We start from the raw sequence: 115,343 nt of genomic DNA on the forward strand, positions 1-115,343 counted from the left end.
TGGAATCTGGGGCACTGCCAGCCGCCGCGCGCCAACTGGGTCCAGCTGGACGAACTGACCGGTCTGCTCAAGCCTCCCACCGTGCACTGCCGCCTGCCCCTACTGGCCGGCGACCTGCCGACCTTCGCACACGGCAATCCCGACCTGCTGTTGCAGGGGATCTACCGCGGGCCGGACGGCCGCCGTCGCCTGGTCGCCACCTACGCGCGCGAGACGCTCTTCGAGGTCGGCGTCGGCAAAGCAGGCGGCGGCAAGACCGAACGCGCCTTGGCCCAGGCCATCGGCTGGGCCCACGCCGGCGGCGGACTCATGTTCGTCGACCCCCACCGCGACTCGTGGCCGCGCGCGCTGCCCTTCTTGGCCCACGACCATCTGATGGAACGGATCGCGCTCATCGACCTCAACGCACACGGGCCGACTCCGCAGATCAGCTGCTGGAACCCGATCGGCATGCACCAGGGACAGGTCGCCCACGAGGTCGTCGAAGCGACCGCCGACGCGTACGCGTCCGTGCTGGGCTGGGACGATGCCACAGCACCGCGGGCACTGACCATCTTCACCGCGGCACTGGCGGTGCTGGTGGCCGTCAACGAGGCCGCCTGCCACGCCGGGAAGCCCGAGGACCAGGCCACGATCTTCCACACCCGCTCCCTGCTCACCGACCCCGCCTTCCGTGCCGCAGCCCTCACGGCGGTGGAGGGGTGCCTGGACGAGGAGACCCGCTCCTGGTGGCACACGGTGTTCCCCACGCTTCCCGCCGACGCGTTCGCCGTGGTCCTCAACCCGATCGCCCGCCTCGCCGCGAACCCGGTGACCCGCGCCTTCCTCGGACAGCCCGCCGGCGTCTACAACATCCGCGCCGCCATGGACACGAAGATGATCGTGTGGGTGTGCCCGGGCGGCAACGGGCCCACCGACCGGCTCATCACCGCGCTCCTCGCCCGCGACCTGTTGCGCGCCGTCCGCTCGCGCCGCGACACCCCCGAAGACCAGCGGGTGCCGTTCCGCTCCTACTTCGACGAACTGATCACGCTGACCGGCGCGGCCCCCGAGACGATCGCCGCGATGTTCGAGGACTTCCGCAAATACCGCGTTCACGTCCACGGCATGACCCAGCTCCTGGGCCGCCTTCCTATGCCGGTGAAGCTGTCGCTGGTGCAGAACGCCTCGACTCTGGCCTCGACCGCGGGCTCGCAGTCCGCCATCACCCCGATCACCGCCGAATGGGGCGACCACCCCAGCCCCGAAGTCGTCGCTTCTCTGGACCGGTTCGAGCACTACATGTCACTGACCGTCGAAGGCCGCCGTGTCGGCCCCGTCCGCATCACCGGCCCGCACCTCGATGACGTCTTCGCCGACTACGCCCGCCCCCACGAGGCGGCGGCAGTGGAGCGCGCCGCCCAGGCCGCGGCGGGCGCCGCACCCCTTCCGCAGCTCACCGACCGGGCCGAAAAGCAGCTGACCCGTGTGACCCGCTTCGTCACCCGCCACGCCGCCGCGACCGGCCCGCGTACCCGGCCGGGCAAGAAGAAGAGGTATCAGCCGTGAGCACCCCCTTCGAGTCCCCGCCCACTGGAGGTCGGCCGAGTCCCGGCGAGACGCTGGCGCATCAGCTCCTGGCTGCGCTCGCCCAGCACCGCATCGCGACCACCTCTCAGCTCCATGAACTCCTCCGTCCCCACGCACGGCTGCAGACCCTCTCCGCGCCGCTGAACAAACTGCGCCACGAAGGCCTGGTGGATGCCGCGGTGCTGCCCGCCTCCAACCGGTCCCGCCTGTGGTTCCTCACCCGCGAAGGCGCCCGCCTCACCCGCGACTTCCCCGCCCTGCGCGGCCGGCCCCCCTACCCCATCACCACGGCGACAGCCGCCTCGCTCAAAACCCCGCACACCCTCACCGTCCTGCGCACCCACCTCGCCTTCGTCACCGACGCCCGACAGCGCGGCGACGAGCACGGCCCCTGGGACTGGACCCCCGAGGTCTCCCACCCCCTCGGCGACGGCGAGCGCCTCATCGCCGACGCCCTCATGCACTACACCCTCACCACAGACCACCAGCGCACCCAGCTCCGCGCGTTCATCGAAGTCGACCGGGCGACCATGAGCAGCGAGCGCCTCGCCACCAAACTCATCGAATACGCCCGCCTGTGGACGTACGAACCGCAACTCGTCGGCCGGCCCCGCACACGCCAGCCCACCCCGGGGCCGATATGGCTGCGCTGGTACCCCGTCTTCCCCCGCATCCTGTTCGTCCTGACCGGGGCCTCCCGTACCGTCCTCGGCAACCGCATCAGCGACCTGCAGGCCATGGCGGCCGAACACCCCCTCGTCGCCGCACTCGCCCGGCAGGTACCCATGGGCGCAGCCATCCTCGACGACCTCGAAAACCCAGGCCCCACCGGCAACGTCTGGAAGCCTCTCGCCGGGGGCAAAGCACGGCCGTGGACCGAGTTGTGACGCAGCCGCCCGGGCAACAGCGGGGGCGCAGCAGGCCCCGGAAAGGCTCCCGAACCGCGCTGCGCGCCTGCGGTTTCGGCATGCGGTACGCACGGCAGTGGGCGGGCAAGGCTCGGACTGGAACGTCACCGATGGGAGCCACTCCCCTCTCACCCTGGTCGAGGTATCCGCCCAAAGCCCGCCCAGTCTGCTGCGGCGACGACATCATCGTCCCGATATGCCTGGCAGAGCCCTGCTTGGTGTTCCTATAGTTCTGCCTCGATGAAGAGACGCGTGCAGTTTACTGAGCAGGCCGGGCGGTTCCGTGACTACCTGCCAGCCGAAGATCGCAAGAAGTTGGTACGTCTTGTCGACAGGATCGCAGCGGAGCCTGAAGCCGCTGCCAGTCACCTTGCTTACACAACCGACTCTGTGACGCGCTCATTGTGGGAAGACCATGTGATGGTCAACTACGTCGTGACCGCCTTTTACATAGTGGTCATCGAGGCGGACATCTACGACGCCTCGCGTGGCTTCAACGAGGTGTAGGCACCTTGCTGGGCCGCTGCCAGCACAAGATTGGCGGCCGCACACACGCCGCTGCCCAGCTCAGCCGCAGTCACCGCCTTCCTCGCGGGCGCTGCCGGTCTGTCGGGGGAGAACGGATGGCACTGACCACCGCCTCGGTGCAAGGCCGTGCGACTGGATACCCTCGCCGCAGCCTGGGCACACCAGAGGGAGACGGTGGGTCAACTACGGACGTCAGCGGGCCCGGACCACGCTGATCTGCTCGTCGGGACAACCCGCCAGCGTCTCACTCAGAGCGGCTTGCGCGGTCGGGTCGATGCTCAGTCCCCCAGCGGATCTTGTCGGCCACCCAGTCCGTGACGTACTGGCTTTGTTCGCGAGAACGGGCTCTGGTCCACTTCGTGTGGTCGCGTACACAGGGGTGACTGTTGGTCTTCGCCTAATGGTGGTTTTGGTGGTCGTAGCCGGTCACCGCGCGCATGACTGGTTGGCCGCGCATGAATCTGGCTCCACTCATCAGGCCCCCTGGGAATCTCATCTAGTCTGGCGTGGTGACTGATGAGCAGGAGCGGGTGCAGCCGTCGGGAGTGTGGGCCACGGCGGTGGGGGTGGCCAGGGTGCGGGCTTTGGAGAGCGAGCGGGAGAACGCGCTGTTCCGCGACCCGCTGGCACAGGCCTTCGCCACCGCCGGCGGCCTGGGGCCCTCCTCGCCGCCGCTGCCCGACGAGGCCGCGCACCTGCGCCGACTGGCCGTGTCGCACTCCATCGTCATCAGGACGAAGTTCCTCGACGACCTGTTGCAGCAGGCCTGTGCGTCCGGGGTCCGCCAGGTCGTGCTGCTCGGCGCCGGCATGGACAGCCGGGCCTTCCGGATGGACTGGCCCAAGGGCACCCGGCTGTTCGAGGTCGACACCGCCGCCCCACTCGACTTCAAGGCTTCGATACTGCGCCAGGAGCAGGCCGTCGCACGCTGCGAGCGGATCACCGTCGCGGTGGATCTGCGCGAGGACTGGGCAGCCGCGCTGGCCGCCGCAGGACACGACCCTGCGGTGCCGACCGTATGGATCGCCGAAGGACTGCTGATCTACCTCCCCGAGGAAGCGGTGGAACTGCTGCTGGCCCGGATCAGCGCGCACTCGGCGCCGGGCAGCCGGATGGGGCTGACGCTGAGCCCGCGCGGCGTGATCGAGCGCTTCCGCGCGGACGCCGAGCCGGGATCGGCGGCGTCCATGTGGCTCTCGGAGATGCCCGACGACCCGGTGGACTGGCTGGCCGGGCACGGCTGGGAGGCCACCAGCCACACCCTGCGCGAGCGCGCCGCCGCCTACGGCCGCCCGATCACCACCCCGCCGCAGAGCGAGGAGCGCCCCGGCGGACTGATCTCGGCCGTCCGCCGGTAGAACGCCTCCTGGTTCCCTAGGCTGCCCAGCCGTCAAACGGCAGACTGTTAGGCACTGTTTCTCGGATCATGTTCGGAGCCAGATCATGAGGGCTGTTGGGCAGTCATGCGTACCTTGATCACCATCACTGCCGTTGCGGCAGTCGCCGCTCTCGCGGGCCCGGCCGCCGCCCTCGCCACCTCCGGCAGGCCGCCGGCTACCCGGGTCACCGCGGATTTCCACTCGTGCGGCTACTACCCGACGGGCCCGGTGCACCTGCGGTCCGGGCCGGGCACGCGGTATCTCACGCCTCCGTGCCGGGATCCTCCCCGGATGCCCAGCGCGCGGTCAGTGGAATGACGACAGCCGCGCCCACCAGGACCCCCACGGCGGCGCCGCCGAAAAAGCCGAATGCGGACGACGCAGAGGGAAAGTGGCTTCCGTCGGCCCAGGCCGCGACGGTGGGGAGGCCCAGGCCGAGAATCACGCCCGCAGAGTTCAGGAATAGTCCAGCACAGGGCTCATCACCCCTATGCCCGCCGACCGCCATCGCACGAGCCCGCCCGCAGCCGCAGCCGCCATCAGCGCGGCAGGGAACTGCCAGGTGAGAAAAACATCGAATCCTGTCATGGCCTTCCCCTCGACGGTTAGAACGCGTCTTTGACTGAGTCCTCGTTGGCTTCGTGGTGACCGTGAGGGCACTGCTACAACGGAGCCGGGGGAATGGACGGGCACGTTCTGTGTCAGCGTGGGAAACATGAGCCAGCCGAAGCAGATGTACCCCCGGTCCGAGGCGCGCCGCCTGCGCGCTCACCCCTGCCCCGCCTGCCGGACGATGAGCCATCCTCGCATCTCAGAACTCCCGAGCCTGCAGCCTGATCTGGACCCGGACGTCCTGGTCACCTGGCTCTGTCCAGACCCGCTGTGTGAGCAGCACGACGGGTTCTGGATCGCCACCAGGTAGCGGCCGACGCCGAACGGCGCCAGGGAGCCTTGCCACGGGCCGAGTTGCGTGGTAGCCACCCCGTGGCCAGGGTTAATTGGAGACCTCTGTTGTATCAGTCGGTCGGACACTAACGGCCGGGCGTCCGTAGCGCTTGAGGTGTACAAGCCGGGGATCGGGCTGCGGATACTTCTTGCGGCGGTTCAGGCACAACTCTCCTGCCTGCACGCCGCACTGCGGACACGGGAAGGTCAGGGCCTCGCGGCGCCTTTGCTCCTGTTTCCGGCGCTGCCGTTCCTGGCGCTCCGCGGGCGTCAGGCTACGGTCCCGGATCTCCTGGTCGGCGCAGAACCGCACATGCAACTGCGCGGCGTTTTCGGCGTCCTTGCGCTTCGGCTTCTGGCATGCCCAACCGCAGTTCGGGCAGTGCGTCACGTAGAACGCACGGCCTGGACAGCGTGAGTCGAGCGGGCGTTGAACGTGCTTACCCTTCCCCGTTCGCGGGCACCGGGACCCATCCGCATGTTCCGCCGTCAGCCTGGGGCGGAATTGGCTGAAGATGATTGGGTCCACGCGCGACATGATCAGTGCCCACCGGTTCATGTGCACGACACCGCCCGGGCAGGGCTCTCCTTCGTCGGCGCCGCAGTCCGGGCACGGCACCGCCGTGGGGGCCATGTCGTCCCACTTGCGGATCACGTCCGTCGTTTCCGTCGTCATGGCGTACCAGTATGCGAAGCTGCCGTCCGGCCAGAACGCAGCGACATGCACGGACAATCGGGCCTCGGCCGATACCGAGGCGCTCCGGCCTCCCTTCGTTGGAGCCTTCCGAACTTCACGATCGCTCCAGCAGCGGCCGCGGCGGCGGCGGAGGAGGATGATGGGGAGGTGCGATTCCCAAGTCTCCGAGAGGGGCTGTCGCGTTGAACGACTTTTCCGATCATGAGACCAGCCCGTACGAGGCACTCCGGCAGGGCCGGACGGCGGCGGATCGTCTGATGACGCGCATGCTGGACGCTGGCGGAATGTTCCATGAGGTGGCGGCAACCCAGGTGCTGCTGTCCACCGCGAGCCCACGCATCCAATTCGTCGAGACGGCTGGCCAGGAGAAGGAGAACGGAGCCGACTGGCTGTGGTGGTGGGTGGACCGGGACGGCACCTGCTACGGGCTCCTCGTCCAGGCAAAGATCTTGAAGGTGCACGGCACGCGCTGGAGCATCGATTTCACCTACAAGACGCCCGGCGACAACAGGACGCAGCTCTCCAAGCTGATCGGGGCGGCAAATCGCTTCCAGGTCCCTGCGGCCTACATCCTGTACTGCGGTGACTCGCAGTACAGGTCGACGCTGAACTGCGATCGCACCCATGATGACGCTCTTTGCAAGGAACGCGACCGGGCCGGGGTGTCCATCGTCTCTGCCCTGGTGGCGGAGACCGCAGTCGGTCTGGGCGGGAGAAGTGCGGGCGTGATGGCCTTCCACGACGCGACCCCTGTCGAAGACATCGCCAGCCCCGACCACCTGGACGCGCCGATCGTGCCTCTCGTGCGCAGCCTGGACGAAGGCCTCGACCGCTTTTTGCGGCAGCCGCAGCGGGGGTCTCGCCGGGTGGCAAAAGAGCTTCTCCGGCCGGTTCAGCAGATCAGGTACGGCCAGTTCGCCGGTGCGGCGGTCATGGACCGCGCCGCTCCTGTCACCGGCGCCCTTTTCGAGAACGTCCCCAACGACTTCGGGCACTTCTCCGTGCCTTACCTCGCGCACGCGCTCCGCGGTCTGCGGGCGGAGGCCCCCGACTACGTGCGCGACGTCCTGGAAGGCCGGACTCCTCCGGCATGGGTCACTGACCACCTCGGCGGGATCGTCGTGATCCCCGACGCGGACGCCCCGACCACGGCATCACCGGCCCGGGCCGGTGGCGCATGACCACGGCCCCTGGGCAGGCCGCGTGAGTTCGGTGCGGCGTATCCGGCACTGACCCACCGACCTGAACCAGCCGCCAGGCTCACTCCTGGGGTCTCGGGGGCGGAGTCATCCGCTCCAGGGGACTCGGGCGAGAACCAGTCCCCGGATGTCGGCGGCGCCGGTCGCCCGGAGCCGGAGCGCGACGTGCTGGAGCTGCGATCCGCTGGTGAACACGTCATCGACGAGCAGGATGGTGGCTCCTTTGATGTCGCTGGTGTCTCCGGTCCAGGTCAGGGCGGCGGCATGCGCGGTGGCGGCCGTGCGCTTCTCGTCCAGCGTGCGGTTCGCGGACCGGGCCGTCTCGGCCTGCTTCACCAGCCGGTGTGCGCCCGGCGGGCTGAGTGGGAAGGCTCGGGTCACGTCCTCAGTGTAGGCGGCGTCCATGATCGCCTCGATGTGCTGGATCGGCTGGCGGCCGGTGTGGGTGGGGTTGCCGACGACGTGGTCGACGCCCCGCATCTCCTCGGGGTGGCTTTCCATCCAGCCGACAAGGAGCCGCCCGAAGATCATCGCCCAGCCGGCCTTCCCGTCGTACTTCAGCTTGTGGATCTTGTCGCGCAGGGCTCCGGAGTACATGGCCACTGCGTCGACTCGGGAGAACCCCCGCTCGGCTTCCGATAGCGCGCACACCCGGTTGCTGCACTGCCTGCCGGGCGCGACCACCTGGGAGCAAACCGGGCAGTGGGGCTCGGCGACCGGCTGGAGGGTGCGGCCGGCGCAGTCGGAGCACAGGCGGGCGGTGCCGGTGATGCGGTAGGCGCATACGGGGCAGTCGGGGAAGCCTGCCGGATCCGGGAGGCCTGCCGTCACAGGCCGGCCAGGGCGAGCTGCTGGCGCTGCTGGCCGGCGGCCTGGATGTCCGTGGCCTGGCCGAGGCGGTTGGTGATGTCGCTGGAGGCGGTGACCAGGATCGCCCGGTCCTCATCGAGCATCTTTTTGGCCCAGGGCTGGGTGTCGGCGAGGGAGCGGATCAGGAAGACGAGTTTGCCGTGCTCGGCGGCCAGGCGGGCCTGCATCTTGGCGCCCGACGTGCTGGAAGCCTCGATGACGACGCTGCCCAGGGTGGTACCGGAGGTGACGACGTTGCGGCGCGGGAAGGTGTACTTCGCCGGGGGGCTCGTGGGCCAGAACTGGCTCAGCAGCGCTCCGTCAGCCGTGAGGATCGCCTTCGCGAGGGGCCGGTTCTCGGCCGGGTAGATCGGGGCGGCGATGCCGGTGCCCATGACGGCGAAGGTACGGCCGCCCGCAGCGAGCGTGGCCCGGTGGGCTGCCGCGTCGATGCCCTTGGCCAGACCGCTGGCGATCACGACGTCGTGTTCGACGAGCTCGCGGGCCATCCGGCCGGCTCGGCGCAGCCCGTCCTCGGAGGCCTGGCGGGTGCCGACGACGGCGATGGAGCGGGCGTCGCGCTGATCGAGCTCGCCGTGGTAGAAGAGGAATGGCGGCAGGTTGCCGATCAGCCTCAGGTTCGCCGGGTAGTCCTTGTCGAGGACCGTGACCAGGCGCGCGTCGGCGTTGCTGGCCGCGGCGAGCTCGTCGTCGACGCGGGCACGGGCTTCGTCCAGGCCGGCGGCCAGGGCCTGCTGCAGCAGGGGGCGGTTCTTCGTCGCGGCACGCGAGTCCTCGTGCAGCTGTCCGTCCATGAGCGCGGCCAGGCCCTCGGGGCTCTGGGCGCTGCGGGCGAGCAGGCTCCAGTCCAGGGAGGTGTCGCCGATGCGCAGCGCGCACAGGGTCAGCAGATCGTGCTGCTCAGCGGTGATATTGAGGTCCATCGGGTGTCCTTCTACTCGTGGCCCCGGGATGTTCGAAGGATGAAGCAAGGTTCTCGGGCCACCTCCATCATGGCGTACGCGGACCCCGTACGGGAGGGAAGGGTGTGGTCGGGTCGATCGTTCGGCTCAGGTTCTCCCCGAGCCGCGTCGGCTCGTCCGAGGGCCGGATGATGGGCACAGTCACTCGGAGTTCTGCGCGGCGGCGATGAAGTGGGACATCGTGGCCTGCAGGGCGCTGTCGGGGCCCGGGCCTGAGTCTCCGGTGACGGGCGTCGTCACAAAGTTCCTGGCTGCCAGGTGGTAGCTGACCTGGTAGGGGTCGATCGTCGTTCCGGGGCGCAGCTGGTAGGCGGTGTGGCGGGAGGCGCCGTACTTGCCGATGGTCAGGGCGATGACCTGTGCCGCGTTGGCGCTGGTCAGGAGGGTGCGGGCCCACTCGATGGACTTGCCCTCGGTGGTGAAGTCGTCGAAGACGATCACCATCTTGCCCTTGAGCTTGCCCTTGTACTTGGGGTTGATCCGGACGGTGCGGGCCTGGGCGCCGATCGAGATGTCCGCCGTGCTCGCCTCGCCCCGGCTCCGCTTCCACCGTTCCAGGCTGGTGTCCGGGGCCTGGCCGGTGCGCTCGAGGAGGTCCTCGCGGTAGTAGGAGCCAACCATCACCTTGGCCTTGGTGAGGAAGCCGGCGAGTTGCTGGCTGACCCGGCCTGGGGAGCTGCTGGGGTAAACGCAGAAGAGGCTGCGGTGGGGCAGGGTGCCGTCGAGGTATGCGGAGGAGAGCAGGCGCAGCATCAGGATGTCGCGGGCGTCCTGGCTGCCGACGGTGATCGTGCGGCCGCGTGTGAAGACGTCTTGGAGCTCGAAGGTCCGGCCGGCTTCCCGGGGGAACCGCACGTTGGGAGGCAGCAGCGAGCGGATCTTGAAGGAGCGGGCGTCGTCGTCGTGGCTGAAGGCCCAGCGGGGTTCATCCAGGAGGAAGTGCTCCAGGAGCTCACCGACGTCCGCCGGCTCGTCAGCCAACAAGGTGAGCATGCCCTTGTTGTCGCGGACGTGGCTGGCCCAGCGGGCGTGGACGTGAACGACGCCGGCGTTGATGCCGGTGCGCCAGTCCCACTCCGAGGTTCCCACCAGGACGATCTGATTCGCGCGCAGCTTTAGGCGGTCGGCGACCGTCAGCAGCCAGGCACCGCTTCCACGGGCCGGCCTGCCGGGGATGTCGTCGCGGCACAGGTGGAGGGCAGGCGCGGGCAGACCAGCAGCCGTCAGGGCGGCTTCGGCGTCGAGGGAGTCGGTCGTGAGCAGTACGAAAGAGATGCCGTGTTCGTCGAGCCACTGAAGGAAGTCGGCGATCCCGTTGTGGGCGTGCCCAGGCGAGCGCAGGACCGCCTTGTAGTCGATCACGACCGCCCGCACCGTGCTCGTCTCGTCCATCGCCGCCCCCACTGCTGTGCCATGATCATGCGCTGACCCTCTCGCCATGATCTCAGCCGGTCTGACCGCGCACCTGCGGTTTCCGAATCCCCCGGTTCTGGTTTCTGCGGCTGCCGCCCGTACGGCTCCGTCAACGGCGGACTCGCCGTCCCAGGCGTCACATCCGCCTCAACTTAGTCAAGTAACCCACTCCTCTGTCCCGCGAGGCTTGTAGGGCACAACCACCCGGCCCCCGGAACGGGGGCATGGACGGTGGAAGAGCAGAACGCCCGCGCGGTGACCGTCGACAAGATCGTGGTGGGGCTGGCCCAGCGGCCTGGGACGGAGCCGCCATGTGCGGGCCGCCCTCAAACGCCTCTACCTCACCACACTCGCCCTGGTCCCCACCGGACGCGGACGTCAGCGGTGGAACAACAAGTGGAAGACCGCGTTGAACGAGTTCGACCGGCTCTTCGACGGCCGCCTTACGGCCGGACGGGTAACAACCCACAAGAGAACTACTAGGCCAAACCAGCGAGAAACACCTAAATCATGATAGACCCGGGGAGTCGACCGTAGCCAGTGGTTGGCTGGCGATCGCCAGTGTTCGTGTCCATGTTGCGGCGTACTGGGCCTTGTAGTGGATCTGGCCGGGTTCTGGTCGCGTTCTGCCGAGATCCAGCGTCTGGTATCCAGAGCGTTCCAGGTCGGCGGTGAGATGCCGCAGGAGGGCGTGTCCAGGCGCCAGGGCGCAGGCGGTGGGGTTCATGGCGGCGAGGGCGGAGTGGACACGGTGTCCGCGGTGCAGGCACAGCTGGGTCGCGACTACGTCCTCATCGAGAGTCAGTGTGGCGATGAAGGCTGCGGTGCTGCAGCGTTCGAGGACGGTGCGCCACGGCTGAAGGCCCTGATGGAGTAGGCCTTCCGGCTGGTTTGGCCGCCTCAGCCGGTGCAAGTATTCAAGGGTGGGAAGGGTCTCCAGCAGTTCGGCGGTGCTCTGGGTGCGGCGGTAGCGGACGCGGTGGCCGTGCTCGGCCAAGTTGTCCCAGACGCGCTGGCGGCGCCGGTGGCCGCGCTGCGTTGTCCGGGAGAGGCCTCCATAGCCGACCGGCAGGGCGATCATGGCGTAGGGCGTCTGGTCCAGGGAGCCGTTCCATTGCACGGCCAGCTGGTGAGCGAGAGCACTGTCGGCCGGAACGTCCGAAAGCTCAACCTGCGTTCCGTCGCGGGCCAGTCCGACCAGGCATCGCACCAGTGCGTTCGCGACGGCCAGGTGTTCACTTCCGGGGCCGACGGCGCGAATGCATTCGGCGGCGGGTGCGGACAGTGGCCGCATCCGGTCATGGCCGTCGTCCGTCACCTCGTATGTCATGGCCATCGCCGCGACAGGTCCACCGCTGTCATGGGCGATCACCATGACTGGGGCGGCCGTGAGGGGCAAGTGCCGTGCCCAGCCTCCCAGCCAGGCCCTGGACTGGTACGGCGTGCTGTGCGGGTCGCGGGTGTAGAGGGTGGGCCAGCAGCGGTCGAGGAAAGCGAGGGCGCGCCGGTCACTCAGCACAGTAGTGCGGATGCCCTGGTGATCGGCTCTGCTCGAGGTGTCGGTGTCGGGGACGGCAGTGGTCATGGCGTTGGACTCCATGGAGGCGGCTGGGGGGAGGATGCGCCCCCGCAGCGCGGCCTTCGGCGTGCGGTCGGGGGCAGTGAGCGCAGCGGTGGCGTTGGAGTCGCTGGTGTAGGCCAGAGGCGCTGCCAGCGCACGAATCCAAGGGATGAGGTCCGCGGTGACGCCGCCGTGTCACACAGGCGGTGTCAGCCCGTGGTCACAGGGTTTGCGGGTGGGCTGCTGCGCAGCTGGATGGTGTGTCCCATCGCTCGCTGTCCGGGAAGTGGCGCTGGTAGGCCCCCAGCTGCTGGTCGTCGTCGGCGAAGAGGTGGTCATCGCGGGCCATGCGGCGGATGACGATAAGCGGGGCCGGCGACCGGTTCACGGCGAAGAAAGCGTTGTGCACGGCCGTGGCCGGGCAGCGCGGGTGGAAGCGGCTGATCATCAGGCCTCGCCGCATCACGTCTGCCTTGACCTCGGCGTGGACGCGGTCGAGTTCGCCCCAGTGATCGGGGGCAAGGCCCTGGAGCAGCACGACGAGGCAGTGCAGTTGGCGTGCGTGGGGAGGCCAGGGGTGGTGTTCGAAATCGTCGACCGCGGTGCGCAGGACTGCGTGGAGCCAAGTCCGGGCCTGGGCGAGGCTGGTGTGCTGGCGGTCGCGGGGTACCAGGTCTCCGGTCGGGGTGTCGGTGGCGGCCCGTACGCGGATGACGCCGTGGCGGCGGGCTGCGGTGACGTAGGGGCAGACGGCGCCACTGCGTCCGAGGAGGGGATGGGCGCGCATGATGTAACTGTCGAGCCAGGTGTCGATCATGGTGCGCTGGGCGGTGGCTGGGCGAGTGAGAAGGATGCGTTGCATAGGGATGTTCCTGTCGCGTGGTTCGGCCTCGTGTCAGGGGGTGCGCAGGTCGCGGCGGAGGGCATCGATCGAAGTCCGTGTGACGTGGCCGGCGGTGACCAGGCGGGCCAGCTGGCCTTCGCAGACGAGGTGCCACTTGCGGGCGACCCGTTCGGCGGGCCGGTCGAAGCAGACGGTGAGGGAGTCGGTGGTGCGGGTGGGGTGAACGCCGGCCAGGGTGAGCTGCTCGACGGCGTACTGGACGGTTGCCAGGCAGCCAAGAACGTGGGCGCGTAGGCCGGAGTGCCCGATGCGCCGCAGCACACACCAGAGGAGCAGGGCGGCCAGGCCGCTGCGGGAGTGGCCGTGCTTCTGGCTGGTGGCCTGGCCGTAGGTGCTGGCCAGCAGGGGCGCCGCGACGTGGTGTCGGCGGGTCAGGACGACGCCGCACGGGATGAGGGCGTCGAGGATTTCGTGGCCGCTGATGGAGAGGGAGTCGACGCCGTGGGCAAAGTTCCAGCGGGGTGCGGAAGGCGCGTGGGCGGCGATCAGCCCGCCGCAGGCGGCGTCGGCATGGACATGGACACCCCCCGCCGTTGCAGCCGATTGACGGAGTTCGGTGACGTCGTCGTACGCGCCGCGCATGACCGTTCCGATCGTTGCGACCACGATGGCTCCTGGGCCGCGCCCGGCGTGGGGACGGATGCGGCGCTGGAGGAGCGCCGCGCTCTTCAGGGCCTGTGGGTCCATTGCCCCGTCACGCGTGGTGGGTATGGTCACGAGCTTCATGCCGAGGAGGTCCGCGGCTGTGGCGACGCTGTCGTGGGCCTGGTCGGAGGCGTAGACGGCGGCGTCGGGCAGCCGACGGCGGGCGGTGGCGAGGCCGAACAGGAGTCCCTCGCTGTCACTGGGCGTGACGTAGCCGAAGGTGTCCTTGGGGCGCGCTTGGGCGGTCTGGGCGATGAAGCGGACCACGGCCTGCTCGTAGGCCCTGGTGTCGATGGTGCAGGCATCGTTGTTGATCGGATCAACCACGCTGTTGAACAGCGCGCCCGTGGCGGAGCCGAGGTCGGGGGAAGCGAAGGCACGGTTGCCGGCGAAGCCAGGGATGCGCGGTGTCTTGGCACGCAGTGCAGCGATCAGAGCGAGGACTTGGACAGCGTCGTCGAGCGGGTCCGAGGGGAGTTCACCGACGTACAGTGCGGTTTCAGCCGGGCATACCGGCGTCCAAGTCGTCCTGCGCTCCGGCATTCCCGGTGCGGCCGGTTTGTTGGCACATATGGGATCGGGTGGCGATGTCATGCGGTTCGCCCGTACAGGCCGAAGTCCTCGGCGGCCCGGATCGCCTGGTAGTCACGGTTGATGGCCCGCATGTCCTCGGCGGCGAGCAGGAACCAGCCCGCCACCTGACCGGCGCTCACGGCGGTGCCTGCGATCAGCGGGGTGTGGGCGGCCACGGTCGGAAGGCTGGTGAGGGTGTGCAGCAGCTCCGGGTTCACCACGCCGTCCTGGCGGGGCAGCAGCGCGACCTTAGTCGTGTGTGCCTGGCGGACCGGGCGGGCCTCTTCGCGCCGGCCGGTGAGAATCAGGTGCACGGTGTCGGCGACCGGGTCGTGGCCGGTCGCCGCGCGGAGCGCCTCGGGCGCGAATTCCGTGCCAGCATCGGTGCGCAGGGCGGTGAGGGTGGGGCCTCGGTCGGGTGTGTAGACGACGGTGACCTGGGCGGGGCCGTAGCGCACGCCCAAGATGGTGAGGGCGCGCTGGGTGTAGCGGGTGAGCGCGCGGGCCAGGATGCCTCGGCGGCTGACCAGGTCGGCTCGGTCAATCTGCCGTTCGCGCGTGTGGCTCTCGCACCAGATGGCGGTGACGGTGTGGGCGTCGTTGCCGTCGTGGGAAGGTCCGCTCATGGTGTGGATACGGAACTGGGTGCCGGGGTGGTGCTCGCGCAGGACGAGCGGCTGGCTGTCGCGGTGTTGCTGGCGATGCCAGGCGGCACGGATGTCGGCGGGTGTGCGGCAGAGCGCCCCGGGGTGTGTCCGGGCGGGGTCAGGGTGTTCCACGACGAGCTGGGGCAGGCGGGTGAACCGGGTCCAGCGCAGGGCCTCGCCGAGGCTGGCCGTGCGGATGAGGCGTGGGGCGCTGAGCCCGGCATCGCGCAGGGTCGCGCTGGTCCAGGCGGTGTCGCGGCGCAGGTCGGCGGTGGCGGGGGCGTTGCCGGGCAGCCCGAGGCGGGCGGCGAGACGGTCGGCCAGCTCGCATCCTGCCGGTGAGCCTGCCACGACGGCTGTGGTGCCCGCGTGGGCGAGGTCACGTGCCGTCCGGCGCAGGCTGCCGGTGTGGGTGATCTGGTTGATGAGGCGCGACGGAGCGGCGCCGGCCTGGAGCGTCCCGGGCAGGGTGACGGGGATGCAGGACCAGCCGTGCCGGGCCAGGGCGGGTGCGTAGGGGGTGCCGGTGTCGGCGGGGGCGATCACGGCGGCGACTCCCGCGGCGGTGGGGGCGTCCGGTCCTGTGGCGCTGGTGCGGGTGGGGCTGAGAATCATGGCGAGACTCCTGGTGGGTGGTCAGGCCGTGCCGGGCTGGATGTGGATACCGGTGCGCTCTTCGACGAGCTGGAGTCGCTTGCGGCAGGAGGAGGGGTCGCCACCGGTGACGACAGCCAGGGCGGTGCGGTCTCGGATGCTGGCGTGGGGCGGCGCGCAGACGTGTTCGCCAGGCAGCGCGGTCCACACGAGCCGTTCCAGCCACGCAGCCTGAATCCCGCAGTGCACCGCGGTGACCTGACCGGTGACGCAGGGGTAAAAGAACCGTACGGCGGCGCATCGGCTCTGGCGGGGCACCAGATCGAGGTCGGCGCCCGTGGCAAGATCGGCTGCGATCTGCGGCAGGTTAAGGCCCGTGGCCAGGTACACAAGGTGGGGAATGAGATCGCTGGCGAGAGTGGCGCCGATCTCCGTGATGCGCGGCCCCTGGTGGGTCAGCCGCATCTGGACGTGGACCACGCCGCGTGAGAGGCCCACCACGGCCACGGCCGACGCGGCGAGCTGGCCGATCCGGGGATCGCGGAGGACGGGGTCGGTGGCGTCCACGAGATGTCCGGTTTCCAGGACTGAGGGCTGATCCTCCGTGAAGGTGCGGCTGACGGCTGCCACGTGCACGGTGTCGCGGTCGAAGACCACGCACTCCACGCCGATCTCGGGGCCGTCCATGTACGCCTCGATCAGCGCCCCGCCTCTACCGGCGCACTGCCCTCCCGGCTGGTAGGAATCCCGGACGGTTACGAAGGCCTCGCGTATCTCGCGAGGGCTCTGGGCACGGTGACCCCCCGCATAGCCGCTGAGAATGCGGGGTTTGAGGACGACCGGTCCGTCGAGCGCGCTCGCGTGCTCGACGGCGGCGTCGGCGTCACCGGCAAGGGCGGGGGTGGTAGAAGGGATGTCGACGCCTGTGAGCAAGGACTGGGCAAGGTGCTGGTCGCGGCAGGCGGTCGCCGAGGTGGGAGTGTTCCCGGGCCCGGGGAAGAGGTGGGCCAGCCAGGCTGCGAGTTCAACGTGCTGGTCCTGGTAGGTAAGGACCCCAGCGACCCCGCGGCCCGTGGCGATTGCCTCTACGGCCCGGATGGCGTCCTCGTCAGAGGCCAGGTCTACCTCGACCGTCACAGCGCTGACGTCACACGCCCACTGCCCCGGTTTCTTATCGAGCAAGGCAATCGGATAGCGGGCAGCAATGTGCTGGAGCGCGTATCCGCAGTAGACGCGGTCACCGGCGCCCAAGACGACGAGGAGCGGCGGGCCGGGGCGGGTGTCATCGGAGAACACAGAGGCGTCCTGACGTGAGGCGGACAGGGCCGGGCGACGCCGGGTCCCTGAGTCGTGGTGGAGGGGGCACAGAAGAGTGATGTTGTCCGGGCGCGCGCGAGCACTTCGGTAGGCGGGCAGCGCCGTTGGTGTCATCCCGAGGCCGACCGGTCCCAACTGGCTGCCGGGGCCGGCGGGGTGGGGTGCCGCTCGGGGGCGAGCGGCACCCCGGCAGCCCCGTCCGTGCGACCGCGCGAGGGGAGATCAGCGTGGTCGCTGTTCGGGGGCGAACTGGACGGAGCTGCGGCATGAAGACCACCAAGGCGCCTGTGGCTCAGCGCGCCGGGAACCCAGGAAGGTCAGGTCCCGCAGGGCTCGTGGTCTATCGGGGGCAGTTCTCGGGGATACAGGTGTGCCCGCCTTCCCCGGGCGAGTGCAGCAGGTCGCCGCGCACCCACCCGACGACGCCCGTGCGGTTCACCCGGATCTTCGCCCATTGCGTGTCGCCCGGGTAGGAGTAGTCCAGGGCGGCACACGACCAGCCCTTGTAAGCGACACCCACCGCGACAGCGCGGGTAGTTGCCTTCGCGCGGACATTGGCCGCGGACGCGGTGATGTAGCAGCGATTGTCGACGGCGTGAGCGGACGTGGCGGTCACGGCAGCAGCTCCCGTGACGGCCACCGTCAGGGTGAACGCGGCAGCAGTGCGGCTTAACGGCTTCACAGCAAAACACTCCATGATGGGTGAGAGGAGAGGTAGGGCCGACGGCGCGGCGAGCGGGCGCAGACAGTGCCCAGTCCACAGGGCACGGCGCGGGCCCGCCGCAGCAGCGGGTCGACTCCACAGGCGGTCAACGCCTCAGTGGACATCCGGTAGTGCTGGTAGTGACGTGGCTGAACGGCGGTGTGCTCGGATCCTTGGATCCCGGCGACAAACCGACGGATGCGGGGATTGCCGTGGCTCGAGGTACTCAGCCACCGCTTCGCCCGCATCCTGGCCATCGGCGGTCGGCTGACTTGTAAAGGAACTTAGGCGGCAGACACCGCGTGCCGCCATTGACTGAGTGCACCATCTGCGAGCCGCCACCTGCCAGTTCTGCACTACGGGCCCCTGTGGGCTTACTGAGGTGCACTGCCGTCGCTCGGGAGGTTCCAGAACTGCCCACTGAACAAACTCAGTGACGTGGCGCCAGGCCTGCCCATCCGCCGCGCCAACGTGGTTACTTCTGGGCACGTCAGCGCTAGGCAGGAAGGGGAATGCGGAGCCTGACGAGTCCCTTCCTCCGTGCCCTGCGGGCAGGCGTGGGCCACTCGGGCACCTGGCCGGTCGGGGCCTTCGGCGCGGAGCGAAAGGCAAGCTATGCCGCGTCGGCGATCACTCAGCCGCCGCCTGGTATCTCCAGGCCATCGGTCACATCTACCAGGGGGATCCCCAGTTGGCCCAGATGAGGGGCATCCCGGCTGCACGGTCTATGGCAGGCCGGCGCGGGCGGCTGGCCAGTGGCTCAGGCTGACCTTTCCGCGACACACTTCGGCGCTGGCCCGCCGGTGAATGGGAAGGCGGGGCGTATGCGCGGGGGGGGCGGCTTTCCTGGTACGTGATCATCCCCACGAGATCCGTCGCCGATAGCGGCAGCCGGCAATCTAGGACGTAGCCGTTGCCGCGTTCCTCCAGCGCGGCGCGCAGCCTCGGGTTGCCGCCGTAGACCTCGTCGCCGGCGGCCCATGCGGCCCGGTGGCCGGCGTCCAGGAATCGCGTGACCATGCGGGCGGCCAGCTCTGGCTTTGTCGCGAACTCCGTCTTGTCACCGAGTCCGGCGGCTCAGCAGCGGTCGGGGTCGGAGTTCCAGGAACGCGGAACATAGAGTTCCCGGTCGATCGCCGCGTGTCCTCGCGGGGTCGAGTAGGCGAGGTAAACGGCTACCTGGCTGTTCTCGACGCGTCCGGCGGTGCCGGTGTACTGGCGCTGGACGCCGACCGTGTCGGTGCCCTTCTTCACGTCGCCGGTCTCGTCGACCGCCAGTACCGCCTGGTCGTCGTGCAGGTGGGCCACCACGTCGTCGCGGACCTGGTCGGCATCCCACTTGGCCCGGCCGAGCAGGTGCTGCATGCCGTCCGGGGTCTTGTCCCCGGCCCATTCGGCGATGGTCCAGCAGTTCTTGCGGGCAGGTCCGACAGCAGTCCAAGCACCAACTTCCGGACTCAGAACCGGGGTTCGACCGTGTGAACCGTCCCGCTATCCGGCTCATCAGGCCCTCGAACGCCTCCTGCCAGTGGGCAGGGTTTACGCTGTGACCTGCGGCCACCGCGTGATCGTTTGTCTTCACACACCGATGATCAACGGGTGGCCACACCCGTCTCCACAGCGCGTCAGGCTCGCGCAGCGTCTGTCTGCCGTTCCTGTGTCAGGAGGACTTGTGCAACGTGGCGAAGTCTGGTGGGTCCAGTTCGACGAGCGGCGGCCGGTCGTGCTGCTGTCGGGAGACGACGCGTCCGGGATCCAGGTGATGCAGGTCGTCGCTCCGGCGGGCGTCGACATTAGCGGTCTGGGTATCGAAGTGATGGTGGGCGCCGGTGAAGGGCTGCCGTTCGAAGGCGTGCTGCGGCTCGCGTTGCCGCGTCCGGGCTTCACCCCTTGCACGTGGCTGACCACCGTGTCCCGGGACGACCTGATCGAGCGAGCGGCCGTCCTGTCCTCCGCGAAGCTCAGCGAGATTGAGAACGCCCTCCGACTCGCTGAACAAGCGCAGGAGCAGACCCCGGCGACGACCGCGAAGCTCAGCGAGATAAGGAACGCCCTCCGTCTCGGTGAACTCGGGTAGAGGGAGAAGGAGCCGACGGCGTGGGCGGTCTCGGCCAGACGGTCGACGCTGTCCGACTGTCGCCTCGGCGCCCCTCACCATCGAGATCACGATCTACGGCTGGAGTAATTACGTGAACCTACCCCCGGGGAATAACGGGGCTCTGTCGCTGATCTTGTGACCCGGCTCTGGGCAATCGCGAGCACTGCGGGAGTCGAGACGCCGTCATGCTGATGACAGTCGGGATCCTGACCCGGTAAATTAGCGATCTTCGGCTGGCGCAAGCTCCCGGAGTCCCCAAAGGCAAACGCCCATGATGAACCTCGATCAGCCCCGCGCACGAATTCGCCTCGACGCCGCGCTGGACGGACTGGCCGTCACCTTCCGCGGGATGACCGCTCACCCCGACGAGTCCAACTGCGAGTGCCACTGGGGCAGCGCGGAAGACCTCGCGCAGCTCAAGGTGGCGGACTCGGAGCTGGACCCCGATCTCCTCCAGCGCACATGGCAGGCCATCGACTGGAGCGATCACGCCTCCGTGCTGCGCCGGATCCTGCCCCAGTTCGCCTCGGCCCTCGTCAGCGGCCTCATCGAGCCCCTCTTCGGCATGGAGGAGGTCGGGCGTTCATTCGCTCTCGGCCACTGGCAGCAGTGGCCTGCCGAGCAGGCCACTGCAGTGGAGGAATTCCTGCAGGCCTGGTGGGCCTGCACCCTCACCGATCCGGATCCCTCCATACCTGCGCATGACCTCCTCGCCCTCAGTGCCGAGGCCACGGGCACGCTGAGCCCGTGGCTCAACACCTGGCAAGCGCTGAGTGACCCTGTAGCCGACCGACACCTGGCCGAAGCGGCAGCGCACTGGGAGTACGAACTGCTCGGCGACCAACTTCCCTGGCGGGCTTGGGAGAACGAGGAAGAGATGCGCGCCGAGCTGACTGCCTGGCTTGTCCGCCACACGCCTGCCCGGCTTCGTGCCTGTGGCGCATCCGAGGATCTACTTCACCGGATACGCCTGCTCGGCGTCACCGGACCCGACCGCTGGGAGGACCCGCACTGGCCCGGCCACCGCTACTGATCCACCGAACCGCACGGTGCTACCTGCCCACCTACCCAGGCACGTGGGCCCAAACAGGCCGCGTCACAAGATCTGCGACAGAGCCGAATAACGCGATCGTCCACACACGTCATCCTCGAGCCGAAGCCGAGCTTGTGCAGCAGGTGTTCCCAGGCGATCCCGGCATGCAGCTCGAACAGGGTCCCCTGGAACACCAGCCGGTCCGGATGCCGCTTTCGCCCGGCATGACGGGCTCGCCGCTCAACCTTGGGCAGCAGCGGTTCGACCACCGCCCACATCTCGTCGTCGACATCCCACGGCTCCGGCCGAGCCACCCCCCACCCCCACCCCCAGGATCAACAGCCCCGGAGTGATCCAACCGCCTCGAAGATCATTTAGTGAGGGATTGCAAGAGCAACAGTGGCCGGTGTTGGGTTGTTACGCGGCGCAGGAGACGCGTGTGCCAGGCGCAACGACGGGGGTTCCGTTGACCAGGTGGAGGGCGTAGAGCAGATCGCGCATGCCGCAGGGCGACGTCAGGTCACGGCTGATGAGGTGCTCCAGAGCCCGCAGCCGGGAGCGGACAGTGGCCTGGGAGATTCCCAGTGTCCGTGCGGTGAGCTCGGTGTGAGCATCGTGGGTCAGCCAGGCCTCGGCCGTGAGGAGCAAGGGGCGCCGGTCCTGCTGCGCGGGGCGCAGCAACGACGCGGCCCACGCCGCGACTTCGGGGGCGGCCAGGAGCGACAGCAGGCTGGGCGGTGTTGCGCAGACGTGGTCCGGTACGGACTGCTGGCGCCGGGTGACGACCTCCAGGGCCAGGGCGAGGGCGATGCGCGTCGTCAGCGTGGCAAGATCCATGTGCAGCAGCTCACTCGCCTTCCCTAGGTGGCGTGTGACGGTGTTGCGGTGCAGACCGAGTCTTCGGGCTGCCTCGGAGTGAGAGTAGGCAAGGGCAAGGGGAAGCGTGTCCCGGAGCTGCTCCCAATCAGCTTCCGCGCGCATCAACGGGCGCAGCAGGCAGCACGCCCAGGCGTAGGCCTCGGGCTGCGGCAGGAGGTCGATCAGTTTGGTCTCCTGCGCGGACAAGGCGACAGAGTCCGGCAGGTGGCGGGCCAGAGCCAGGGCGCCGATGGCTTCCTGGAGTGCGTCGGCGAGCAGTCCCATTGAGTAGACGCCACTGCCCCCAAGGCAGACTGAAGGGCCTAACTCTCGCACAAGCTCAATGAGTTGCTCAGACAGTGCGTCACCCGTATCGGCGTCGGGCCGGACGGGATGGACGATCAGAGTCCGGCAGGCCGTGCGGGGGTCGGGTACCACGAGCGCCTTGCTGGCCGTCAACCCCTCGCAGCGCCGTCTGACCCTGTCGTTGTCGGCCGGGTCAGACTCGAGGACGAAGACCCGGGCGGTCTCGGGGTCGAGCAGTCCCGGGGTGAGCCCGTCAATGATGCGGCGGGCCGTGGCGACCTCGGACTGGAACAGGAGTTCCGCCACGGCTGCGCGCGCGGCCCGGGTGGCGTCGGCGACCCGCCCGTATTCCCGTTGGGCCTGGTCGACCAGGCCGAGGAGCTTGGCGGCATGGCGCAGCATCTGCATCTCGTGGCTGGCGAAGGGGGTGTCTCGGGCGACGGCGAGAACGGGTTCGCGGCCGCGCACCACGCCGAGCGGGACCAGCTGGCTGTGGCGGGCTGGGGATGTCGGCGCGGTGCCGGTGAACGTCTGACGGATGACCAGCGGAGCGAGGTATTCGGCGGCGCTGGCTGGCGATGCCGCATGGACGCGTTCCGGATCGCTGACCATCACCTGTGCGCGCAGGCTCGTGGCGAGCCAGTCGACAATGCGCTGCATGGCCTGGCGGTCGGCCAGCTGTGCGGGGAGTTGCCTGACGAGCGCCGTCATCTGGGAGGCCGTACGCTCGGCGGCAGCCACTCTGCCCTGCTGGATGGTCTCGTGTACCCGGCGCCACGGGTAAGCCGGGGCGGTGGAGACCATCAGTACGATGGCCAGCTCGTCCGCGAGGTCACGGACCGCGCGCGGGAGTACCAGACGCGAGTCGCGGCTGATGGTGAAGACGAGCGCGACGGCGTCGTGTGCGGACATGTGCCGCAGCAGCCGGTCCACCGCCGCCAGGTCGCGACTGTAAAAGCGCCCGGGAGCTCCGGTCAGGACAACGATGCTCCCGGCGGGAACAGGCTGCAGCGGGCGCCCCTCGAGGAGCCGGGCGAGCGGCAGGACAACCAGGCCCGTGACCGGCACGTCGTGGTAGGGCTTACTGCCGCCAGGGATCAGGAATGCGAGCCGTGCTTCCGGGTGATTGGTGGAGAGGGAGCCGAGAGTCGGCATGCGGCACTCCTCGGTAGGGGCCCGTCTCGGCGGGTCGGTCGGGCAGGCAGAAACGGGTGAGAGTCCCTCCACGTGCCGATGGTCCCCGTGCGCTGTACGTGCCGAAGTGCGCGTGAACGGGCGGCTGGATGAGAGAGCGCCGGCGAAGGGCGGAACGCGCCTCGAGTGGACCGTGCGCGTGGACGCAGCATGCGCCGGTTCCCGGGCGCCGGGTCTCACAGGCGTGATCCACTGAGGCGCGGCCGGCTGTGGCGCCCAGGATCCGGGCGGGGCCAGGGTGTCACCCCCCTGGTGAACAATGCCTGCGTTGAACGCGCCAGCGGCGGACCACCCGGGCACACATGTGGGTGCAGCTCTAGCCCGACTCGGCTGTTTCCCTGCCCGATAGCCCCTAACAATCCGTTCCATCACGTCCCCCCGTGGTCTGGCTGGCCGGGTCGATCGCAGCGGACGAGCACAGCGGGCCAGCGCTCGGCACCGGGGTGCACCCGGGCTCTACCTGGTCCGACCGAAGGCCCACCGCTGGTCCACAACGGGCCCCCAACTACTCAGTAGCTGCGGCAGGTTAGACATCCTGTGGGGTTGCGCGCAGAGTATGCAAGGTACAAGGTGGGCACTACCCGCAGGTTGTGCAAAGTGTCGCCGAAAGGGGAGTTCGTGGCACGGGAAAGGTCTGGCCGGACCATCGCGCACCGCGTGCTGGCCAACCGGCTCCAGACCCTTCGGGAGGCCGCCGGGTTCTCGCGGGCACAGGCGGCCGACGCCCTGGGTGCCCACCAAGCGACCATCCGGCGTATCGAGTTGGCCGCGACCTCACTCGACGAGGGCCAGGTCCACACCCTCCTCAAGGCCTACGGAGCCGGGCCCGCCGAGATCGACGAGTTCCTCAGCGACATGGCCTGCGCCAACCTGCCGGGCTGGTGGCACCCGTGGCGTTCGGCGATGGAACCCTGGCAGCAGGACCTCATGGGTATCGAGTCCGCCGCCGAAATGATCCGCGTCTGGGAGCCAGCCTTGGTTCCGGCTCTGCTGCGCACACCCGCCTACGCACGCGCCGTGGAAGACATCCGCCGGTCCGACCTGTCCGCCGCGGTCAGGCAGGCACGGACCGAACTGCTACTGGAGCGCCAGAGGCGCCTGCGCGAGGCGCACACCAGGATCTGGGCGCTCATGTCGGCGACGGCCCTGCACACACAGGTTGGCAGCCCGGCCGTGATGGCCGAACAGCATCGGGAACTGTCCGCCGCCGCGCAACGCGGCGACATCACCTTGCAGATCTATCCCCTCGACGGCCCCCTGCATGCCCTGGCCGGGCAGCCCACGCTGCTGCTCTACCGGGTCAACGTGCCCGAAGTCCCTGACCACGTCGTCCGCGACGGCGGACTGCCGGGAACCGCCGAGGTCTCGGACGAACTCACTACCGTCACGGCGTATCAGGTGCGGTGGGACCACGCCTGCGTGCTCGCCCCGCACCCCAACACATCGATGGAGGCACTGAGATGACAGAGCCCACCCCCAAGTCGACCACAATCGACACGTCCGTCGCGCACAGCGCGCGGGTGTGGAACTACTGGCTCGGCGGCAAGGACCACTACCCTGCCGACCAGGCGGCCGGAGACGCCTACAGCAGCAAGTACCCCAACATCGTCCCGTTCGCCGGGGAATCACGCGCCTTCCTGCGCCGCACGGTCACCTACCTCACGAAGGAAGCGGGGATACGCCAGTTCATCGACCTGGGGGCCGGGCTGCCGACCAGCAACAACACGCACGAGGTGGCACAGCGGATCGCGCCTGAGTGCCGAGTGGTCTACGTCGACCACGACCCGATCGTGCTGTTACACGTCCACGCGTTACGCACCAGCACCAAGGAGGGAGCCACCGCGTACGTCCAGACCGACATGCGCAACACCGAAGAGGTGCTGGCCGGGGCAGCCAAGACACTCGACATGACACAGCCCATCGCCCTGGTCATCAACGACGTCCTCGGCCACATCGTGGACTGGCAGTCGGCCCTGGGCCTGGTACGCCGCTTGGTGGACCAGCTGCCCGCTGGCAGCTACCTCGCACTGAGCCACTCCACGGCCGCCGACGACCTTCACCGCAAGGTCCAGGAGGAGTACAACACCAGCGGCGCGATCCCCTATATTCTCCGCGAACCCTCCGTCACGGTGCAGCTGTTCGACGGCACGGACCTGGTCGAGCCCGGTTTCACCAGCTGGCCCCGGTGGCGTCCGGACCCCACCACCGGCACCCTCACCGACCGCGCGGGGTGGGGCGGCGTGGCCCGGATCCGGTGACCACAGGTGGTGGGGCACTCCCGCCCTCCCCGCTGGGGAAGGCGACGCCGTACCAGCTGGTGCGGCGGCTTCAAAGGGCGGCCGCCCACTCAGATGCGCAGCTGATTGCGGAAGTTGCCGCCGTGGCCGAAGGCTGGGCGGTCCTGGTCAACCGCGGCGGCCGCGCGGTGCACAGCAGCCCGCCCGACGCCGCCGCGGAGGGAATCCGCGCGGCGGAGCGCCCGTTGGCCTACCGCCACCTCATCGTCCGCAAAATGACCGACTCCACCCTCGTCATCAAGCCCGGCTCCGCCACCCCGCGCAAACGCGTCGCGCTGATCCAGTCGACCGCAGTCGACCTGCTAAGGCTGCGCGCAACCACCCGCCAGGTGGAGGAGAGCCACCGCCTTGAGCAGCGCCAGCACCGGGCGGTACTGGCGCTGCTCCTGGCGGGCCAGGCCCGGCTCGCTGCCGAGGTACTGGGCTGCAACGCCCTCACCCACGCGACGGTCTACCGGCTTACCGGGGAAGCCGCCGAGACCGCCTACCGCGACCTGTGGCGCACCGTGCACCCTCCCGGTCCCCCCGCCTCGCCCCGCACCCTGGTGTGCCTGCAGGGCACAGAACTCACCGTCATCGCCCTGCACGACCGCCACGGCGACTCCCACCAGCGGTTCGCCCTCATGGCGCGGATCGCTGACCAGCACCGCCTGGCGGGCGGCACTGCGGAGCCGGTGCCGCTGGACATGCTCCCCACGGCCTGGGCAGAGGCCGCGACGGCGCGCAGCAGTGCGGCCGGGGGCTGCCTGGCGCCTGCCACCGGCTTGGGCGCCTACGAACTGCTCCATGTGATACCGCCCGACCGGCTGGCCGTCTGGTCCGCGCAAGTCCTCCACCCGCTGACCCGCGAGCAGCGCAAAACCCTAGAGGCCTACCTGCGCGCTGGCTCTGCGGCCGGCGCCGCATCGGCTCTCGCGGTCGCGGAAGGCACGGTGCGCCTGCGTCTACGCAATGCCAGCACCGCCCTCGCCGTGGAACTCGACGATCCCGGGACCCAAGCACTGCTCCTGCTAGCCGTCCGGGCACCCGCCTCGCACCCACCTCCCTCGGCTACCCGGCGGCTGCCAAGCCAGCCGTGTGTGCCACCCGAGCTTCTGCGGCCCGAACGCGCCCGCCGCTGGGCATCACAGCTACTGGAGCCCCTGGACCGTCCCTTGCGCATCGCGTTGCGCTGCTGGCTGGCCCACCGCGGCCGCACCGCCCCGGCGGCCGCCGAGCTGAACCTGAGCCGCAGCACCCTGACGCAGTGGCTAGCCCGGTGCAGCGAGGCTCTCGGGCTGGACCTGGCGTCGGCCGCCGTGCGGGCCGAACTCCACCTGGCCGCCGAAACACTCGCCACCGCCGATGACAACCCGGCCACCCTGCCCCGACGCGGCGGCCGCACCTATCGCACGTGAGGACCGCGACCCTCGTGAGAGAGCATTGCTGGGCGTCGACCTCAGCGGCCCACAGAACCCATTCCCCCCACCGGGACCTCATCGTTCGGCGCTAGCCATGGCGTGTCCCTCCGCACCTGTGGCGCCCTGCTCGCCGAGGCCAGCGCTCGCGTCGACCCGCATCCAGCGCTTGTCCTTGAACTGGCCGCTGTCCTGCGGGGCGATCTGGTAGTGGCGGGCCCCTTTCACGAACAGCATCCGGGTGGTCGGCGCCGAGCGCAGGTTCTTGATGCCCGCGCTGGTGGTGTTGATCTGCGTGTCGAACGCGGTCTGGGTTCCCCACGTGTACGTGCCGGTCGCCTCCATCGGCGCCGGCTAGCCCACCCCCGTGATCGTGGCCGTGATGACCGCCGACTGGGCCCGCTCCGTCGTGTCGCTGGTCCGCGCGAGCGCGGCCATCACCGCGCCATTGGCCTTGTCGGCCGTGTCCGCCACCGACTTCGCGGTCTCCTTGGCCTGCTGGGCCGAGCAGGCCGTCAACCCCGCCAGGACGATCGCGGCCGTCATGCCGACCGCCACCTACCGCTTGCTCATGGAACCCACCCCCTGGAAATGCATGCGCCGATGCGCATCCTGCTTGATCACTTCAGGCATCGTTCGCCGTCGTGAACCCGAGCCCCTGCCCCCACCATGCAGGCCGGTCAAGGCTCTGTGTATGGTGCGGAAGAACTATGGCACGGTCCGGACCAATCGCGCCCCTATGACCTTTTTCCTGGGGGAAAAACCATGCGTTTCATCCAGCGTGGCCGCGCCGTCAAGAGCGCGCTCGCCGCCACCGCCATCGCCGCAGCGATGGCCGCCACCGCCGGTAACGCGTTCGCGGCCGGGAACCCGGCCGATGACGCCACCAAGGGCGCCCAGGCCGCCGAGCAGCACCGTGCCCCGTCCGCGAAGGGCAAGCTGGCCGCTCCGCGTGCGGCGGTCGGCGGGGAGCGGACGGCCACCTTCCCGATGGCGGCTGTGGAGCGGGACGGGTGGTTGAACTGGTACTTCCCGGACGGCCGGGGTGGCTTCGAGGCGTCGTGGCCCACGGCCGCCGACTTCAGCGCCTTCAAGCACTACATCCAGGTCGACCAGGACAAGGACGGACAGAAGGACGGTGCCTGGAGTGTCCTGAAGGACGGCCAGCTTCTGTACACCACGGCCAAGCCCAACCAGACGGCGTCCACGAAGGCGATCGGCGGGGGCTGGCAGATCTACAACAAGGTGCTCTCCCCCGGCAACCTCGCCGGAGCCCGCGAGTCGGACCTGCTCGCCGTGGACAAGGCGGGCGTGCTGTGGCTCTACCTCGGCTACAACGACGGCCGGGTCACCGCCCGCACCAAGGTCGGCGGCGGCTGGGGCCAGTACACCGAGATCGCCGGCCAGGGCGACCTGAACGGCGACGGGTTCACGGACATCGTCGCCCGCGACAGGGCCGGCGTGCTGTGGCTCTACGCCGGCAACGGCGACCGCAAGGACCCGTTCAACAACCGCGTCAAGATCGGTGGCGGCTGGAACACCTACAACCGCCTCCTCTCGGTGGGTGACCTCGACGGCGACGGCCGCAGCGACCTTGTCGCGCGCGGCAACGACGGCACGCTGTGGCGCTACTCCGGCAACGGCGACTCCCGCGACCCCTTCGACAACCGCGTCAAGATCGGCTGGGGCTACAACTCCCTTAACCTCATCTGACCGAACGCCACAGACCGGACCGGGCCGGCGCCGGTGACGCGCCAGGACACCTCTCCAGGTGTCCTGGCGCCCTGCGTAGATCTGCTGGACTCTTTCCACGGAAGTTCGCGCGACCCGGGAGCGCAACGCTGGTGGTCTCCATGAGCCCTGGATGACGATCGCCGGTGGCGTACGGCCCGTCACCCTGTGCGCGGCCACACCCGCACGCCGGTGGGGGGGATGGTCCGACCCGCATGTGGCACGCCCTGCTGCGGGCTGTTCCTGGCTTGGACTGTTCTGCGCCGCAGCTTGCGGCCGGGTGAGCTACAGCGACCGGAGAACGGCGACGACCCGGCCGAGGATCATGCCGTCGTCGTCGAGGCTGATGGGGGAAAAGGCCGGGTTGCAGGGCATCAGCCACACTCCGTCGTCCGCGATCCGGAGTTTCTTGACCGTGGCCTCCCCGGTGCCCAGCAGCGCGGCCACGATGTCGCCGAGCTCGGCAGCACGTTGACGCCTGATGACGACGATGTCGCCGTCCCGGATACCTGCGTCGATCATGCACTGGCCAGTTTCAGTGCAAACAGGTCACCGTGGCCAACCAGTGCAACTGGCATCGGGAGCACATCCTGGACGTCTTGCTCGGCAAGCATCGGTTCTCCTGCCGCGATCCGGCCGACCAGCGGGACCTGGACCACGCCGGCCACGTGCTCGGCCTGGACGACCCGCGCGGCCAGGTGCGCGTCGGACGAGGTCGGAACAGGCGCTGCAATTTTTTGGGGACTCGGCGATGCCGGGTATCGCCCGCCCCCGGCCGGGGCGCGCCGTGGCCAACGGGGCGTCGCCACACGGGCGTTGATCGCGCAGGCGCCTCCCCTGGGGGCCGTCACCAACCCGACCAAGGCGTCCGCGCTGGCCAGAGCTCCGGAGAGGGGTACGGGAGCTGCCAGGCCCGTCGATGGCGTTACGGCTTCGCGGACCCGGCCGGCCTCCCGGCGCCGGGCACGGTGCGCCTTCTGGCGGCAGGCGGGGTGGTCGAAGACCGCGTCACGGCGGTGCCCGTGCCCCCAGCGCGAAGCGGGTCCCGCACACCGGGCAGCGGACCACACGCTCGTCCTCCTAGCCGAGGATGACCACGGCGAGCGCGCGGGGCGCGATCGAAGCCGTCTGGCGCCTCGTTCAGGCGCTGGCCGACACGACGGCGGATTAACCCTGCGAAAACGCCGAACGCCCCCGCTCCCCCAGCGGCGCCGTGGAGGGCCGGGCGCTGGCACGGCAGGTCAGGTCTGGCACTGGGAGGTGGCGGCGCTGGACCAGTTGCTCCAGGCGCCGCCCGCCGGCCGGACGTGGACGCGGACCGTGATCTTCGCGTTGACGACGAAGCAGACGCGGGTGGAGCTGGCGATTTCGATGGGGCCGACGGTCGAGCGGCGCTGGACGAGGGTGCGGCCGCTGCCCATCTTGGTCCAGTCGTCGCCGTCGCCGGCGACGTGGAGGAAGGCTTCGTACTCCACGTAGGAGGCGTGGGCGCGGGTGTTGGTGATGACGGTGTGGGCCTTGATGTCGCGGAAGAAGACCTTTCCTTCCTTGAACTTCTCGGCGCTGATGCAGCCGTTGGCGGCGATGCCCTGGGTGGAGACGGAGCCGCCGCAGGCGACGGCGGCGGCGTGGGCGTCGGCGGTGGGGATGAGGACGGCGAGGGCGGTGGCCGCGGTGAGGGCTGCGGTCTGTCGCAGGCGCATGGAGTGTCCTTGTCTGTCGGGGGTCTGAGGCTATCCAGGAGCGGGGTGGGAGCGCGTCGTCCCCGCGAATATTTCTCCCCGGGCCCACAGCAGCGCACCGTGCCGCCGCGGCGCCGGCCGCGAGGACTTCGTGATGGAGCCCGTCTACTGGGACGCTGGCACCGCCCGGCTGCTGCCCCGCCTGCTCCAGGTGCACCTCACGCCGCGCGATCAGCCGGTCGATCGCCATCTCGCCCTCGAAGGCCAGACCTCCACCCGCAGGGCTTCACCGCACCGCCGCTGCACCAGCACCGCCACTCGCCCTTCTCCGGCGGGCTCTCAACGACGACTCCCTGCCCCTGCGAGCCCGGGGTGCCGCGGCGCTGGTTCTCCTCTACGCGCAACCCGTCACCCGCATCGTCCGCCTCAGGGTCGACGACGTCCTCGACGGCGGGGCCACCGTCGCCGTCCGATTGGGAGATCCGCCGTCCCCGCTGCCAGGGCCCGTCGCTGACCTCATGCGGGCTTACATCCAGTCCTGCCAGCACCTGCCCTACGCCAGCAGCAGAAGCTCACAGTGGCTCTTCCCTGGTCGCCAGCCCGGACAGCCGATGAACCCGGTGAGCCTCCAAGTCCACCTGCGAGAGATCGGCGTTCCACCGCAACGCGGCCGGACCTCCGCGATCCGCCAACTCGTCCTCCAGACCCCGGCCCCCGTCATCGCGAAGGCCCTCGGCTACCACGACAAGACAGCCACTCGCCTGGTCACCGAAGCAGGAGGAGCCTGGAGGCCGATATGCACCCGGCGACCACACACGCTGACGGGAGCAACGTGGCTGCTCTGATGGGCCAAGCTCCCGCGACCAGCCCGATGTCAGTACCAGCTGGCAGGCTCTGCCTCCATGAACAAGCAGCAGTTCTGGCAGCTCATTGAGGCGGCCCGCAATCAGGCGACCAATCCGAACGACGGCGAAGCGGTCGCTCGCGAGGCGGCCTCGCTGCTGGCCTCCCGGCCGGCCGAGGAGATCCTCGCAGCTGAGCAGGCGCTGTGGGACCTGATGGTTGACTCCTACACCAATCCTCTGTGGGCCGCTGCTTACGTTGCCAACGGCGGGTGCTCTGACGACGGCTTCGACTACTTCCGCGGCTGGCTGATCGCTCAGGGCCGTGAAGTCTTCGAGCGCGTAGTCGCTGATCCCGATGCCCTGGCAGAACTGCCCATCGTTCAAGCCTCCGCAGCCGACAGCGTCGACCTGGAGGGCGAGGACATGCTGGGTATCGCCTGGAACACACACATCTCGGCGACCGGTGATCAGCTCCCCGCGAGCCCACCCATCATCCGCTACCGGGAGCTGGACCCCACCTGGAACTTCGATTTCGATGACCACGACGAAATGACTCGCCGACTGCCCCGCTTGGCAGCTCTCTATCTGGAGTAACGGAAGCTCGCAGTCACAAGACGAGGTCAAACAGCAGAGAGCGAGACGCCCGGACATCACTGTCCGTCACCTCCACAGGCCGTGAACACGCCTCGGGGGCCGACACAGACACTTCCCGCGCAACCAGCCAGCACCCACACGTCACCGAGCGGCTGTGGCCTCCCACGCTGCGGTGACGCAGCCCTCCTCCCAGTGCCACCACCCCTTGGCCTCACCGTGCTCCAGGAGCTTGCGGATCCGCGGCAGGTCCGCGTCCGGCGGAACATCCAGCGCAACCATCCGGAACTGCTCGATCCCCTCACCGGTCGTCCCGAGCTTGTGGAAGATCTCGAGCACACTCTGCCGGGCAGCAGCCGAGCCGCCGTCCTTCAGCACGATCAACCGGATCGTGCAGTTCTCCGACGCCCGCACCGTCTCGCCAGCCCAACGGACGCCTTCATCGTCGGCCTCCACACGGATGACGTCGCCGCTGGCGACCCCGCGTACGAACCAAGGCGTATTGTCCAGCCGCACCGTGCCATCGCCAAGGTCCACCGCCCACAGGCTCTCCACGCTCGACGGCGGCCAGCCGTCCTCATCTATTTGCATCCGGAAGCAGACCTTCACGTGGTCATCGCTGATGCTCGTCACCGGACCATCATCCACACCGTCCTGGCCGCACCCGCCCGCCTGAATCACGGGAAGCGATCAGCACGCTCGCGGGAAACGATCTGCACGGCCCTCCATTCCCCCAGCCCAGGCCCACTCGTGAACAGCCCCTTTGGCGACGGGCTCGAAGTCCTCGCCGCAGTCGATGACGCCCTGGTTCCGGACTGTTGCACAGGGAGCGGATCTGCTCCGCCGTGACGATGGCCTCCATGGCTCGTCCCGTTCACTCAGCACCAGTTATGTAGCGCTCTTGATGTTCATCGTTGTCTAACCCGTACGAGCTGGTGCCCCTGGGCGTTGGTTCCTGGCTCACCGACGGCCCCGACGGTCACCCCGTCCGTTGGTTTCGCTCGCTGCGGTCGCCCGCACCACCGCACCCGACAGGATGAAGGGAGGTCAACGCCTTGGGCCGGGTCCGCGTGCAGCCGATGGGGAGTTGGACCGTCCGACACACTGCGCCGCAGCGCCGCCCAGCTGCCGGGCAGCACCTGAGAATGCGTACTCATGTGCGAGCCCCCGCCTTCCCTCACGGTGGGGGCGGAGGTGCGGACATGGAGAGCATCGCGGCTCGGTGGCGCCAAGGTTGCCGGTGGTGCGCCCGAGCGGGCGGGCTACTGGTGGCGTTCCCTCTGGTGGGGCTGACGGCGGCGTGCTCGCGTGAGCCGGCAGCAAAGGACCTGCGGACGCAGGACACGTCGCCGCAGGCCGCGTCCCGCAGAGCAGTGGAGGAGCAAGGGATGCGTGCCGTGCTCGCGCGCCTGACCGCTGTCGAGGGCCTGGAGCACGTGCTCACGCGCTTCCGTGACTCCTGCGCCAGGCCTGCCAAGCGCTCGGTTTTCGAGAACAATCCGTCTCCGTACGTCCTCGAGTGCCGCATGGAGGTTGATGCTTACTTCGGTGTCCGGGGGGACATCACTGATGTCCTCACCCGCTTCGAAGCAGCCGACCTGCCCGTCGCGGCCAGCAGCGTGAGGTACGCACTCGACTTCCAGCGTGCACACGGACGGATGCCCGACGGCTCCCTGATGAGCTGGCCTGGCCTCGAAGCCGCAGTAATACGGATCGAATGGGACCGGCCAGATCCGCTCCCGAGCCAGGTCGAGGAACCCCTCCCGTGCTTCCCGCCCAAGGACGAAATCTACGAGCGCTGCTCGATCACCCCCCAAGCCCCGATGAGTGTGGCGACCGCGCGGGCCCGCTACGGCACCGTCCTGGCCCTCTACCTCAGCTCATCGGCCTCCAACGGGTACTACTTCACCGTCCCCCGCAAGAAGTGACCCACCGCCCCGGCAACTCGGCCGTGCTTCAGAACGGGCCGCGGCGGCCCTGGTGGGGCGGGAAGAAGCATGATGATGCCTGGCGCCATTGTCCGTCCCCGAAGAGGCCAAGGACCGCCTCGCGGCGATCGCGGCCGCCGAAGAGCCGCGCATAATGGTCCGGAACATCGGCAGAAAGCACGCTCCGGCTCGGCTCGCTGGCGATCCATCAAGCCAGGAGACAAACCTTGAGTACCGATAATGCTCAGCTGGGCACGGTCGCGCCCGTCCATGTGGCCTACCAGGCGACGGCCGCGGAGTTCCAGGAGGCGATGCGCGTCCTGATGAAAGCCTCTCCCGCTGGCCGGCGCAGCCAGTGGGCCGTTACCGGGATGGGGCTGGTGCTCCTCGCGCTGGGCCTGCGGGTCGACCACCCGGGCAGCGAAGTGGACTTGGGCCCGCTGATGTTCGGCTCCACACTCCTGACGTTCTTCCTGGTGATCGTGCCACGCATGCGGGCCCGGCAGGCTCACCAGCACGGCCAGGCCCAAGGACAGCGCTACATCACCGTGGATGGCTGGGGAGTGACGGCCGCGACCCAGCACGAACGCCAGTGGACCGCCTGGGCCATGTTCTCCCGCTACGTGGAGACACCGAACCTGTTCGTGCTGCTCAGCGCCGACCAGAAGTGCATGACCCTCCTGCCCAAGCGGGCATTTCACGAGCCCGGCGACGCCGACCGGCTGCGGCAGATCCTCCACCAGCAGCTGCCCCCAGCCGCCGCTACGTCTGCCCGCTGAGCGGCGGCGCCCCCACCCCGCTACCCGGCAACCGTCTCCAGGGGCCACCGTATTTCACTGCCAAGGCCGCGGTTCGTCGGCCGACGGACTGCAGGCAAGATCGGCTCAGGAATCCGTCAGGCCGTCAAACTGGGCGGCATCTCCTGGTCTCCCGTCCCTGCCGCTGCGCCGGCCACTGCCGCGAAGGCCTTGAGCGCGGCGAAGTCGCCGTCCAGCAGCCCGATCTGCGGGTCGACCCGGCGCAGCAGGGCGGGTCCGGCGTGGTGGGAGGCGACATAAGCCTGGTCCTGACTGGTGATTTCGTCGTCCGCCCATGCGAAGGCCTTCCCGTTGGCGTAGGCCACCAGAGGTTCTGTCTTCCAGTGCAGCCCGTCAGGCCGTGACCGGGCCTCCGCCGCGTCGCTGAAATCGATGTACGGGAGGATGGGCAGGCCCAGCACCGGGCTGATGAAGTCGTTGGCCTCATCCCTCCAGGTTGTTGCCCAGATGAGGGTGTAGCGGTCGGCGAGTGCCAGGAGAGCGGGTCCGTGGTCGGGGTTGAGCCATACCCGCAAAGGCTTGCGGCGCCCGGGAGGCTTGTGCGTCTGCCTCAACTCCCAGCTCGGCGGCATCACCCGGTGGGTGGTGTACCCGGCGGGGCGCCGGTGGGGCTTGGCCGCATAGGGGTTGAGTGGCCCGTCGACGTCGAGGAAGCACAGCAGACTGCCAGATGAACCGTCCACAGCCGTCACCTTCCGTCATCCTGCCGCCCTGGGCGGTGCTGATGGTTGCGCGGACGGGGCGGTCCCTGGTTCCCCATGGCACGCAGCCCGCGCCGGTGGGCCCTCGTACCCGGGCGCGGCGACCCCCAGATGCCGCTGCCGGAGATCGGCGTGCTCTGACGATAACGGCCGTACCCGCCAACATCCTCTCGTTTTCTCCACCATCTCCCTGAGAAGAACAAGCCGGAGGGCTCCCGCCAACTCCCAGGACCCGTCTTTCGGCTTGGCCAACAGGCGCCTCCAAGAATGTCTCCAGGCCCTGGCTACGTGGTATCTGCACCCTGGCTGGACCGGAAGCACGCCACCGCCGCCAGTGTGACGGTTGCTTTGCTGGGAGCGGCACCGCCTTGAACCAACTGGCCTGTCAGTGGGCGCGGTTAGGGTCGAGGCTGGAAGCAACAGGTGGCTGAGCGGGCAGGGGGCGGTGTTGTCATGGAGGACGGTATTCAGTGGCTGGTCGACCTGGACGATTGGATGTCCAGTGTCGTGTTCGCGCGCGGGATTTCCCCGCGGGAGCTGGCGGTGCGGATGGGCGGTGCTGCGGATGCGGCGAGCAAACCGATCACCGACGCCGAGGTCAATGAACTCGGCATGATCGGATACCGGCCGGACGGGGACGGCGACGGCGTGGTGCGGGTCGGGGCGTGCGCTGGCTGGTCGTTCGCCCTGGAGTACGGCGACTCCACCGGCGGCGAGCTGCTGGTGGAGATCTCCCGTAACGGCGTGGAAGTCATCCATTACCTACCGATGGGTGAACGTCCACCTGCCACCGTCCGCTATGCCCGCGATGGCCGGTACGTGTGCGGTTTCGGAATTAGGGAAGAGAGGCACCGCTGGGGTGCGGAGCCGGATCTGCTGCTGGCCGAGCTCGTCGCAGCAGGGGTGCTCGCGCCCGACGGGTATACGTTCTGCGCGCCGGAGGATGAGCATTACAAGATCACCTATCGGCGCAGCCTCGCCGTGGTCGAGGCACGGTTCGGCCTCTCCCTCTCCCCTGCCTACCTCAATGAAGCCCGCCTGCCCGCCTATGCAGTCCGGGGGACCCCGCGCATGAACACCCAGGCAGACCCCGACCTGGACACCATCCGGAGCTGGGCCCAAGCCCAGGGCTACACAGTAGACAGGATTGGCCCCAAGCGGGTCCCGGCCGACATCCGTGAGGCCTACCACCGAGCGACTGGCAACTGAGGCTCGACCGCGTCACTGGACGCTGCTGTCATGGAGCTGAATATCCTTCCGGCGGCAGGCCGTCTGGCCGCCGTTGTGACGAGGGCGCGCGCGTGTGCGGGCTTGTCAGTGAGTTGCCCAGGCTGCGGAGCAGTTGTTACGGTCACGCTGGCGCGAGAGACACGTGATCAGCGGGACAGGGAGGTTGATGAATATGGCTGCCGTCGGCCGTCTTCAGCATGCCCTCGTCCGGCCCGCGCAATAGCAGAGCGCGGCCCGGGTCGTTCCAACGACCAGGAGAGACACGTGTCTTCCTCTTCTTCACCCGCCCACACCGACGTGATTACCAAGCGCCTGATCCTGCGGCCCTGGACCACGAACGAGGCCACTGCGGTCCTCGACGACGCCAGGCCCACGCACTGGGCGGGCGACTTTCCCGCCGAAGGCGATCGCGTGGTCGCGGGCCTCTTCGGCCAGCACCCCGCCTGGCTCGACGCATATGGTCACCGTTTGATCATCGAGCGCGAGAGCGGCTTGGTGGTGGGCTCGATCGGCCTGTTCTGGCCGCCCAGCGAAGGCGTTCTCGAAATCGGATACGGCATCGTGGCCTCCCGCCGCGGCCGGGGCTATGCCCCTGAGGCCACCCAGGCCCTGGCAGAGTTCGCCCTCACTGCACCTGAGGTCCACACCGTGTCCGCCGATGTGGAACTGTCCAACCCGTCCTCGGTCCGCGTGCTGGAGAAGGCCGGCTTCCATCGGTGGGCCACCGAAGAGAACGCGGAGAACATGGCCCGGTTCAGGATCACGAGTCCGGACCGCTCACGGCGATGATCCCCGGGGCCGTGGAGGCGATGCCTCCACGGCCCATCGTGGTGGCGGAGCCACGAGACAACCAGCGTGATCGGAGAGACAGAACCTAGCCCGCGGCAGGCGGGGCGGGAGCACCCGGTCGGCGAGGGTGCTCCCGCCCCGCCTGCCGCGGCGCTGAGTGACCGAGGCTCGGTGCCTACCGCGCAGGCCCACCGCGGAACCGGCTGCGTACGTCACCGCCGCAAGCGTTGGCCGCTTCCGCTGCGAACACCCGTCACCCTGGTCACCCTCGGGTAGATACACCGGTAAGCCCCTGCCCTGGTGGGGAGAAGCCCCAGATGTGGTGAGACGGGGACGGCCCTGAATTCCAGGCGCCCCAGGGCCGCCGGATGTCGGGCGATTGTGCGTGGTGGCAAGTACTGCCCGATGTCGTCGTGCATGGTGGTTCGCTTGGAGTACCCACTGCTGCTGGCGGCTCAATGTCAGTGCCGGGTGCAAGGATCGTTGCATGCCTATGTGTGACTACTTCTCGGCTCCCGATGACGAAGCGGCTGTCGGCGTTCTCGATCAGATCGGTGGACCCGACGCTTCGGGATTCGACGTGATTTCCCTCAAAGGGATTGATCCGAGCGTGACGATGGCCTCCCTCGAAGCAATCCTCACCCGCTGCAGCTACGACGAAGCATCAGCACGGCCGCGCGCCGGCCAGATTCTCTCGTCGCCCGATCACGAGAGCGCGTTGATCATCAGCCTCTCCGACACCCTGCAGGAGGCTCTGGCCTCAGCCTCGCACGAGCGGCTGGCCGAAGCCGGCGGCGCGTGGGCTGTGACGGATGAGCTCCAGGCGTACGGAATCACCGCCGACACCGCGTACGAGGTGCTGGTCCTGCTGTCGGGCCTGGCCAACCGTGCCAGCGATGGGCGGCGCCTGTACTGCTGGTGGGCCCTGTAGGCGGGATGAGCGCCATGGAGATGAGCAGGACAGCAGCGGTTGCCCTGGTACAGCGGATCATGGAGGCGGACTTCGTCTCCGAGGCGGAAGCCGACAGTTGGCTGGAGATGCTGGACCGGGCGTTGGCGTGCCCGACCGGCTACGTCAGCGACCTGATCTTCTGGCCGCCGGAAAGGGAACTCTCGGCCGACGAGGTGGTCGATACAGCTCTCGCGTATCGACCGATCGCCCTGTGAGACCCACGGCTGCAGGCGCGCCCAAAAGCGGGAGCCGCTGTGTGTCCGCGGGTTGTCCCCGGCGTCACTCGCTGGTTGATCAGCTGGGTGAGGAGTCCCCGGGGATCTCGCCCATGGTCGATCGATCCGACATCGCGGCCCCCAGTTCCGCCTCGTGCTCGTGCTGTGTCACGTAGCCGGTAGAAGGTGCGGGTGTCAGGACTGAGCGGGAGATCGGGGCGGGCTCGGGGCATGGCGACGGTCGTAATCGCCGAGGTTGTTGCCCGCGCAGACCGGTGGCCGGCAGTCGGCAGTTCCGTCATCCGGCTGTCATGCGCAGGTCCGGCGTATCCAGCCATGTCCACTGATCGGTGGACGTGATGGTGATGCCGAAGCGAGTCCGTACGGGCTCTCCGGCGCTCTGCCACCACCGCATCGCAGCCTCGGCTTCCTCCCACAGGCGGCGGGGCCCGAACTGGGCCGTCTCGTAGGTGGCGGCGCCGGGGGTGTAGTCGATGCTCGCCCAGGAACCGGTGCGGTGGTCGGCGAGCCAGAGGGTGAACTCGTTGTTCGGGCCGTGCCCGACGCTGTAGCGGCAGTCGGGGACGAGCAGGCCGGTGACGAATGCGGCGTTCTCGTCGCCCAGCACGCGGCGCGGGTCCAGGCCGGTGTGGCTCACCTCGGCCGGATCATCGTGGTGGATCACGGTCGTGACGTCGCGGTGCACCGCTTCGGCTCGGTTCCACATGAACGCGCAGTCACCTATGACCGGCCCCGAGGCGCTGCCGTCGGCGTGCACGTCGAGGCGGAGGAGGACACCGTTGTACAGACCGGTGCCCCACGGCAGCACGATCCGGCCCCCGGGCCGCGTGTGGTTGACCAGCGCGTACGGCACGCTGCCCAGGGCGCAGGTGACGATGACCCGGTCCACGGGCCGCTGGCCAGGGGCAGCGGTAGTGCCGTCACCGGTGATGACATTGGGGTGGTGGCCGGCCTTCGCGAGGCGCTCGCGGGCGGTTTCGGCAACAGCGGGGTCGATCTCGATGCTGGTGACCCGTGCATCGCCCAGCCGGTGAGACAGCAATGCGGCGTTGTAGCCGGTGCCGGTGCCGATTTCCAGCACGCTCATGCCGTCGGCAACATCGAGGGTCTCCAGCATGGTGGCCACGACGCGCGGCATGCTCGACGAGCTCGACGGTACGAGCGCGAGTCCGTTGTGCTCGTCTTCGACCTGGGTGACGAGTGCGACGTCGTCGTACACCAGCGAGAGCCACCGGCCGGGATTCTCATCACGCTCAAGGCGCCGGTAGCCGTCGTCTGCCTGTACCCAGATGCGGTCGGGAATGAAGTCCTCACGCCGGACGTAGACGAACGGCTCGTACCAGACCTCCGTGAGGTAGCCGTCCGCGCGCAGGCGGTGGGCGAGTTCCTCGGGCCCGGTCACTTCGGCTTTTCGGGGCGCTTGGGGTCGGGGGGCGGGATGGGCCGGCCGGGCTTGTGGCCATCGCTCTCCGATGGATCGGGCTTGCCTCCGTGCCTGCCCACAGGAAGACTCCCTCCTCGTCGCTGTGCGTGCTCGGATGGTAGCGGGGGCCGCCGCAGAGCCAAAAGGGCACCGCGAGGCATCGGCGGCAAAGGGTGCTTGAAGTGCGTCCGCCTCCCGGGCAGTTCCCTGGTGAGAGCAGTGGAACGAGCGCTGGGTGTCGTGCTACCGCGCGGCGTAGCCAGGTGAAGCGCTTCGTTGCGAAGTCGCCCGGGTTCCACCGCCCCGCCGCCCTTCGGTCAACTCCTTTCGCAGGATGGCCACACAGCCCCTTCAGCTACGAGACACAGGCCAGGGACCGGGATCGCGATGTCGGCGAGAGGATTACCCGGCTGCTGCGCCTCGGGCATGCTGCCCTTCACGACGCCAGCGGCGAGGACGAGCAGGTTGCGCTACGCGAGCTCATCAGCCTCTACAACCTCCACCAGGTCTAGCTGCGCCGGGCGCTGCCGGTCGACTCGGTCCCCAGGAACCGGGCGGCCTGAGTGGTCGTCCACAGAGTCCCTGCTTCGGGCTCGATCACCGGTCCTCGTCGTGGTCGCTGCCCCGCAGATAGCGCCCAGATTCCAGCGTCGCCCTTTCCGCGCGCTGAACAGGACGGCAGGATCACTCACATGAGGATCCTGGTCATCGGCGGCACGTGGTTTCTGGGTAAGAGCACCGTGGAGGGAGCGCTCGCGCGGGGCTGGTCGGTCACTACGTTCAACCGTGGGCGCTCCGGCCGTGATGTTCCCGGTGTCGAGCCGGTTCATGGTGATCGCACCTCTCGTGGGGACTTGCACCGTCTCGCCGGGCATGGCCCTTGGGATGCCGTGATCGACACATCAAGTTCTGACTTTCCGCCGCGGGACGTGCGTCTGGCGGCCGTGGCCCTCCGACGCGCGGCCCGGCGGTGGGTGCATATTTCCACGGTGTCCGTCTATAAGGGGTGGCCTCACATGCCTCTGACTGACAGTTCGCCGTTGCTGGAGTGCCCGCCGGACGCGGATGAGTCGTTCGGATACACCGGTGAGGACGGCAGCCCCACCGTGTACGGGTTTCAGAAGGCCGGTGGCGAGCGGGCGGTCCACGAGGCTTTCGGTGAGGCGGCGGTGTTCCTTCGGCCGGGGGTCCTGCTGGGGCCCGGGGAGTACGTGGGGCGGCTGCCGTGGTGGCTGTCGCGGGCCCAACGCGGGGGGAGGATGGTGGCGCCGGCACCGCGTGAGCAGCGTATTCAGCCTGTTGACGTACGAGATGTCGCGGCTTTCGCCCTGGACCAGGCGGTGGGGACGGCGGGCGGTGGCTTCACTCTGGCCCACCCTGACGGCATCTCCTTCGAGGACTTCCTCCGTGAGTGCCTGGTGGTCACGGGCGGCGCGGGCAAGCCGGTGTGGGTGGAGCCGGAGATGCTGGCCGGGCACGGTGTGAAGGAGTGGACTGAGTTGCCGTTGTGGCGTACGCACGCGGGTGCGTGGTCGGTCGATTCCAGTCGGGCGGTGGCGGCTGGCTTCCGGTGCCGGCCGGTGGTTGAGACCCTGCGTGACACGTGGGCCTGGCTGGCCGGTGACGGACGCCCGGTGGAGCACCCCCGGTGGAAGGAGCACGGTATCGCCGCGGACAAGGAGGCGAAGATTCTCGCCGCCTTGGCCCCGTCATCCTTCGAGCTGTAACAGTGCCGATCCGGTCAGCTGATGGGCGCTGGCGGCTCGGGTGAAGTCCTCGATTTGTTGGCGAAGTTGTGCGGGCTGCACGGCTCCTCGGAAGGCCGGTGAGGTGAGGAGGTGCTGGATCTGGCTGGTCCGGGCCAGCACGCCGGTGACACGTTGGTCAGCTGGGATGTTCCACAGCGGCAGCAGGGCTTCAGCGGCGCCTTCAACGTCGTCGCTGAGCAGGCGTGCCATGCCAAGGTCGGCCGAGGCGCCGCCCAGGACGTGCGCTGAGCGGGTCTGGGCTGGCTGCTGGTCGATGAGCTGCAGTGCCTGGAGTGCCGAGATCTCGGCCTGATTAGCGTCGTGGACGAGTAGCGCTGTCGAGCTGTTGGACATGGCCAGGCGGTCTGCCGGAAAGCCGAATTCTCCTCCGACGCCGTCGTGCAGGTCATCGCGCGTGCCGTCATCGACGTCTTCGGCCAGCCTCAGGGCATGCATGGCGGCGTCGCGGTCACCGAGGTGGCCGAGCGCGCGTGCCTCGATGGCGAGCAGGCGCCTGCGGGCGACGTCACCAAGTCCGCCGTACGTCTGGGCCCGGCGGGCTTTCGCGACGGCTTCGCCGGGCATCGAGGTGAAGTAGGCGATGTAGGCGAGGATGCCGTCGGCGTAGGCGCGCAGGGGCTCGAAGCGGGCAGTCTCGGCGTAGAGGTCGGCTGTGCGGGCCAGGCGCCGGGCGCCGGCGAAAGCACCGAGGTCGAAGGCCGCTACGGCAAGCAGAGCCATGGTCTGGCCGGAGAGCAACAAGAGCCGCTGCTGCTGTGCGGGGACCCGGGTGTGATCACGCTGGTCTTGCAGTCGCGCCTGAAGAGCGTGGCCGCGCTGGAGGGCGGTAACGGGGGCGAGGCAGGCGTAGTCGTGCGCGAGCCCTGCCACATCGTCGGTCAGCTGGTCCAGGCTGGTGTCGGAGATCGACGCCGCGGCGGTCGCGCTGGCGTCGTGGTGGGCGTCTTCTGCCATCATGTTGATCTTTTGCTCCAGGTCGAACGCGGTGGTACGGGCATCAAGCTGTATGGGTGGCCCGAACAGTTCGGCAACGGGCTGGCCGAACATGGCCTGCAGAACGCGGCAGGTGTCGGAGCTCAAGGAGAGCGGATCGACGTTTCCTGCTCGCCATCGCTTCGCGGTGCGTTCACTGCAGGTCGGATCGTTGGAGCCCTTGCCAATGATCTGGGCGGCCGTGGTCGAGAACAGGGCGACCATCTCCGGGACACCCAGGCTGCGTTCCATGCACAGCTGCTTCAGCAGGGTCGGCGGTTGTTGCCTCACGTGTTTGTAAGCACTTCTTTGGGCTCCAGTGCACGGATCTGAAGTGGCCCCGTGGGGTACGAAGTTGATCTGGCTCCACCTGGCGAACACGTGCTGTGACGTGCCCTCTTTGGAGTGAATGCACTGCTCTGTCCGCCCGATGACGGCAGGGTGTGTGCGTCGATCACGGTCTTGTCGGAGGCCGTGTGTGTTGATCACGGTCATGTCGGGAGGCCGGGGTGGGTTTGTCGCGCGCTGAACTGTTCGCCGCGATCCGGAGAGACAGACGTCTCGATCCGGAGCTGTCGCAGCGGGCTCTTGGGGAGAAGTACGGAGTGCACCGCAGGACGGTCCGTCAGGCCCTGAACTCCGCGGTCCCACCGCCGAGGAAGAAACCGGTGCCGCGGGCGACAGTCCTAGACCCGGCCAAGGCCTGGATCGACGCGATGCTGCGGGAGGACCTGACCGCGCCACGCAAGCAGAAACACACGGCCCGGCGGATCCATCAGCGTCTCGCCCAAGACCACGGCTTCGACCAGGCGTCGTACTCGACGGTCTGTGACTACGTCCTGATCCGGCGCCCGCAGATCGAGGCCGAGGCCCGGGAAGGGCACCGGCACATGAACGGGATGGTTCCCCAGGTGCATCTTCCCGGCGAGGAAGCGGAGGTCGACTTCGCCGATGTGTGGGTTCGGCTGGCGGGCGAAGTGGTCAAATGCCACCTGTTCACGCTGCGGATGTCGTACTCGGGCAAGGCCGTCCACCGGGTCTATGCCTCACAGGCCCAGGAGTCCTTCATGGAAGGGCATGTTGAGGCGTTCAACGTCCTGGGCGGAGTCCCGGCCCGGCACATTCGTTACGACAATCTGAAGCCGGCGGTCAACCGGATCTGCACCGGCCGCAGCCGGGTGGAGTCGGAACGGTGGGTGACCTTCCGTGCCCACTACGGCTTCGACGCCTTCTACTGCATCCCCGGCCAGGAAGGCGCCCATGAGAAGGGCGGCGTCGAGCACGAGGGCGGACGTTTCCGGCGCACGCACCTCGTTCCGGTTCCCGACGTCGCCTCGTTGGCCGAGCTGAACGAGAAGATCACGGCGATCGACGCGGCCGAGGACACACGGATCCTTGCGGGCAGACTGACCACCATCGGCTTCAACTTCACCATCGAGAAAGACGAATTGCTGCCGTTGCCGTTCGAGGAGTTCGAGTGCGGCATCACGCTGACGCCGAAGGTCGACCGCAGCAGCCGGATCACGGTCCGTCAGTGCCACTACTCGGTGCCCGCCCGTTTCATCGGGCAGAACGTGCGGGTGCTGCTACGGGGCAACGAACTGCTGGTGTTCGAACGGCGGACGATCGCCGCCCGTCACCCCCGGCTGACCCGGCGGGGCGAGTTCCGCGACGAACTCGACCACTACCTCGAGATCCTGCTGACCAAGCCCGGCGCCATGGCGGGCTCCACCGCATTGGCAACCGCCCGCCAGAACGGATCGTTCACCGAGGTCCATGAGGCGTTCTGGGCCGCGGCCCGCACCGCGCACGGCGACGCGGCCGGGACCAGGGCCCTGATCGAGGTCCTCCTGCTGCACCGGCGGATGCCGGCCGAGGCGGTCCAGCTGGGCATGGCGGCCGCGATCCGGGCCGGTGCCGCCACCGCAGACGTCGTGGCCGTCGAGGCCCGCAAAGCCGCCGCGCAAACACCAGAGGTGGCCGAGGAAGGAGGCGACGGAGACGATCCGCCGCCGTGGGCCAAGCCCAGCGGGGTGGTCTCTTTGGCGGCCCGCAGAGCCCAGCTTCCCGAGGACAAACGCCCGCTGCCGACCGTGAGCCACTACGACCAGCTCCTGACCCGCCGACCGAAAGGCCTTGCATGAACACGACCGCCGCACCCACCCGCCAGCACGTCCCTGGACCCCGCCGGGACGCCGGACCCGAGGAGGCCGTGGACACGGCCATCGACGAGGCATGCCGCAGCCTGCACCTGCCCACCATCCGCAGCCGGGTCTCGGAGATGGCCGAGGAGGCGATGCGCCAGCGGTCCAGCTACAAGGACTTCCTCGCCGACCTGCTGGAGGCCGAGTGCGCCGAACGCGAGGAACGGCGCAAGCAGCGGCTGGTCAGAGACGCCAACTTCCCCCGCCCCAAGCGGCTGGAGGACTTCGACTTCGCCGAGAACCCGAACGTCACTCCGGAACTGGTCGGCACGCTGTCGGACCCGGCCTGGGTCAAGGCCGGGCAGCCGCTCTGCCTGATCGGCGACTCCGGCACCGGCAAGTCCCACCTGCTCATCGGGATCGGCACCGCCATGGCCGAGGCCGGGCTGAAGGTCCGCTACACGACCACGGTCAACCTGGTCAACGAGCTCGCCGAGGCCGCCGACGAGAAGAAGCTGGGCCGCACCATCGCCCGCTACGGCCGCGTCGACCTACTCTGCCTGGACGAGTTCGGCTATCTCGACCTCGACAAGGCCGGAGCGAAACTGCTGTTCCAGATCTTCACCGAGCGCGAAGAACGCAGAGCCATCGCCATCGCGTCGAACGCCCCGTTCTCCGAGTGGAGGCAGACGTTCACCGACCCCCGGCTCTGCACCGCGATCGTCGACCGCGTCACCTTCAACGCACACATCGTCGAAACCGGCACCGACTCCTACCGCTTCGCCCAGAGTCAGAAGAAGCGACGCCGCTGACCTCGAACGACAACCGCGGCCGGCCTCCCTCACGGGAGGCCGGCCGCAGCCGTTTCGGACCCAGCCGCCAAGTCCCAGTGCCGACCAGGCCATCGCCCGTTCTCGTCCAGCTGCCACGGGCACTGGGCGGCCCGCAACCTGAGTCGAGTCGGGTCGGCAGCCCTCCACGCACCTGTCGGGGGCACGCTTTCGGAGGTCTGACCGAGACTCCAAAACTACCGCGCCGACCCCCCGTCCCGGCCAGCAGAACCACTCGTTCGAAGTGGGGCCAAATCACCTTGCCGCAGGGGCGTGAATCACACCAATACGCGCCCCCACCGGCCAGCCAGTGGAGCCAAAAGAACCCCGTGCACTGGAGCCAAAATAAGTGCTTACAGACACTCACGTCTCCCCCAAGGGGTTCACCGGTCAAGGGACTCGTGTCATTCCTCTGCACGAAAGGGGATACCGCACTCGGCCCCCAGTTCAACACTTGTGCAGAGATTGGCACTTGAGTGGCCTGGCGACGTCCCCGGGCCCTGGCAGGGGCCGCCCATCTGGCACCCGCACGACATGGCGCTGTCACTCCCCTCGGGGCCAAGCTGATCCCCCTCACAGGCAGTGGACGATCACTCCGTGAGCGAGCCTTTCAAGGAGAGAAGACCGTCATGGGACGTACGAACGGGACCTCTGACAGCGACCAGAGCGAGGAGGGCGACATCCACGGCGCCGGACAGGGCGACACCGGCAACGGGCAGGGTCACGGTAGTGACGAGGACCGCATGGGCGGCGGCGCCCCCAGCGACAGCTGAGTGCGGCAGAAGGGGACGAACCCGATGGACGAGCAGCAGCACATCACCCGGTGCATGGAGATCATCGACAGCTACCGGGCCGGCTACTTCCAAGGCCGCTCCTGGCTGCGCAAGGCCTTCCGGTCCGTCCCCCGTGCCCACTTCGTTCCCGACCTGGTGTGGTGGCCCGAGCGGGACAAGGACGGCCTCTTCCCAGTGATCGACCGCACCGCTGAACCCGAACGCTGGCTCGAAGCCGTCTACACCCCGCGGATCGCGCTGATCACCCAGATCGACGACGGCAAGATCACCCCGCAGGATGGTCCAGCCCGATCGAACGCATTCACCTCCTCAATCTCCTGCTCCGCCGTCGTCGTGCAGATGCTCCATCACCTCGATCCGCAGCCGGGCGAGAACGTGCTGGAGATCGGGACCGGCACCGGCTACAACGCCGCCCTGCTCGCTGCCCGCGTCGGAGCACACCGCCTGACGACAGTAGAGATCGACCCGGCCACGGCCGATCGGGCCCGCACGGCACTGCACACCCTCGACGTCGCCGCCCCCACCGTCGTCGTCGCGGACGGGGAGGCCGGCTACGCCGCCCGCGCCCCGTACGACCGGCTGATCAGCACCGCATGCGTGCAGCAGATCCCGCCCGCATGGATGGAACAGATGCAGCCCGGCGGAACGATCCTCACACCAGTGGCCACACCGTTCGGCGACGACGCGCTGGCCCTGCTCGTCGCCGACGGCCAAGGCCACGCAAGCGGGCAGCTGGTAGCGGCCGTGAGCTTCATGCGCACCCGCTCCCAGCGCAAGCCCCGCCCCTGGCGCGAACTCGGATGGCCCCGCCTCCCAGACTTCGAACTCGCTGCAGGGCCCAACGGCCAAAGCGTCCGCCAGCACTGACGAGCCTCCCCTCCACGAAGGACCCGGTCATGACCGACTTTCCAGCCGTGGGGTTCGCTCCCCCGGAGTTGGCCCAGGTGATTCCGGAGGCCTTCGATACGGACGAGGCCGCGCCAAGGCCCCTTTCTGCCGCACCACCACGCGCGCGCTCGTCCAGATCACACACAGCCCGGACGTCTGCCCACACCGAGGAGGAAATGATGGCCGACAGCAAGCACAAGGGCGACCCGGCACCGATCAAGCCGTGGACCCCGCCGACGCCGAGCCCTGACGGCAGCGGCGGAGGTTCCGGCAGCGGCGGACGCGGAAAGTAGGCGCACCATGAACTACCGTGCACGCGCCGCGCGGGAGCTGGACGCCATGGGGGCCTTCCGGTCCCCATGGCTCCGTCCCGCGTTCGATGCCGTCGACCGTGAAATGTTCGCCCCCGCTCAATTCTGGACCCTGGCCACCGACGAGAAGGGCCTCCACCCCGTCATCGACCGGTCCGCCGACTTCGATGCGTGGCAGGCAGGGGTGTGGGACACCCACAATTCGCTGATCACGCAGATGGACGACGGCCGCACCCCCGCCGACGGCCCCGCACGAGGCGACTACACCAGCAGCATCTCCGCCCTCGACATCGCCTTCGAGAAGCTGAACCAACTCGACGTCGAGCCCGAACACCGGGTCCTCGAAATCGGAACCGCCTCCGGCTACCACACCGCGCTCCTTGCCGAACGCGTCGGGGCCGCACAGGTGACCACGATCGAGATCGACCCGGCCCTATCAGCGTGGGGCGCGGACAATCTCGGCAAGGCCGGCTACGCCCCTTATGTGGTACGCGGGGACGGGCTGGCCGGACATCCCGAGAGCGCTCCCTTCGACCGCATCATCAACACGGCCTCCCTGCGCCGCATCCCGGCCGCCTGGCGCCGGCAGACAACCGACGGGGGCATCATCCTGACCCCGTTCAACACGCTCTACGCCAACGGCGGGCTGCTGAAACTGCGCGTACATGACGGCATCGCCTCAGGCCCGTTCGTCGGCTCTGCCTCCTACATGTGGGCCCGCTCCGAGCGACCACGCGAGCCCGCCCGCAACCCGGACACCTACGCGCTCACGTCTTCGCCCATCGACCCCGCCCAGGTGCTGGACGGGACGTGGGCCCAGGACTTCGCCATCGGTCTGCACGTGCCCCACATCGCCATCGATCGGCAGCGCGACGACGACAGCACCCGCCGAGCCCAGATCCGGGACGACACGGGCGCTTCCGTCACCGTCGTCCGCTACACCGACTGGTGGGAGGACGGCGCGGTGACCGTCTGGGGAGAACGCGATCTGTGGGCCGAGGTCGTCACGGCCTACACCGCATGGCGCACAGCCAGCCAGCCTCACGTGACCCGTTACGGCCTGACCGTCTCCGACGAGGGCCAGCAGGTGTGGCTCGACAAGCCGGACCATGTCCTCCGACGCTGACAGATCCCTCCGGCACGGGCAGAACAGGTAGCGGTCGGCGGGGTGATCGTCGCACCGGTGACCACCCCGTTCGGCACCGACGCGGTCGCGGTCCTGACCCGCCAGGAGGACGACACGGTCAGTGGTCCCCTGGTCGCCGCCGTCGACTTCATGCTCGTGCGCGGCCAGCGCGCACGCAAACGGTGGCCCGAACTGGGCTAGCCCCGCCTTGCGGACTTCGAGTTCACCGCCGGCCCCCACGGCCAGACCGTCCGCCAACGCTGAGCCCTTCGTTCCCGGAAAGGATCTGCTGTGTTCTTCGCCGCCGATACCTGCCCGCCGCACCCGGCGTGCGGGGCACCGATCGAAGTGTCATCGCCGGTTGGGACGCTGCTCTGCCACAGCGCGCGGTTGCCGGTGCGCCCGTGGCCCCGGTCGGGTGCTGCCCGGCGCGGAGCAGCGTCGGCGGGCGAGCGCCGTGGCGTCTCCCGGCAGTGCCGCGGGGTATTACAGGATGTTCCACCGCAGTTGCCTGTCGTGGCTTTGGAGGGCTGCGATGCGCCGTTCGACTTCCCTTTGGCTGCTGGGGGCTTGGGGGACCTTGCGTGCGTTGGTGGTGATCATCCGCAGTTCGCGGATCGCGGCCAGGATCGGGTAGCCGGGCCACCGGGTGATGTCGAAGCCGTAGGTGTCGGCGAAGGCCTGGTAGTGCTGCTGGCCGTGTCCGAATCGGCGGCAGTGGATCTCCACGGTGACCAGATCCCATTCCGGTTGCCCGCGCGTGACGGTGTCCCAGTCGCAGAGCACGGCCTCCCCGTGCCCGGTGTGCAGGGCGTTGCGGTGCTGCGGGTCGCCTTGGATCACGCCGTCGCGAAGGGCGAAGTCCACAGTGGTGAGCGCATGGGCGAGCTGGTCGGCGTAGTCGTTGAGGAAGGCGAGGGTTCGCCCGGGCAGCCAGCTGGTGGTCGCGAGGGAGCGGCGGATCGCCGCGAGGTTGTCGTGGCGCGGCAGCGTGAGAGGTGGGGCGGCCAGGGTGTGCAGGGCGTGCAGCGGCCTGGCGAGCTGCGCGGCGGTGACGGGGTGCGGAGGCTGGGGCAGGTAGTGCCAGAAGGTGGCGGCGTGCCCGTCGATGATGACGGGCTGGCCAATGGGGTGCAGGGCGACGGTGGGAAAGCCAAGGTCCATGAGGTGGCGGACGAAGGCGACCGTACGTACGACGTCCTCGGTGCGCGTTCCCCGGCGGGCGATCTTGACGACGGTCTGTTCGCGTTCCAGGAGGATCACGGCGTTGGTGTGTCCGCGCAGCAGCCGGGCATCACCGTGGTCGAGGCCGACCACGGCGCAGGCTTGCTGCAGGACCTGCTGCATCTCGGACTTGTCGAATCCGCCGGGAGCGATCACCACGTGTGTCATGGACTCCACACTCGCCGACCGGGCGCGTGCCTGTCACGTGGGTGCGGGAGCAAGGGCGAGGATCTCACGCAGTTCGCGGGCGGGCCGGCTGAGCTGTGCACCGGGTGGGAGTGCCGCGACGATCTCGCGGGCCCGTTCCTCCACGATGGGTGTGCGGTGTTCGGCGACGATCCCCAGGAAGGTCGTCGCGGTGAGTTCGCAGGCGTCGGTAAGGCTGCCTTCGTGGGCCAGGCACAGGGCGGCCTCGAAGTGGAGCAGGGCGGGGTCGATGCCGCTCGTCCGGGGGTAGAGGCGCAGGGCTGCCTCTTGTACGCGGCGGGCCTGGCTGGTGCGGCCGAGCGCGGTGAGGGTTCCGCTCTGATACAGGCGGAAGCGGCGCTCGGGGAAGCCGAAGGCGTCGTTGTCGGCCAGGTGTTCTTCTCTGCTGTGCTCAAAGACGGTGAGCGCGTCGCGCAGTGCGACTTGTGCGGCGTGGGTGTCGTGCAGCTTGGCCAGGGCGCGTGCCTCGGCCACGGCGGCGAAGGCGGTGGTGCGCACCGGCCTTGCCCGCAGGATGGTGCGGGCCTGCCGGGTGAGCTTGACCGCTTCGTCCAGGGGGCCGTAGTAGAAGGGCAGCATCGCTGCCTGCACCCGCACCCGGGCCCGGAGCTCGCTCGTCCCGCTGTCATCCGCAGCCGTACGCGCGGTGTGGTACCAGGTCCGGGAGCGGCTGAGCTGTCCCAGTTTCATGAGCGCGTCGGCGACGAGCGTGGCGAGCATCGCGGTGAGCTCGGACAGGCGGACCTGCACAGCGGCGCACTGGCGGTGCGCCGCCATCGCCTCAACCTCCACGAGATGGTCAAGGAGCACAGTGATCATCTGTCTCGGTGGGGTGAAGACGTACTGCTGGCGGGCCCGGAAGATCTGCTCTTCGACCAGCTCCAGCTGGGCGGCGCTGACCGAGCCGGTGGCCAGGGTGCGGTCCACCGAGCGCCGCACCGCATCAACTGTCCCTTCCAGGGAATCGACCGCCAGACAGTCGGGCGCGGGCTTCGTGCGCGAGCCCGCAGCGATCGGCCTCGCGCCATCATCCCCGGCCCTCGCGTGTCCGAGTCCAAGGTCATGGGGAGCGCAGTCGTAGAAGTCGCACAGCAGCCCAAGGGTCGCCGCGCGGGGCTGGCGCCCGGTCTCCCAGTGCCCCAGCTGGTCACCGTCGACATGAGGAGCAGCCGCGCGCCCGGTTGCGAGCGAGTTCAGTTCCTGGGCGGCCTGCTGCAGGGTCAGCCCGCGGGCAAGGCGGTGGGCGCGAAGCAGCGACACCCCGCAGTGGTCATGGATCACCCGGGCGATCCGGCCGACGCTCTCTCCGTGGGCGAGCGCTTCCTGCCGGATCCGCCGCGCACAGGACGGACCGTGCGGTGTGTGGCCCATCAGTACCTCCCAAACACTGTCAGCACGCTCGACAGCCTAGTGACGGCCGGTCAAATCCCTGCAAGCAGCAGTGACTTACTCCTCAGATGCAATCGCCCGAAGTGACTGCTCGGCGTTCAAGTGACGGATCAGTGGACTGCCTGATTGCCGAGCCTGTGCACCGCAGCAACGCTTGCCCACCCCGGGGCGCCCGCGCAGGGCCGTCGGGGATCCCCTCGCACCAGCTACCCCCTTCTCCCGACCCTGGAGCTCTGATGCATACCCCGTCGTCCGCCGTTGCGGCCGAGGTGCGTCGCACGCCTGGCGCCTCGGGCACTGCGCCCGATCAGGCACGGACTCCCGGCCGCCCGACGACAGCCGTACTGCAGCACGTCCTGGGGGCGCTGCACGGCACCGCGCGCGCTGATATCGCGGCGGGGATCCGGCCCGTCCTGGCCGCCGCCGTCGACGAGGTCGCCAACGGCCCGTCTCGGCACGCGCAGAGCACGCTGGCCGTGGCTCGGGCGGCGCTGCAGTGGCCGGCGGACGCTCGGCAGCTGAGTGTGCTGCCCGAGGCGGCGCAGGCTCTGGAGCCGTTCCTCCTCAATCCCGCGTACGAGCCGCCCACGGAGGCTGTGGCCGAACCTGCCGCGGTCTACGCCCACTTCAGGGACACGGACCCGCGGGTCGTGCGGACCTGGATGAGCCGACTGCGGATCCTTAGTGCGCGGAGCGGTGGCGAAGTTGTCGTCGATGCCTATGACGTGGGGTCCCCTGACGTGCCGCTCGCACAACGTCCGTACTGGCAGCAGAAGATCGTCCCGCGCATCGCGGCAGGGTTCATTTGTCAGTTGGTGATCTCCCGCCCCGAGGAACTTCTCTCACCCGCCACGTTTGCAACCAAGCAGGCCTACGTGCAGGCGCAGCAGTACATGGCCGCCTGGTTCGCCGAACGCAACGTGCGCCTGGTGTCCCTCGCGAAGGAGCCGCGGCAATGATCCTCGGCCCTACGCGAGCGCCTCGCTTCACCGCTCACGAGCGGCGTGTCCTTACGCTGGTGGCCCAGGGCCACGACGGCCGAGCTCTTGCTGAGGACGGTCTCTATCCCAGCGATGCGGCCGCCTGGCGGGGTGTGGCGGATCTGGGCTGCGCTTTCAGTGGCGGGGAGTGCATCCGGTGGACGCGCATCGTGCACCTGACTACCAGCCGTGGTGTGGTGCCTGTCCTGCACAGCAGGACGCTCGTCGTGCCGGGCTTCCAGCTCGACCTGCTGCGGGCCCTTGCCGCCGGATGCGAGCTGACGGAGTACGCCGACAAGAGCCGCGGCGCGGTGACTCTGACCGAGGTGCGGGAACTGCTGGTGCTGCTGTGCGGGCGCCTCGACGCAAGGAATGCGCAGCACGCCGTGTACCGGGGCCACCAGGCTTGCCTGCTCACCGCCAGTGATCCGCTGCCGGTGGCCTTCAGGACGGCGGTGCTGGCATGAAGCTCCTGGCATGCGCGACGGCGTCCGTTCGGCCCCCGGCCGAGCCGGGCACGTGGGGCGGCCTGCCTGCGGCGTACCAGCACGTGGGGTACGTCACTGGCCGTGGGTTCCGTCGCGGTCTGTGCCTGACGTCCAGCTGGTACCGCTTCCCCGCTGGCGGGTGCTCACAGGGGCACCGGGATGGGCGGGGATACGACTCACATGCGGTGTTCGGCGGGTGCCCAGTAGTGGGTGAGCATGTCGCCGACCCATTCCGGGACGTGGACGCTTTCCTGCGGGCCCATTTGCGGGAACCAGGGGGCGAGGTCCAACACGGGAGTTCCGTCGACCGCGTCGAGCCCGGTGACGTGAATGTCGCGGCCTTCCACGCGGAGCACGCGGGGGTGGGAGATGGCGAGCTGGTTGGGGCGGCGGTGGTTGCGGTGCACGAAGGTTCCGGTGGCCGGCCACGCGGTGTTGCCTCGGGGGCTGCGGGCATGCAGGGCGACGTCCTGGGGCGCCGCCAGGTGCATGCGCCACAGGACCTCGATGTGGGAGAACTCCTCCAGCCCCTGGAGGGTTTCGAGGGGGTACTCCTCGTTGAGGCGAATGACGGACTCAACCCCGCCCTGGTAGTCGTCTCCTGCCGTGAGGTGGCCGCCGACCACGGTCGCGATGGCCTTCACCTGGAATGTTTCAGACATGCGTTTCCCCTCATTCGCCTCGATCGGCGAGGCGTGGTGCGGACCGGCGGCGTCGTGGCACCGTCACCCTACGCCGCGCAGTACGGCGGCTGCCCGCTGGTCGACTTCGGCAGCGGCGCTTCCTCCTCGGCCGCGGACGGGGGACAGCGCGCGCCGCATGTGGACCACGGTGTCGCGTACCCGTCCGGACTGGATCCCGTCGATCACGTCGAGGGCCTGGGCCCAGGTCTGGCACGCGGCGTCGAGGTGTCCCTGGCGGACCTGAACGTCGCCGAGGTAGCCGAGGGTGACGGCGTGGGTGCGCAGGAACGGCTTGCCCCGGGTGCGGACGCTGCGCTGGAACTCGGCTTCGGCGCCCTTGAGGTCGCCGAGATCTCGCAGTGTGCAGGCGGTTTCATGGGCGAGGGCAGCCTCGCCGAAGAAGAACACCCGGCTCGGTTCGAGGTCCTCTCGGGCCCGGCCGAGGTCGTCTTCGGCACGCCGCAGAGCAGCCAGGGCAGCCTGTTTGCGCTGTGCGGCCGCCAGGGCCCGCGCGTGGACCACACCGAGCAGGGCCTTCTCCCGGGGGCTGGCGAGTGCGTAGCGGCTCTGGGTGAGCGAGCCTTCGGCGATGTCCAGGGCGCGTTGGGGGTGCCCGAGGTCGATGGCCTGGTGGGCGGCGGCGCGCAGGATATGGCCCCCCAGGGGCGCGTCGTCGGCTTCGGCAGCGATGCGGAAGGCGAGGGTGAAGCACTGTTGCGCCTGTCCGTGGTCCGATGCGTCAAAGCTCATCCAGCCCGCGAGGTAGACGAGTTCGGCCGCAGCAGAGAAGAGCTCGCGGCGCAGGCCCTCGCAGGACACGCGGCGCGAGAGGTAGTCGGCGACGTCGTGCTGGAGGTAGGCGAGCAGCGCGGCCCGGCCGGCCTCGCCGCCGAGGCGCTGGTCCTGCCGGGAGTAGTGGTGCATGGCGTCGCGTACGGCTTCGACGTGGGCGGGGCTGATGGTGCGCCGGGACAGGGAGCGGCGCTCCTGGGCCCGTTGGGCCCTCTCTCGCCACCAGGGCTCGGCCGGCAGGGCAGCGCCTGCGGCCGAGTAGCCCAGAAGTTTCCTGCGGGTGAGGTCCCTCATGCTGTCGCCCCCGATATCCACCAGTTGCACCACCGTGTCAGCGTCCCAGTCCCAGGTGGTCGGCGGCACCGTTGCGCTGGGGGCGAGCCCGATCTGCGCCAGGGTGACCACGCGGCCCAGTCCTCGCGACAGCGTCTCGCACAAGATATCCGGCGCGGGGGCGCTGGGGCGGCTGCCTCGCACCCACTGGTTGATATGCGAGCGCGTCACGGTGAGGAGTTCACTGGCCGCGTGCTCGGCGGCCGTACGCCGAAAATGGGCCGCCACCCGCTCCTGGGACCAGCCCAGTTCGTTGATCACAGACTCCAACAGCGTGTTGCGTGTGCGCGCCACAATGCGCCCCTGTCACCAAGTCGATCTTTACCCGTGTTACCCGTGCCCGTGCCCGCGCTGGGGTGTCTGCGAGAGCCGTCGCGCGGTTGCCTGGGCACGACGATATTCCCCAACAGCCCCTGCACGATGGCACATCGACGACACCTCACCCCGGAAGGCTGCCTGTCCGCCGGTGGATCCGCAGCACGGCGATCCCCTCTCCGCCCCGTCTCCGTGGAGCTCCTGATGCCCCCCACCACCTCGCTCATGCAGAGTTCCTTGCTTCACCTCCTCGGTGAGCCTCCCGCTGCACCCGCACTCGTGCCTGCGCCCTTACGCACCCAGCTGGCCTGCTGGGATCCGGAGTCCGCCGAGCGCGTCTACAGCCGGGAGTTGTGGTTCCAGCGCACCACCCCGCGAGCCGACGTGCTGGCCGGGCCGGACGCGCAGTGGCCGCAGCGGTGCAGGGCTCTGGCGGCACAGTCTCTGCTCGCCTGGAGGCTTGAGACCCTGGCCGATGATGTGGTGCTGGCCGGGGCGGAGTTGGTCACCAATGCGCTGTGCCACGGCGCCGGGAAGATCACCTTCCGGCTCGCGCGTACCCGCACCGATCGGGGTGTGCTCGTCGCTGTGGCCGACCAGTCACCGGCCCCTGTCCGCCCGCGCCGTCCTGAGCCTGGGGAGCTCAGTGGCCGGGGTCTCCAGCTGATCGAGGCACTGGCGCACCGCTGGGGTGTCGCCCCGCGCAGAGACGGTGTGGGCAAGTGGGTCTGGTGCTACTTCCAGGACCTCGACCCCACGTGGGATGTAAGTCCCCAGCACGCGGGCGGTGCACGGTGACCACCGCGCGGGTACGGCTGGTCGACTCGGCGGGAGCGGTGGCGGGCGGCGGGGAGCCCGGGCAGAGACAGCGCCTGACGGCCACCGCGGAGCCGCATCCGGGCACCGAGCGCCTGGACCGCATCCATGCGGAGCTGGTCGTGACCTCACTGGCCCGGCGCGGACTCCAGCAGTTCATCGACGTGCGCCTGCCCATGCTGCGCGGGTTCGAGGATGACCTGCACCGGATCGCTCGGCGGATCCAGCCGCAGGCCACGTGGCTCTGCATCGACCACGAGCTGCCCTCGCCGCGCGCCCGCCGGACCCCGAAGGCGATGCCGGGTGGGGCGCCGGTGCTGCGGGCACGGTTCGAGGAAATGGAGCAGCTGCTGGACGCGGCCGAGGCGCGCCTGGAGCGCACGCAGCCGATAGCCGCCCTGCTGCACGATGTGCTCTTCCAGGTCCGTGATGCGCCCGCCCGCGCGGGGATGGTCCTGCTGCGCGAATGGCTGGCCGCGGGCAGCGCCGTCTCGCTCACCCACCCCACTCCGGACCTGATCAGGCGCGCCCGCCCGGCCGATGTGACCGCCCGCCCCGCCCCGCTGTTCCAGGGGCGCAGACGGGCCCAGATCGCCGCACTGCTCGACGGCTTCCACCAGGTGGGCCGGATGGTACCGACACACCAGTGGCATCCCGCCCATCCCCACCGGGGACAGCCCGGCTGGGCCGCGGGCAGCTACGCCGCGCTCGCCTTCACACCGCACCCGTCGGCGAAGGAGAACGCATGTACGTGATGCGTCTGCTCACCGCGGCCGATAGGCAGGCGGCGGTCACCCTCGTCCAGGAGCGGATGAGGGCACTGGATGCCAGAGCCCCGGGCAAGGCCGGCTCCGCCCCGCTGCACATCGCCGCCTTCCTTGGCACACCGCCCAGCCCCGGGGAATGCGTAACCGGCCTCTTCGAGGGCGACGTGCTCCTGGCCGTGTTGGTGTTGGCCCGCTCCAACGGTCTGCTGCCCAGCCCGCCGGCCGGGCAGCACACGCAGGCGGAGCTGGTGGTGGTCGACGCATACACCCACCCCAGCATGAGGGAGCTGCGGCTGGGGATCCTGCTGTCGATGTGGGTAAGCGACCATGCTGCCCGGCTCACCCCGCCGGCGTCCCATGTCACCGCGGTGGTCCGCGACCCGTATCTGGCCTCCTACCTCTGCCAGATGTGCGCCTGGGTCGAGGACCGGCACGTCCAGGAGGCGGGCCGCCATGAGATCGTCCTGCACCGGCCCGCCGAGGAGCTGCGCAACCTCAACCAGGCGATCACCACCGAATCGGCGCTGATCACTGTCTTCAACCACTGCGGCACGGCCGGTGACGATGTCCGCGAGGCCCTGCCTTCCGGGATTCCGCCCCTGAGGGGGGCGCTGTGATGGCGCGCGGAAGGGGTGTCGGCGAGGAGAGCATGGTGCCCGTCTATCACCCGGCTGGATTCGACGGTCCGCTGCGCACGGCGCTGGAGGAGATGGAGGCGGCCCGCTGGGCCGGGATACGGGATCTGCTGCACGCCACCGGCAGGGACTGGGATCTGCGGACCTCCCGCAGCCAAGTGCTGGCCGCGGCCGCGGCGCGCACCGACCGCGATGTCGTGGGGGCCTGGCTGTATGAGGAGCCCGACAGTGTGGACGGTCACGTCATGCACGCCCGGGTGCTGGTGCAGCGGGCACTGCACGCCCACCGCCGCCGGCAGGCGAATACCGCCGCGCTCGTCGAGGCGGCGCGTGCCAGCTGCCTGCACGCCCACGAGCGCGCCCCGGACGATCCAGTACCGCTGATCGCCCTGCTGGCCCTCGGGGTGACCGACGTCCACTTCCGCTACCCCGACTACTGGCAGGAGGCAGGCGAACTGATGCTCCCGCCGGGTCCCTGGGGCCTGTGGGCGGCGATCTGGCAGCGCCACCCCTACAGCCGGGAGGCCGGGCACCAGATGCTGCGCTGCGTCACCCGCCCCGGCACCGGGGCCGCCCCCAACGCATTCGCCCGCTGGGTGACGTCGTGGGCGCGGCCCGGTAAGGATGCGGCACTGCTGATGCTGCCGCTGTATGCAGCCGTGGACATCTTCCACCACGACGGCGGCCGCGATCCGCTGCTGCGCCGCCAGTGGAACCGTGACCCGCTGCGCCGCGACGTTCTGCGGGCGTATGACAGCGCGGACCTGCGGGTGGATGCGCACGTCTCCGTCTCCGACCTCAACTACCTGGCTCACGCCATGTTTTGCGCCCAGGAGTACGAGAAGGCCGGGCAGGTCTTCGCCGTCCTGGACTGCCACTTCACCCGCGCCCCCTGGGCCTACCACACCACCGATCCGTCCCAGGACGCCTTGGCCGCCCACGAGTTCTTGCGCGTGCGCGGCATCTGCCTGTACACCGCCCGGCGCGCCCGCGCACAGGACATCCCTCCGCCCGGCCCTGCCCGGCCCTGACCGCCCTGCCCCTGCACGTCCCTTGCCCGTTTTCTTCCGATCTCTTGGAGGTTGTGTTGCCTGCGATGCCCCCGCCCACTCCCAGACCTCGGCCACCGCTCGATGACGACCGTCTGCGCGAGCTCGGCTACACCCCTCAGCTGGCCCGGCGCATGGGCCGGTTCGGCAACGCCGCGATCAGCTTCTCGGTGATCAGCATCCTGTCCGGCTGCATGACGATGTACGGCTTCGGCATGGGCGCGGGCGGCCCCGTGGTCATGCTGTGGGGCTGGCTGGCCGTCGGCCTCATGGTCTGCTTCGTCGGCGCTGGCCTCGCCGAAGTGACCAGCGCCTACCCCACCAGCGGCGGCCTGTACTTCATGGCCGACCGGCTCGGCGGCAAGAAATGGGGCTGGTACACCGGCTGGCTCAACCTGCTCGGCCTGCTGGGAGGCATCGCCGGGATCGACTTCGGCGCCGCCCTGTTCACCGGGGCCTTCTTGAACCTGCAGACAGGCTTCACCCCCACCCCCGGCAAGATCATGGCCACCTACTTCGTGATCCTCGCGTTGCACGCGGTGCTGAACCTGTTCGGGGTGCGGCTGATATCCGTCCTCAACGGGATCAGCGTGTGGTGGCACCTGGCGGGCGTCGCCCTCATCGTCGGCGCACTCACTCTCGCGCCCACCCATCACCGCTCCCCGCACTACGCGTTCACCGAGTTCGTGAACACCACCGGCTGGTCATCGAACGGCTATGTGGTGCTGCTCGGGCTGCTGCTGGCCCAGTACACCTTCAGCGGCTACGACGCCTCCGCGCACCTGTCGGAGGAAACCGCCAACGCCGCCGAGGCCGCGCCGCGCGGCATCATGAGCGCCATCACCTGGTCCTGGGCAGCGGGATTCGTCCTTCTGTGCGGCCTCACGTTCGCCCTCCACGACTACGCCGCCGTCCAAAACTCCGCGCTGGGCGTACCGCCCGCGCAGATATTCCTCGACGCCCTGGGAGTCGGCTGGGCCAAGGCCCTGCTGCTGGTGGTGATCGTGGCCCAGCTGTTCTGCGGCAACGCCGAAACCGCCGCCTGCTCCCGGATGATCTTCGCGTTCAGCCGGGACAACGCCCTGCCCGGCTCCGCACGGTGGCGCCGGGTTCATGCCCGCACCGGCACCCCGCGGGCCGCCGTCTGGCTCTCCGTTGCCGTCGCCGGCCTCCTGGCCCTGCCCTATCTGTACAGCCCCACCGCCTACGGAGCGGTCGTCGCGATCAACGTCGTCGGCATCACCCCCGCCTACGCCATCCCCATCTATCTGCGGGTGCGCCAGGGCCGCGCCTTCCAGCAGGGTCCCTGGAATCTTGGCCGCTGGGGCGGGCTGGTCGGGACGGTCGCGGTGGTGTGGGTGGCGTTCGTGACGGTGGTGTTCTGCCTGCCCCAGAGCCGTCCGGTCACCGTGGACACCTTCAACTATGCACCCCTCGCCCTGCTCGTCGCACTCACCCTGGCCGCTGTGTGGTGGCGGGTAGCGGGCAAGGACTACGAGCTGCCGCCGGTCGCCGCCAGCGGTGACCTCGCCCAGATCCAGGATGAGGTGGTGTGAGTGCCTCCCCTCTCCCGATCCCGCGAGGGCGCCGAGCACCCCGGCGGCCCCACCTCCTCCCCCGCCCGTACGAGCATGGCCGCTCCACCCCGACCGCCGGCCCCAACGCCGCCCCTGGAGACGCTGAAGAAGGCGGTCAAGGACGGCACCGTCGAGACGGTGCTCTGCGGGATCGTGGACCCGCACGGGCGTCTGGCCGGAAAACACTATGGCGCACGGCACTTCCTCATGGACGTAGTGCCGCACGGCGCCGACATGTGCGCGTATCTGCAGTCCAGCTCGATCGACATGACCCCGGCCCCTGCCGGATCGGGCCTTGCCTCCATGGAGGGCGGGTTTCCCGACTTCCGTGTGGTGCCTGACCTGTCGACCCTGCGGTTGGTGCCCTGGCTGCCGAAGGCTGCGCTCGTCCTGGCCGATGCCTTCAGCGACGACGGGGAGCCGTCCGCCCTGGACCCGCGGGAGATCCTGCGCCACCAGCTCGGCCGTCTGGCCGCCCACGGACTGCGCGCCGACGCCGGTCTGGAGAGCGAATTCGTCCTGTACCAGGGCACTTACTCCCCCGCCCGGACGGTCGGCGGTCCCGCCCTGCCCCCGCTCACCCCGCAGGGCGGCGACTACGCCCTGCACCAGTCCCCTGCCGTTAGCCGCTACCTCCACCGCCTGCAGCATGCGCTCGCAGCCGCGGGCATGCCGGTGGAGGCGGTCAAGGGCGAGGCGGCCGCCGGGCAAATCGAGGTCACCTTCCCCTACGGGGACGCGCTCAAGGCCTGTGACCAGCATGTCGTGTTCAAGCACGCCGTCCAGACCCTGGCCCGCAAAGCCGGGGCGGAGGCGACGTTCATGGCGGCGCCACAGACCGGCGTCGGCAGCGGCCTGCACCTGCACGTCTCCCTCACGCGCAGCGGCAGCCCCATGTTCGCGCACAGCGAGGGCACTGTGCTCTCGCAGACCGGCGAGAAGGCGATCGCAGGGCTGCTGGACGTGCTGGCGGAGCTGGCTGTGCTGTATGCGCCGAACACCAACTCCTACAAGCGGTACGTGCCCGGCTCGTTCGCCCCCACCCGCATGACCTGGGGGCTCGACAACCGCACCTGTGCCGTGCGCGTCGTCGGCCATGGCTCCAGCCTGCGCGCCGAGATCCGCGTCGCCGGGGCAGACGCCAACCCCTACCTGGCCCTGGCCGCAGTGATCGCCGCCATCGTCCACGGCCTTGAATCCGATCTGGCCGCGCCGCCGCGCTGGGTCAACAACGCCCACACCGCACGCGACGAGCCGGCGCTGCCCGCCAGTCTCGAAGAAGCGCTCCGTCTCCTGGAGCACAGCGCCTTCGCCGAGAAGGCCTTCGGGGAAGAGACCGTCGGCGTGCTGATCCACCTCGCCGCAGCCGAGATCACCCACCAGCAGGCCACGGTGACCGATGCCGAACAGGCCCGCTGGTTCACGCAGGCCTAGCCCTCGCGGCCCGGTCGGCCCACCGCCACCGGGCCGCCCGCCCAGGGATCACGAGCAAGGAATCGTCATGGAGTTATGTCTGAACCGGGGGGCGATCGCCCCTCAGGCCCCGCACCACGAAGTGGTACGCGCAGCCGCTGACCGCGGGTTTCGTCAGGTGGAGATGTCCGCTCCGCACTGGCTCACAGCCCTGGACAGCGATCCGGGCCTGCACGCACTGATCGTTTCGGATGCGCTCGTCCCCATCCATGGCTCCTGGGGTCTGCGGCTGGGCTGGGACGATGACCGCTTCGAAGCCGGGCTGCGCCACGCGCGCGTGCGGATGGCGGCGATGGCCTCCCTCGGCAGCCGCAGCGGATCACTGGTCCTGCCCCGCTTCGCCCCTGGACGCACATCGATCAGCCCAGCTCAGCTCCAGGACCGCATCGGCCGCACCGGTGCCCAGGCCGCCCGCAACGGCCTCGACCTCGTCCTGGAATTCATCGGCGTGGGCAGCGCGACGGACGAAGGAGTGCGCAGCCTGCCGGAGGCGGTCGCCTGCGCCCAGGGCCTGGGCTACAACGTCGGCGTCCTCCTGGACACTTACCACTGGCACGCCAGCAACGGCACCCTGAGCCAACTCGCCCAGATCCCGCCGGACATGCCTTTGATCGTGCAGATCAGTGACGCCCTCGGCCTTCCCCGCACCCAGCTCACCGACGCCATGCGAATGCTGCCCGGCGACGGTGTCATCGACTGGCCGCCCTTGCTGACCGCGTTGCACGAGCGTGGCTATCGCGGCCCGCTGTCCATCGACGCGCACACGTACCTGCACGGCCGGTCCCCCACCGATGCGGTCCTCGCGGCCCACAGGGCGGGGCAAGCACTGCTCACGCGCCACCCCCTCACCGCCGGGGCGGCCTGATGACGACTGCCCTGACGCACCGACCCCCGCCCCTGGACACCGAGGACGCGGACCCGGGGTGGGACCTGCATGCCGCCGCCGAGCACCCGCCGACCGCTGCCCGCCGCCTGCCCTCCCCCGACCATGATCCTGCTCCATACGTTTGTCTATGGCGTCATCCCCGCGTACGCCCTCGTGCTGGCCTGGTCCGTAGTGAAAACTTCTCCCCCGCGAGCCAAGCCGCAGCGCGGGGATGCGGCATCGTTCTGGCGCGTCTACTTCACGGGGTACGCGACGTTCCCGCTGCTGTGCCTGCTGCTCATCGCGACGATCCCGCTCTTCCCCGGCCGTGTGCCGTGAACACCGGCCCTCACCTGCAAGTCCGCGAACCCGGGCCGGTTCGGAGGCAGCCGTGACGCCCCTCTACACGCTCCTCGCCCCCGCGGCATTCGCCGTGGCCATACCCGCCCGGCTCCAGGCCGAGCCGCCCCTCTCCGTACTGTTCCCGCCGCAGGGGGGCGAGACGGTCATCGGTGAGACGTTCCAGGTGGTGATCACCGCGGCAGGCCCGTTCTCCCGCGCCGTGCTCGAACGCGTCGAAGAGCTGCAGCCGGCGGGGGCCGGGCCGGTGTTGGCCGACCAGCAGGGCGCCTTCTGCCTGTGGCTCATCCCTTCCGGCATCGCATGGGCACACCCTCACGGGTTCTGCAGGTCGAGGGGACGCAGCGACCTGCCCCCGCTCGACCAGACCGAGCCGCCCGGGACGTACTGGGTCAGAACTCCGCGCGCGCACTGGGTGGGGCCGCTCACCCTCGCCACCGCTCTCGACGACATCGCACCACCCCCGCCACCACTGAGCCTGGTGCTGCTGCCCCCGAGCGCGGCCCCGGCACCGCCCACGACGCGGGCGGCGCGATGACCAACACCCGCCTCGCCCGCAGCGCTCACCTGTCCGCCCGCCTCTGAAAGGTTCCCCGTGAACGAGAGTGTGTCGTCCCTGTCTGTTTCCGCCTTCACCGACGAGCCCATCCCTTACATCGTCGCTGTCGTGCACGGTGGCGAGTCCGCCGAGGCGGCCGTGCGCTCCCGCCGGTGCGCTCAGGCGGTGGCTGAAGCCGTGATCGGTCAGGGTGGCGAAGCCCGCCTCACGCTCGCGGACGGCGTCTCGCTCCCGGCGTTCGTGGACGAGACCGGCGCCGAGCGGGCCATCGTGACCATGGGGGATGTGCCGTGCGACGCGGGCAGCCTGCAAGGCCTGCTCAACTCGCTGGAGGTGGACTACGTCGGGTCCGGCGTCGCCGGCTGCACCCTCGCCGCCCGGCCTGTGACCGCCCGCACCCTCCTGCGCGCCGCCCAGGTTCCCGTGCCGCCCCATGGCCCGGTGGCGGCGCACGCCGGGCTGCGCGCCGAGGCTCTGCGGATCTGGGGCGAAGCGAGCGGTCGAGTCCGTGTCCTGCCCGTCCTGCCCGCACCGGTCCCCCTCGGAGCGGAAGGCGACACCGTTTTGGCCTGCGCGGGCGCCGCCGACACGCTGGACGCGCTGACCGACCTGCTCACCCACGCCGCCCCCGCAGCCCCGTTGATGTGGGAGAGCGACATCGCCGGACAAAGCCTGTGGATCGGGATCCTCGACGACGGCCAAGGCGATCCGTACGCGCTGCGGCCTCTGCCCTGCAGTGGCATGCCGCCCGCCGACCGTGCCACCCTCGCTCGCGCCCGGCGCCTGGCCCTGCGCGCCCACCAAGTCCTGCTTCTTCGTGGTCTGTCCCTGCACCGCTTCACCCGGTCCAAAGCCACCCAGCTGCTATGGCGCGAGGTACAGACCCAGCCCGACCTGTCCCCCACCGGCCTGCTCCCCCAGATGGCCACCGCCCACCACCAATACGCCTACGCCGAGTTCATCTACAGCCTCCTGGACAACAGCGCCACCGATCGCACCGCCTGGCGCCGCACCCTCACACCCGCCTGACCTGCCAGGAGCCAGCCCCCTATCCCCCTCCACGACCTCACGGAGAACGCGATGTACGTCATGCGGCCCGCCAACTACGCGGATGAGAAAGGCATCACGCAGGTGATCGTCGACCGGTGCACCCACCTCGCGGACCGCCGACGCATCCGCCACGCCCGTGATGCCGTCCACTCCCTCCTGACCCGCCACCCCACCGCATCGGATCAACTGTGGGTGTTCACCGACGAAACGGCCGCTCCCCACCCCGGCAGCCGCAGCCACGACGCCCCTATCGTCGGCTGCCTGACCCTCACCGCCCGCCTGCCCCACACCCCGCTGTGGACGCCGACCGAACACGCCGAGGCGTGCCTGAGCCTGGAACACCTCTACACCCACCCTGCCCCTGAACATCGGCGTGTCGGCTGGATGATGACCTGCTGTGCCCTCGACCACGTCGCCCGCACCTTCCCCCGAGCGCACTGGGTGCGCTGCGCGGTGCCGCACACACGGCTCCTGCACCACCTGCGCGAGCAGTGGGGGTGGGAGCACGTCCGCAGCGGACCCGGTCAAGACGGCACCGATGTACATCTGCTCCAGCACCGGCCCGAAGCAAAGCCTGGCCTTCCCACATTGATCGCCACCGGCCACCCCGCACCGAAGAAGGAAAGCCGTGACTCCCCGGGCAGCATCAGAACTGGGCCGAGGACAGCCCCTGGCATCGAGCGGTCGCCGCCGCCGGGTTCGCTTCTCCTGTGCCCTACCACCATCTCAGCCAGGCGGCAGGAGAACTCAAGCTCTCCCCGTTGAGGTGCCCGCCACCCGCATCCGTGCCGGATCCGTGGCACGGCAGCAGCCACCGCGCCACCGTCCAGTCATGGCGAGGGCTTCGCGGAAAGAAGTCCCTCCCAGCCACCCCCACCCCACCCTGTTTCCCACCCGTTCGTGGAGTTCTTGATGCAATCCGGTCCCTACACAGCGACGGGCTCACTTCCCCTGCCCGCTCAGGAGGTTGAGGAGTGCGTCGCGGTCATCTACGGCGCCGCCTTCCGCCGCGATGCCCGCCGCCTGCAGCAGCACGCCCAGGAGATCGCTGATGCGGTCGGCAGCCTCGGACGTAAAGCGTGCGTGGTCGACGCAGATGACGGCGTCGTCGCTGGAACGCTGTGGGAAGCGTCTGCCGAACGGGCCGTAGTCGTCACCACCCCTCACCCCGACGCCGGCTCACTCCAGGGCCTTCTCAACCACATGGGGATCCCGTACGTGGGCTCCGGTGTCCTGGGCACCGCTCTGGCCGCGCACCAATACAGCGCCCGCCAGCTCCTGCGCCACGCCGGAGTCCGAGTGCCCCACCATGTGCTGATCAACGCCCGCAACCAGCCGCGTGCCGAGGCCAGCCGCATCTTCAACCAGCTGCCCCTCAGTCCCGTACGGATCCTGCCCGTCACCCCACCCACGCAGCCGCTGCCCGCCAGAGCCGAGGAGGAAAGCGAGGAGTGGCGGTGTACCGGACTGGCCCACAGCCGGGACGAACTCGCCGACCTCATCGCCCGCCACCGCTCACGGGCCGCGCTGCTGGCCGAAACCGAGATCCCCGGCAGGGGTCTGTGTGTCGGGATCCTGCCCGAGCGCAGCGGCCGTCCCCGCGCACTCACCCTTCCCGCCCAGGCCCACCCCCTCGGCGACGAGGCACTCAACCACGCCCGCGACATGGCCCGGCGCGCTCACCGCACCCTGCACCTGCGCGGACCCGCCGTGCACCACCTCACACTGGAAGGCAGCACCCGCCCGGTGTGGCTCAGCGTGGAGACCCACCCCTGCCTGTCCGGCGACGGACTGCTCGCCGGCATGGCCGCCAGCCGCTGGGGCCTCAGCCACCCCGAGTTCATCGGCCAACTCCTCCAGTCAGCCACCACCGACGCAACCGCACACACGGACGCTCTGCCCACCCCAGCGGCCGCGAATATTGCGCTGGTGAGCGAGAGGGAGCGACGTTGAACGGCCGACGGCGACAGCCGAGCAGTCGTGCACCCCGCGTACACGATGGACGGGCCGGTGGGCATGTCGCACCACAGATGCTGCCCGGACAACTGGCCGAGTACCAACCGACGCACCACCCCTCGCGGAGGGGGTGGACACTCATCTTGCGCGGTGCCCCACGCCAGGCGGTATGGCGAGCCACCAGGCGCCCGCTGCCCTGGCTGCCGCCTCGTGCGGTGCTGCCTGTCTGTCACTTTACGGACCGCTCACCGAGAGACGGATCGCCGTGCTGCTGCGTACCGACGCCTCCGTCCGCAGGAGCCCACTCACCACGCCCCACCTGCGAGCCGTCATCGACCGGCACCAGACCAGCCTGCCGCTTGCGCTCGGACAGGGCTGCCTGCTGGACAACTCCCGCTGGCTCCACGCCCACACCGCCTTCCCGGGTGACCGTCTGTGTTGGCGAGCCCGGGGAGAACCGCGAATCCGCACTTTCCGCTCGCGATCCGTTTGCCGCTGTCCGTGTCTGTTCCCCGTCCGCCGTCCCTGGCCGGAGAGACCGATGTTGATCAAGGAAAGGCAATCACCGGTCCGTGTGACAGTTACCGCAAGAGTGGATCGAACGCAAGATCACGCCCCACCGGCCCGGAATCACGGGCCCATCGCCTCTAATCGAATGTTGTGGCGACGCTTCGCTCTCGCATCACCGTTACGCATGACCCGTCGGACGAGTTTCCCGAGCACCTGTCCGTACTGATGCCCCCGGAGGAGCTCCATGCGAACCCAGCCCAACATCATCGGCGTTCACCTTGTGTTCGAGCAGAACGGCCAGGTTCTCCTCCAGCATCGCGCACCGCGGTCCGCGTTCGCACCGCTGGAGTGGCACGTGCCGGCCGGACACCTGGAAGCCGAGTCGGCCGAGGAGTGCGCCGTACGGGAGGCCGGCGAAGAGCTCGGGGTGCTTCTCGATCCCCATGACCTCCGTCTCGTCCACGTGCTCCATTACCGCGACCGCACTCAGCCCATGCCACGCCTGCAGCTGTTCTTCCGCGTCCTCGGCTACCGGGGCACCCCCAGGATCTGCGAACCCGACCGCTGCATCGCGCTGGGCTGGCACCCGTCCTCGTCGCTGCCCACCCCGCTCGTCGACTACACCGCCGTCGCCCTCACCGCCATCGCCGCCAACCGGCCCTTCTCCGCCATGGGGTGGGGCGCATGACCACCCACAAGCCCCAGCGTGCGCTGGTCGGATCAGCCGCCGCCTCCTTCATCCAGCGCAACGACGGGAAAGTCCTGCTCGTGCACCACGCGGGCACCGGTCACTGGGTCATGCCGGGCGGCAAGACCGATGACGGACCAGGCGGCGGGGAGACCCCGCGCCAGTGCTGCGAACGCGAAGCCCGGGAAGAGACCAGCGCTCCTGTCACGGCAGGCAGGCTTTTGGTGGTGCAGTGGCTACCGAGCGGCCGCAACGGCCGGTACGAGGTGAACCCGTGCGCCTGCCACCTGTTCGTCTTCGCCGCCACCATCCGCCCCCAGGACCACGCCCGCATCCGCGTACCCGACGCGGAGCTGCTCGGATGGGGCTGGTGGGATCCCACCGAGGCCCCAGCCGTGATGGACGCGACAAACACCCATCTGCTCACCGCGGCGCTCCGCGCATCGGCGGGCACCGGCCCGGCGCCGGCCTACCTCGAAGAACTGCCCCCGTACGCACCGGCGGGAGGGGACGTCGCATGAGGCGGTGGCGCCGGCACAAGCCGGTGGAGGAGACGGTGCGGTCGGCCTCCGAGGAGACGGTGCGGTCGGCCTCCGAGGAGACGCTGTTCGGCGGGTCGCTGCGCTACGACCTCGGCTGGAACACACACGATGACGCCTTCCTTGAGCTCGGGCTGCGGGCCATGGTGATCCGGCTGCCCAAGCTGATCGCGTTGACGGTGAAGCTGGCGTGGCGGGCCGACCGCGATGCCCTGCGCCTGGTCACGGCGGCCGAGGTCGGCCGGGGCATCTGTCAGGCCGTCGGGCTGGTCGCCGTCAACCGGATCCTCGCGCATCTCCTCGCCGGCGGGACCACGGCTGAGAAGCTCACCGCCGCGAGCGGAGCGATCGGGGCAACTGCGGCCGCGGCGGGGATAGGGGCCGTGCTGCGGGCTCTGTCGACTGCCGGGACAGGGCGGCTGGAGCCGAAAGTGGAGCGGGTGGCGACCGAGCAGTATTTGGCGCACACCTCCACGGTGGAGCTGGCGGCGATCGAGGACGATGAGTTCCACCGCCTCCTCGACAGTGCCTCCTACGGGGCCGGGTCGGCGCGGCGTCTGGTCAAGTACGTGCAGAACATCGTCACGGGCTTCATGTCGCTGGCCGCTGCTGCCTCCGTCCTCGCGGTCCTGCACCCCCTGTTGATCGTGTTGCTGGTCGCGATGACGGTGCCCAGTTCCTGGGCCGCGCTGACGGTGGCCCGCCGCCGCTACACCTCCTTCCAGACCTGGGTCCAGCATTCGCGTGCCGGGCAGCTCATCAGCCGGCTGCTGATGTCCACCGAGGCCGCCGCCGAGATCCGCGCGCACCACATCGGCCCCTACCTGCTGCACCACTACCGGCAGATGTCGCTGGACCAGGAAGCCGAGCAGCACCGGCTTGCCCGTCTAGCCGCGCGCACCGGGCTGATCGCCGCCGCGTGGACCGGCCTGGCCACCGCGGCCGCCTACGCCACCCTCGGGGGCCTGCTGTGGAGCGGGGCGATGGCGTTGTCCGTGGGAGGAACAGCCGTCCTCGCCATCCGCACCGGCTCCTCCAGCCTGTCCAACCTGGTCCTGCAGATCAACTACTGCCACGAGGAATCCCTGTTCGTCGCAGACCTAGACCAGCTGTGCCAGCAAGCCACCGCCCGGGCGATTCCCCTCTGCGGGCAGGCGCTGCCCGCAAAGCCTCGCGAGATCCGCTTCGAGGACGTCTCCTTCACCTACCCCGGCAAGGACAGCAAGCAGGCCCTCAACGGCGCCACCCTGACGATCCCCACCGGCAAGATCGTTGCCCTGTGCGGGGAGAACGGCAGCGGCAAGTCCACCCTGGTCAAACTCCTCGCCGGCCTCTACCAGCCCGACACTGGACGCATCTGCTGGGACGACGTCGACACCGCCACCGCCAACCGCGCCGAACTCGTCTCCCGTCTCGCCATGGTCGGACAGGACTTCTACCGCTGGCCCTTCACCGCCGAAGTGAACATCTGCATCGGCCGCTCCACCATCCCCGTCAGCATCGAGCGGCGCGACCGAGCCGCCCGCTACGCCGGCGCCGACACCCTCATCGCCGACCTGCCGCGCGGCTGGAAAACCCTCCTGGCCCGCGGCTACAAGGACGGACACAACCCGTCGGGCGGGCAGTGGCAGAAACTGGGGATCGGCCGAGCCCACTACAGGGGCGGGGACATTCTGATCGTGGATGAGCCGACCTCCGCCCTCGACGCAAAGGCCGAGCAAAGCCTGTTCGATGAGTTCCGCAGCCTCGCCGACGACGGCCAGACCGTCATCCTCATCACCCACCGGCTCGGCTCCGTACGGACCGCCGACCTCATCTACGTACTCGATCACGGACGTGTCGTCGAAAGCGGCACCTTCACAGAGCTCCTCTCCGACACAGCGCCGGGACCGAAAGTCTTCCGCAGTCTCTACGAACTCCAGGCCGCCCAGTACCAGCAGCCCAACGTCACGATCCCCCACCCCACGACCCCAGCCGGGTCCGGCGAAGGGCGCACCTCATGAGCGCAGGCGCACTCCACCGCCGTAGCCGTCGGCTGTACGCGATGAGCGGGTGCCGCCGGTCAGGCGGATACCCTCCGCCCCCTTCACCATCCTCGCCACAACCAACGTACCCCTCCCTCTCCCTTCGACTCCGCCCAGGTGAGACACGATGACCTCCACATCAAACGATCCGCCCGTGCGCCTGCTGGTCATAGGCTCCAACCTGATCCACATGCGCGACCTCCGCGGCATGAGCCTGGCCCAGGCCGCGAAGGCCGCGCGCGTGGGCCCAGACGAGCTCACAAGCTGGGAATCCGGCAAGATACCGCCAGGCGAGAAGAGCCTGACACGATTGATGCGCCTGTACCGTCAGCCCTCCGAGGTCCACCGGGTCCTGGCCGACTGGGCCACGAGCATCAGCGATGACGGCACACGGCATGTCCTTCCGGACACCGCCCCCGAGGCACAAGACCGGCTCGTGGCCTTCGAACGGTACGCGGTCGGCGTCCACGCATACGGCAGTCGCACCTTTCCCGCGCTGGTGCGCAGCAGCACGTACGCGGACAGCCTGGGACCGATGCGCTCCCCCCTCATGATCGGCTTGACAGGCCCAGGTCGCTGGCGCCGCCCCGTCGTCACCGGCCTCCACTCCTGGGAACAAGTCGACGTCGTCCTGGAAGAATCGCTGCTCCAGCAGCCATGCAACAGTGACCCCCGCATCCTCGCCGACCAACTGACATACCTGTGCGAAGTCGTCGACAAGGGGCTCGCGGACATCCGCATCATCCGCACCAACACTCACACCGGGCTCTATAGCGGTGATCTCCTCGGCCTGACCATGCCCAGCCCCCACAACTCCACCGTGTGGATCCACACAACTCCCGACTCCGCCACCTACATCAACGGGAGCCCCGGCCGGGAACACCAGCGCGGGTTCGATGCGACGAGCGCGCGGGCGGAGCCCCTGGGCCTCAGTGCGGATTTGCTCCACGAGGCCGCCGCCGCGTGTACGACGCGAGGGGCGGAGGCACAGTGACCAGTCAGACCTTCACCACTTCCCCTTCCCTCTCAGCTACCCGCAGGTTTAACCAGCCGGACTCGGTAACAGCGATCCAAAGGGCCATCCGACTGCTGTGCGCCCGGGCCACCGATGGCAGCCGACCGCTCACCGCGACCCCGCCGATCGACGCCCCCACTGCCTCCCACGGCGTCGTTGAGCAGCCAGGCGCCAGGCCGCGCTCGACCTCAACATCGCGGGGGTGCTCTCCAGCCCACCTGCCGCCGCTGTGGTGGCCGACCAGCACCCCCGCCGAAAGGTAGCCCCATCCCGGGCCGACGCCACGGAACACACCCACACTGCTCCCGCGTGCGGCACGCACCAGCTGCGCACCGCGTCGCCCTAAAGCTCGGTGGCGGCACGGAGTTCGTCTCCGCTGCCTGCACGCCACCACCCTCATCCCCCAGACCCGGCGCCCTCTGAACACTGGGCCAGAGTCCACCGCCTCCGGCTGAACAACCCTGGACAGGTCGAGCAGCCGGGGCGGGCATCACCGAATGGGGGCACGGCCAGATACCTCCGGCTTCGCTCGCCTCGCCCCTCCGTTTCTTCTCATCTCAGGAGTCACAGGTGGTTTTACGGATCAGCCCGTGTTGCTGCCGTCGGGCCGGGTCAGTGCAGGACGCCGCACCGTGCGGCAAGACCGCGCAGCTCGCTGGTGGTACGCCCGGACACCAGCAGACCGGCGACCATCGACTTCACCGCCGGGCGTGTGTGGGTCTCTTCCGGCGCGTGGTGCTCGGCTGCCAGCAGCGCGCGTACGCAGTCGTCCCGGCGTCCCCAGTGGGCCAGCGCGGTGGCGACGTCGGTGTAGTAGCGGGCACGGCGCTCTACGGTGGGCAGGGCCTGCGGGACGATCCGGCGAGCGGCGTTGAGGGCTGCCGATGGGTCTCCTGCAGAGTTCTCTGCCGACACGAGGTGGAGCTGTACGGTGACTGGCGCGAACCCGCCTCCGTGATCACGCAGCATGGTGACGCCGCCCAGCTGTCTCGCAATGGAGAGGGCTTCTTCGGTCAGTTGTCGCATCCCTGCCGGGTCGCCACTGCGCGCGGCCGTGTAGGCAGCCGACTGGATCAGCAGGCCGCGTTCGGCTTTGCCGTCACGTCCTGCCCGCGACAGACCGGGGTCGTCGGCGGCGGCCAGAGCGATCGACATAGCTTCGGTGTTCCATCCGGCTTTCCGCGCAAGGACTGCCAGGTTCCGAGCGGCTTCTGCCATGGCCAGGACGTTGCCGGTGGATTCGGCCAGCTGCCGGGCACGGTCGGCGGCCATCCATCCGATCTGCTGTTCGTCGAGCTTGACCAGCAGACGCGTCGCCAGCGTGTACGCCTGGGTGAGGATCCCCTCGTGTCCCACTCCAGCGCTATGCCCGGACCTGATGAGGCGGGGCAGTCGCACGGACAGGCTGGCGTACTTGCAGGCGTGGAAGTCTGTCATGGCGCGGGACAGTTCGACGTCCAGCTGCTCGGAAGGCCGCAGCGGTTCCGCGGGACCAATGCCGAGCATCGCGTCGCGCAGCCGGCCGACGAGCAGTTCCCCGACGGCGGGCTCTTCCGGCTGCGGCGTACTGCCCGTCAGGGGCGCGCCTGCGGCGGCGGCTGCCGTGACCGCCAGGTTCGCCAACAGGTTTCTCCGCCGCACCGGATCGTCACCGTCCTCCCACCCAGGTCCCACCACAGTAGAGGCGGGCAGCTGGGGGTAGGCCGCGATCGGGGCAACCGGCTGGCCGTGTCGGACATCGCGGCGCCCCGGGGGCGGCGACAGTCCCAGGGTCTGCGGCGGGATGTCCAGCGCCCTGGCGAAGCCCCACCGCACGTCCATGCCCATCGAGGAGACGCCGCGCTCGTATCGGGAGACCTGGGCGGCGGAGTACCCAGTCACCTCCCCCAGCTGAACGAGCGTCAGACCCCGAGCCTTGCGTGCCTGCCGTACCACCTCACCTGGGATGACCTTCATGGTGGAACCCGGCGTTGCGCTGACGGCATCCATAGCCCGCTCCTGACGATGGCCGGGGCTGCGCCGCGTCCACCGTAGACCTCAACTGCCCTCATGGGCGGGACTTTTGCATCACGTGCAAACACATTTGCGGACCGCGTCAGTGCCCCTGCCGCAGCAGCAGGGGCGCGTTGTTCCCTCCTTGTAACGAAGGCGACGGGACTCCCGCGAGACTCCCGTCAAACCCTGTGGCTGCACGCACAGTTGCTCGACACCCGATCACCCCAGCGTCTGCGCGGGACGCCATCGAGACCGTTCACCTCCCGCGCCCCTCGAAGGATGTCCCGTGAAGCCCATGCCCGCCCTTCCGGTCCGTCGACGCAGACGGATGCCTCGCACCGCCTCGATGCGAACGACACCCCGAACACCCCAACACATAGGAGGCTCCGCGTGTTCATCGATATCCCGAACGAACTCGAAGCCGCTCTGATCGACCTTCCTCTCCCGACGTGGGCACTGGACGGCTCGTTCCTGGCGAAGGCCACCAGGAAGCGGTACCGGACCGAGCTGACAGCCACCCCGCGGTTCGAGGAGACCGCCGCGACGCTGCGGCAGGCACTGCACGGAGAAGGCGGCGGATACGCCGTGCTGCGGCTGGGAAACCTCGCCAAGGCGCTGGGGGCCGACGACGACCGGTTCCTGCGGCTGGCGACGGGCTTCGCGGCCGAGGTGGCCCTGCCCTTCTCGCCCTTCCCGCGGTGGCCTCTGTGGAAGGACATCGGGGTCAAGGTCGACAAGGACCCCGGCAAGTCCAGCGGCATCGGCTATAACGCGTTCCACATGGACCTGGTGAACGGGACCCTGCCCCCGGACTACACCACGCTCCTGTGCGTTCGACCCGACCCCCTCGGCGGCGGCCCCAGCATCCTCTCCGACGCCCACGCGGCCGTGGCGCGGGTCTCGCAGGACAGCCGCACCCTGCTGGCCGAGCCGGCCTACCACTACGGAACATTCTTCGACCTGTTCGGCGTGGGCGAGGAGTGCAAACCGTTTCCGATCCTGGACGGCTCCGCCCCGGGCGAGGGGTTCGTCCGGTTCACCGCCAAGATGCTGGAGAGGTCCGAGCTCCGCCAGGCGCACGCGGATGCCGCCAGGGAGCTCGCCGAGGAGCTCGTCCGGGGTCAGGTCTCCTTCATGCTCCAGCCCGGGGACTACCTCATCGTGAAACAGCGCCGCTTCCTCCACGGCCGGGAGGCGCTCCGCAGCGGCCAGGAGGGTGTCCCCGTCGCCGACCGACGGCTGCTCCTCCAATTGTTCCTGCGGGCGAGGGCTGGCGATGGCTCCACCGCGTAGCCGGCCGATGGGACCACTACCCCGCCGAGTCCCGCCCACGGGTCCAGCCGCCGAGCACGCGGCGGGGCCACGAGGCGGAGCCCTGCCGGCCACCTCCGGAAACGGTCGCGCACCGGGCTCACCGAGCCCGTGCACGGATCTAGATGCGCGAGTTGCGCATGGACTGCCACACAGCGCCGGCCAGCGCCCGCGTTGCCCGCGGGACCGACAGATGCTCGTGCTCGCGGTACAGGGCCCAGTTGTATGGCACGAGCGACAGCTTGTTGGAGGACAGCGATCCCGCCTGGTGGGCCCTGTAAACCGCAAGCGGCTCAGCCAGGCCCCGGGCGTCCGCGCCGTCCCGCATGATCGACAGCCACAGGGCGTAGTCCTGGCGCTTGCGCATTTCCGGCATCAGCCTCGTGCCCAGGACCTTACGGTCGTACATGGCGGTGAGAGCACCGATGTGGTCTTGGACCAGCATCGCGCGGTAGTCCACATGCTCCCGCGCATGGACCACGCGCCCGTTCGGGACCCAGCCGGTGCTCTCACCGTGATAGTCGGCGTCCATCTTGAAGTACGAGGTGAACGTCAATGGCGCGTCGCCTTCCGCGGCGAAGACGAGCTGCCTCTCGATCTTCTCCGGCAGCCACATGTCGTCGCTGTCGAGAAAGGCGATGTAGTCCCCGCGGGCCCGCTCGATCGCCAGGTTGCGGGCCCGGCCCGCACCGCCCCGTTCGGGTGCCGCCTGCGGCAGGACTCGCTCGTCCTGCTCGGCGAACTCGCGCAGCAGGTCCATGGAGCCATCGCAGGACTGGTCGTCGGTGACCAGCAGCTCCAGGTCGCTGTGGGTCTGCGTGAGCACCGATCGCACGGCTGCGCCGAGCGTGGCTGCTGAGTTGTACACGGGCATCACGACAGACACCAGGGGCACAGCGCTTCTCCTTGCCAGACCAGGACCGAAGGCCCATTCAAGCACCGCCATCGAGTAGGAGCTGCCATGCAGATAGTTGTCGCTGGTCAGGGCTACGTAGGGCTTCCCCTGGCCGTACGCGCCGCAGAGGTGGGGCACTGTGTCGTCGGCTACGACGTGGACCCGCACCGCGTCCAACAGCTCGCCGCCGGCCAGTCCTACGTGCAGGACGTGGCCTCCGCACGGCTGCGCGCGGTGCTGGATTCCGGGGCCTACTCGGCGACCGCCGACGCCGGCGCGCTGGCTGGCTTCGACATCGCGGTCATCACCGTGCCGACGCCGTTGCGGGACGGCGTGCCCGACCTGACCTACATCGAGTCCTGCGCCCGGACGCTGGGTGAGTACCTTCGTCCCGGCGCGACCGTTGTCCTGGAGTCGACGAGCTATCCAGGCACCACCGAGGAACTGCTGCTGCCGATCCTGGAAAAGTGCTCGGGCCTCAAAGGCGGGGTGGACTTCCTGGCCGGATTCAGTCCCGAGCGCATCGCCCCGGGGAACCAGAGGTGGTCGTTCGAGGGGACGCCCAAAGTGGTGTCCGGAATCGACGCCACATCCCTCGATGTCATCAAGGGCTTCTACGACGGCATCTTCCAGACCACAGTGCCGGTGTCCGGGCCCAGGGTCGCCGAGCTGGCCAAGCTGATCGAGAACACCTTCCGGCTCGTCAACATCTCCATGATCAACGAGTTGGCGACGCTGACCGGCCGCCTCGGCGTGAACATCTGGGAGGCGATCGACGCGGCTGCGACCAAGCCCTTCGGGTTCACGCGGTTCACCCCGGGGCCGGGCATCGGTGGGCACTGCCTGCCCGTCGACCCGTTGTTCCTGGCGTGGAAGATCCGGGAAGACCTCGGCGTCCCCTTCCGGTTCGTGGAACTCGCCGACGACGTGAACCGCCATATGCCCGACTACGTCGTCCGGCGTGTCGTGGAAGCACTCGCCAAGCGCGGCACGACCATCACCGGATCCCGGATCCTGCTGCTCGGGCTGACCTACAAGTTCAACGCCACCGACCTCCGCAACTCACCGTCGGCACGTGTCGCCGAACTCCTCATCAGCCTCGGCGCCGAGGTCCGCGGCGCCGACCCCAACATCGCGGACGGCGCCGGTACCGAGCGGGCCGTGTGCCGGGTGGCCGCGACTCCCGAGGAGGTCGCGGCCGCTGACGTCGTGGTGCTCCTCATGGACCACACACGCTTCGACCTTGCGATGATCCAGGAACACGCGCCCTGGGTTCTCGACTGCCGAAACCGCATGTCCGGAGCGAACGTCGAGGTTCTTTAGCCTCTCGCGATTCCCCCGGACCGGCTGCCGACCTTCCATCCCCAGGAGTTCCTTTGCGCGACGAATGGGAATACGCCCACACGGACTACACCGTGCCCGCCCAGCGTCGCATTCCTGCCTCGCTGGCCGACAGCGAGGGCGACTGGCGCCACTACTTGGAACGCTCGACCCCCAACGGGTGGCTGATACGACACAACGCCATGACCGAAGCGCTCGTCAGCGGACAGCCGATGTACCTGCTGCACACCACCAAGGACATCGACGCCATCCGCACCAGCCGGGAGCTGCACGTCTCCACCGGATGCCTGGTCGGAGCCCTGTACTGCTCGCCTCTCACCAGCGAGCCCAAAGGACTGCGCCCGCACAACCTCGGCGCCTACCTGATGCGCACGAAACCCTCCACCACGCCCATGGTCTTCGAGGTCACCCCGGATGCCCCGATCCGGCCCAAGGGCCTCGACTACCTGCATCTCGGCGCCATCCACCTGCGTACCTACCGGCGCTACCAGAGCTTCCTCACCCCGGCCGAGAACGAACAGCTCGACCGCGCCGTGCTGGCCGGGCTGCGCGCCGCAGCCATGTTCCTCGACGTCGCCCTGCGCAACGCCGCCGGCCATGCCACCCCGGCACCCGAGTTCATCGACCAGCTGTCCGACGCTGCGGCCCACGTGCCGTTCCTCGGCTACCTCTACTTCGAGGTGCTCTCCGAATACCTGATGCTCCACTCCACCACTCCCGAGACCAAGGCCTGTGCCCATGCGGGAGAGCTGAACAACTGCCTCTACAAACGACTCAGCTTCGCCGCCGTGGACGGCATGAACCAGTTGTTCGACCTGGCCCGTTTCCATCCGCGCCACCACCGGCTCGTCCAGCTCATCGACGGCATCGAACCGGCTCTCTGCCCGGGAGCCGCCGAGTACGTCCGGCGGCGGCTGTCCCACCTGTTCGCCCGGACCGCGCTGCACCCGTCCCAGGACGCGGCATCGGTCGCCTTCGAGGGCGCTGATCTCCCGACGATCCAGAACGCCGCGCCTGGGCTGATCGGCCAGATGATCTTCCGCGAGATCCGGTACATGTCCCGCTACCGGCAGCTGTACCACTGCTTCGAGAAAGCCAAGGCTCTTGAGGCATGGGACTACTGGAACAGCGAGGGAATCCCCACTCCCTTCAACGGGATCCTCCCCAAAGGAGAGATAGGGATAAATCCCGTCTACCCCCGATCGTCCGTCAGGGCGTGGACGGCACAACAGGACAGTAAGGGCTATCTACATCCGGCTGAGGAGGTCACGGCCGTCTTCACGCCGCACCTGGCTTCGTGGTGGGCGCCACCCCGCCAGCGCGCGACGCAGAACGCCACCGATCATGCACCAGTTCATCCTGCCCAGGGGGCCCGGTCTCCGATTCCCACCAACCGGCTATCGATGGACGGAGTCTCCGCATGACCACCCAACTCCTGAGCATCCTGACCGGCATCAACCGCACCTGCGTACCCTCATCCGGGAGCATGATCCTCGCCAGCGATCTCTACGGCGCAATGCCTGGATTCCACACGACCTTCCTGGGCAGAGCACCGGTCGCCCCGGCATGGAAGGCTGCATTTGATCGGCTGATCACCCTCTCCACGGCGAAGCGTCCCCACGGCCCGGACTTCGCCCCCTACGTTGACGCGTTGACGCGTGAGGTCGGTGCGCTCGTCAACGAGATCCAGCCGCACGCCATACACGCCCAGAACCTCGGGTTCGCTCTCAGCCTGGCCCTCACCCGAACTGCCGGCAACATCCCGATCATCGCCATCGCCCACGGCCCCGACGTGATGGCGGCCGAGCGCAGTCCATCGGAACGCGAGGGCATGAACGAAGTTGCTGCCGCAAGCGCGGCGATCGTCGCCCCGACCTCCGCGCTCGCCGATCGCATCGACCGTCTCACCCGACACCGATTCACCGATCGCCTCACCGTCATCCCGTGGGGCATCCGTTTGAGCGATGCCCGGGTACGCAATCAACCGCCCACTGGCATCGGCCCCCTGTCTCTGGTGCACGCTGGTCGTCTGGACGACAACAAATCCACGATCACCGCAGTCAAAGCCCTCGCTCTAACCGATCAGCCGCACCACTTGACCGTGATCGGCGAAGGAATCCTCCGGGAGCATCTGGAACAGCGGGCTATCGAACTCGGGCTGCGCGACCGGGTTCTTTTCGTTCCGTTCCTGCCCCGCACCGAACTGTGGCGCCGCTTGCCGGGCTTCGACGCCTTCGTCTTCACGACCAGAGGTCTGGAGGCTTTCGGGCTCGTCCTCATCGAGGCCCAGGCCCACGGACTTCCGGTCGCCTACTCCGATCTTCCTGGCGTGAGGGATGTCCTCGGGAACGGTGGCGTTCCCTACACCCCTGGCAACCCGCACTCGCTGGCCGAGGCCCTAGACGAGATGGGCCGGGACTTGCACCGGCGCCAGGACCTGACCAAAGAGGCTCTCCATAACGCGCGCCGATACGACATCACTGCCACCGGCCGCCAGCTGCGAGAACTAACGCTCCGCGTTGCCTCCTCTGCCGCGGCCCCGAGCGCCTCCGCCGGGCACGCCACGGCCGGAAGAGTCCACAAGCCCGAGCCTGCACTGAAGGCCGACCGCGAACCCGCCGACGCCGACCTCACCTGCGTCAGAAACGGGGGCGGCGCGGCGGATCCCCTTGTCACACGCGTTGCGTGCCGTCCCTGATCCTGCCCAAACGGACGCTGGCCGCGACCTGCTCGAAAAGCCGGTGCCCGACCCTGCCCACGCCGCCCGGCGCAGGCAGGAGGCGCTGGCGTGCCGCCGCCCCACTCCAGGGCAAGGGTGGGCCCGCCCCATGCTGGGGCTCCGCCCACCGGCGGTCCGGGGCAGGGGTGTTCGATGTCGGAGCACCGTGGGTGGGTTGGGTCTGTCATCGCTCGCACGCTGCTTTGTTGTCCAGGAGTGAGGGGCGAGGGCGGCGTGCGGCTTTTTCGGTTCGGTGGAGTGGGGGATTTTCCATGCGTAGGCGTCTTGTGCGTACAGCGGCTCCTGCAGGTGTCTCGGCCGGCCTCGCGGTGCCGTTCATGGTGTCGCCGTCGGCGGCCGCCCCAGTGCCGCCACGGTTTGAGGCGCGAGCGCCCGAGGTACTGCCACCCGGCGCACTGTGGGCGGCGGATGTGCTCACCACGGCCGGACGACGGCCAACATCAGAGTCATCACCACATACAAGGGAGAAGAGCAGGTCACCCGTGTACGCACCGCATCCAGCCCTGCCGCATGCGGTTTGGACCCGGCCAAGGGCGAGGAGTACCTGCTGTATCCGCGGGAGATCAACCTCGGCATCGCGGACGTGAACGTATGTGACGGGAGCCAGCCGTTCAACAACGAGCCCCCGGTGATTCCTGCGGAGGGGCCTGCTACTGCCGGTGTGGGAGCCAGGGGCAGTGTCTCGCTCCTATGACGTGTTCCGGGTCCCCAGTGGTGCCGATGCGACCGGGACCCCGGATCTCGTCGGGGCGCCACGTGTAGCGCACGGACACTGAGGGCGAAACGGCGTACAGCTCACTCAACAGATCTTCTATACCGACGAGTTGACTCCCTCACCCTCGTGCTGCACCGGAGACCCTGCCTTCATGCACCCACCCGGCAAGATCACACGCCCGTGTTCCCTGTTCGACCAGCACCGCCCTCATGACTGATAGGAATACGGCTTCTCAGCCGCCGTGTGTGCGTGCCCCACCACCTGGAGCACGGCCGACCGGATGCCGGGTGACACCTGGTGCGCCGCGTCTGACATGGTGGCGTGTGTGATGATCTCATCGACGGCAGCCGGCGGAATGGCCCTGGTCGAACTAGGAATGGCACTGACGCCGGGCCCGAACATGGTGTACCTGGTGTCTCGGAGCGTCAGCCAGGGACGCATGGCTGGGCTTGTCTCGCTGGCCGGGACTGCGGCGGGCTTCCTCGTGTACATGACTTTGGCCAACGTGGGGTTGGCGGTGATCTTCGTTGCCGTCCCGTGGCTGTACATCGGTTTTAAGGCTGTCGGCGCGGCCTACCTCGCATTCCTGGCCTGGCAGGCACTCAGGCAGGGAGGCCGCGGGTTGTTCGAGCCAAGCAGCCTCCAGCGCGACTCGCACTGGAGGCTGCTGCGGATGGGGCTGATCACCAACCTGCTCAACCCGAAGGTCGCCATCTTGTACCTCGCCCTCATCCCGCAGTTCATCGATCCCGCACGCGGCCACACCACGGCCCAAGGGTTCACTCTCGGCGCTGTGCAGATCGCGGTGGGCCTCACCGTGAACGCGCTGATCGTGCTCGCAGCTGGATCAATCGCCAGCCTGCTCAAGAGCCGCCCGGCATGGGCCAAGTGGCAACGCTGGACCACTGGGAGCCTTCTCGGTGCTGTCGCGATCACTCTCGCCCGGGAGGTACCCGCCCGCGCGCGGGCTTGACCTCCGTCCAGAAACCTTCTTCGCACCACTACCTCTATGGGCTTCTCGGTCTCCGCGATCCTCTTGTTGAAGGCCATCACCTTCCCTGCTCAGGGAGTGCACCACGTGGGCGGTCATGTCCTTGCCAGGGATGGTGGCGTGCTGCTCTTCTGCGGCCCGGACGGCTTTGGCTGCGAGTTCGGCGGCGCTGCAGACCTTGCGGTTGTGCAGCCAGGCGGCCAGACGCCGTCGGCCGGTGCGACGGATGGCGGCCGGGGTCTGGTAGCCGGTCAGAAGTACCAGGGAGCCGAGGTTGCCCAGGTCGAGTTCACGCTCCAGCCCGGGGAAGATCTCGGTGAGGTGGCCGCGGAGCCGGTTGATGGCCCTCCTGCGCTTCATCAACGAGCGCCTTTCCCCCAATGCCCAGGTCATCTACACGACCCACTCACCGTTTACACGACCCACTCACCGTTCATGGTCGAAACAGCCGGCCCGAGCGCGCGGGCAGCGGCCCCGACGCCCGATGGCGCCCCGTGCACGCCGCCGCATACGCAAAGACGCTCGGCCGGGTAGTCCCGGTCGAGCGTCGTTGGTGTGTCTGCTACCGCTGGTGGCTTAGTACCAGTGGTGGGTCTGCCAGAAGTTCCAGGCGCCGACGGGGCTGCCGTAGCGGTCGTTCATGTAGTCCAGGCCCCACTTGATCTGGGTGGCCGGGTTGGTCTTCCAGTCCGCACCGGCCGAGGCCATCTTCGAGGCCGGCAGAGCCTGGACCAGGCCATAGGCGCCCGAGGAGGAGTTCGTGGCGGTGTGGTCCCAGCCACTCTCATGGGAAACGATGTTGTTGAAGGCCGCGAACTGCGCCGGGTCCTTGATCATCTGCTGGGCGATCGCCTTGGCGCTCGACGGGGCCGCCTGGGCGGGAACCGTGGCGAGCATGGAACCGGCGGCACCGAGGGCGACGACGGCACCCGCGAGGGTCTTCTTCGAAGCGGCGATGCGGCGGATGACGGACTTCGACACAGGCAGGCCTTCCAACGGGGACAAGGACGGTCGCGGCACGCCACAGGCATGCGTGAGCCACTCACACGAGGGAGAGGGATTCGTCTGCGGCGGGAAGAAACACCCGGGCCGCTCGGCGACTCATCCAGTTCTACCGGCGCCCCAACGGCCTGGCAACAACCCCACCTACTAGACAGCCTCGCAGCCCACGACCAAGGCCCCCGCCCCGGCCGGAAGGTGATTCATGCAGGTGGGAGCCCGCCTAGAGCGCCGGTACGGCGACCTGCGGAGCTACGATCCTCGCTCGTACGGTGACGTAGGTCCTATGGGGCGGCTCACCTTCGAGACGCCTCAGCATCACCAAGAGTGACCGATCCTACCCTTCCGAAGCACCAGCGGTACGTAGCAATCACCTCGGAATCAGAGGAAATCGACCGGCTGCATGCCGCACTCGCCAGCCCGGCACCCATCGCCCCATCCCGATCGGGACTCCCTCTCCCCCGCCCCATGCACAGCACTCACGGCACAGCAGGTGTCCGCCCTCCAGGAGGCCGCGGCTACCGGTCGACAGCACGGGGCCCGCCCTTGCCCGGGCGAAGACCCGGCACGCGGGCAGGGCCGTACGAGCTCGCGCTGACGTGCCCGGGGCGGAGGCCTCGCCGCCGACGCAGGGAACTTCACGCCCGTCACGTCGCTCTGATGGTCAAGGGTGCCCGTGCCCGTCGTCACCGTGGCGGACCATGGTGAATCGCTGTCCTCGGTCCAGGTCTGGCTGGAGGCGGGGCGCGGCTGGCTCGACGCCCTGCACGAACGGCTCGGTCAGGTGCGCCTGACTTGGCCGAACGGGGTGGTGACCGCGCCGCGCCCGCGTAGCTGCCGGGCCGCGCAGGACGGATGGCTCGGGCGAGTACGTCCCGGGGCCCCGGCAGAGGCGCGTTGTTCTGCCGGGGCCCGTGTGATCGAGGTAGCTTTCCCGAGGGTTACGGGGCGGGGCTGAGTCGCTTCCACGGCTTGCCGCCGTTTGCCTCGGCTGTGCCGGGTTCGGCGGTGGTGTACCACTGGGCGTACCAGTAGTAGCCCTGGTGCTTCACGAAGGCCGCTGTCGAGGCCTTCGTGTCGCCCGCGAGGATGTGTGTGCCCTGGTCGGTGGTGCCGCCCGCGACCTCCAGGTCGTTGCCGCCGGACAGGGAGCGCAGCTTGAAGACGCCGTTGTGTTTGGGCGCGCCGGGTGCTCCTTCGCTGCCGTTGTCGGCGATGGGGACCAGTTTCCACTTCTGCTCGGCTCGCCCGTCGCAGCCGAGTGAGGCGATGTCCTTGCGCGCAGCGGTCGCGGTCATGCAGCGTTCACCGCTGCTGACGGTGTAGGTGCCCTCGCCGGCGAGCTGGATCTTCCAGTACTGGTTGGGGTTCTGTTCCATGGCTTCCACGAGGTGCACGCGGGACTGATCGGGGTTGTTGTCGATCATCATGGGGTTTCCGGGCGGGCTGTCGCCGTACTCGAACATCCAGCCCTTGTCTCCCTTGTCGTACATCCGCCATAGTCGTCCGCCGTCGGGCCGGTAGACCTGCCCTTGTTTCCAGGTGGCGGCCTGGCATTCGGATCCCGTACTGGGGGCGGGCGGGGTGGCCGCCGAGACGTCGCGGCGCCGGTCGCCGGTGGAGGCGTATTCCTTGCCGCCGATGGTGAAGGTGACGTTGGACGGCCCGGTGATGGGCAGGTAGTACTTGAGGTCGATGTCGCGGGATTTGCCCGGTGCCAGGTCCTCGCAGTAGCCGAGGGTGAGGGTCAGGCGGTGGAAGTCGCCCTTCAGGCCGCCCACGTTGGGGCCGGTGTGGCCGGGGGTGAGGCCCTTGATCTCCTTGTAGTCGTTGTCCTTGACGACCGGCGGTGTGGAGGTGGGCAGGTCGAGGGAGATCTGGGTGCCCTGGGCGAGGGTGACGCCGGTGTTGTTGGTGATCCGCAGCTTGGGCTGGATCGGGTAGAAGTCGTCCTTTCCGGTGGGGAAGTCGACCAGTTGCGCCGTCACGTCGATCACCTCTCTGGGCTGCTGCTGGCCCCCCGCCTTTGTGTTCCCGTACGCGCCGGCGCCCTTGAGGGCGTTGTCCAGCCGGGTGGTGAGGTCATAGCCCATCCCCCACTCCCCGCCCGGGCGCTGGGTGTAGTCGCCGGCGAGTTCCCAGATCATCGCTCCGCCGATGCCCTTGTCAGTGATGTATCTGCTCTTGGCGTCGATGGACTTCTCGTTCTCGGTGGACAGGAACACTCGCTTGGACGCGTTCCACAGCCAGGGTGCCTGGAGCGCGTCCGAGTACTTCTCGGCATACGTGCCGCTCAGCTGGCCCTCGGCCCTGTCGGTGTCGACGCCGTAGGACGTGAGGTAGCCGGGCGTGATGCCCGCCTGGAGGTTCTTCGTGTGCCACAGCGGGTTCGACCCGGCCCCGACCTCGCGCCCGTTCTCCGTGTCGTGCCACACGTTGTCGATGCCGACGGCGCCGAGCCCGCACGCCTGGGCGTTCGCCGGGCCCCTGCCTCCGGTGCCCAGGGGGCACTGGGACTGTTCCGGCATTGTCGCGGTCCCCCACAGTCCGTCCGAGCCGCCTTGGACGTCCCGCCAGCCCCGTGAGTAGTAGGGGATGCCGAGGTTGATGCGGCCGGGCGGCAGCGCACCGCGGTAGTAGTGGTAGGCCCAGTCGGTGTTGAAGTAGCCGTGTTTTTGGAAGTCCTTCGTGTCGGCTGCCTGGTCGTTGTAGATGCCGGCGTCCGCGAGTTCGTGGTCCTTCCCGTCGTCGTACAGCGGGGCCTGCGGACCGACGTACTTGTTCCAGGAGCCGTGCAGGTCGTACGTCATCACGTTGACATAGTCCTGGTACTGCAGCGCCTGGCCGGCGTCCAGGCCGCGGACCAGGTAGCCGGAGGAGGAGCCCGCGGAGGTCAGCAGGTAGTAGCGGCCCTTGTCCGCCCCGGCCCAGTCCAGTTTCTCGCGCAGGGTCTTCATCAGCGCGTTGTATCCCTGCTGCAGCCCCTTGCGGCGGGGGTTGGAGACGTCCCAGTCCTTCGGGTTGCCTGTGTTGGGCAGGGCGGTCGGGTACTCGTAGTCGATGTCGACGCCGTTGAAGCCGTATCGGTCCAGGAACTCCGTCACCGAGTCGGCGAACGTGTCGATGCCGGCCTGGTTCACCGAGCCGTCGGCGTTCGTGGTCATCGCGTAGAAGTTGCGGGTGTCCGCCCAGCCGCCCACCGAGATCAGCGTCTTCACCGCGGGATGCTTCTTCTTGTAGCTGTTCAGCAGGTTGAAGTGCCCCTTGTACGGCAGCGAGCTGTCCATGGCGTTCTTCTCGCCCGGCCAGGTCATCCCGGTCGCTGGGTTTTGCGGGTCGCTCTCGTCTCCGATGCTGATCCGGTTCCCGTCGACCTTGGCGAACGCGTAGTTGATGTGCGTCACCTTCGACCATGGGATGTTCGACACCAGGTACTTCGGGTCGCCGTTCACGCCCGCACGCCACCCGGTGAAATAGCCCACCAGGCGCCGTGTGCGGTTGTTGCCGACCCACTCGCGCCCCGAGCTGTCATACGCGTCGCAGTAACGCGCCGCCACACCCTGGGTCTGCGCCATGCCCTCCGGGCGGCAGTCCCCCGTGAAGGCGGGTTTGGTACCGCGGTCGTCCAGGGAGCCGTCGTACGGATCGCCCGCGTCGCCGCCGTCGGGCTGGCCGATCGGCGGGGCCGACATCTGCCATTTCTGCGCGTCGCTGCCGTTGCAGTTATAGAGCTGCAGCGCCCGGGCGGTGTCCGATCCGGGGACGTCCAGGCACTTGCCGGAGCTCGGGTTGCGCAGTTCCTGCCTAGCGCTGTACACCCACCGCTGGGCAGCACTGCCGTTGCACGCATAAAGCTGGACCGGGGTGCCGTTGTCGGCGCGCCCGCCGTCGACGTCCAGGCACTTCGCCAGTGTCTGGAGCGTGCCGTCACTAGCCGCCGTCCAGCCCTGACCGTCCGACCCAGCGCAGGTGGCCAGACGGATCGGCGTACGGTCGTCGCGGCTGCCATCGCGCGGCTCGACGCACTTGCCCTCAAGCCCCCTGATTGTGCTGACCGGCATGGCGGTCCCTGCCTCGCGGAACTTCCACCGCTGCTTTGGACTGTCTGCCTCGCAGGCCGCCAACTCCAGTGGCTGCTCTGCCTCTCCAGCACTCAGGCAGCGCCCGTCAGCGCCACTCACCAAGGTGTACCAGCCTCCGCCTGCTGCCTTGGCCTGCCACACCTGGTTGGCGTTGCCTTCCTGGGTCTCGACCAGATGCGTGCGGTGGGGTCCAGGATCGTGATCGACCGCCATGCCTGGCTTCGCGGCCGCGGTGATCCGCCAGTTTTCTCCGCCCAGTGACCGCATCACCCAGCGCTGTGCCTCTGAGTCGTTGGGCTCGTACGCCTGCACGCTGGTGCCGCTCTCGGTGCTGCTTCCCTTCAGGTCCATCACCGTGCCGGTAGCCGACCTCAGCTCCATGCGTCCCCCGTCGCGCGGCTCCGTCCCGCCAGCCGGGTCACGCGGGGTGATGACCACATCGGCCGGGTAGTCGATGTACCAGTACTGGTCGTCCATGACGTGCGGACAGGGGTCGTGGCTGACCCACTTCTTCCCCTTCGACTCCTTGCCTGGATCCTGCGCCAGACAGGTGCTTGCTGCCCGGCCTTGGTCCAGGGACAGTGCGACCCGGCCGTCGTCACGACGTGACAGGAACCAGGCTTTCTCCTTGCCGCCCAGATAGGTCCAGCTGTTCCAGGTGTCGAGGTAGCGGCCGTTGTGCTGTGCCTGCAGCGAGATGCGACCCGTGCCAGCGTTGCGCAGCAGCCACCGCTGGCTGCCCGAAGCCTTATCCGGGGACGTGATGAGGTAGTCGTCCTTGCGCGCCCCTGCGGCGTCCAGGACCTCCCCGGTGAGTGCGTTGCGCAACCGGACGACCCCCTCACGCTCGCCCCTCAGCGGGCTGGTCTTCGTGCCACCGTCCACTGCTCCGCATTCGTAGGCGGCAACGTCGTTCTGCGCCAGCGCCTGACCCAGCCCGGTCAGACACGATGCCAGCGCCAGTTGTCCAAACGCGTTGGGGTGGATCGCCTCCTGCTGATCCCCCTGCGCCTTCCCTTCGAACCACGCCTTCGTCCAGCTGGCGAGATACGGGACCCAGCGGACCCATTCGGCCTTCTCCGCCGGCAAGGGGTTGCTGTTGTTGTTCGCGCTGGTGGCCTGTTCCGCCGACTTGGCGCACAACTCGTGCCCGGCAAACGCGTTCTGCACGTCCAGGAACTTCGCCCCGGCAGTCCCGGCGGCAGCCCGCAGCATGCTGCTGATGCGGGGTACGACGGAGTCGCGGGCCCAGTCGGAGTCGGTGTCACGGAACGGGCATCCGCCACTGGTGTACCGGGGGAAGCTCAACGCACCTTCGCCGTAGCGGTAATCGGAGCTCTTCGGGAGCACGTTGGGATACGACTGGAGCACCAGGCGGTAATCCGACTGGCCCGCTGCCCTCATCGCGCTGCGGATATCCATCAGGTTCTTGGTCACCTTGGCCCGGACCCCGTCGAGCGCATCGGCAAACGCCTTCTCCCGGGTGCTGGAGCACTGCCACCGGACGGCAGGATCGAGGTTCCCGACCGAATCCTCCAGATAGGATTTCGCACACGCCTGAACGATTTCACTGAAGTTCAGGTCGTTTCCGCCGATGGACAGCACGACCATCCGGATGTCGTACTCCCGGGCCAGGTCTGTGAGCTGCTGAACCTGTGGCTTCTTGTCCTTAAATGCTGTGGAAGTGATGTTCTCGGTCGTCGCCCCCGAGCAGGCGAGGTTGAACCGGCGCTCTGCGGGAATCCCATCGAACTCAACTCCCTTGATGGGGGCCACGTCCGACCGGTCGCAGCGGTTCCCCCCGACATAGGACGTCGCGTCGTAGACACAGTCCTGCCCGCTCTGGCACCTCGACTTCCGGTCGGTGCCCCACACGTCACCTTCCTCCTTGGTGAGCGCGTTGCCCGCCCATCGGCCGCCCTCACCGGAGAGGTAGCTGTCGCCCATCGAGACGATGGCGGACGGCCTACCCGTACACGCATCACCCACCGCGCGCGCCTTCGGCCCAGCACTCGACCTGGCAACAGGAGCGCAGTCAGTGCCGAACCGCACTGCCCAGTGGTCGGACTTGAGGTCGTCGATGCGCTTCGGATGGACGCCTCGACTGGTACCCGTGCCCGCGATCATGTAATCCAGCACCTTATCGTCACGGGTGGGCTCGGTCGTGGCTATCAGACGAGCCCCCAGCGCGTCCAATTCGCCCTGTGGCCACTGGTCCGACTCCCGGTTGAAGTCCCCCATCACGGCCCAGTCGCCAGTTCCCGCGTCGTCGTGGGCTGCTTCAACCAGACTGGACGCGTCGCCGCCCCCGTTCTCCGCATGTGCGCTGTACAGCCAGGTACCGGCCACCCGGATCCCCAGCATCGGCTTCGGGCTCTTCTTACTGTCACCGATAGCACCCACCCGGCCGATCACGTGGACGTTCGTATCGTTCAGAGCGATGTCCCTATCGACCAGAAACGCAATATTTCGCGTACGATTCTTGGCCACCCTGGTTTCGAGGAAGTAGTAGAAGTAGTTCCCGACGGCCGTGCATTTGATCACCGTATAAGGAATCTGCTCCTTCGGTCCTCTGCTGATGAAATCGCGATTATCGCCGCCAGCACACTGATAGCCGGGCGGTTCGCTTTTTTCAACCTCTTGCAGAGCTATAGCTTGTGGAGCGTTAGCTTCTCCTAGTAGTTCCTGGACCTCCCCCCAATACTTGGGAGAATTCCACATATTGAACGTTGCCGTGCGAAGGCCGGACACCGCCGCCTGGGCAGCGGGGGCGCTGGCACCCATCACCCCGAGCAGTCCGGCCATCAGCGCGGCGACGAGCGCGGCGGACACCAACCGCACCCTCGGCCGTATCCGGCCCCTTCTTCTTTTCATCCGGCACCCCTGGACTGGCCGCTACTTGACCCGCCCACCCCAGCACATGCGACTCAACAGGCGATAAACACTCGTTCATCGGCAGTCACCGCCCGGCACTTGCGCCCCAGCGGCGGGCGAGCGAGTGGACCCCTGCGGAGGACTTGGCGGCGCGGGCAGACCCCTCTCCCGGAGCAACGCGCACCCTCCTTGCCGCCCCGGGCACCGCCGCGCAGTGAAGGTCTACAGATCAACACCGACCCTAGAACACCCAGAGAAGTACTGATTTGACCTAAAAGTCTCAAATGTTAGTCGGGAAATGGGGGCGTATCTGCGTAGCCTGGCGGTGGCGCAAGCCCGCCACCGGGCCGTAGCTCTGAGCCCTGCATGCCGAAATCCAAGGACAGCGGCCGACCGCACCGCGTTCTACGGGAGACCACGTGACAGCTCCACACCCCCCCTTATCTGCACACACCGTCGCTGCTCGCACCCGAAGACAGGGCGCAGCAATGCTCCTCGCCGGGACTCTGCTGGCGCTGGCCGGATGCAGCGCCAACAACTCCCCCGCATCGTCCAAGCCCCGCCCCGCCCCAACGGCTGTCTCTCACTCTCCCAGTTCGACCGCTGACGCCGCAGACGCGACCATCATCGCGGCATACACCAGCTCCTGGGACGCGCAGACCAAGGCCTACGGCAAGGCCTCTTCTGCGGGCACCGACCTGCAGAAGAACACCACCTTCAAGGCGCTGGCCGACGTCGAGAGCGACCTGGTGGCCATGCGGAGGGCCGGGCAGGTGACCACCGGCAGGCCGGTGACCCGTCCGAGGGTCGTCACCGTGACCCACGGCAGAGTCCCCACGGCGACGGTCGTCGACTGTGTGGACACGACGAACTGGACGCTGGTCGACAAGGCCTCGAAGCGGAAGACGCCGCTGCCCACGACGCGGCTCATCAAATACGTCAGCACGGCAACGCTGGAACAGTGGGGGACAATATGGATGGTCACCAAGCTGACCGCTCAAGAGCAGTCCTGTTAGCCGGACCTCTCGCCGCCGTCACCGGGGCCCTGGTCCTGGCCTCGGCTTCCGTCGCGCACGCCGACCCTGATCCTGATGTGCGTGCCGGGACCTGTCAGTCCGTCAAGTTCTGTGTCGGCGTTGGAGTCGGTGGCAAGACCGGCGGCGCTACGGGGCAGGCGGGCGGGTCAAGCGGCAGCAGTGCCAGCGCCAGCAAGTTGAAGTGCCAGTACACCAAGGTCGAGGCGAAGCCTCCGCCCGCACACCCGGCCTGGGAGGGCAAGGACCCCGCGAAGTTCGAGATGTATTTCATGTCGTGCTCGGACGGCGGCCTGGACAACCCGGACGGTTTCATCGTCGTGCCGCAGGGGCAGCCGCCCGTGCCGCAGGTCGATCCGCGGGAGCTGGCCCAGCGCGCGGTCGACTCCATGACGCTGCTGGGCCCGGACATCGCCAGCCCAAGGGCGAGCGGACGCTACACCGTGGGTGTCCCGATGTGGATGTGGGTCAACCAGAGAGCCACCACCTACGGGCCGAACTTCGCGTCGGCATCGGCGGGCGGGATCACCGTCACCGCGACCGCGAAAGTATCGAGGATTGTGTGGGCCATGGGCGACGGCGCCACCGTGACCTGCAACGGGCCCGGCACCCCCTACACCTCCTCCGGTGCCATGGCCCCGTCTCCCACCTGCGGGCACCTCTACTCCACCACCTCGGCTGATGCCCGCAGCAGTCGGTTCCTGGTGACCGCGACGTCGACGTGGGCGATCACCTGGCAGGGCGGCGGACAGGCCGGCCAGCTCACGGAAGTCCGCCACAGCACCGTGCCGGTCACGGTCGGCGAAGTCCAAGTCGTCCGATAGCGCCGCCGGAAGGAGACAACGGTGAGTAAGACCGAACAACATCCCGGCGCCGCTGGCGCGCACGGTATTCCCCAGCAGCGCGCTGTCGGCGGACCGGTGGCTCCGCCCCGGGTCTCGGCGCGCAGGCGGCGCCCCGGCGTCATGGCGCTGTCCCTGGCGCTGATCGCCGCCGGGGGTGCCGGAGTTGCGGTCCTGCTGCTGCAGGTCGGCCACCGCACGGAGGTGGTGACCGTGGTCCGCGACGTCCAGGTCGGCCAGGTCCTGAGCGAGCACGACCTGGGCAGGGCGTCTCTCGCCCTGGACCCGGCCGTCAAAGCGGTGCGCGCCGACAACCTGGCATCGGTGGTGGGCCAGCGGGCCGCCGTCGAACTGAGGCCCGGCTCCCTGCTCGCCCCCACCCAGGTGACGAAGGACCTGCTGGTCAAGCCGGGCGAACAGCTGGTGCCGATCGGTTTGGAGCCCAAGCAGATCCCCGCCACGGGGTTGGTGGCAGGCCAGAGGGTACAGCTGGTGCACGTCCCAGCCCCGGGCACTGCCGATGCGGGCAAAGTGTCGGAGGCCGCGCCGAAGACCCTTGTGGGCCGGGTCGTGAAGGCCTCGGGCGCCGCGCCCGGCACGGGGATCGTGGTCGTGGACGTGGCCACCGCCGCGACCGACGGCCCCACCGCCGCCGCGTGGGAGGCGGCCGGCACGCTGCGCCTGGTGTTGGCCGCTGCGGAGGGTCCGTGATGGCGGTGATCGCCCTCGCGGGCTGCAGCGGGGCGCCCGGCGTGACCACGACCGGCCTGGCCCTGCTGCTGGCGTGGCCGCTTCAGGCGGGGCGGCGGATGATCCTGGCGGAGTGCGACCCGGACGGCGGCGCCGTGGCACACGGCCTGCTGCAGGGCACGCTCGGCGACCGCTACGGGCTGCGCAACCTCTCGGTGGCCGCCCGCAAAGGGGAGTTCAGCGACGCCTTCTGGCGCCAGCTCATCGACCTGAGCCGCACAGACGGCCAGGGGAAGTCGCCGCGCGAGCGGCTGCTGCTGCCCGGCATCACCGACCCCGCGCAGGCCGCGAGCCTGGGACCGGTGTGGACGGTCCTGTCTGAGATGTTCCGGGGCATCGACACCATGAGCGGCCACGACGTGCTCATCGACCTCGGCCGACGCGGCGCGTACGGGCCGAGCGGGGTGCTAGCCGAGCAGGCCGATACCACGGTCGTGGTGGCCCGCAACACCCTGCGCGGTCTGCAGGCAGCCCAGGGCCGGGTGCGCGCCCTGCGAGACCACCTCGGTGACGTCAGCGTCCTGATGATCAACGAGGGGCCGTATCCGGTGGGTGAAGTGCGGCGCGTGCTGCAGGTGCCGGTGACCGCCACGCTGCCCTACGCGCCCGTGGAGGCCCGCGTGCTGTCCGACGGCACCGAAGCGCCCCGCCGGTTCACCAGGACGGCGCTCATGAAGGCCGCCCGCACCACCAGCCAGGTACTCATCCAGCAGGCCGCCCTGCGCCGGAAGCGCCTGCATCCACGCGACCCGCGCGCAGCGGACGGGGAGGCAACCCATGCACGCTAGGCCCCTGCACCCCGACCCCACCGTGGCACCACTGCCCCAGGAACACACACGCCAGACCAGCGGCACACCCGCACCCGCGGGCTCCGCCTCGGGCACGCGGCGGCCCGGAGCGGCGGCCCCCGCCGTCACGGTCGACTACCGGGTGGTCCGGGAGATCGGGTCGCAGGTGGCCAAGCACCGCGAGGAACTCCTCAAGTCCCGGCCGGACATGGACCGGGCCAGCGAGGAACAGCGCTGCCTTCAGTGGATCGCCGAGGCCGTCGCGCTGTGGTCAGACGCCCAGGCGATGGCACCGGCGCAGGACGAAGCGCTGCGGCGCGCCGTGTACGACCTGCTCTTCCGCGCAGGCCGGCTGCAGCCCTACCTGGACGATGACCGGGTCGAGGACATCCTCATCCAGGGCCCCGGCGAGGTGTGGCTGGACTACGGCGACGGCGAGCGGCGCCGGGTGGGGCCGGTCGCGGACTCCGAGGAGGAACTGCTGGAGCTCTTGCGGGAGCTGGCCCGCGGCTCCGGGCACAGCGAGCGCACCATCTCCACCGCCAGCCCGACGCTGGCTCTCTCCCTGGGGGACGGCTCCCGCCTCCAGGCCATCACGGGGCTCGGGCCGATGACGTACGCGGTCATCCGCCGCCACCGCATCTCCCACGCGGATCTCGACGACCTGGTGCGCATGGGCACCCTCGATACGGTCCTGCGTGACTTCCTCGGCGCCGCCGTACGGGCCGGGAAGAACCTGATGATCGCGGGGAAGCAGAAGGCCGGAAAGACCACGCTGCTGCGGGCGCTGCTCAAGGAGTTCGACCCGCACTGCCGGTTCGCCACCATCCAGAGCGAGGACGAGCTGTTCGCCCACGCCAACGGCTACCACTCGCAGGTGGTGTCGTTGGTGGGCCGCGAGTCCAACGGGGAGAAGGACGTTGCCGGGCGCGGCGCCGGTGAGGTCACGCTGCTGGACTTGATGCATCCCGCTTTGCGGATGTCGCTGGAGCGGATCGTGGTCGGCGAAGTCCGCGGGCCCGAAGTCGTCGCGATGATGCAGGCGCTGACGAACGGGTCGGGCGGCAACTTGTGCACCATCCACGCCCGGCGGCCCAACGTCGTCTTCGACCGGATCGCCGAGCTGTACGCGCTCGCCCAGGGCAATCTCTCCGAGCAGCTCGCCTACCGGCAGACCGCCAACGGCCTCGACTTCATCGTCTACGTGGACATGACGGACGAGACGCAGATCGGCGGGCGCCGTCACCGCTACGTCTCCCATGTCCTGGAGGTGACCGGAATCGGTGAGAACGGGCGCCCGGCCACCAATGAGGTCTTCTCCCCCGGCCGCGAGTGGGGCGAGCTGCGGGCCGTGCCGAGGATGGCCCCGGGCTGCATCGACGACCTGCGCCGCACCGGCTTCGACTCCGCCCTGCTGCAACAGCCCCACGGGGCCTGGGCACAGCCACTGGCGCTGACGCTGGGGGCGACCCGATGACCTGGTTGTTCGCCCTGCTCAGCGGAATGGCCGCCACCAGCGGGCTGATCGGCGTTGTGGCCGGTGCCACGGGCACCACGGCGCCTCGACGGGCCCCGCTGCGCCAGCGCTGGCAGGCGGTGCTGCGCGGCGGACGCCCTCAAGGCGAGGACGCCCGGCTTGGCAGGCGCACCCTGATGGCCGCAGGGGGTCTGATCTGCGTGGCCGTGTGGCTGATCAGCGGGAACGTCGTCGGCGGTGCGCTGCTGGGCGCGGCCGTCATCGGCGTGCCCTGGCTGATCACCCCCGCGCGGATGGCCAAGGAGCACATCGGCCGCCTTGAAGCCCTGAGCGAGTGGACCCAGCGCCTGGCCGGTCTGCTGCGGCTGGGCATGGGCCTGGAACAGGCGATGATCACCAGCCGTCAGGGGGCGCCGGACGAGCTCACCCCGGAGATCGTCGCCCTGTCCGACCGGCTGCGGCTGGGCTGGCGACCTGAGGGAGCGCTGCGCGCGTTCGCCGATGACCTGGACGATGTCACTGCGGACAAGGTGAGTGCCGCGCTCATCATGTCGGCGGGCGACCGTGGCCCGGGCCTGGCGCAGGCCTTGGAGGACCTGTCGGGCACCGTCCGCGAAGACGTCGCGAAGAAACGTTCCATCGAGGCGGACCGGGCCAAACCGCGCACCACCATGCGATGGATGACGATCATCACGCTGGGGGTCGTGGTGGCGGGGTTCTTCGTGCCGTCCTACACAAGGCCCTACTCCACGCTGCTGGGGCAGCTCGTCCTCGCCCTCCTGACGTGCGGGTTCGTCGGCGTGCTCGCCGCGGCGCGGCAGCTCGGCTCCTTCAGGCGTATCCCCCGCTTCCTGGTCACCGACCCAGCCAGCACCGTCCGCCTGCCGATACCCGCACCAGAAATACCGGAGACCGCCCACACGCCAGAAGGAGCCGCCCCGTGAACCTGCTCCCCGTCGTGGTGAGCGGCGGTACGGTCGGCGCCGGCCTCGCGCTCCTGGTCCGCGAACTCCTCACACCCCAGCCCGCGCTGGGACCAGCCCTTGAACGCAGTGCCCCGGCGGACCTGACGGCGCCGGAGCCGCAGTGGGACCGCGAGGAGAGATGGGGCCGGTGGCTGCTGGCCCGCCTGCAGCGGCTGCCGGGCGTGCGGGTCCCCGCCACCGACCTGGCCCTGCTCGGGCAGGGGCCGGGCCAGTTCATGCTCAAGAAGACCGCACTCGCCGGCTTCGGCCTGCTCGGCCCGGCGATCGCGACGATTCCTTGGATCATCGCGGGCGTGGGCCTGCCGTTCTATGTCCCCGCAGGTGCCGGACTCCTCGCCGCGGCCCTGCTGTTCCTGATCCCCGATCTCGCCGTACGCGACCAGGCCAAGCGGGCGCGCGAGGAGTTCGCCCACGCTCTGTCCGCCTACCTGGACCTGGTCGCGCTCAAGCGCGCCGCCGACGCCGGCCCCGCACAAGCCCTGGAGAAAGCCGCCACAGTCGGCGAAGGCTGGCCTTTCCTGTACCTGCAGGGCGCGCTGCGCCGGGCCCGGCTGGAGAAGATCCCGCCCTATCAAGCACTCACAGAGTTGTCCGCCCAGTACCGCCTGCCCGTCCTGGACGACATAGCCGACATCATGCGCGGCAGCGCCACCGACGGCGCCGCCGTCTACAAGGCACTGCGGGCCCGCAGCGCCGCCCTCAACGCCGAACTCCTGGCCGCACAGGCCGCCGAGGCGAACACGGCCAGCGAGAAGATGACCGCGCCGGGCGCCCTGCTCGCCGTCCTGGTGATGCTGCTGATGGCGTTCCCCGCGGTGATCCGCATGCTCGCCCTCTGACCACTCCAGCTCGTTCAACGCTCCAAAGAGGTGGGAACCATGACGCACATCGCAGCCCGCACCCGCCGTGCTGTGCTCCAGCTGACCACGCACGTGCGGGACGGCGTTCGCGAGGGTGGCGGCTGGCCGGACCGGGGCGACATCTCCATCACGACCGTCATCATCTGGCTGGCCGCTGTCACCGGCGCCGTCCTGGTCGCCGGGACCATCGCCGTCGTGATCGCCAAGTACAACGGCAGCCTCGGCGGCCTGTGATGAAACACCCCACGCGGCTGACAAAAGGGTGGCAGGGACGACGTTGGCGCAACGACCGCGGCGATACCAGCATCCAGATGTCGATCATCTTCCCGTTCGTCCTGCTCGCCACGCTCGCCGTCATCCAGGCTTCCCTGTGGTTCTACGCCCGCCAGATCGCGTTGACCGCGGCCCGTGAGGGCCTCACCGCCGCCCGCGCCTACCAATCGCCCCCCGCCGATGGAGCGGCCCGGGCGCGTGGCGTGCTGGGGCGCAGCGCCGGGGACAGCCTGCGCGGCTACAGCGTCGTCGCCACCAGCAACGGGCAGCGGGTGCGGGTGCGGGTATCGGGCACGGCCCTGTCGATCCTGCCTGGTCTGCCGGGTCTCCGGGTGACGCAGTCGGCGTCCGGGCCCCTGGAACGCTGGGTGGCGAGACCGTGAAACAAGGTCTATGCGCGGCCCGTTGGGCCCGCCAAGGACACGGCGATGAGGGCAGCGCAGCGATCGAGGCGGCCATCATCCTCCCGGTACTGATCATGTTCTTGTGTCTGGCTGTCGCGGGCGGCCGGATCGTCACCTCCGGCGCGAAGCTCGACGCGGCAGCCCAGGACGCGGCGCGCGAAGCCTCGATCCACCGCACAGCGGCAGCGGCCCAGAGCGCCGCGCGGTCAGCGGCTGATGAGTCCTTGCAGGACCAGGGCATCGCGTGCGCATCGACCAGCGTCAGCATCGACACCGGCGGTCTGCGCGTGCCGGTCGGTCAGGTCGGCACCGTCACGGTCACCGTGACCTGCACGGTCCCCCTGGCCGAACTCCTGCTGCCGGGCCTGCCAGGAGCCAAAACGCTCACTTCGACGGCGACTTCGGTGGTGGACCAGTACCGGCAAAGAGCTCTTGGGTTCGCGAATTCTGAAGTGCCGTGGAGTACGAACCGAAGTGCGGGTGCTGAGCGGTGAGCGCGCGAGGGTACTTGGGTTCACGCTCCGCGCGTCGAGCGTGCTCGAGCTCTTGCCTGGCAGGCGGACCGTGCGGTGAGCCAGACGGTCTCAAACTCTCCGACGGTGAGTTCCTGCGGATCGTGGGGCTCCCACTCATGGACGGGAACCTCCGCCGTGACACCGAAGGTCGCCTCGTAATCTGCAAGGGTTCCGGCCTGTTGGGCGGCTTCCCACTCGGTCAACGAGGCAGCGGCGATGGGCTTTTCGAGCGGTCCTTGGAGTTCAACCTGACGGGTGACCCAGCCGTCGGCGTCGACCTCAATGTAGAACCAGGTGTCTTCTTCAGCCCAGTGGCTGCGAAACCAGCGCGTCATGACGTCATTGTCCGTGATGGCGCCTCGGTTGCCTCTTCACAGATCCTGCGTCCAGACCCCGACGGGGTGTTCGTCGGGACGCAGCGACAATTGGGGTTGGCAGTCCAGGAGGTCTTCTCCTCCAGGCTGCCAGGGGAAGGCTCCGTCACGGTTGGGCCAGACGGCTTGGAGGAACGGGAACGGCGGCTTGCGGTAGTAGCCGATTGCGGTACCGAAGAACGCCTTGTACCAGCGGTAGTCGACGCCCTTGAGGACGACCCGGACATTCGCGATGTCGTACAGCTCCTGGTCAGCTTCCCAACGTTGTCCCTCGACAGCCCGTCGGGCGAGGTCGTTGAGGAGTGTCTGCATCCGCGAGATGTCCAGGCCGAACATCGCCAGCTCGGGTATCCGGTGCTGGTGCCACAGGCCGATGGTGTACGCCCAGCCGGGTCCCTGGTCGTCGGCGGGGACCATCGTGACCTGCCACCCATGCTGATGAATGATCTCGGCGGTCGACTGACTGCCGGGGTCACGTTCCTTGATGTCCTGGCAGACGATGCAGTGGCAGGCGGCGCGACCGATGGACATACCCGGGAGGTTACGGGAGCAGCGCGGCTTCGCGTCCAGCGGGAGTGGCCGGGCAGACAAGGATGCCCTTCCCCACCGGCGGGGCCATGGGCTCTCGCCGTCGTCGATGTGTCACCCGCTCCGGCAGCAGCGGTCGTTGCCCATCCGGCCTCTCTTGCGCGACGGGGTGAGTGAGGATGTCTCGTTTGAGGCGTGTACGCCGAGCCCGGCGGGACGACCGGGGAGGGGTCACCGTGTTCGTCGCCGTGTGCGTCATCGCGCTGATCGGCATCATCGGCGTCGCTGTCGACGGCGGCAGCACGATGCGTGCCATCGAGCGCGCGGACTACCTCGCAGGCGAGGCCGCCCGGGCGGGCGGGCAAGCCCTGAGCCCTGCCGATGCGATCAGCGGCAGAGCCATCGTCGTGGATCCGCAGGCTGCGGTCGCGGCAGCCCAGGCGTACCTGCGCTCCGCCGGTGCCACTGGGACGGTCAGCCTGTCCAGCGATGGCAAGTCGCTCACGGTCACGATCACCGCCTCCTGCCCCACGAAATTCCTCACCGTGGTGGGCATCGGCTCTCTGCCGGTGGCCGGCCATGCAACGGCCACCCTCCTGCATGGCGTCGAAGCCCCAGAGGGGCAAGGAGAATGATGCGCACCACCAGCTCCCTGCACGCCGCATCCCCGGGCCGCACGCTGGCGCGGGCCCTCACGGCCGTGCTGGGTCTGCTGGCCCTGGTGGTCACGGTGATCGGGCTGCCGATCCTCCTGGCGTGGGCCACCCCGGCCATCTGGGCTGCCACCCACGACGACGTCGTACACCTGCTGGACCGACAGGACACCGGCGCAGTGTTCCTTCTGCTGCTCGTCACGGCCGGCTGGGCCGCGTGGGGGCAGTTCACGTTCTGCACCCTGCGGGAACTCATCGCGCAGGTGCGGGGCCGTGCCTGGCATGTCCCGCGTGGAATGGGCGCCTCTCAGCGCGCCGCAGCCCTGCTGGTCGGCAGCATCGTGGTGCTCCTGCCCACCAGCTCCGCCCTCGCCTCCACCGCACCCACCGGGCAGAGCACCACGGCGGCCCGCCTGCCCGGGCAGACCCTGCCACCGCAGGCCACCCAGACCGAACACGGCACGCCGCCCGCAGCGGCAGCCGGAACGACGTACACCGTGCGGCAGGCGCGGCCCGCCCAGAGCCTGTGGGGCATCGCCGAGCAGCAGTTGGGCGACGGTGAGCGGTGGCGGGAGATCGCCGAGCTCAATGAGGGCCGCACTATGGCCGACGGCACCCCATTCCGGACGAACGGCTTCCTCCAGCCCGGCTGGCAGCTCCGAATGCCCGGGACCAGCGCCGAGGAAGGCACCCGTACGCACCGAGGGGATAGCACCCCTGCTCATGTCCAGGGCGAGCGCGCCGTCACGGTCCACCCGGGCGACTCCCTGTCGAAGATCGCGGCGGAGGAACGCGGCGACGGGAACCAGTGGCCCCGCCTCTTCGAGTCCAGCCGGGGCACACCACAGCCCGGCGGCCTCCCCACGATCACCAACCCGGACATCATCTACCCGGGGCAGCAGGTGACCGTGCCCAGCGCCCCACGCGCCCAGCCTTCCCAGCACCATGACCGGGACGCGGACACCGGCAGTCGACAGGCCGCTCCCCCAGCCACCCAGAAACCCGAGGGTGCGCAGAAGCCGGGCCAGAGCCCAGGCGACGGGGCCGGCCGCGCGCCGAGCCAGACCAACATGCCTGCTCCCCACGCCTCGAACGCCAGCCCGCCGTCCCCTCGCCCGGCGCAGCCCGGGCAAGAGCAGGCATCGCCGCCCACCAACACCTCCACCGCGCCCCGGGCCAGTACAACGCCCCCGACCGCTACGCCGCTGCCCCCAGGTCAATCGTCCAGCACCCCTACATCCCCGCCCGCCGCTCCCGGCCAGGGCACCCCGGCGACGGCTTCCGCCGGCAACCCGCTGAACCAACGCACCGTGCTCGGCGCCGGCGCACTGCTCGCGGCTGCTGTCACCGGCGCGCTCGGCCTGCGCCGCACCCTGCAGCGCCGGCGCCGTAAACCTGGCGAGACGATCGCCATCACCCCTCAGACATCCACTGCCGAGGCCCAGTTGTCGGCAGCCGCCGACACCGACGGCGCACCCCGTCTGGATACGGCCCTGCGCACCCTCGCCCACCACCTGGCCCAGCAGCACGACGACACCGCCCCGCTGCCAGTGCTGCGAGCCGCCCGGATCGGGACCCGGACCATCGCAGTACTGCCCGAGGACCACGATCAGGAACCGGTCGCGCCCTTCACCGCCGGGCAGGACAGCTGGTGGGTCCTGCCCGCTGACGCCCCCCTCCTGGACGAGGAAGCCGCCCAGGACATACCACCGCCCTATCCCGCACTGGTCACCATCGGCAGCGCCACCGCGGGCGACCTGCTGCTTCTCAACCTCACACAGTTACCCGCCCTGCTGCTGGACGGCGCCCCGCTCCACATCACCGAGGTCTGTACCTCCGTCGCCCTCGAACTAGCCATGAGTCCCTGGGCCGCCGACGCCGAGATCGTCACCGTCGGGTTCGGCGACGAGCTACCGCAGCTGCTGCCCACCGCACGGATCACCCACCTGCGCCAAGCCACCCATGCGCTGCGCGACTTGAGCGAATGGCTGCTGGAAACACACCAACTGCCGGACACAGCACATCATCCCTATGTGCTGCTGTGCGCATCTGCGCTGGACCCGGACACCTCTTGGCAGTTCGCCGACCTCCTCGACAGAGCCAGCTCCCTCCCCGTCACACTGATCGCCCCGGCGAACACGGCCTCCGGCCACTTCCCCCAGGCGGAAACGCTCAACGCCTCCCTCGACGAACCCCAACCCCTCGACTGCACCGGCACCACGATCACCGTGCAGCGCCTCGAACACACTGCCTACCAGCAGATCGCCAACGCCCTGAGAGTGTCCGGACAGCCGCCCCACCCGGCCGAAGGAGCCTGGCAGGAGGTCCCGGACGAGCCCGGCGGACACCAGCAGACCGACCCGACACCCCCTCAGAAACCCGCTGTGCCCACAGCCGCCGCTCCCCCAAGTCCGCGCCCGACGGCGGCCACGGAGACGAACGGCGAGGTGTTCCCCGCTCTGCTCGCCGCCACCACCGATCCCTCCGGACTCCGCCTACCGGCCACCCCCGCCGCGCCGCCACGCGGTGCCGAAGCCGACCACGGTGCCGCAGCAGCAGATGCCCGGGTCCCGGCATCCCTGGCGGCCGCGACTCCCCGCACCGGACCACAGGCCACGGAGAGCCACGCCCCCGTACCCTCCAGCACGGAGGACAATGCTCCGACGGTGGGCGACACACCGGACCTGCACACCCCCGAAATCCGAGTCCTGGGCCCCGTGGAGGTGGCGGGCGTGGACAGCGCCGGCCACGGCCCGAAGCTGAAGCAACTCGCCGCCCTGCTCTACTTCCGGCCCGGGCGCAGCGCGGAAGTCCTGTGCGCCGACATGGACCCCGCCCACCCGTGGTCCACGCGCACCCTCAACACACGGCTCCAGGGCCTGCGCAGCTGCCTGGGCAGCGACCCCTTGGGCACCCTCTACGTCCCCCGACGCAAGACCCGCGACGACCCCTACCAACTCGCCCCGACCGTGCGCTGCGACTGGAGCCACTTCCTACACCTCGCCCAACACGCCCTACCGCGCGGCCCGGCAGGCCTCACCGAACTCGAGACGGCACTCACGCTGGTGCGGGGCACGCCGTTCGCCGGCCGGCCACTGCCGTGGGCCGAGCCCCTGCAACAGGAAATGCTCACCCGGATCATCGACATCACCCACACCGTGGCAGTCCACCGCACCGCCCCCGGCCCCCACCACGACCCAATCGCCGCACGCCACGCCATCATGACCGGCCTCAACGCCGACGAATCAGCCGAACTGCTCTACCGGGACTGGATGCGTTTGGAGGCTGCCTGCCGGAACCGTACGGGACTCAATAGCGCCATCACCCGCCTGCAACAGGTCAACCAGACACTCGACTGCTCCCCAGAAACGAAAACAACCGAACTCATCAACGAACTCCTCAACGCCCGCAAGGCCTAACTGATCGTTTCAGAATGAGGTGCGCAGGCGGCGGAGGCACATGAGGCTGCAGGCGGGCAGCTTGCCGTCCAGCCAACTGCGCGCGCTGCCCTGGGTACCGAGTGTTCAGCCTCGTCGCCAGTTGCCGGCGACACGGGTGTTGTCGACGCCGGAGAGAAAGCAGAAGTAGTACTCGCCACCGCTGAGTTGGTACCGGGCCAGTGCGGACGGGATCGCCACCACGTTTCCGACCTTCCGGTCGACGCCCCAGGTGACGTGGTGTGCAGCACCATCGCGGGCAACCCGAAGGACAAGGCAAAGCAGATCGACCTCGCGAACCAGCGGTTCACCTCCCCTACCCATCCGAGCGGGTTCGGCAAAGCCAAGGCCACCAAGATCAACTAGGTTGTGCGTACACACCTGTGCCACACAACCTAACTTCACGCCGAGAGCCCGACAGCCCCTTGGCTGCCGGGCTGCCATCCTCGGTGGCTACACAGGCCACACTGGCTGATCAACACGCGACCGCACGCCATGGTGGTCGAACTGCCAGTTCTGGCCGTTGGCATCGGTGAACGCTAGTACCGGCGGATAGTTCGCAATGTGGGTGGCCACGCCGGGGGTAAGAAAGAACGAGGACGACCGTCCGGGACCGATCACCGCAACGGGAGCCGTAACGCGCTGCGGGTTCCCGTCCTCGGTGCGCCCCGGGGTCATGTCCCAGACAGCGTCTGCCAGGTAGGGGCCGCACCGGACGTCGACATCGCGAATCACCTCGTCGCTGTTGTTCTGCACAGAGACTTCCCAGCAACGGCTGTTCTCGATGCCCGGGTACAGCTCTTCCGGCCCTGCACGCATGACAGCCAGCATCGATACTCGCTGGGCCTGCATCTTTGCTCTTTCCTCCGCCAAGGCGACCAGCTCCCGTTCCTGGAGGCCGAGCACCTCTGACTGTCGCTGAATGAATGCCCTTTGCTCGCCCATGAACTGAGACTGCTCGTCAATGAACGTCCGCTGCTCACCGATCTGTTGGCGCTGACTAGCGAGAGTCCAGATCGCCCCGACCGCAGCAGCGCCAGCGAACGCCGCGCCGACCCAGGTGGGCGCATCGCCCCAACTGATCGTCATGCGGGTCACCTTACGGCCGGGCGCCGCTGAGCGCCGGGAGTCAGACGGATTACAGACGCCGACCGTGGAGCGATGCCCACTGGCTACGACTCACTTCTGCTGCCACTCCCTACGGAGTCGGCGCACGGCTGTGATGGCGCGAATGCCCTTTTCAGCAAGCACCGGCACTTGATCGAGAATGTAGCCAAGGACGAGCACGCAACCCCCCAGGGCTGCCACCGTCGCAGTAGCCCAACCAACAGTCTCCACGGGCCGAGTCACCTTTCGAGCCTGGCGATCGGCACCGAGTGCGGGCAGCCTCGGCCCGACCACATTGTCTAGTGGTCGAAGCCGAGACCGCCTGTCGCAGAGGCAACGTTGTACACGTCGGGTCTCGACCCGCACCCAACCACGGTGCGCGGCGCTCATATCCAGGCAAGGCCACAAGACAGGGAGCTAGCCCCTGGCCTCTGGTCCTGCCTGTGGCTCCACAGAAGGCCGGACGTACGCGACAGCGGCCCTTGGTATTCGTGAAGTGGAGCGTTCTAACAGCCTGGCAGCTGCCTCCGGGGTTGGGGCGCCACAACAGTTGCGCCGTTATCGTTTCGTTACCTAATCCGGGAGCGCCTCTGCCGCACCCGGAAACTGCCCCCTGACACACGCCCGGTCGTCCACAGCTCGGCGGGGGCGCCAATCCCGTCAACGCCCGAGGCACGCCTCACCGTTGAAACCCGAACGCCAGGCTAGTTTAACGATTGCGGGGGCTGCCTGTCGGACTCATTCGCTTGGGGTAGTCGCCTCATCTCCTGGACCAAGGTTGCGCAGCTCTCGACATAGCTCTCGACGGTAGACACGCTCAAATCGGACTTGGCCCTTGCTAGGTGGGCCATTCTCCGCAGCTCCGTATAGAGGCCAGCGCTTAGTCCCGTCAAACCGCGTTCTACCAACTCTGCTTCTGGGCGCCACACTTCGCCACCGGCAAGGCGCGGCAGTTCTTCTCCCAGCACCTCCGCCGCGACTGTCTGCACATAGGACCACGCGAGCGCCATCCCTGCGATGGGATTCGTCGCAGCCAACTCGCGCGCCTGCGCCAAGACGTCGGGAGGACTCTCCTCTTCCTTGCGCCCTCGATGAGGTTCCTCGGGCAGCCGGCCGCTCGTGCCAGAGTCCGACCCACCAAGTTGCGTTTCCTGTTCCTCCCTGACTTTCCTCGTAAGGTCAGCGCGCCCCTTGTTGGCCTGATTGAATGCCATGCGAGCGCCAAAGCCTTCGAATGATTCAAGCCGAGTCAATAGTCCCCCGATCTGTTTTCGAAAGATCCAGACAGCCGCAACAATAAGTGCTGGCCAAATTACGGCTTGCACATATTGCAACACCACGTTGGCTGTGCCCATATACCTAGCGTGCATCCGGCCTTCCGAATTCGCCTGTTGACCGACACGCCGGAGGTGAGGCCATGGCTGGGCCGATCCGTGAACTGGATCGCAACCGCGTCCGTGAGCTGCATGCCGAGGGCAAGTCACGCAACGAGATCGCCCGCACGATCAAGCGCAGCGCGGCGACCATCTCAAAAATCGCCGGCGAACTGGGCCTCTCATTCAGCGGGGGTGCCCGGGTAGCCGCGGCCATGGAGGCTCGACGAGCCGACGCTGCCGTGCGACGCGAGCTGCTTGCCGACGAAGCACTCGACGGCTCGCTAGGACAGGTCGCCAAGGCCACCGTCGCCGAGACGGCCCGCGAGGCCCGCGACCATGCCACCGCCGCCCGCGCGCTCACCGAGGTGCACGCCAAGGTCGCCGAGCTCGCCCGACCCACCAGTACCGGCCGCGCCGGGGGAATGCTCGACCGCCTCGCCGCGCCCTGCTCGGGCCACCGGGAGGTGATGCGGACAGGGGGTGATCACCTCGACCCCGTCCTTATCCGACAAGCAACTGTGCTCGATCCGCGAGACGACCGCTCGCATCAACCTTTGGCACCGCAGCGTGCGCAGCGGGAAGACCATCGCGTCCTTGCTGCGCTTCCTGTTCGCGGTGCGCCGAACGCCGGCCTCTGGGCTGCTGTTGATCGTGGGCCGCTCGTTCGCGACGATCGAGCGCAACGTCATCGAACCGCTTCAAGACCCGCTGTTGTTCGCGGGCACGGCGGCCGAGGTTCACCACACCCGGGGCGCGACCACCGCCGTCATCCACGGGCGCACCGTGCACCTGATCGGGGCGAGTGACGCCCGGTCCGAGGGCAGGCTGCGTGGTCTGACCGCGTTCGTCGCCTACGCAGACGAGGTGACACTGCTGCGCCACGAGCCGGGCCGCATTCTGCACGGCCTCTACCAGGGAAGCCCGGACCGGCTCGGCACCCGGGTGCCCCTGACCGAGCATCCCGAGGCTGCCGTCTCGGCTGGCTCGCTTGGCCCCGAGGGCGACGCGATCGAGACCGGCATACCCGAGCTGACCGCCGCCTACGTCCCCAACATCCGCCCCAACCGCAGGCACCGCGGTTCGCCGTTCGGCCGCTCCGACTACGCCGCACCGCTCCATGACCTCATGGACGCGCTCGACGAGACATGGTCAAGCTGGATTCGCGATATCCGCCTCGCCCGTGGCCGGCTCATCGTGCCGGCCGGGTACCTGCGCGACCAAGGACCCGGCCGGGTCGCGACGTTCGACGACGACCGGGAGATCTGGCAGACCCTGAACATCCCGCCGACCGAGTCGGCCGGAACGGGGATCACCCTGTCGCAGTTCGCGATCAGGGTCGCCGAACACCAGTCGACAGCCGATGCGATCGTGCAGCAGGCCGTACGCTCGGCCGGTTACTCCGCGGGCCTTGTCCCCGAGCGGCCCCGGGTGAGCTTCGGCGACTCGGTCAGCGAGGACCCGGCGAGCACCGCCCAGACCCTCTCCCTGCTGCAACAGGCGCAGGCCGTGAGCACCGACACCAAGGTGCGCACTCTGCATCCCGACTGGGATGACACGGCCGTGCGAGAGGAGGTCGATCGCATTCTCACCGAGACCGGCCAAGCCGCCCCAGACCCGATGCAGCTCGGCGCCCTCCCCTGACACGGCCGCCGACCTAGTGGTTAGAAGAGCCGCCGAAAGAGCCGCTCCGCCCGCGCTCTGACGTCAGGGTCAGGATGCGCGAGCGCCACCGCGAGGAGAAGCACGACGACGAGTAAGGGCCCGGAAGCAGCGAATGCCTGCGTCAATTCGTTCATGGCCGAGGAGATTACGCGAGCCTCCACCGAGGCGCCCGCACCGGATTAACCCTTAAACGTTGCCTATTCCGTTTTCGCTATGTAACATTAAAAGGGTCACGCCGCCATAGCCGCAGGTCAGGTGACCAAGAGCCGCAATCACCGGCGTACCCCCAAAGGGGGCCCGTCCACTCAGGCAGCGCACTCCCGTGATGCACATCACGCGAAATTCCTTTTACTCATCTCCGAGTTTTTCGACATTTACTCGAAATGTCCTTGGGGGGTGGGCGTGCCTATTCACCAGGGAGTGGTCGAGGATCTGTCGGCCGGAGTCCGTGACCTGTACGCGGATGCCGAGCAGCGTCTGCTCGGCCTCGTGGCAAGGCAGCTCGCCGACGGCTACGAGGCCCCGGGCTGGGCCACAGCCAAACTGCGCGAAGTTCAGGCCCTGCGCCGGGGCGCGCAGGGGGTTGTCGACGCACTCGGCACGGCTATGCGGCTGGACGTGTTCGACGCGGTCGCCGAGGCGTACAACACCGGCACCCGCTCCGGTCTCGCCGAGCTCGGCGCGCTGCACGACGACGACCTGCGCCGCATCGCGGAGGTGACGCCGAACACGAGGGCGGTCGACCGGCTCGCACAGGAAACGGTCGACCTCCTCACGCAGACGCACCGCGGAATCCTGCGGGGCGTCGAGGACGGATACCGGCAGGCCATAGCCGAAGTAGCCGCAACACCGCTCCTCGGCATCGACACCCGCAGACAGGCAACCCAACGCGCGATGGAGAGATTCAGCGACCGCGGGCTGCGCACGTCCACCGACCGGGCCGGCCGCTCGTGGCAGATGACCTCTTACGCCGAGATGTCCACCCGCACCGCCGTCGGCCGCGCTGCCGTCGAGGGACACGGAGACCGGCTGCGCGCGGCCGGCCTCGACCTCGTGATCGTGTCCAACGCTCCCCATAACTGCCCGTTGTCCGACCCGTTCGAGGGCAAGGTACTGAGCCTGTCGGGGCCCGACGGGCACCGCACAGTCGAGGCCGAGCACGCCACCATCGACGGCAAGCTTGTGCGCGTGGACATCCACGGCAGCGTCAACGAGGCACGCCGCCGGGGCTTCCAGCATCCCAACTGCCGCCACAGCCTCTCGGCCTACCTCCCGGGGTCACCCGGGCGCCGGTCGAGCACTCCGAGGACCCCAACGGCTACGAAGCATCGCAGCGGCAGCGCGCGATCGAGCGCGGCATCAGGAAATGGAAGAACCGCAGCGCCGCCGCCGTCACCCCCGAGGCCAAACGCGCGGCCGAGGCGCGCGTGCGGCAGTGGCAGGCCAAGCAGCGCGAACGCCTGCGCCAGCACCCCGAGTTGATCCGCCGCCGCGAGCGCGAGCAGATCGGCGCCGGCAACCTCCCTCCCAACGGGGGCACAGCCGGACGTACCGGCTCGCCAATCGGCCCGGGGTCGGACCCGTTCGAGGCCGCACGCGTGCGCTCCGGCGACGCGCGCACCCTGCCCGAGATGAGCGAGGCGCAGCTCGGCGCCGCCATCCGGCCCGGGGTCCTCGATCAGCGCGACCTTAACCGCATACGTGCTGAGGGCGACCGGCGCGATGGGCAGATGCTGCTCGGCCGCATCCGCCCGAACGGCAAACTCGCCACGCGTCTCACGGATTTCAGCGATGACGAGCTCGCCCGCTTCTCGGGGCACCTGGGCGACGAGGACATGCTGCAGGTCATGGCGGAGATGGACCGCCGCGACGTCGACGCAGCCCTGCCCGGCATCCGGCGCGACCTCGTCGGCCTGTCCGAGCACGACCTCGCCGACCGGGCCAGGCACGTGGCGGACGACCGCGACGCGATCGGCGCCGAAACGCACCGCCGCCGTCTGCTCGCCGATCTGTTCCCCGCCGGGCGCCTCGCCGCCGACCTGTCCGCGATCGGCGACGACGTGCTCGTGTGGGGCGTGCGGTACGCCGCCCCCGAGGACGCCGCCCGGATCACCGCCGAAATCGACCGCCGCTATCCCGCCCCGCCGCCGGCGGCCGCGACCGGGGCCACGGTCGCCGACACGCTCGCCAACCGGGCCGCGCTCGATCAGGCGATGCGGCCGGTCGCCCTCGATGCCCCGCCGCCGGCCGATCCCGACGAGTGGGGCGCCTACGGCCGCGACATCGAGAAAGGCCCGGACGGCACCGAGCCGAACGCTGGGCGTACGAGAAGGAGCTCGCCGAGCGCCAGGGGCAGACTGCGTACACCCGCGAGGAGATACGCGAGATGTACCGCGAACACGTCTATTTGCAGTGGCTCGCCGCCGAGGACTACACCCGCGGGCACATGCTCACCAAGCAGGCCGAGGCCACCGGTGTCGACCCCGAGTCGCTGTTCTCCGGGCCCGCGCACGTCGCCTACGCCCGTGCCTCCGAGGACCTGATCAGGTTCTGGGAGGACGAGAGCCCGCGCGTCACCCTCGCCGAGTTCACCGAACAGATATCCGGCCTGCGCACCAAGGAGGCCGAGACCGCCCGCCACTCGCGCGAGAACCAGCGCCGCAAGTTCTGACCGGGGGTGATCGTGGGATTCCGCGAGGACACCGTGCGCGCCCGCCAGGCCGGATACACCGCCGCTCGCGCGGGCCGGCCGCTGACCGACTGCCCGCACAGCGCCGACTCCTTGCTGCGCCTCGCGTGGGTCCGGGGATACAAGGCAGCCCACCCGCCCTCGGTTGAAGTCACCGACTAACCCTTTGGCTTCACTTCAGACAAGCTCCGGATTTACGGATTGCGGCTACGAAATTCCTTCCGAGCTCGCCCTCTTTAGAGTTAAGAGTCTGACATAGCCGTTCGTCACGGAACGCATTATAGATGGACTGACTCCATGCGGCCCAGTCATCACATTCCTCTGTATCTTCCCGAGAGCCACGCAGGATTAAATGCCCGTCATCCGGGAAACAGCGCACAAGACCCGGAAGGGTCGCGTACGCATAATCCCAGTAAGTCAGATTCCACTTGAAGCTCGATTTCATCCGCTGCCGCTCCGCCGGATCCTTAACATCCTCAAACGGAACATCCCCGTTGATATAGAGATTCAGCTTTGCATTTTCCGCCGAGAGTAGGACCTCGTCCTGATTGAGGGACTGCTGATATAGCCCATCCAGCCTGGCCGCTGAGACCTGATTTGCAGCCTCTTTCGCCTGGCTCATGGTGGCCACGGTTTGAAAGGACACGAAGACTAGGGTGGCGAGCGCCAGGGCAGCCAGAACTATCTCCAGAATAAACCTGCGCCGCTCAAGGGGTGCCATTGGCGGAATTACCACAGGGGTTGGCTGAGGAGTGGGAGCGCTCGGCGGGTTGGGGGCAGGGGATCCCGAAGAGGGCGAGACGCTACCTGCCATACTCCCCACCCTTCCCGAATTCTCGGGCCGCGCAGAACTTCCTGCCCCCTGCTCGCGTGTCCCACCATATCCGCGCAGACAGCGACACGGAAGAGGGAGGCCACATAGAACGTTCGTCCATTAAATCAAGTCACACGACTCCTCTTACATCTCTCTTTTCTCGTCACTTTTCCATTCGGAACGAGGCATTCAACGCCATGCCAGATACCTGCGTCGTCGACTCTTTGCCGATCCACACTCGCACGGGCGATACCGCTCTCGGATTCCGGCGCGATGGCCGCCCGATCTGGCCGATCAGGGGCGGTTCCGGGGAGAGGGCGACCCGGGCGGCCCAGCGTCACCCAATGAGCAGGCCCAGCCGCCCAGCGCACCGGCCACGCGCACCCCGTCGGCCCCGGATCCAACGGCCGAGCAGCAACTCGCCGACGCCACAGCCCGCGCCGAGCAGGCCGCCGCCGAGCTCGACGAGCTGCGCCCCGCCCTGGACGCGGTCACCAAGGCGCTCAGCCCGAACGGCGCCGAGCCCGAGCAGGACCCCGCCGCACTAGCCGCCGCAGTTGCGGAGCGCGACCGGCTGCTGAGCGAACATGCGTCCGAGCTGCGGACCGCGCGCGTCGAGCTCGCCGTCGCCCGCGCCGCCGCCGACCAGGGCGCGCGCGGCGACCGTCTGCTCAACTCGCGGTCTTTCCTCGCCTCGGTCGCCGGCTTCGACCTGGTCGACAAGGAATTCGGCGACAAGCTTGCCGCTGCGATCAAGGCGGCCGTCGACGCCGACCCCGACCTGTACCGAGCGGTCCCGACGGGCCCGGCGCGCGGCGGCGCCGAGTTCCACGGCGCCCCAGCGGGCGAGCGGCGCCCCGCCACCCTGCATGACGCCATCGCCGCCCGCCTCGGCGGCTGACCCACTTCTTTCTGACTGGAGATCCGCCTATCGCAATCACGCTGGCCGACGCCCGGCTCAACACGCAGGACGACATCGACCTGACCGTGATCGATGAGTTTCGCAAGTCGTCGTGGCTGCTCGACAACCTCACCGCCGGCGTGCACATCCTGCTCGGCTCGCTCTGGTCGGGTGTACTGATCGCATGCGCCCGGGCCTTCCGCGCCGGCCTTCAACGGCCCTCAGCGCGCAGGATCCTCGACCGGATCAGCGGCACCGTCATCGCCGGCTTCGGCATCCGCCTCACCCTCGGCAACTGATCACCACCACGTCCCGGGGGAACACGACCACACCACGGACACCACCACGAGACCGGTCCGCCAACAGCAGGCCGGCAGACCAGGCGGCTGGCCGGGGGCCGAAGCGGTGGGCGGCAACGGCCTCGCGGGAGACGGAGCGGCCGCCCGCCCAGCCCGGCCGCGACGGCACGCAGCGAACTTCACCGGCCGCAGCTGGCTCACTGACCGGGCTCTACCCTGCCGCCGATCCATTCAAGGGACTTCCTCCACAGGCGTGTTGGGCTGCCGTCAAGGAGTCGGCGGACGATCAGCCGGATCCGCAACCGCCTGGCCGGCCCCCTGAGGGGTCGGCCCCCTCGCTGCGGCCGGCCAGCACGGATCCGGTGGCGAGCCGGGGGCCGCCCCCGTCGATGACTGTGGCTGCCGGGTGGGCGACGTCCGGTGCCGCGGCGAGGAGATGAGCGAGACGGGTCCGTGGTGCAGAACGGAAACCGGCCTGCGGCGCACGGTGCAGGGGCGGAAACAAAACGCCGCTTCCTGTGCACAGGCGACAGACCAACCACCCCAGATGGTGCACCGGGACCATACCTGAAGCACCACCGGGGCTCCTAGCGTTGCCGACCATGACAGGCCAGCTGACCTGGACCCACACCCCATCAAAATCCCGGAACACCACCCCGCACCCCCCTGCCCGCGGCAGCGGGCTGACCACTTCACCCCAAGCCTCGACAGCCGCCCCCACCAGCGAGGACCAGCGCCTGCGGCCCCCGCCCACCCGACGGGGACCGCTCAACGCTCACCGGCGTACCAGGCCCGCTGATCTGCTCGAACCGCTGGGCCCGTTGTCCCCGCGCATCCACCAGCTCCTGACCGAAGGTGACCGGCACGGCACCTACACCAACGCTTCCCTCCAGCGCGGCGGCCACAACAGCGCGGCCTCCGACCACGCCTGGGCCCTCACACGTGCTGTGGCAGCGGGTGCGGTGCAGGCGGGCTGGAGCCGCGCCGCGTTCGTCCAAGTCCTCCTGGACGGCCCCTACCCAGCCGGACAAGCCGCCCGCGCACTCCAGCACCGGCGTGGTTACGACAAGGCTGTCGCCTGGCTGCACCGGGCCTTCGACGGCGCCCGCCACTACCTCCAGACCCGTGACCCGCTGTGTGGCCGGCAGGACTTCCACGCCGCCCTCGCCGCCTACCGCACCCGCATCGAACGCACACCCTGGCCAGGCACCGCCGCCAAAACCGACCTGCGCAACCTGATCGCCCGCCTCGACATCTGCACCCGTACAGGAGGCTGGGACCACACCGTCTCCGAACGCGACCTCTCCGAACGCATGGGCTGCGCCCGCACCACCACCCACCGCTCCAACCAACGCCTCCTCCGTGCACGGCTGCTCCGCCAGCTCGACCACGGCACCCCCACCGAAGGCGCCCGCTGGATGCTCCTGCCCCCCACCGGCACCGGCCCCCTCAACCTGTCCCACGGTGAGTCCACCCCCCAACGGCCCCAGGCTGGGGGGGCCATGAGTGGACCCACCATGAGACACACCCACCACAACACACACCACAACACCGAGGGTGACGCCGACCTCGACTCACACACTGCCGCGCGATTGATGGGCCTGGATGCCTTCGCCCACCGCGGGCTCAGCTCCAGCGGACTCGCCATCCTCGCCGCACTCGCCGAACACGACGGACAAACCCTCACCGAACTCCAGGCATCCGCCTCCATCTCCCGCGCCACCACCTACCGCCAACTCACCACACTCACCCACCTCGGCCTCACCCAACGCGAAGGGGAACTCCTGCACTTGGCTCCCGCAGCGCTCGCCGGAACAGGCCAGCCCGGCCCCCACTGCGAACAGCCCACCACCGACTGGAGCGACGTGGCAAAGCGTCTGGGCGTCCACGGCATAGGTGAACGCAGACGACAACACCACCACACTGAACGCGCACGATGGCACCACACGCGACGACTACTGGCAGCCCGGAACAGACGAACGCAACCACCGCCCCATCCGATGCCACCGGTTCACTTCACACAAGCAGCCAACACCACACACGCCGCTCCCACAGCACCAGAACATCCCACGCCTCCAGAACACATCCCCCACAGCCCCCACCATCAGAGAGCCCCCTCTCCAACGCCATCCACGCACACAGAACCCGCGCACCGCTCACCCGTCCCCTAGGGACCAGAAGCTGAGGAGGCCTTCGGGGCGGGGCGAACGCACAGCCGGGCAGACCATCCCCGCCAACCTGTGCAACAGCCGCGAAGAAGTCAGACGGCCCCCGGCGCCCTGTCCCGGCCGACGCCCCCGACTCCGCCCGCGCACTGCCTCAGCAGCGAACCACTCACGACAGGCGATCGGTGTGTCAGTCATTCACCGCCAGCGTCTCGCCGCTGCGCCGCACGGCTGATTCCCTCCCGAAGAAACCCCGACCGTGGGGGGCGAGCGGCGGGTTGACGTGCGCGGATGACGTGGCGGGTTCAGGGTGGTGGGGCTGGAGTGGCGAGTGCCTGGAGGACCTCCGCACAGCCCGATGCAGCAGCCCGGCGGCGAGAACAAGCAGCCCGCACGCCGACGGATACGACCGTGGCTGACGCATACGGCGGCGGCCACGGTGGGGCTGCTGATCGGAGCGCTGGCCGCCTCCGTGGACCGCTCGTCCTCCCACGACAGCGCAACGCCGACGGCAACGGTGACAGCCACGCGCACCCAGACGACGGCGCCATCGCCGGCGACTGCTCCGGCACGCTCCCAGCAGGCAGGACGCGTCAAAGCCGGGCAGATCCCGGGAGACGGCGTCTTCCTCATCGGCCGCGATATCGAACCCGGCACCTACCGCAGCGAAGGCCCCCAGGGCGACCCCATCACCTACTGCAACTGGGCCCGACTGAGCGGAACCAGCGGCGAGAGCAAAGACGTGATCAGTTCCGACTCTTCCAAGGGTGCCGAGACCGTCACCATCGCCGCCACCGACAAAGCCTTCCGCAGCAACAGCTGCCAAACACGGAAGAAGACCAACTGAGCAACATCCTCGACCACTAATCATGAGCCACCAATCCGCTGCCATTCCCGGGCGAAGGCGGCCTCATCCGCGCTGCCGCCCCGTCAGCAGGCCCACGACCTCACGGCCCGTCGCGGAGACAGGGCGCAGACCACCCAGCCCGCGCGAGGACCACCACGATGACCAGGCCGCCCGCCGTACGTACGGCGGTTCACCCCCGCCTGTGCGGGGACCACTCGCCCTTCTTGCCGATCGCGTGGCACAGCTCCGGTTCACCCCCGCCTGCGCGGGGACCACAGCAGCCGGTCCTCCTCCGAATACACCGCCACCGGTTCACCCCTGCCTGCGCGGGGACCACGCGAGCTGGTCGTTCAGGCGCTCGGACTCGGTCGGTTCACCCCCGCCTGCGCGGGGACCACAAGTAGATCGTCCCCCGGCCCGACGCGTTGAGCGGTTCACCCCCGCCTGCGCGGGGACCACGCCCGGTGCGCGCGGTTCTCGACCTGGTGAAGCGGTTCACCCCCGCCTGCGCGGGGACCACGATGAGGAGGTCGTCGGGCATGGCGCGGGCCCCGGTTCACCCCCGCCTGCGCGGGGACCACACGGTGTCGCCGTCCGGGTGCGCGGTGTGCGGCGGTTCACCCCCGCCTGCCCGGGGACCACCGCTGACGCCACGGAACCCCTGCGGCCTGCTTCGGTTCACCCCCGCCTGCGCGGGGACCACGGCGTAGGGCTTGTGGGAGAGGACGCACCGGTCGGTTCACCCCCGCCTCCGCGGGGACCACCCGGGCACGCGGCGCACCGTGTCGACGTGCGCCGGTTCACCCCCGCCTGCGCGGGGACCACCCGTCTTCGGCCCTGATGTATAGGAATTCGTACGGTTCACCCCCGCCTGCGCGGGGAGCAGTGGATCGTGCCCGCGTACGCCAGGCCCACGTGTGGTTCACCCCCGATCGCTATCACCCCATCTCTCGGACATGCTAGGCAACCCTTCGCCGTCCCGGACTGCGGTCCCACCGTAGAGCGAAAGACTTAATTGAGTCCGCCGTGAACACAGGGCCCGCACCGATGCGCCCGATCGGACGCGGGAAGTCTGGATGACCTCCGTCCAACTGAGCCACCCTCTGCCTCGACACTCCCAGTGCTGCGGCTGCTTCCCGATACCCCATCAACTCTTGCGGCCCTGGGTGATCCCGTTCAGCATCAGCTCGTTCCGCCGTGACCACGCGTAGATCTGTGAGAACGGGAATCTCTCCGAGCACAGACTCAAACGCCTGGTAGGCGGCCGCAAGGGCCCTCCGCGTAGCGCTCGCCAGGTCGGGAGCTGCCAACCTCCATACCAACAGGAGGTGTCGGTTCCCTTCTTCAAAGCGGACGAGTCCTGGAATATGCCGGTGTAGCTCCTCGTACTGCGCTTCGTCCGGGACGTCGACTGCATCAGCGTTGACCGACGCCCTCCACTCCTGATCCATGCCCTTCTCCTTCTGCCTGAGGGGTGCTCGCATGACGGTGACGAACGGAGAGAGGCGGGGGCCTGGGCGGCTCCTGACCCCCGCTAACGCGCGGCTAGTCCTTCGCTGGAAGGACCAAGCCTGCGCCGCTCAGCAAATTGATCAGGTCCAGCCACTCGCCGAAAGTCTCCGGCGTGCGGTAGGCCGTGATCATGGTGCCGCCTCGGGAAAACATCCACATACCGCTGCCGGTTTGCCGGCTCTTGAAGCCCTGGGCCTCTAGAGCCGCGAGAAGCGCGTCCATCCGATCCGTCATTCCGATTCCACCCCCAACCCTTTCCAAAGTCAAGAGATTGAGGAGGCACCGTAGCGTCAAACCTTTCCATGAGCAAGGTTTCCAGGTCAGGGCGTTATGCCCGTCTCACGCCCGGAGAACTACTCTGGGGCAAGGGCTCAAGGCAGCACCCCGACGGTTCACTCCCGCTTGCGCAAGGAGCTGTCCATTGCGTCCCGGTCGCTGCCGAGCGAGTCCGGTTCA

General features: G+C 68.9%; 106 protein-coding genes, 6 pseudogenes and 1 CRISPR repeat array (1 of these 113 only partly in view). Of the genes and pseudogenes, 72 read left to right on the forward strand and 40 right to left on the reverse strand.

From position 1 onward, the window contains the following. The 4 genes from OG965_RS00300 to OG965_RS00315 form a co-directional block, all read left to right on the forward strand. Positions 1-1,548 carry the 3' portion of an ATP/GTP-binding protein gene (locus OG965_RS00300; RefSeq protein WP_371647863.1) on the forward strand. It extends 1,083 nt beyond the left edge of the window, so only the last 1,548 of its 2,631 coding nucleotides appear in the window; its start codon lies beyond the left edge, outside the window; its stop codon occupies positions 1,546-1,548. Further along, entirely contained in the window at positions 1,545-2,456 is a 912-nt protein-coding gene (locus OG965_RS00305) for a replication-relaxation family protein (RefSeq protein WP_371647865.1), read from the forward strand. Before OG965_RS00300 ends, OG965_RS00305 begins: the two co-directional genes overlap by 4 nt. A 261-nt stretch (positions 2,457-2,717) precedes the next feature. After that, a complete protein-coding gene (locus OG965_RS00310) occupies positions 2,718-2,984 on the forward strand; it encodes a hypothetical protein (protein WP_371647867.1) in 267 nt (88 codons plus the stop codon). 530 nt (positions 2,985-3,514) lie between these two features. Beyond that, positions 3,515-4,363: a class I SAM-dependent methyltransferase gene (locus OG965_RS00315; RefSeq protein WP_371647869.1), complete on the forward strand. Its 849-nt coding sequence runs from the start codon at positions 3,515-3,517 to the stop codon at positions 4,361-4,363. A 283-nt stretch (positions 4,364-4,646) separates the two neighbouring features. On the opposite strand, the gene OG965_RS00320 is transcribed toward OG965_RS00315, so the two are convergent. The 3 genes from OG965_RS00320 to OG965_RS00330 form a co-directional block, all read right to left on the reverse strand. Then, complete coding sequence (locus OG965_RS00320; protein ID WP_371647871.1) at positions 4,647-4,829, reverse strand: hypothetical protein; 183 nt, start codon at positions 4,827-4,829, stop codon at positions 4,647-4,649. Positions 4,830-4,840: 11 nt separating this feature from the next. Continuing rightward, a complete protein-coding gene (locus tag OG965_RS00325; protein ID WP_371647873.1) occupies positions 4,841-4,972 on the reverse strand; it encodes a hypothetical protein in 132 nt (43 codons plus the stop codon). A gap of 406 nt (positions 4,973-5,378) precedes the next feature. After that, positions 5,379-6,005: a hypothetical protein gene (locus OG965_RS00330; protein WP_371647875.1), complete on the reverse strand. Its 627-nt coding sequence runs from the start codon at positions 6,003-6,005 to the stop codon at positions 5,379-5,381. A 203-nt stretch (positions 6,006-6,208) separates the two neighbouring features. On the opposite strand from OG965_RS00330, the gene OG965_RS00335 reads away from it, so the two are divergent. Beyond that, entirely contained in the window at positions 6,209-7,207 is a 999-nt protein-coding gene (locus tag OG965_RS00335; protein WP_371647876.1) for a hypothetical protein, read from the forward strand. A gap of 105 nt (positions 7,208-7,312) precedes the next feature. Here OG965_RS00335 and OG965_RS00340 read toward each other — a convergent pair whose 3' ends face one another. The 10 genes and pseudogenes from OG965_RS00340 to OG965_RS00385 all read right to left on the reverse strand — a co-directional run. After that, positions 7,313-8,056, reverse strand: coding sequence for a ComF family protein (locus tag OG965_RS00340; RefSeq protein WP_371647878.1), 744 nt, complete (start codon positions 8,054-8,056; stop codon positions 7,313-7,315). Further along, positions 8,053-9,018, reverse strand: coding sequence for a DNA-processing protein DprA (locus OG965_RS00345; RefSeq protein ID WP_371647880.1), 966 nt, complete (start codon positions 9,016-9,018; stop codon positions 8,053-8,055). The genes OG965_RS00340 and OG965_RS00345 overlap by 4 nt, the downstream gene beginning before the upstream one ends. Before the next feature lie 180 nt (positions 9,019-9,198). After that, positions 9,199-10,449, reverse strand: a complete 1,251-nt coding sequence (locus tag OG965_RS00350) for an HAD family hydrolase (protein ID WP_371647882.1) — start codon at positions 10,447-10,449, stop codon at positions 9,199-9,201. Positions 10,450-10,978: 529 nt separating this feature from the next. After that, positions 10,979-12,055, reverse strand: coding sequence for a GNAT family N-acetyltransferase (locus tag OG965_RS00355; protein ID WP_371647884.1), 1,077 nt, complete (start codon positions 12,053-12,055; stop codon positions 10,979-10,981). Positions 12,056-12,251: 196 nt separating this feature from the next. Then, entirely contained in the window at positions 12,252-12,893 is a 642-nt protein-coding gene (locus tag OG965_RS00360) for a DUF6875 domain-containing protein (RefSeq protein ID WP_371647886.1), read from the reverse strand. A gap of 33 nt (positions 12,894-12,926) precedes the next feature. Then, the gene (locus OG965_RS00365; protein ID WP_371647888.1) at positions 12,927-14,123 is read right to left on the reverse strand and encodes a pyridoxal-dependent decarboxylase; all 1,197 of its coding nucleotides are present in this window, start codon (positions 14,121-14,123) and stop codon (positions 12,927-12,929) included. 47 nt (positions 14,124-14,170) lie between these two features. Then, positions 14,171-15,415 carry a glutathione synthetase gene (locus OG965_RS00370; protein WP_371647890.1) on the reverse strand — a complete coding sequence of 415 codons (1,245 nt, stop codon included), beginning with the start codon at positions 15,413-15,415 and terminating at the stop codon, positions 14,171-14,173. A gap of 21 nt (positions 15,416-15,436) precedes the next feature. After that, a complete protein-coding gene (locus tag OG965_RS00375; protein WP_371647892.1) occupies positions 15,437-16,690 on the reverse strand; it encodes an ATP-grasp domain-containing protein in 1,254 nt (417 codons plus the stop codon). 361 nt (positions 16,691-17,051) lie between these two features. Then, on the reverse strand, positions 17,052-17,327 hold the full coding sequence (locus tag OG965_RS00380; RefSeq protein WP_371647894.1) for an SH3 domain-containing protein: 276 nt from the start codon (positions 17,325-17,327) through the stop codon (positions 17,052-17,054). Positions 17,328-18,314: 987 nt separating this feature from the next. After that, positions 18,315-18,918: pseudogene (locus OG965_RS00385) on the reverse strand (IS701 family transposase); the annotation flags it as partial. A gap of 168 nt (positions 18,919-19,086) precedes the next feature. Here OG965_RS00385 and OG965_RS00390 point away from each other — a divergent pair. Beyond that, entirely contained in the window at positions 19,087-19,491 is a 405-nt protein-coding gene (locus OG965_RS00390; RefSeq protein WP_371647896.1) for a type II toxin-antitoxin system PemK/MazF family toxin, read from the forward strand. 295 nt (positions 19,492-19,786) lie between these two features. Then, complete coding sequence (locus OG965_RS00395; protein ID WP_371656804.1) at positions 19,787-20,545, forward strand: hypothetical protein; 759 nt, start codon at positions 19,787-19,789, stop codon at positions 20,543-20,545. Positions 20,546-20,649: 104 nt separating this feature from the next. Here the strand turns inward: OG965_RS00395 and OG965_RS00400 are convergent. Next, a pseudogene (locus OG965_RS00400) lies at positions 20,650-20,859 on the reverse strand (transposase); the annotation flags it as partial. A 103-nt stretch (positions 20,860-20,962) separates the two neighbouring features. Continuing rightward, positions 20,963-22,864, reverse strand: a complete 1,902-nt coding sequence (locus OG965_RS00405) for a helix-turn-helix domain-containing protein (protein WP_371647898.1) — start codon at positions 22,862-22,864, stop codon at positions 20,963-20,965. Positions 22,865-23,521: 657 nt separating this feature from the next. On the opposite strand from OG965_RS00405, the gene OG965_RS00410 reads away from it, so the two are divergent. The 3 genes from OG965_RS00410 (at position 23,522) to OG965_RS00420 (ending at position 26,597) form a co-directional block, all read left to right on the forward strand. Continuing rightward, positions 23,522-24,367: a helix-turn-helix domain-containing protein gene (locus OG965_RS00410; RefSeq protein WP_371647900.1), complete on the forward strand. Its 846-nt coding sequence runs from the start codon at positions 23,522-23,524 to the stop codon at positions 24,365-24,367. After that, positions 24,364-25,161 carry an SAM-dependent methyltransferase gene (locus OG965_RS00415; RefSeq protein WP_371647902.1) on the forward strand — a complete coding sequence of 266 codons (798 nt, stop codon included), beginning with the start codon at positions 24,364-24,366 and terminating at the stop codon, positions 25,159-25,161. The genes OG965_RS00410 and OG965_RS00415 overlap by 4 nt, the downstream gene beginning before the upstream one ends. A gap of 122 nt (positions 25,162-25,283) precedes the next feature. Then, the gene (locus OG965_RS00420) at positions 25,284-26,597 is read left to right on the forward strand and encodes a helix-turn-helix domain-containing protein (protein WP_371647904.1); all 1,314 of its coding nucleotides are present in this window, start codon (positions 25,284-25,286) and stop codon (positions 26,595-26,597) included. Between the two features lie 78 nt (positions 26,598-26,675). Here OG965_RS00420 and OG965_RS00425 read toward each other — a convergent pair whose 3' ends face one another. Further along, on the reverse strand, positions 26,676-26,942 hold the full coding sequence (locus OG965_RS00425; RefSeq protein ID WP_371647906.1) for a hypothetical protein: 267 nt from the start codon (positions 26,940-26,942) through the stop codon (positions 26,676-26,678). A gap of 9 nt (positions 26,943-26,951) precedes the next feature. Then, positions 26,952-27,143, reverse strand: a complete 192-nt coding sequence (locus tag OG965_RS00430; RefSeq protein ID WP_371647908.1) for a hypothetical protein — start codon at positions 27,141-27,143, stop codon at positions 26,952-26,954. 219 nt (positions 27,144-27,362) lie between these two features. Here OG965_RS00430 and OG965_RS00435 point away from each other — a divergent pair, with 219 nt between their 5' ends. Further along, complete coding sequence (locus tag OG965_RS00435; RefSeq protein ID WP_371647910.1) at positions 27,363-28,310, forward strand: FG-GAP repeat domain-containing protein; 948 nt, start codon at positions 27,363-27,365, stop codon at positions 28,308-28,310. 303 nt (positions 28,311-28,613) lie between these two features. Here the strand turns inward: OG965_RS00435 and OG965_RS00440 are convergent, their stop codons facing one another. Both OG965_RS00440 and OG965_RS00445 read right to left on the reverse strand, forming a co-directional pair. Then, the gene (locus tag OG965_RS00440) at positions 28,614-28,850 is read right to left on the reverse strand and encodes a LexA family protein (RefSeq protein WP_371647912.1); all 237 of its coding nucleotides are present in this window, start codon (positions 28,848-28,850) and stop codon (positions 28,614-28,616) included. A 719-nt stretch (positions 28,851-29,569) separates the two neighbouring features. Then, entirely contained in the window at positions 29,570-30,031 is a 462-nt protein-coding gene (locus tag OG965_RS00445; protein ID WP_371647914.1) for a hypothetical protein, read from the reverse strand. Between the two features lie 103 nt (positions 30,032-30,134). Between OG965_RS00445 and OG965_RS00450 the strand changes: the two are divergent. Then, a pseudogene (locus tag OG965_RS00450) lies at positions 30,135-30,221 on the forward strand (integrase/recombinase); the annotation flags it as partial. Between the two features lie 691 nt (positions 30,222-30,912). Continuing rightward, positions 30,913-31,449, forward strand: a complete 537-nt coding sequence (locus OG965_RS00455) for a DUF4240 domain-containing protein (protein WP_371647916.1) — start codon at positions 30,913-30,915, stop codon at positions 31,447-31,449. Positions 31,450-31,590: 141 nt separating this feature from the next. On the opposite strand, the gene OG965_RS00460 is transcribed toward OG965_RS00455, so the two are convergent. Beyond that, positions 31,591-32,079, reverse strand: coding sequence for a DUF4265 domain-containing protein (locus OG965_RS00460; RefSeq protein WP_371647918.1), 489 nt, complete (start codon positions 32,077-32,079; stop codon positions 31,591-31,593). Between the two features lie 755 nt (positions 32,080-32,834). Between OG965_RS00460 and OG965_RS00465 the strand changes: the two genes are divergently transcribed. Beyond that, a complete protein-coding gene (locus OG965_RS00465) occupies positions 32,835-33,374 on the forward strand; it encodes a hypothetical protein (RefSeq protein WP_371647920.1) in 540 nt (179 codons plus the stop codon). 227 nt (positions 33,375-33,601) lie between these two features. After that, positions 33,602-34,153 (forward strand): YcxB family protein, encoded by a 552-nt coding sequence (locus OG965_RS00470; protein ID WP_371647922.1) that lies wholly within the window; start codon positions 33,602-33,604, stop codon positions 34,151-34,153. Positions 34,154-34,269: 116 nt separating this feature from the next. Here OG965_RS00470 and OG965_RS00475 read toward each other — a convergent pair whose 3' ends face one another. After that, on the reverse strand, positions 34,270-34,875 hold the full coding sequence (locus tag OG965_RS00475; protein ID WP_371647924.1) for a hypothetical protein: 606 nt from the start codon (positions 34,873-34,875) through the stop codon (positions 34,270-34,272). A gap of 471 nt (positions 34,876-35,346) precedes the next feature. On the opposite strand from OG965_RS00475, the gene OG965_RS00480 reads away from it, so the two are divergent. From OG965_RS00480 to OG965_RS00495, 4 genes are all read left to right on the forward strand, one after another. Then, positions 35,347-36,102, forward strand: coding sequence for a DUF6461 domain-containing protein (locus OG965_RS00480; protein WP_371647926.1), 756 nt, complete (start codon positions 35,347-35,349; stop codon positions 36,100-36,102). A 285-nt stretch (positions 36,103-36,387) separates the two neighbouring features. Then, positions 36,388-36,912 (forward strand): GNAT family N-acetyltransferase, encoded by a 525-nt coding sequence (locus OG965_RS00485; RefSeq protein ID WP_371647928.1) that lies wholly within the window; start codon positions 36,388-36,390, stop codon positions 36,910-36,912. A gap of 493 nt (positions 36,913-37,405) precedes the next feature. Then, positions 37,406-37,843, forward strand: a complete 438-nt coding sequence (locus OG965_RS00490) for a hypothetical protein (protein WP_371647929.1) — start codon at positions 37,406-37,408, stop codon at positions 37,841-37,843. A 5-nt stretch (positions 37,844-37,848) separates the two neighbouring features. Further along, positions 37,849-38,079, forward strand: coding sequence for an e9imm peptide (locus OG965_RS00495; RefSeq protein WP_371647931.1), 231 nt, complete (start codon positions 37,849-37,851; stop codon positions 38,077-38,079). A 298-nt stretch (positions 38,080-38,377) separates the two neighbouring features. On the opposite strand, the gene OG965_RS00500 is transcribed toward OG965_RS00495, so the two are convergent. Then, positions 38,378-39,502 carry a methyltransferase domain-containing protein gene (locus tag OG965_RS00500; RefSeq protein WP_371647933.1) on the reverse strand — a complete coding sequence of 375 codons (1,125 nt, stop codon included), beginning with the start codon at positions 39,500-39,502 and terminating at the stop codon, positions 38,378-38,380. A gap of 713 nt (positions 39,503-40,215) precedes the next feature. Here OG965_RS00500 and OG965_RS00505 point away from each other — a divergent pair. After that, positions 40,216-41,250: an NAD-dependent epimerase/dehydratase family protein gene (locus tag OG965_RS00505; RefSeq protein WP_371647935.1), complete on the forward strand. Its 1,035-nt coding sequence runs from the start codon at positions 40,216-40,218 to the stop codon at positions 41,248-41,250. Here the strand turns inward: OG965_RS00505 and OG965_RS00510 are convergent. Beyond that, the gene (locus tag OG965_RS00510) at positions 41,233-42,516 is read right to left on the reverse strand and encodes a DNA-binding protein (RefSeq protein ID WP_371647937.1); all 1,284 of its coding nucleotides are present in this window, start codon (positions 42,514-42,516) and stop codon (positions 41,233-41,235) included. The genes OG965_RS00505 and OG965_RS00510 overlap by 18 nt on opposite strands. Before the next feature lie 263 nt (positions 42,517-42,779). Here OG965_RS00510 and istA point away from each other — a divergent pair, with 263 nt between their 5' ends. The 6 genes from istA (at position 42,780) to OG965_RS00540 (ending at position 48,558) form a co-directional block, all read left to right on the forward strand. Continuing rightward, positions 42,780-44,408: an IS21 family transposase gene (istA, locus tag OG965_RS00515; RefSeq protein WP_371656805.1), complete on the forward strand. Its 1,629-nt coding sequence runs from the start codon at positions 42,780-42,782 to the stop codon at positions 44,406-44,408. Then, positions 44,405-45,220, forward strand: a complete 816-nt coding sequence (gene istB / locus OG965_RS00520) for an IS21-like element helper ATPase IstB (protein WP_371647939.1) — start codon at positions 44,405-44,407, stop codon at positions 45,218-45,220. Before istA ends, istB begins: the two co-directional genes overlap by 4 nt. Before the next feature lie 647 nt (positions 45,221-45,867). Then, a complete protein-coding gene (locus OG965_RS00525; protein WP_371647941.1) occupies positions 45,868-46,011 on the forward strand; it encodes a hypothetical protein in 144 nt (47 codons plus the stop codon). A gap of 24 nt (positions 46,012-46,035) precedes the next feature. Next, the gene (locus OG965_RS00530; protein WP_371647943.1) at positions 46,036-46,899 is read left to right on the forward strand and encodes a methyltransferase domain-containing protein; all 864 of its coding nucleotides are present in this window, start codon (positions 46,036-46,038) and stop codon (positions 46,897-46,899) included. Between the two features lie 321 nt (positions 46,900-47,220). After that, entirely contained in the window at positions 47,221-48,357 is a 1,137-nt protein-coding gene (locus tag OG965_RS00535; protein WP_371647946.1) for a methyltransferase domain-containing protein, read from the forward strand. A 57-nt stretch (positions 48,358-48,414) separates the two neighbouring features. Next, a complete protein-coding gene (locus OG965_RS00540; protein WP_371647947.1) occupies positions 48,415-48,558 on the forward strand; it encodes a hypothetical protein in 144 nt (47 codons plus the stop codon). Positions 48,559-48,843: 285 nt separating this feature from the next. On the opposite strand, the gene OG965_RS00545 is transcribed toward OG965_RS00540, so the two are convergent. Together OG965_RS00545 and OG965_RS00550 are read right to left on the reverse strand one after the other, a co-directional pair. Continuing rightward, a complete protein-coding gene (locus OG965_RS00545; protein ID WP_371647949.1) occupies positions 48,844-49,749 on the reverse strand; it encodes an aminoglycoside phosphotransferase family protein in 906 nt (301 codons plus the stop codon). Between the two features lie 33 nt (positions 49,750-49,782). After that, positions 49,783-51,159 (reverse strand): helix-turn-helix domain-containing protein, encoded by a 1,377-nt coding sequence (locus OG965_RS00550; RefSeq protein WP_371647950.1) that lies wholly within the window; start codon positions 51,157-51,159, stop codon positions 49,783-49,785. Between the two features lie 254 nt (positions 51,160-51,413). Here OG965_RS00550 and OG965_RS00555 point away from each other — a divergent pair, with 254 nt between their 5' ends. Both OG965_RS00555 and OG965_RS00560 read left to right on the forward strand, forming a co-directional pair. Next, positions 51,414-52,136, forward strand: a complete 723-nt coding sequence (locus OG965_RS00555) for a hypothetical protein (RefSeq protein WP_371647951.1) — start codon at positions 51,414-51,416, stop codon at positions 52,134-52,136. Then, positions 52,133-52,624 carry a hypothetical protein gene (locus OG965_RS00560; RefSeq protein ID WP_371647953.1) on the forward strand — a complete coding sequence of 164 codons (492 nt, stop codon included), beginning with the start codon at positions 52,133-52,135 and terminating at the stop codon, positions 52,622-52,624. Before OG965_RS00555 ends, OG965_RS00560 begins: the two co-directional genes overlap by 4 nt. A gap of 197 nt (positions 52,625-52,821) precedes the next feature. Here the strand turns inward: OG965_RS00560 and OG965_RS00565 are convergent, their stop codons facing one another. After that, positions 52,822-53,307 carry an SAM-dependent methyltransferase gene (locus OG965_RS00565; RefSeq protein ID WP_371647955.1) on the reverse strand — a complete coding sequence of 162 codons (486 nt, stop codon included), beginning with the start codon at positions 53,305-53,307 and terminating at the stop codon, positions 52,822-52,824. 63 nt (positions 53,308-53,370) lie between these two features. Next, positions 53,371-54,747, reverse strand: a complete 1,377-nt coding sequence (locus OG965_RS00570; RefSeq protein ID WP_371647957.1) for a Tat pathway signal protein — start codon at positions 54,745-54,747, stop codon at positions 53,371-53,373. A gap of 300 nt (positions 54,748-55,047) precedes the next feature. On the opposite strand from OG965_RS00570, the gene OG965_RS00575 reads away from it, so the two are divergent. The 11 genes from OG965_RS00575 to OG965_RS00625 all read left to right on the forward strand — a co-directional run bounded on the left by OG965_RS00575 (position 55,048) and on the right by OG965_RS00625 (position 64,684). After that, a complete protein-coding gene (locus OG965_RS00575; RefSeq protein WP_371647959.1) occupies positions 55,048-55,566 on the forward strand; it encodes an ATP-binding protein in 519 nt (172 codons plus the stop codon). Beyond that, entirely contained in the window at positions 55,563-56,339 is a 777-nt protein-coding gene (locus OG965_RS00580; RefSeq protein ID WP_371647961.1) for an SAM-dependent methyltransferase, read from the forward strand. The genes OG965_RS00575 and OG965_RS00580 overlap by 4 nt, the downstream gene beginning before the upstream one ends. Then, the gene (locus OG965_RS00585) at positions 56,330-56,968 is read left to right on the forward strand and encodes a hypothetical protein (protein ID WP_371647963.1); all 639 of its coding nucleotides are present in this window, start codon (positions 56,330-56,332) and stop codon (positions 56,966-56,968) included. The genes OG965_RS00580 and OG965_RS00585 overlap by 10 nt, the downstream gene beginning before the upstream one ends. Next, complete coding sequence (locus OG965_RS00590; protein WP_371647965.1) at positions 56,968-58,017, forward strand: hypothetical protein; 1,050 nt, start codon at positions 56,968-56,970, stop codon at positions 58,015-58,017. The genes OG965_RS00585 and OG965_RS00590 overlap by 1 nt, the downstream gene beginning before the upstream one ends. Before the next feature lie 65 nt (positions 58,018-58,082). After that, the gene (locus OG965_RS00595; RefSeq protein WP_371656806.1) at positions 58,083-59,591 is read left to right on the forward strand and encodes an amino acid permease; all 1,509 of its coding nucleotides are present in this window, start codon (positions 58,083-58,085) and stop codon (positions 59,589-59,591) included. Then, positions 59,592-61,046: a glutamine synthetase family protein gene (locus OG965_RS00600; protein WP_371647967.1), complete on the forward strand. Its 1,455-nt coding sequence runs from the start codon at positions 59,592-59,594 to the stop codon at positions 61,044-61,046. 67 nt (positions 61,047-61,113) lie between these two features. Beyond that, positions 61,114-61,950, forward strand: coding sequence for a sugar phosphate isomerase/epimerase family protein (locus OG965_RS00605; RefSeq protein WP_371647969.1), 837 nt, complete (start codon positions 61,114-61,116; stop codon positions 61,948-61,950). 69 nt (positions 61,951-62,019) lie between these two features. Next, positions 62,020-62,289, forward strand: a complete 270-nt coding sequence (locus OG965_RS00610; protein ID WP_371647971.1) for a hypothetical protein — start codon at positions 62,020-62,022, stop codon at positions 62,287-62,289. A gap of 52 nt (positions 62,290-62,341) precedes the next feature. Beyond that, entirely contained in the window at positions 62,342-62,848 is a 507-nt protein-coding gene (locus OG965_RS00615) for a hypothetical protein (protein ID WP_371647972.1), read from the forward strand. Positions 62,849-62,905: 57 nt separating this feature from the next. Continuing rightward, positions 62,906-63,898: a hypothetical protein gene (locus tag OG965_RS00620; protein ID WP_371647974.1), complete on the forward strand. Its 993-nt coding sequence runs from the start codon at positions 62,906-62,908 to the stop codon at positions 63,896-63,898. Positions 63,899-63,949: 51 nt separating this feature from the next. Beyond that, on the forward strand, positions 63,950-64,684 hold the full coding sequence (locus OG965_RS00625) for a hypothetical protein (RefSeq protein ID WP_371647976.1): 735 nt from the start codon (positions 63,950-63,952) through the stop codon (positions 64,682-64,684). A gap of 177 nt (positions 64,685-64,861) precedes the next feature. Here the strand turns inward: OG965_RS00625 and OG965_RS00630 are convergent, their stop codons facing one another. Then, entirely contained in the window at positions 64,862-65,086 is a 225-nt protein-coding gene (locus OG965_RS00630) for a hypothetical protein (RefSeq protein WP_371647978.1), read from the reverse strand. Positions 65,087-65,122: 36 nt separating this feature from the next. Here OG965_RS00630 and OG965_RS00635 point away from each other — a divergent pair, with 36 nt between their 5' ends. The 5 genes from OG965_RS00635 (at position 65,123) to OG965_RS00655 (ending at position 70,630) form a co-directional block, all read left to right on the forward strand. After that, positions 65,123-65,872, forward strand: a complete 750-nt coding sequence (locus OG965_RS00635; protein ID WP_371647980.1) for a hypothetical protein — start codon at positions 65,123-65,125, stop codon at positions 65,870-65,872. A 757-nt stretch (positions 65,873-66,629) separates the two neighbouring features. Then, positions 66,630-67,073, forward strand: a complete 444-nt coding sequence (locus tag OG965_RS00640) for an NUDIX domain-containing protein (RefSeq protein ID WP_371647982.1) — start codon at positions 66,630-66,632, stop codon at positions 67,071-67,073. Further along, a complete protein-coding gene (locus OG965_RS00645; protein WP_371647984.1) occupies positions 67,070-67,594 on the forward strand; it encodes an NUDIX domain-containing protein in 525 nt (174 codons plus the stop codon). The genes OG965_RS00640 and OG965_RS00645 overlap by 4 nt, the downstream gene beginning before the upstream one ends. After that, a complete protein-coding gene (locus tag OG965_RS00650) occupies positions 67,591-69,615 on the forward strand; it encodes an ATP-binding cassette domain-containing protein (protein ID WP_371647986.1) in 2,025 nt (674 codons plus the stop codon). Before OG965_RS00645 ends, OG965_RS00650 begins: the two co-directional genes overlap by 4 nt. A gap of 148 nt (positions 69,616-69,763) precedes the next feature. Beyond that, positions 69,764-70,630: a Scr1 family TA system antitoxin-like transcriptional regulator gene (locus tag OG965_RS00655; RefSeq protein ID WP_371647988.1), complete on the forward strand. Its 867-nt coding sequence runs from the start codon at positions 69,764-69,766 to the stop codon at positions 70,628-70,630. A 633-nt stretch (positions 70,631-71,263) separates the two neighbouring features. On the opposite strand, the gene OG965_RS00660 is transcribed toward OG965_RS00655, so the two are convergent. Then, a complete protein-coding gene (locus OG965_RS00660; protein ID WP_371647990.1) occupies positions 71,264-72,640 on the reverse strand; it encodes a helix-turn-helix domain-containing protein in 1,377 nt (458 codons plus the stop codon). A gap of 396 nt (positions 72,641-73,036) precedes the next feature. Here OG965_RS00660 and OG965_RS00665 point away from each other — a divergent pair, with 396 nt between their 5' ends. After that, the gene (locus OG965_RS00665) at positions 73,037-73,939 is read left to right on the forward strand and encodes a TauD/TfdA family dioxygenase (protein WP_371647992.1); all 903 of its coding nucleotides are present in this window, start codon (positions 73,037-73,039) and stop codon (positions 73,937-73,939) included. 139 nt (positions 73,940-74,078) lie between these two features. Here OG965_RS00665 and OG965_RS00670 read toward each other — a convergent pair whose 3' ends face one another. Beyond that, positions 74,079-74,852, reverse strand: a complete 774-nt coding sequence (locus OG965_RS00670) for a glycosyltransferase family 2 protein (protein ID WP_371647994.1) — start codon at positions 74,850-74,852, stop codon at positions 74,079-74,081. 66 nt (positions 74,853-74,918) lie between these two features. Between OG965_RS00670 and OG965_RS00675 the strand changes: the two genes are divergently transcribed. From OG965_RS00675 to OG965_RS00690, 4 genes are all read left to right on the forward strand, one after another. Further along, positions 74,919-76,175, forward strand: a complete 1,257-nt coding sequence (locus tag OG965_RS00675) for a nucleotide sugar dehydrogenase (RefSeq protein WP_371647996.1) — start codon at positions 74,919-74,921, stop codon at positions 76,173-76,175. Between the two features lie 53 nt (positions 76,176-76,228). Beyond that, positions 76,229-77,617, forward strand: a complete 1,389-nt coding sequence (locus OG965_RS00680) for a hypothetical protein (protein ID WP_371647998.1) — start codon at positions 76,229-76,231, stop codon at positions 77,615-77,617. Further along, positions 77,614-78,891, forward strand: coding sequence for a glycosyltransferase family 4 protein (locus tag OG965_RS00685; protein WP_371648000.1), 1,278 nt, complete (start codon positions 77,614-77,616; stop codon positions 78,889-78,891). Before OG965_RS00680 ends, OG965_RS00685 begins: the two co-directional genes overlap by 4 nt. A gap of 1,085 nt (positions 78,892-79,976) precedes the next feature. After that, the gene (locus OG965_RS00690) at positions 79,977-80,621 is read left to right on the forward strand and encodes a LysE family translocator (protein ID WP_371648002.1); all 645 of its coding nucleotides are present in this window, start codon (positions 79,977-79,979) and stop codon (positions 80,619-80,621) included. Positions 80,622-81,215: 594 nt separating this feature from the next. Here OG965_RS00690 and OG965_RS00695 read toward each other — a convergent pair. Together OG965_RS00695 and OG965_RS00700 are read right to left on the reverse strand one after the other, a co-directional pair. Further along, the gene (locus OG965_RS00695) at positions 81,216-81,620 is read right to left on the reverse strand and encodes a transglycosylase SLT domain-containing protein (RefSeq protein ID WP_371648004.1); all 405 of its coding nucleotides are present in this window, start codon (positions 81,618-81,620) and stop codon (positions 81,216-81,218) included. Positions 81,621-82,579: 959 nt separating this feature from the next. Continuing rightward, positions 82,580-88,552: a glycosyl hydrolase family 18 protein gene (locus tag OG965_RS00700; RefSeq protein WP_371648006.1), complete on the reverse strand. Its 5,973-nt coding sequence runs from the start codon at positions 88,550-88,552 to the stop codon at positions 82,580-82,582. A gap of 530 nt (positions 88,553-89,082) precedes the next feature. On the opposite strand from OG965_RS00700, the gene OG965_RS00705 reads away from it, so the two are divergent. From OG965_RS00705 to OG965_RS00750, 10 genes are all read left to right on the forward strand, one after another. Further along, a complete protein-coding gene (locus OG965_RS00705) occupies positions 89,083-89,610 on the forward strand; it encodes a hypothetical protein (protein ID WP_371648008.1) in 528 nt (175 codons plus the stop codon). A 197-nt stretch (positions 89,611-89,807) separates the two neighbouring features. After that, the gene (locus OG965_RS00710) at positions 89,808-90,452 is read left to right on the forward strand and encodes an ATP/GTP-binding protein (RefSeq protein WP_371648010.1); all 645 of its coding nucleotides are present in this window, start codon (positions 89,808-89,810) and stop codon (positions 90,450-90,452) included. A 141-nt stretch (positions 90,453-90,593) separates the two neighbouring features. Continuing rightward, positions 90,594-91,181, forward strand: coding sequence for an SAF domain-containing protein (locus OG965_RS00715; RefSeq protein WP_371656807.1), 588 nt, complete (start codon positions 90,594-90,596; stop codon positions 91,179-91,181). Continuing rightward, complete coding sequence (locus OG965_RS00720; RefSeq protein ID WP_371648012.1) at positions 91,181-92,008, forward strand: hypothetical protein; 828 nt, start codon at positions 91,181-91,183, stop codon at positions 92,006-92,008. The genes OG965_RS00715 and OG965_RS00720 overlap by 1 nt, the downstream gene beginning before the upstream one ends. After that, positions 91,998-93,485, forward strand: coding sequence for a CpaF family protein (locus OG965_RS00725; RefSeq protein ID WP_371648014.1), 1,488 nt, complete (start codon positions 91,998-92,000; stop codon positions 93,483-93,485). The genes OG965_RS00720 and OG965_RS00725 overlap by 11 nt, the downstream gene beginning before the upstream one ends. Then, positions 93,482-94,429: a type II secretion system F family protein gene (locus OG965_RS00730; protein ID WP_371648016.1), complete on the forward strand. Its 948-nt coding sequence runs from the start codon at positions 93,482-93,484 to the stop codon at positions 94,427-94,429. The genes OG965_RS00725 and OG965_RS00730 overlap by 4 nt, the downstream gene beginning before the upstream one ends. Beyond that, entirely contained in the window at positions 94,426-95,310 is an 885-nt protein-coding gene (locus OG965_RS00735; protein ID WP_371648018.1) for a type II secretion system F family protein, read from the forward strand. The genes OG965_RS00730 and OG965_RS00735 overlap by 4 nt, the downstream gene beginning before the upstream one ends. Positions 95,311-95,349: 39 nt before the next feature. Continuing rightward, a complete protein-coding gene (locus tag OG965_RS00740) occupies positions 95,350-95,565 on the forward strand; it encodes a hypothetical protein (protein WP_371648020.1) in 216 nt (71 codons plus the stop codon). Positions 95,566-95,642: 77 nt separating this feature from the next. Beyond that, positions 95,643-95,987 (forward strand): TadE family protein, encoded by a 345-nt coding sequence (locus OG965_RS00745; protein ID WP_371648022.1) that lies wholly within the window; start codon positions 95,643-95,645, stop codon positions 95,985-95,987. Next, positions 95,984-96,502, forward strand: coding sequence for a TadE/TadG family type IV pilus assembly protein (locus OG965_RS00750; RefSeq protein WP_371648024.1), 519 nt, complete (start codon positions 95,984-95,986; stop codon positions 96,500-96,502). Before OG965_RS00745 ends, OG965_RS00750 begins: the two co-directional genes overlap by 4 nt. Positions 96,503-96,522: 20 nt before the next feature. On the opposite strand, the gene OG965_RS00755 is transcribed toward OG965_RS00750, so the two are convergent. Together OG965_RS00755 and OG965_RS00760 are read right to left on the reverse strand one after the other, a co-directional pair. Beyond that, positions 96,523-96,858, reverse strand: coding sequence for a hypothetical protein (locus OG965_RS00755; protein WP_371648027.1), 336 nt, complete (start codon positions 96,856-96,858; stop codon positions 96,523-96,525). Between the two features lie 36 nt (positions 96,859-96,894). Continuing rightward, the gene (locus OG965_RS00760) at positions 96,895-97,428 is read right to left on the reverse strand and encodes a DUF4262 domain-containing protein (protein WP_371648028.1); all 534 of its coding nucleotides are present in this window, start codon (positions 97,426-97,428) and stop codon (positions 96,895-96,897) included. 176 nt (positions 97,429-97,604) lie between these two features. Here OG965_RS00760 and OG965_RS00765 point away from each other — a divergent pair, with 176 nt between their 5' ends. The 3 genes from OG965_RS00765 (at position 97,605) to OG965_RS00775 (ending at position 101,881) form a co-directional block, all read left to right on the forward strand. Then, complete coding sequence (locus tag OG965_RS00765; protein WP_371648029.1) at positions 97,605-98,060, forward strand: pilus assembly protein TadG-related protein; 456 nt, start codon at positions 97,605-97,607, stop codon at positions 98,058-98,060. Beyond that, positions 98,057-101,497, forward strand: coding sequence for a hypothetical protein (locus OG965_RS00770; protein WP_371648031.1), 3,441 nt, complete (start codon positions 98,057-98,059; stop codon positions 101,495-101,497). The genes OG965_RS00765 and OG965_RS00770 overlap by 4 nt, the downstream gene beginning before the upstream one ends. 258 nt (positions 101,498-101,755) lie before the next feature. Next, positions 101,756-101,881: a hypothetical protein gene (locus OG965_RS00775; protein WP_371648033.1), complete on the forward strand. Its 126-nt coding sequence runs from the start codon at positions 101,756-101,758 to the stop codon at positions 101,879-101,881. Positions 101,882-101,968: 87 nt separating this feature from the next. On the opposite strand, the gene OG965_RS00780 is transcribed toward OG965_RS00775, so the two are convergent. Then, entirely contained in the window at positions 101,969-102,604 is a 636-nt protein-coding gene (locus OG965_RS00780; RefSeq protein ID WP_371648035.1) for a hypothetical protein, read from the reverse strand. A 722-nt stretch (positions 102,605-103,326) separates the two neighbouring features. Continuing rightward, the gene (locus tag OG965_RS00785) at positions 103,327-103,977 is read right to left on the reverse strand and encodes a hypothetical protein (protein ID WP_371648037.1); all 651 of its coding nucleotides are present in this window, start codon (positions 103,975-103,977) and stop codon (positions 103,327-103,329) included. 62 nt (positions 103,978-104,039) lie between these two features. Here OG965_RS00785 and OG965_RS00790 point away from each other — a divergent pair. Continuing rightward, positions 104,040-104,144: pseudogene (locus OG965_RS00790) on the forward strand (helix-turn-helix domain-containing protein); the annotation flags it as partial. A gap of 135 nt (positions 104,145-104,279) precedes the next feature. Here the strand turns inward: OG965_RS00790 and OG965_RS00795 are convergent. Next, positions 104,280-104,456 (reverse strand): hypothetical protein, encoded by a 177-nt coding sequence (locus OG965_RS00795; protein ID WP_371657181.1) that lies wholly within the window; start codon positions 104,454-104,456, stop codon positions 104,280-104,282. A gap of 22 nt (positions 104,457-104,478) precedes the next feature. Between OG965_RS00795 and OG965_RS00800 the strand changes: the two genes are divergently transcribed. From OG965_RS00800 to OG965_RS00825, 6 genes and pseudogenes are all read left to right on the forward strand, one after another. Continuing rightward, entirely contained in the window at positions 104,479-105,639 is a 1,161-nt protein-coding gene (locus tag OG965_RS00800; protein ID WP_371648039.1) for a hypothetical protein, read from the forward strand. Between the two features lie 441 nt (positions 105,640-106,080). Further along, a pseudogene (locus tag OG965_RS00805) lies at positions 106,081-106,881 on the forward strand (phage minor capsid protein); the annotation flags it as partial. Positions 106,882-107,006: 125 nt separating this feature from the next. Beyond that, positions 107,007-107,057, forward strand: a pseudogene (locus OG965_RS00810) (hypothetical protein); the annotation flags it as partial. Positions 107,058-107,087: 30 nt separating this feature from the next. Continuing rightward, complete coding sequence (locus tag OG965_RS00815) at positions 107,088-108,203, forward strand: hypothetical protein (RefSeq protein WP_371648041.1); 1,116 nt, start codon at positions 107,088-107,090, stop codon at positions 108,201-108,203. Further along, a complete protein-coding gene (locus tag OG965_RS00820) occupies positions 108,107-108,331 on the forward strand; it encodes a hypothetical protein (protein ID WP_371648043.1) in 225 nt (74 codons plus the stop codon). Before OG965_RS00815 ends, OG965_RS00820 begins: the two co-directional genes overlap by 97 nt. A 12-nt stretch (positions 108,332-108,343) precedes the next feature. Next, the gene (locus OG965_RS00825; RefSeq protein ID WP_371648045.1) at positions 108,344-108,511 is read left to right on the forward strand and encodes an Rmf/CrpP fold protein; all 168 of its coding nucleotides are present in this window, start codon (positions 108,344-108,346) and stop codon (positions 108,509-108,511) included. Positions 108,512-108,521: 10 nt separating this feature from the next. On the opposite strand, the gene OG965_RS00830 is transcribed toward OG965_RS00825, so the two are convergent. Both OG965_RS00830 and OG965_RS00835 read right to left on the reverse strand, forming a co-directional pair. Then, positions 108,522-109,070: a hypothetical protein gene (locus OG965_RS00830; protein ID WP_371648046.1), complete on the reverse strand. Its 549-nt coding sequence runs from the start codon at positions 109,068-109,070 to the stop codon at positions 108,522-108,524. 637 nt (positions 109,071-109,707) lie between these two features. Continuing rightward, positions 109,708-109,995 carry a hypothetical protein gene (locus OG965_RS00835; protein WP_371648048.1) on the reverse strand — a complete coding sequence of 96 codons (288 nt, stop codon included), beginning with the start codon at positions 109,993-109,995 and terminating at the stop codon, positions 109,708-109,710. A gap of 155 nt (positions 109,996-110,150) precedes the next feature. Between OG965_RS00835 and OG965_RS00840 the strand changes: the two genes are divergently transcribed. The 3 genes from OG965_RS00840 (at position 110,151) to OG965_RS00850 (ending at position 113,375) form a co-directional block, all read left to right on the forward strand. Then, positions 110,151-110,363, forward strand: a complete 213-nt coding sequence (locus OG965_RS00840) for a hypothetical protein (protein ID WP_371648050.1) — start codon at positions 110,151-110,153, stop codon at positions 110,361-110,363. Positions 110,364-110,965: 602 nt separating this feature from the next. Next, complete coding sequence (locus tag OG965_RS00845) at positions 110,966-112,534, forward strand: helix-turn-helix domain-containing protein (RefSeq protein WP_371648051.1); 1,569 nt, start codon at positions 110,966-110,968, stop codon at positions 112,532-112,534. A gap of 352 nt (positions 112,535-112,886) precedes the next feature. Further along, positions 112,887-113,375: a hypothetical protein gene (locus OG965_RS00850; RefSeq protein WP_371648054.1), complete on the forward strand. Its 489-nt coding sequence runs from the start codon at positions 112,887-112,889 to the stop codon at positions 113,373-113,375. A gap of 186 nt (positions 113,376-113,561) precedes the next feature. Next, positions 113,562-114,322: direct repeats of the CRISPR family, unit length 29 nt; unit sequence CGGTTCACCCCCGCCTGCGCGGGGACCAC. Between the two features lie 598 nt (positions 114,323-114,920). On the opposite strand, the gene OG965_RS00855 is transcribed toward OG965_RS00850, so the two are convergent. Beyond that, positions 114,921-115,109 carry a hypothetical protein gene (locus OG965_RS00855; RefSeq protein WP_371648056.1) on the reverse strand — a complete coding sequence of 63 codons (189 nt, stop codon included), beginning with the start codon at positions 115,107-115,109 and terminating at the stop codon, positions 114,921-114,923. Positions 115,110-115,343: the final 234 nt, after the last annotated feature.

Origin of the sequence: Streptomyces sp. NBC_00224, from assembly GCF_041435195.1 — a bacterium.
Classification (GTDB): Bacteria; Actinomycetota; Actinomycetes; order Streptomycetales; family Streptomycetaceae; genus Streptomyces.

Bases quoted from the DNA above. Each gene is read 5' to 3' on its own strand.
- OG965_RS00655 (WP_371647988.1), top strand. From the start codon at position 69,764: ATGACCTCCACATCAAACGATCCGCCCGTGCGCCTGCTGGTCATAGGC.
- OG965_RS00370 (WP_371647890.1), bottom strand. From the start codon at position 15,415: ATGATTCTCAGCCCCACCCGCACCAGCGCCACAGGACCGGACGCCCCC.
- OG965_RS00435 (WP_371647910.1), top strand. From the start codon at position 27,363: ATGCGTTTCATCCAGCGTGGCCGCGCCGTCAAGAGCGCGCTCGCCGCC.
- OG965_RS00720 (WP_371648012.1), top strand. From the start codon at position 91,181: ATGGCGGTGATCGCCCTCGCGGGCTGCAGCGGGGCGCCCGGCGTGACC.
- OG965_RS00685 (WP_371648000.1), top strand. From the start codon at position 77,614: ATGACCACCCAACTCCTGAGCATCCTGACCGGCATCAACCGCACCTGC.
- OG965_RS00690 (WP_371648002.1), top strand. From the start codon at position 79,977: ATGATCTCATCGACGGCAGCCGGCGGAATGGCCCTGGTCGAACTAGGA.
- OG965_RS00555 (WP_371647951.1), top strand. From the start codon at position 51,414: ATGCATACCCCGTCGTCCGCCGTTGCGGCCGAGGTGCGTCGCACGCCT.
- OG965_RS00785 (WP_371648037.1), bottom strand. From the start codon at position 103,977: ATGGGCACAGCCAACGTGGTGTTGCAATATGTGCAAGCCGTAATTTGG.
- OG965_RS00365 (WP_371647888.1), bottom strand. From the start codon at position 14,123: ATGCCGGAGCGCAGGACGACTTGGACGCCGGTATGCCCGGCTGAAACC.
- OG965_RS00360 (WP_371647886.1), bottom strand. From the start codon at position 12,893: ATGCAACGCATCCTTCTCACTCGCCCAGCCACCGCCCAGCGCACCATG.
- OG965_RS00820 (WP_371648043.1), top strand. From the start codon at position 108,107: ATGCTCACCAAGCAGGCCGAGGCCACCGGTGTCGACCCCGAGTCGCTG.
- OG965_RS00560 (WP_371647953.1), top strand. From the start codon at position 52,133: ATGATCCTCGGCCCTACGCGAGCGCCTCGCTTCACCGCTCACGAGCGG.
- OG965_RS00590 (WP_371647965.1), top strand. From the start codon at position 56,968: ATGGCGCGCGGAAGGGGTGTCGGCGAGGAGAGCATGGTGCCCGTCTAT.
- OG965_RS00635 (WP_371647980.1), top strand. From the start codon at position 65,123: ATGGGGATCCCGTACGTGGGCTCCGGTGTCCTGGGCACCGCTCTGGCC.
- OG965_RS00350 (WP_371647882.1), bottom strand. From the start codon at position 10,449: ATGGACGAGACGAGCACGGTGCGGGCGGTCGTGATCGACTACAAGGCG.
- istB (WP_371647939.1), top strand. From the start codon at position 44,405: ATGAACACGACCGCCGCACCCACCCGCCAGCACGTCCCTGGACCCCGC.
- OG965_RS00830 (WP_371648046.1), bottom strand. From the start codon at position 109,070: ATGGCACCCCTTGAGCGGCGCAGGTTTATTCTGGAGATAGTTCTGGCT.
- OG965_RS00330 (WP_371647875.1), bottom strand. From the start codon at position 6,005: ATGACGACGGAAACGACGGACGTGATCCGCAAGTGGGACGACATGGCC.
- OG965_RS00445 (WP_371647914.1), bottom strand. From the start codon at position 30,031: ATGCGCCTGCGACAGACCGCAGCCCTCACCGCGGCCACCGCCCTCGCC.
- OG965_RS00455 (WP_371647916.1), top strand. From the start codon at position 30,913: ATGAACAAGCAGCAGTTCTGGCAGCTCATTGAGGCGGCCCGCAATCAG.
- OG965_RS00535 (WP_371647946.1), top strand. From the start codon at position 47,221: ATGAACTACCGTGCACGCGCCGCGCGGGAGCTGGACGCCATGGGGGCC.
- OG965_RS00845 (WP_371648051.1), top strand. From the start codon at position 110,966: ATGACAGGCCAGCTGACCTGGACCCACACCCCATCAAAATCCCGGAAC.
- OG965_RS00850 (WP_371648054.1), top strand. From the start codon at position 112,887: ATGCAGCAGCCCGGCGGCGAGAACAAGCAGCCCGCACGCCGACGGATA.
- OG965_RS00510 (WP_371647937.1), bottom strand. From the start codon at position 42,516: ATGGAACGCAGCCTGGGTGTCCCGGAGATGGTCGCCCTGTTCTCGACC.
- OG965_RS00545 (WP_371647949.1), bottom strand. From the start codon at position 49,749: ATGACACACGTGGTGATCGCTCCCGGCGGATTCGACAAGTCCGAGATG.
- OG965_RS00855 (WP_371648056.1), bottom strand. From the start codon at position 115,109: ATGGACGCGCTTCTCGCGGCTCTAGAGGCCCAGGGCTTCAAGAGCCGG.
- OG965_RS00415 (WP_371647902.1), top strand. From the start codon at position 24,364: ATGACAGAGCCCACCCCCAAGTCGACCACAATCGACACGTCCGTCGCG.
- OG965_RS00585 (WP_371647963.1), top strand. From the start codon at position 56,330: ATGTACGTGATGCGTCTGCTCACCGCGGCCGATAGGCAGGCGGCGGTC.
- OG965_RS00325 (WP_371647873.1), bottom strand. From the start codon at position 4,972: ATGACAGGATTCGATGTTTTTCTCACCTGGCAGTTCCCTGCCGCGCTG.
- OG965_RS00490 (WP_371647929.1), top strand. From the start codon at position 37,406: ATGTGTGACTACTTCTCGGCTCCCGATGACGAAGCGGCTGTCGGCGTT.
- OG965_RS00530 (WP_371647943.1), top strand. From the start codon at position 46,036: ATGGACGAGCAGCAGCACATCACCCGGTGCATGGAGATCATCGACAGC.
- OG965_RS00675 (WP_371647996.1), top strand. From the start codon at position 74,919: ATGCAGATAGTTGTCGCTGGTCAGGGCTACGTAGGGCTTCCCCTGGCC.
- OG965_RS00760 (WP_371648028.1), bottom strand. From the start codon at position 97,428: ATGTCCATCGGTCGCGCCGCCTGCCACTGCATCGTCTGCCAGGACATC.
- OG965_RS00405 (WP_371647898.1), bottom strand. From the start codon at position 22,864: ATGCCGACTCTCGGCTCCCTCTCCACCAATCACCCGGAAGCACGGCTC.
- OG965_RS00780 (WP_371648035.1), bottom strand. From the start codon at position 102,604: ATGACGATCAGTTGGGGCGATGCGCCCACCTGGGTCGGCGCGGCGTTC.
- OG965_RS00495 (WP_371647931.1), top strand. From the start codon at position 37,849: ATGAGCGCCATGGAGATGAGCAGGACAGCAGCGGTTGCCCTGGTACAG.
- OG965_RS00610 (WP_371647971.1), top strand. From the start codon at position 62,020: ATGCCGCCGCCGAGCACCCGCCGACCGCTGCCCGCCGCCTGCCCTCCC.
- OG965_RS00440 (WP_371647912.1), bottom strand. From the start codon at position 28,850: ATGATCGACGCAGGTATCCGGGACGGCGACATCGTCGTCATCAGGCGT.
- OG965_RS00770 (WP_371648031.1), top strand. From the start codon at position 98,057: ATGATGCGCACCACCAGCTCCCTGCACGCCGCATCCCCGGGCCGCACG.
- OG965_RS00565 (WP_371647955.1), bottom strand. From the start codon at position 53,307: ATGTCTGAAACATTCCAGGTGAAGGCCATCGCGACCGTGGTCGGCGGC.
- OG965_RS00645 (WP_371647984.1), top strand. From the start codon at position 67,070: ATGACCACCCACAAGCCCCAGCGTGCGCTGGTCGGATCAGCCGCCGCC.
- OG965_RS00715 (WP_371656807.1), top strand. From the start codon at position 90,594: ATGGCGCTGTCCCTGGCGCTGATCGCCGCCGGGGGTGCCGGAGTTGCG.
- OG965_RS00625 (WP_371647976.1), top strand. From the start codon at position 63,950: ATGTACGTCATGCGGCCCGCCAACTACGCGGATGAGAAAGGCATCACG.
- OG965_RS00765 (WP_371648029.1), top strand. From the start codon at position 97,605: ATGTCTCGTTTGAGGCGTGTACGCCGAGCCCGGCGGGACGACCGGGGA.
- OG965_RS00430 (WP_371647908.1), bottom strand. From the start codon at position 27,143: ATGACGGCCGCGATCGTCCTGGCGGGGTTGACGGCCTGCTCGGCCCAG.
- OG965_RS00550 (WP_371647950.1), bottom strand. From the start codon at position 51,159: ATGGGCCACACACCGCACGGTCCGTCCTGTGCGCGGCGGATCCGGCAG.
- OG965_RS00480 (WP_371647926.1), top strand. From the start codon at position 35,347: ATGGAGGACGGTATTCAGTGGCTGGTCGACCTGGACGATTGGATGTCC.
- OG965_RS00595 (WP_371656806.1), top strand. From the start codon at position 58,083: ATGCCCCCGCCCACTCCCAGACCTCGGCCACCGCTCGATGACGACCGT.
- OG965_RS00525 (WP_371647941.1), top strand. From the start codon at position 45,868: ATGGGACGTACGAACGGGACCTCTGACAGCGACCAGAGCGAGGAGGGC.
- OG965_RS00505 (WP_371647935.1), top strand. From the start codon at position 40,216: ATGAGGATCCTGGTCATCGGCGGCACGTGGTTTCTGGGTAAGAGCACC.
- OG965_RS00725 (WP_371648014.1), top strand. From the start codon at position 91,998: ATGCACGCTAGGCCCCTGCACCCCGACCCCACCGTGGCACCACTGCCC.
- OG965_RS00465 (WP_371647920.1), top strand. From the start codon at position 32,835: ATGCGTGCCGTGCTCGCGCGCCTGACCGCTGTCGAGGGCCTGGAGCAC.
- OG965_RS00740 (WP_371648020.1), top strand. From the start codon at position 95,350: ATGACGCACATCGCAGCCCGCACCCGCCGTGCTGTGCTCCAGCTGACC.
- OG965_RS00395 (WP_371656804.1), top strand. From the start codon at position 19,787: ATGAACCTCGATCAGCCCCGCGCACGAATTCGCCTCGACGCCGCGCTG.
- OG965_RS00650 (WP_371647986.1), top strand. From the start codon at position 67,591: ATGAGGCGGTGGCGCCGGCACAAGCCGGTGGAGGAGACGGTGCGGTCG.
- OG965_RS00345 (WP_371647880.1), bottom strand. From the start codon at position 9,018: ATGGACCTCAATATCACCGCTGAGCAGCACGATCTGCTGACCCTGTGC.
- OG965_RS00640 (WP_371647982.1), top strand. From the start codon at position 66,630: ATGCGAACCCAGCCCAACATCATCGGCGTTCACCTTGTGTTCGAGCAG.
- OG965_RS00745 (WP_371648022.1), top strand. From the start codon at position 95,643: ATGTCGATCATCTTCCCGTTCGTCCTGCTCGCCACGCTCGCCGTCATC.
- OG965_RS00705 (WP_371648008.1), top strand. From the start codon at position 89,083: ATGCTCCTCGCCGGGACTCTGCTGGCGCTGGCCGGATGCAGCGCCAAC.
- OG965_RS00605 (WP_371647969.1), top strand. From the start codon at position 61,114: ATGGAGTTATGTCTGAACCGGGGGGCGATCGCCCCTCAGGCCCCGCAC.
- OG965_RS00660 (WP_371647990.1), bottom strand. From the start codon at position 72,640: ATGGATGCCGTCAGCGCAACGCCGGGTTCCACCATGAAGGTCATCCCA.
- OG965_RS00755 (WP_371648027.1), bottom strand. From the start codon at position 96,858: ATGACGCGCTGGTTTCGCAGCCACTGGGCTGAAGAAGACACCTGGTTC.
- OG965_RS00310 (WP_371647867.1), top strand. From the start codon at position 2,718: ATGAAGAGACGCGTGCAGTTTACTGAGCAGGCCGGGCGGTTCCGTGAC.
- OG965_RS00425 (WP_371647906.1), bottom strand. From the start codon at position 26,942: ATGGAGGCGACCGGCACGTACACGTGGGGAACCCAGACCGCGTTCGAC.
- OG965_RS00730 (WP_371648016.1), top strand. From the start codon at position 93,482: ATGACCTGGTTGTTCGCCCTGCTCAGCGGAATGGCCGCCACCAGCGGG.
- OG965_RS00355 (WP_371647884.1), bottom strand. From the start codon at position 12,055: ATGACCACTGCCGTCCCCGACACCGACACCTCGAGCAGAGCCGATCAC.